A 110,815-nucleotide genomic window follows, 5' to 3' on the forward strand; every position below is an offset into this window, starting at 1 on the left:
GGGATATGTCGTCCTGATTGAAATAATAGCGCTTGCCCACGGTCAGGCGGATTCGTTCCAGACCGTTCTCCTGGCTGATCAGGCGGCTGGTCAGCGCCGTGGTCAGCTGATTGGCGCCGTTGATGCGGTCCGAGCCGGAGAAACGGTTTTCGGTGAACAATTGCGCAAAGTTGAAATCGTTTTCCGAGGTGTCGAAGTTGGGCAGATTGTTCTGGTTGCGGGTCGGGATATTGACGTAGAACAGGCGCGGCTCCAGCGTCAGCAAATGGTCCTGGCCCAGAAACTCGGTATCGCGGTCGAAATAGAGGCCGGCGTCGGTGCTGAAGATGGGCAGGCTGCGTGACACCGAACGGCTCTGCTGGCCGGGCAGCGCGTCCAGATTATATTCGGTCAGGTGCAGGCCAAGCTTGGGACGCAAAAAGCCCCAACTCTTGTCCAGGCTCCACGTCAGGCTGGGATAGGCGACCAGGCGGTCGCCGGTTTGCTTCGTTGGGTGGGAGAAGCGGGTCAGCTCGCTTTGTAGGTTGGCGCTGAAGCCCTGCGGCAATTGCTGGCTGGCCGTGAAAGTCAGTTGCGGTAGCCGCGCATAGGGGATGTCGTCTGCGGAGGGCTTTTCCAGCAGGGTCTGGTAGCGCTGCGCGCGCAAGGTGGCGTTGGCCGAGCCGCCCTGCCAGCCGAAGCCGTAGCTGAGCCAGGCCTCGCGCACCAGGTTCACGTTGGTGGCGATGCTGAGACGGTCGCCGAAGTCCTTGAAATAGTTGGGGTCCGAAACGTAGTTGGCGTTGTAGCCGAAAGTCAGGCCCGGCGCCAGCGTCTGGTTATGCGTCGCATACCAGGCGTAGCGGTTCTTGTCGGTGACCTTGTCTTTGGGCAATTGCTCGGTGTAGATCGAGCCGGCGTAATTGGGCTGCAGATAGCGGAATTCCGCGCCCAGCATGGTGCCGTGCTTGTCGTTGAAATGCGGGGTGATGGTCGCGTCGTAGTTGGGCGCGATATTCCAGTAATAGGGCAGCGCGACTTCAGTGCCGTTGGTGCCGGTCTTGAAGGTGGGCGGCAGGAAGCCGCTCTTGCGGTTGCCGTTGAGCGGGAAGTCCATCCACGGGGTGTACAGGATGGGCACGCCGTAGAAATTCAGCCGCGCGTTGCGGGCGACGCCGACGCCGTTGTTGTAGTCGAGGTCCAGCAACGAGGAGTTCAGATACCAGGAGTCGTCGCCGGGTTCGCAGCTATTGATGCGGCTGTTGTAGACCCGGTACTCGTTCTGGCCGCGGAAATCCACTTGCTGGCCGTCGCCGCGCATCGGCACCGTGCTCATCGGCCGGGGGCCGGCCGGCGCGCCCTTGGCGGCGGGCGCCGGCTTGCCCATGGCGAACACCGGGTTCATGCCGGTGCCGCTGTAGTTGGCGACGTTGTAATCCAGCGTGGTGCCGGTGACCACGTCGACGCCGCGCGTCATCTTGAAGCGGTCGCCGGCCTTGACCCGGTCCTTGTTCTGGTAATAGTCCAGCCAGTCGGACTCCAGTTTCTGGTCGTCGCGGGTGACCACCACATTGCCGCGGGCTTTCAGCTCCACATTCATCTCGCCGTCCATATCGTCGGCGGTGACGTGGGTCTGGCCTTCGGCCTTGGGCGGGGTGGGCAGGGCGATAGGGGCGTCTTCATCGGCCAGCGCCAGCGCCGGCTGCAGTGAGAACGCGGCCGCCAGCGCCAGGGCCAGCGGATTGGGTTTGATTCTGGGCATGCACAAAGCCATATCTAAGGGGCGGCGGGGCAGTATAAAATCAGCCAATTCTATCAGCACCAAGACGAAGCGACATGCATAGACAGGAACTCATCAAAAAATGGCTGGCGGATTTGTACCCGGGACAGGACATCGGGCTCGAATTCGCCGCCGCGGATGCCGACTTCCGGCGCTACTTCCGTGCGACCTGGCCGGACGGCGCGAGTTGCATCGTGATGGACGCGCCGCCGGAAAAAATGAGCACCGACGCCTATGTGCAAGTGCGCGACGTTTTCGCCATGGTCAATGTTCCCAAGCTGCTGGCGCGGGATAGAGAGCAGGGCCTGCTGCTGCTGGAGGACCTGGGCCGGGTCACCTATCTGGCCGCCTTGGAGCATGATGGGCGCGAGCAGGTGCGTCGCCATCTATTGCTGGAGGCGCTGGACACCCTGGTGGAGATCCAGTCCGCCAGTCAGCCGGGAGTGTTGCCGGAATACGACGAAGCACTGCTGACGCGCGAGTTGAACCTGTTTCCGGAGTGGTTCTGCGCCAAGGAATTGGGCCGGTCGCTGGATTTCGCGCAACGCCAGCTGTGGGACGCCGGGGTCAAGGCCTTGCTGCCGGTGTTGCTGGCCCAGTCCAAGGTGTTCGTGCACAGGGATTTCATCGTGCGCAACCTGATGCTGACGCCGGGCAAGCCCGGGGTGTTGGATTTTCAGGATGCGGTGTACGGTCCGGTCAGCTACGACATCGTCAGCCTGCTGCGCGACGCTTTCATCGAGTGGGACGAGCCCTTCGTGCTCGACATCGCGATCCGCTACTGGGAAAAGGCGCGCGCCGCCGGCCTGCCGGTGCCGGCCGAATTCGACGTCTTCTATCGTGATTTTGAATGGATGGGCGTGCAGCGCCACCTGAAAGTGACCGGCATCTTCGCGCGTCTGTTCCATCGCGACGGCAAGGACAAGTACCGCGCCGAGATTCCGCGTTTCATCAAGTATCTGAAACGGACCACCCGCCGTTACCAGGAGCTGGCGCCGCTCTATCAGCTGTTGCTGCAGTTGGTGGGCAAGGACCAGACCGATGACGAGCTGCAATCGACCTACCCGGCCTTGAGCTACAAGGGATGAGCATGCCGATAGCCATGATTCTGGCGGCCGGTCGCGGCGAGCGGATGCGGCCGCTGACCGACCATGCGCCCAAGCCCTTGCTGGAGGTGGGCGGCAAGCCCCTGATCGTCTGGCAGATCGAGCGCTTGGTGGCGGCCGGTTTCGCCGACATCGTGATCAATCACGCCTGGCTGGGCGCGCAGATAGAACAGGTGCTGGGAGACGGCAGCCGCTTTGGTGCGCGCATCGCCTATTCCGCCGAGGGCGAGCCCTTGGAAACCGCAGGCGGCATCGCCAAGGCCTTGCCCAGTTTGCGGGCGGGGCGGGAGCGCGCTTTTCTGTGTGTGGCGGCAGACATTTATACCGATTACGACTACGCAAGCCTGCTGCCGCGGCTGGACGCGCTGGAGGGCCTTGAGGAACCGGGCATGCACCTGGTGATGACGGACAATCCGGCTTTTCACGCGGGCGGGGATTTCGCCTTGGAGCCGGACGGCGGCCTACGCGCCGACGGCGAGCGCAAGCTGACCTTCTCCAGCATCGGCCTTTACGATACCCGGATGTTCGCCGGCCTTTCCGCAGGCCGCTTCGCGCCGATGCGTCCGTTTTACGACGCCGCGATCGCGGCCGGACGGGCCAGCGGCGAGTATTTCAACGGCGTCTGGCACAATGTGGGCACGCCGCAGCAATTGCGGCAGTTGGATGCGCAATTGCGCGCCGTCCCGGGCTGAGGCGATGTCGGCTCAGCTTCTTCCCGGCGCGCGCCGCATCCTCGGCATCGACCCCGGCAGCCGCATCACCGGCTTCGGGGTGATCGACCTGGTCGGCCAGCAACGCCATTACGTGGCCTCTGGCTGCATCCGCACGCCGCCGGGTGCACCTTTGAGCGATCGCATCCGCGTGATCGTCGACGGCCTGTTCGGCGTGATCGATACCTACCAACCACAGGCGGCGGCGATCGAGCAAGTGTTCGTCAACGTCAATCCGGCGGCCACGCTGATGCTGGGTCAGGCGCGCGGCGCCTGCATCAGCGCGCTGGTGTTGCGGGACCTGCCGGTGGCGGAATACACCGCGCTGCAGGTCAAGCAGTCCGTCGCCGGTCACGGCAAGGCCGCCAAGGAGCAGGTGCAGCACATGGTGGTGCGGATGCTTAATTTGTCCGGCACGCCCCAGGCCGACGCCGCCGACGCGCTGGCGGTGGCCTTGGCGCACGCCAATCTCAGCGCTGGCGCCTTGGGCCAGCTGGCGCAGAGCGGCCTGAAAATTCGCGGCGGCCGGCTGGTCTAGCCGACGCGCCTGTAATCGCTTGAAGAAAGAACCGGAACATGATTGGACGCCTGAGCGGCAATCTCATCGAAAAACTGCCCCCGCAAGTGGTGCTGGACGTCAACGGGGTCGGCTATGAAGTCGATGTGCCGATGACCACTTTTTATCAATTGCCGGCCTTGGGTCAGAAAACCACGCTGTTCACCCATCTGGTGGTGCGGGAAGACGCCCATCTGCTGTTCGGCTTCGCCAGCAAGGAGGATAGACAGACCTTCCGGCAACTGGTCAAGGTGACCGGCATCGGCGCCAAGATCGCCCTGGCCATCCTGTCCGGCATGACCACCGATGAACTGGCGGTGGCGGTGGCCAGCGAAGACATCAAGCGCTTGTCCGCGGTGCCGGGCATAGGCAAGAAGACCGCCGAGCGTCTGGTGCTGGAGCTGCGCGGCAAATTGGCCACCGGCAGCACGCTGACCGCGCCGGGGGGCCTGGCTTTCGCCGCCACGCCGGATGAGAAGGGCGACATCGTCAACGCGCTGCTGGCCTTGGGTTACAACGAGAAGGAGGCCGCCACCGCCACCAAGGGCCTACCGGCCGAGGTGACGGTGAGCGAGGGCGTGCGTCTCGCCCTGAAGAGCCTGATGAAGTTCTGAAAACGCGAGCCGGCTCTTAAAGCCGGCGGCGCTTTGCCTATAGTGGGGAGTGCCGTGCGCTGGGCATGGCGATGAATCCGGCATGGCCGGGAGGCGTACCCACCGTGAAAACAGGACTGGCGCGAGCATGTCTGTTGCTGGCGGCCTGCTGGGCCGGCGGCGCTCATGGCGGCGTGTCGTGTCCGCAGCGGCCGATCCGTTTCGCTTTTTACGAGATCGGCCAGTTCTACAGCGCCGGCCGCGGCTTGGATCGAGACGTGGCGGAGGAATTGCGGCGGCGCAGCGGTTGCGAGTTCGAGTTCGTGGTGATGCCGCGGGCTCGCATCTGGCAGGAACTGGAGGCCGGCTCGTTGGATATGACCGGTTCCGCGATCGAGACTCCGGAACGCAGCAAAATCTATTGGTTTTTCAACTACATCCAGCTGCGTCAGTACGCGATTTTATCGATAGACGTGCCCGACTCCATCCGCTCGATGGAATCCTTCATCCAGGATGCTCCATCCAGCCGCTGGGCCATCGTGCGCAGTTACAGCACCAGCCGTTATTTCGATCCCTTGGTCTTGCAATTGGGCGTGCAGCGCCGTTTGGTGGAAGTGGCGGAGGAGGATGTCCTGTTCCGCATGCTGGACCAGCGCCGCGTTGCGGGCATTTTCTCCACGCCCATGGTGTATCGGCAGAAAATCAGACAACACGGTTTGGAGGACAGGGTGAAAGTGGCGGACTGGGAGAAGGACGACGCGCCCAGCCCGCGCAGCCTGGTGTTGACCAAGCGGGCTTTCCCCGACAGCGAAGCCAGGGCCTGGCGCCAGTTGGTTGACGGCATGAACCGCGATGGCACCATGCTGCGTCTGATCAACCGCTATATGAGCAAGGACGAAGCCGCTGCAGCGGTGTGGGCCGGCGGAAAACGATAGCGCCCGCGAATAAAAAAAGGCCGCCCAGAAGGGCGGCGAATGGAGGCGGGCACACTTGCGTGCGTTCCTTGGGACGACTCCGGGTAAAGCGAGGGTCGGCGCTGCTGTACTCAGGGCAAGCGAGCCAGACGGGCAGCGCGCCGACGAACTAGAGGGGTTTAGCCTGCGGCTTTGAGGGTGACGTTGGTGCGAACCGCGGTCACGCCCGGCACGCGGGAGGCTTCTTCGGCTACGCGGCGCAGCGCTTCTTCGCTGGGCGCGGTGCCGCTCAGGGTGACTTCGCCGGCCTTCACGCTGGTCTGGATATTGGCGCCAACCTGGGCTGCGGCTTTGGTCACGGCTTCCTGAACCGCCTGATTCAGGCCGGCGGCGGCGCTCGGCGCGGCTTCGGCGATCAGGGCTTCAGCCGCGCTGGCGTCGCCTTTGGCGGCGGTGGCGCGTTGAGCTTGTTCGGCCGGAGCGCTGGCGTCGCCCTTGGCGGCGGTGGCGCGTTGAGCTTGTTCGGCCGGGGCGCTGGCGTCGCCTTTGGCGGCGGTGGCGCGTTGAGCTTGTTCAGCCGGGGCGCTGGCGTCAGCCTTGGCGGCGGTGGCGCGTTGAGCTTGTTCGGCCGGTGCGCTGGCGTCGCCTTTGGCTGCGGTGGCGCGTTGAGCTTGTTCGGCCGGGGCGCTGGCGTCGCCCTTGGCTGCGGTGGCGCGTTGAGCTTGTTCGGCCGGAGCGCTGGCATCGCCCTTGGCGGCGGTGGCGCGTTGAGCTTGTTCAGCCGGAGCGCTGGCGTCTTGAGCCGCCCAGCTGGCGCCGGCGAACAGGGAAGTCATCAGAGCAATGGCAAGAGTGGATTTCTTCATGGGATTAACCTTTTCGAGAGAGTGAGTCACATCGCTTGCGCTTGAGTCTGCCGCGCTTCGATCATTTGCGCTTTCCCTATGGCAAAAGGCGTGCCAGCTTTGGTTTTTTCTTATTTTTCAAAGTCTTGCGTTTTTTGTGGCTTGAGTTCGCTTGCAGGAAGCGGCCATTCTGTCGCCGTTAGGCGACAGAATGTCGGTGGAGATGGGCAGGGCTTTGATTTGCTTGGGGTTTTGCCTGTCGCCGATCGGCGACAGACGTAGAGGCGCTCCGTTTCCGTCAGGCCAGTCGCGTCGCCGCGCTTATTCCAGCTTGAAGGCGGCCGGCGTCAGTTCGTGTTTTTGCAGCAAGCGGTAAAACTCGGTGCGGTTGCGGTCCGCCAGGCGCGCGGCGTCGCTGACATTGCCGCCGGTCAGCCGCAACAGGCGTTCCAGATAGTCGCGTTCGAATTGCCGCTTGGCTTCCGCCAGCGTCGGAATCGCGCTTTCTTCACTGGCGACGGCTTTCTGTACTTGCGCCAGCGTTACCAGAGAGCCGGTGGTCAGCACGCAACATTGTTCAACCACATTGGCCAATTGTCGGATATTGCCCGGCCAGGGCGCCGCGCTCAGGTATTCCAGCGCGTCGGCGGCGAAACCGCTGACGGCCTTTTGATAGCGGGTGGCGATTTTTTCCAGGAAATGCGCGGCCAGCAGAGGAATGTCTTCGCGGCGTTCCGCCAGCGGCGGCAGGCGCAGCGACACCACGTTCAGGCGGTAGAACAAATCCTCTCGGAAGCTGCCTTCCTGAATCAGCGCTTCCAGCTCGCGATGCGTGGCCGACACCAGACGGATATCCACCGGGGTCGCCCGCGTCGCGCCGACCGGACGCACCTCGCGCTCTTGCAGCACGCGCAGCAGTTTGACCTGCAGCGGCGGCGGCATATCGCCGATCTCGTCCAGGAACAGGGTGCCGCCGTCCGCCTGTTGGATCAGGCCGGTCTGGCGCGCGTTGGCGCCGGTGAACGAGCCTTTTTCATGGCCGAACAACTCGCTTTCCAGCAGATTGTCCGGAATCGCCCCGCAGTTGACCGCGATGAAGGGCTGGCCGGCGCGCGGGCTGGCCAGGTGGATGGCCTTGGCCAGCACTTCCTTGCCGGTGCCGCTTTCGCCTCGCAGGAGCACGCTGGCACCGGTGGCGGCGACCATGCGGGCCTCGGCCAGCAGTTCCTCCATCGCCGGGCTGCGGCTGACCAGGCCGGAGCGCCAGCCGGCCGCGGCCTGATCGACCGCGCGTCCGGGGCCCGCCAGCGATAGCCCTTGGGCCACCTTGTCCAGCAGCGCCTTGCCGTCGAAGGGTTTGACCAGATAGCCGAACACGCCGCGGCTGACCGCTTCCACGGCGTCCGGCACCGTGCCGTGGGCGGTCAGCAGAATCACCGGCATCGCGGGGTAGCGCTGGCGGACTTGCTCAAACAGCTCCAGACCATCCATGCCGGGCAGGCGCCAGTCCGTCAGCAGCAAGTCGGCGCGGCGGGCCGCCAGCGCGTTCAAGGCCGCTTCGGCGCTGTCCAGCGCTTCGACCTCGTAGCCGGCGGCGCCGAGGCGAAGGCCGAGCAAGCGCAACAGATCGGGATCGTCGTCCACCAAGACGATGCGGGCGATGGCGCTCATGGCTGGCCTCCTTTGGTTTTGCTGGGTTTCAGCTGGAGTTCGCGCTCGACTTCGCGCAAGGCGTTGAGCTTGCCGTTCAAGTCGTCGTAGCGTTTTTGCAGATCGCGGTTCTGCGCCTGCTGTCGTTCCAGCGCTTCCGCCAGCTTGCGTCTTTCCTGCAGCTGTTGAAGCGGCAGCCGCGCAAGACCCTGGCTGGCCGGGTCCAGATTATCGGTTTTGGCGAGCAGACTTTCCAATTGGGCCTGCAGTTTTTGAACATCGGCGCGGCTCTCCGCCGTCTGCGCCTGTTGCAGCAGAGTCAGCAAGCGGGCGCTGCCGCAGCTTTCCCGTCCGGCCAGGCTCAGCGCCTGGATTTCCCGCGTCTGGCTCAGCAGCAGCAGGATCTGGTTGGCGTCCGGGCAACGGATGATGGGCGCGGCGGGCATGGCGACCGGCTGGCCTTGATGAGCGCAGGCGCTCAGGGCCAGCAGGCCGCACAGCCAAAGCAGCCGGCGCGCGTTGAGAGCCCAAAAGCGAGATGTCTTCATATCTTGTTCTCCGGTTCCGGCCACTGCAGGCGGAAGCAGGCGCCGGCCTGAGGTTTGGATTCCAGCGTCAGTTCGCCGCGCATCAATTGGGCGAAGCCGCGCGCCATCGCCAGGCCCAGCCCGGTGCCGGGCAGTTCGCCCGGCGGCGGCGAGCCGCTCCAGAACGGTTCGAAAATTTTTTCCCGATAGGCGTCCGGCACTCCGGGGCCTTGATCGCGGATTTCCAGCCAGACGCCGCCGGCGTCGCGGCCGTGGCGCAGGCTCAAGGCGCTGCCGGCGGGGCTGTGGCGGATGGCGTTGATCAATAGATTGTCCAGAATGGTTTCCACTTTGGAGCGGTCGCCGTTGACCCGGTCCGCGTCGCCCAGGACGTCGGCGGCCAGGCGTTTGGCCTGCAATAGCGGACGGCTGGCCTGCAGCCGCTCCGCAATCAGCGCCGGCAGGTCGAAGGTTTCCACGGTCAGCGTCTCGGACAGCCATTGGCCGGCATCATAGCGCAATAAGGCTTCCACGCGCTGACGCAGGGTTTGCGCATTGTTTTGCAGGATGGCGACGATCTCCTGCTGCTGCGCGGACAGCTGTCCTATCACTTCTTCGCGCAGCAGCGCGGCGGCTTCGTGGATGGCGGCCAGCGGCGTTTTCAGCTCATGGGACGCTTGGCGGAAGAAACGGCCTTTCTGTTCTTCCAGCGCCGCCAGTCGGCGGTCTAGCTGGGCCAGCTCGCGCGCCAGACGCTGCAGGTCGGCGGGGCCGGACTGGCGCCAGTCCTGCAGCCGCGCGCCGTCGCTCATCCGCGCGATCTTGGCTTGCAGCTTGCGCAGCGGCCAGCTGATCAACAAGGTCATCGCCAGCGCCAGCGCCAGCGCGGAGGCCAGCGACAGCCAGGCCAGGCGGTCGGCGGTGCGGCGCATTTCCGTGATCGAGTCCTGCCATTGGCGCTGGCTTTGTTCCAGTTGGCGGTTGATCAATTGGCCTTGCGCGGTCAGGTGCAGGTCCAGCTGGCGGAACAAGCGGTCGCGTTGCGCGCCGGCGCGCGCCGGCAGGGCCTGGAGTTGCGGCTGGATCGCCAGAATGGCCCGGGCGCTGAGCGTCAACTCGTCGTCGTCGCCGCGTTGCAATTTGCGTTGCGCCAGCTCGATCTCCTGCCAGGCGCCGGCGGCGGTTTTGGCCAGTGCGCGGTCTTTCAGGATTTGAGCCTGGCGGGTGGCGCGTTCGAATTGAATGGATTGCTCGCGCGACACGCGGTTGGCGTCCAGCCATTCCTTGGCTTGCTCCTGATGCGAGCGCAGTGTGGAGGCGGCGTGTCCCAGCTCGTTGCGCAGCTGGATCAGCACGGCCGAGGGCACGACGGCGACGATTAGAAAGCTGGCCAGCAACAGGCTGCGGAATGAAACGAAACGAAGCATGATGGGGTCGGCGTCGACGCCGCGGGCGCAGGCCCGCGGCTAAGGGCAAAGATCAAGCAGACAGCGGAGCGGCGGCTAAGTTCTGGCGGGAAATCCATTCAGCCAGTTCAGCCACGCTCAGAACGGGCAGCGCGTGCGTTTGAGCGTAGTCCGCGATTTGCGCGCCGCGCATCATGCTGCCGTCGGGGTTCATCAGCTCGCAGAGCACGCCGGCGGGCTGGAAGCCGGCCAGGCGCGCCAGTTCCACCGCGGCCTCGGTATGGCCTCGGCGGCTCAGCACGCCGCCGGCGGCGGCCACCAGCGGGAAGACATGGCCGGGGCTGACCACGTCGCCCGCCTGCGCCTGTGGGTGGACGGCGGCCTGGATGGTGCGCACCCGGTCGGCGGCGGACACGCCGGTGGACACGCCCTGGGCGGCTTCTATGCTGACGGTGAAGGCGGTGCCGTAGCGGCTGCCGTTGCGTTGCGTCATCGGCGGCAATTGCAGCCGGGCGGCGTGCTCGGCGGTCAGGCACAGGCAGACGATGCCGCTGCAATCGCGGATCAGACGCGCCATTTCGGCCTCGCTCAGCGCGTCGGCGGCCAGGATCAGGTCGGCCTCGTTCTCGCGGTCGTGATCATCGGGAACAATGACCGGCAGGCCGCGGCGCAAGGCGTTAAGCGCCGCTTCTACGCGTTGGGACAAGATGTCAGGGTGTGTGGCGATACTCATGGAAACGGTCCTCGGGTCGTTTGAGAAACAGGTTCCAGGGCGTGAAAAGGGCCGGCGCAAGCCAACCCGCGCGCACCAGCGCGCAGCGAACACGCCGCGGCCGCGCGTAGCGCGGCAGGCGGCCATGTCGTCTTCTCTCATCCGGACTATTACCGTCGGCTCTGGCCTGTCACCAGATCTGCTGACCTTCCGCCGGGAAGCGGAAGCGCTCGCGGGCTCGATCTTGCGATCATACCGCCGGTGGGGAATTGCACCCCGCCCTGAAGACGTTGCGTTGGCCCGCGATGATGGGCGGGCCAGCGGCGATTATAGCGCGGTGGTAAGATTGGGCATTCGTTTTTTTGGCCGGCGGCTGACACCATGATTGAAACCGACAACCTGTACGGCGGCGCGCCCGAGCCGCGCATCGTCACCCAGCAAAGCCTGTCCAGCCAGGAGGAGGCGCTGGAGCGCGCCTTGCGGCCCAAGCAGCTGGACGAGTACGTCGGCCAGAAGAAGGCGCGCGAACAGCTGGAGATCTTCATCGAAGCGGCCAAGCGCCGCAGCGAAGCGCTGGACCACGTGCTGCTGTTCGGCCCGCCCGGCCTGGGCAAGACCACGCTGGCGCACATCGTCGCCCGCGAAATGGGGGTGAATCTGCGCCAGACCTCGGGGCCGGTGCTGGAGCGGGCGGGCGATCTGGCCGCCTTGCTGACCAATCTGGAACCGCACGATGTGCTGTTCATCGACGAGATCCACCGGCTGAGCCCGGTGGTGGAGGAAATCCTCTATCCGGCGCTGGAGGATTATCAGATCGACATCATGATAGGCGAGGGGCCGGCGGCGCGTTCGGTCAAGATCGATCTGCCGCCGTTCACCCTGGTGGGGGCCACCACCCGCGCCGGCATGCTGACCAATCCGCTGCGCGACCGTTTCGGCATCGTCGCGCGGCTGGAGTTCTACAACGCGGAGGAACTGACCCGCATCGTCAGCCGTTCCGCCGGCTTGTTGAACGTCAAGCTGGCCGACGACGGCGCGTTCGAAGTGGCGCGCCGCAGCCGCGGCACGCCGCGCATCGCCAACCGGCTGCTGCGCCGGGTGCGGGATTACGCCGAGGTCCGGGCCGACGGGGTGGTCAGCGCCCAGGTGGCGGACGCCGCGCTGGCGATGCTGGACGTGGACCCGGCCGGCCTGGACGTCATGGACCGCAAACTGCTGCAGGCCATTCTGGAGAAGTTCTCCGGCGGGCCGGTGGGGCTGGACAACGTCGCGGCCGCCATCGGCGAATCCACCGACACCATAGAAGACGTGATCGAGCCCTTCCTGATTCAGCAAGGCTATCTGCAGCGCACTCCGCGCGGCCGGATGGCGACGGCGTTGGCCTATCAGCACTTTGGGCTGCCGTTGCGGGATTGACGCGCCGGCCGGCGCTGTCGCTTGCGCGCAGCAGCATGGCCATCCCTTGATCGCCGCCGCCGCCGCGCGGGCGTACAATGCCTGCTTTCACGCATTCCGCTGCGGCGGGGGATGATTATGTTCTACGCTTTGTTCGGCCTGACCTTGGCGGTGGCGATCGCCACTTCGATTTTCACCGCGCGCTTTTTCGATCCTGCGGTCAACAAGATTCTGGCGCGAGTCCTGGGACGGGATTTGACCGATGCCTGGCGCAAGTACATTTTCTTCGCCATCGTGGTCACCGGCGTGTCTGGCGGCGTGCGGCAGTGGGCGCTGGAGAAGTATCTGCCGCCGGCGGCGGGCAAGGGCAGCACGGTGATGGAGCTGACCGGCGAACGCTGGTTGCTGGAGCTGTTCAATACCTTCATCGACACCCTGCGCTCGATTGCCTGGGTGATGCTGTTGTTCTTCCTGTGCGCGATGCTGGCCTATGTGATCATGAAGGCGGTGGAGATGCGCAAAGGCGAGCAGGCCTCCGATGAATGAAAAAATCCCGGTCCATGACCGGGATTTTTCTTTGAAGCGCGGCGCGGCTCAGCTGCCGATCTTGATTTGCGACCACAAGCGGTTCAGATCGCGACGGGATTTCACGTCCAGATCTTTCAGCGCCACGTATTTGCCCTTGGCCGGCTCCAGCATGATCACCGGATTGGCCTTGATCTGCGGTTTGAAGAAGGCCTCGGCCGCCTTGACCGGATTGGTCGCGCCGATCTGGTTGGAAATCTCGGCGGCGTTCTTGCCGTCCAGCATGAAATTGATGAAGCGGTGCGCCAGGTCCGGACGCGGGGCGTCCTTCAACACCACCATATTGTCCACCGCCAGGATATTGCCTTCTTTCTGCGGCTGGTAAGCCAGCTTGAACGGGCGTTTGGCGTGCTGCGCGTCCTGCTGCGCCTGGAACAGATCGTTGGAATAGCCGTGTGCCACCCAGATATTGCCGACGGTCAGCTCTTTGATATAGCTCTGGTTGTTGAAGGCGGCCCAATAGGGCTTGGCTTTGCGGATCACGCCGGCCGCGGCCTTCCAGTCTGCTGGCTGGACGGAGTTGGCGTCCTTGCCCAGATAGAGCAGGGCGGCGGACATCAGTTCGCGCTGAGAATCCAGCACGGTGACCCTGCCCTTGATCTTGGCCAGCACCGCCGGATCGAAGATCAGCGCCCAGCTGTTGGCCTGCGGCAGCACGCCGGCTTTTTGCAACTGGGTTTCGTTGTAGCCTAGCAAGGTCAGCGACACCACGGTGGGCGCGGCCACCTTGTTGCCGGCGTCGAACGGCGCGTTCAGGCTCAGATAGCCGGCATTGAGGTTTTTCCAGTTGGGCAGCAGCGCCTTGTTCAGCGGCTGGGTCTTGCCCTGCTTGATCAGCGTGCTGACGGCGAAGGCGGTGGGAAACACCATGTCGTAGCCTTTGGCGCCGGCGGCCAGCTTGGCCAGCATTTCCTCGTTGTCCCCGTAATAGTCCTGCACCAGCCTGCATTTGCACGATTGTTCGAAACGCTTGGCGGTGTCTGCGGACAAGGCGTTGTTCCAGTTGTAGATATGGAGTACGTCCTCGGCCATTGCCGAGCCCCAAGTCAGAGCCAGAAGCGCCGAAAGGGCCAGCTTTTTCATACGCGTGAATCCTTAAGTTCAAAGAATGGGAGGGTAAAAAGGGAAGCGGAGCGAAGGCGCCGCGGCGCCTCCGCCTCCGTCACAGCGCGACCATATTGTCGCGATGGATCAGTTCCGGTTCGATCATATAGCCCAGCGCGGCTTCGATCTCGCGGGTGGGTTTTTGCATGATGGTGCGCGCTTCGCTGGAGCTGTAGTTGACCAGGCCGCGCGCCACTTCCTTGCCTTCCTGATCGACGCAGGCCACCGCCTCGCCGCGCAGGAAATCGCCTTCCACCGCGCAAACGCCGATAGGCAGCAGGCTGGTGCCGCGTTCCCGCACCGCCAGCGCCGCGCCGGCGTCCAGCACCAGACGGCCGGACAGCTTCAGATGGTCCGCCAGCCATTGCTTGCGTGCCGCCATGCGGCTGGTGGGCGGCAGCAACTGGGTGCCGATGCCTTCGCCGTCCGCCAGGCGCGACAGCACTTGATGCTCGCGGCCGCAGGCGATCACGGTGGCCGCGCCGCTGCGCGCCGCGCGCTTGGCGGCGAGAATCTTGGTGATCATGCCGCCGGTGCCCACGCTGGAACCGGCGCCGCCGGCCATCTCTTCCAGCCGGGCTTCGCCGGCGACGGCTTCGTGGATGAATTCCGCGTCCGGCTGTTTGCGCGGGTCCGCGCTGTACAGGCCTTGCTGATCGGTGAGAATGATCAGCGCGTCGGCCTCGATCAGATTGGTCACCAGCGCGCCCAGGGTGTCGTTGTCGCCGAAGCGGATTTCGTCGGTGACCACGGTGTCGTTCTCATTGATGATGGGCACCGCATTCAGGTTCAACAGGCTGGTCAGCGTGGAGCGGGCGTTCAGGTAACGGGTGCGGTCGGCCAGGTCCTCGTGGGTCAGCAGGATTTGCGCGGTTTGCAGGCCAAAGCCGCGGAAGGCGGTTTCGTAGGCCTGGCACAGGCCCATCTGGCCGACCGCCGCCGCGGCCTGCAATTCGTGCACGCCCTTGGGGCGCACGGTCCAGCCCAAGCGTTGGCAGCCCTCGGCGATCGCGCCGCTGGAAACCAGCACCACCTGCTTGCCGCGCCGCTTCAGCTCGGCGATCTCCGCGGCCCAGCGATCAAGCGCCGCCCTGTCCAGGCCCTTGCCGTCATTGGTGACGAGACTGGAACCCACCTTGACCACAATCCGGTCTGCGGCGTGAATAACCGAGCGCATCCAAAACTCCATAAGTCGAAAACGATAGATGCGGGGGAGTGTACCCGAAAAAGCGGGGGGCGGACCGTCTCCAGCGGTGAGGGCGTCCGCCGGCGGTCAAGCGATGGCGCCAGCCCGTTGATTACAAGGGCTTTGATCCGGACCGCGGCATCCGGCCGGCCAGGCGGCACGATAAAAGCTTGATCTGGATCAGAAATGTTCGCTGTCGCGGTATTCCATGATCTGGAACAGCGGAGTCTGCGCGTGCAGACGCGACACCCGGATCAGGCTTTCCCGTTCGCCGTCGTGCAGGCGGAATTCGCGCAACTGGCTATACGGGCGTCCCGCCATCAACAGCAGTTTGGGCGCGCCGGCAGGCGTGGCCAGCAGCAAGACGAACTGAAAGCTGTCGCCGGGATGGGTAATGCTGGGCACGGCCAGCGCGGGCCGGGGCGGCCCGCCGATGAACTCCACGCCGCATTCGATCTCCCGCCCGTCCGCGCGCAGCGCGACCCAGCGAGCGATGCCCAGCTTGGCGTTTTCCGGCTGATTGGGCGGCGTGACCAGCAGCAACTCGCCGGCGCGCAAAGATTGATCGCGCGGTTGGCCGTGCAGCAGCAGGCCGTTGTCGCTCTGGTTGGAAATAGCCAGCAAGCAGGGCGGCGGCGGCGGGCGTTGGCGCGGCGTGTCCTCTTCCGCGGCGATGCCGGGTAACTGCCAGCTCAGATCGTTGCGATGGAACCAGATGCCCGGCAGCGCGGCGACGATTTCAATAATGGTTTGGGTTTTGAGCCGCGGGTGGCGGCGGCGTTTGGGCTGATGCCACTCCTCCACCAAAAGGGACAAGAGCTGCAACTCGTCTATCATCAGGCCTTGCTGGCGATTGTTCTGCGCCTTTTGCAGCGCTTCGCGGCTTTTCTCCAGAATGTCGCGCAGCGGCTCCAGATCCAGCAGAAAGCAGCCGGGGCCCAATTTGCTTGCGGAAATCGGCAGAAAGCGCGGCGGGGAATCGATCTGTTGGTCCACCAGATAGCCGTGCACCGGCTGAGTCAAGGCTTCCACCGGGATCAGCCGGGCCTTGGCGGCCAGGTCGAAGATCAACTGCCGCGACAAGGCCTGCTCGGTGGGGGCGAGACGATTGCTGGGCGTCAGTCCCATCAGCAGAATTTGCAGATAAATGGTCTGGATGGAGTCGTCGTTGGCCAGACCCTTGTCCTGCCAGCCGCGGCTGCTGGCGAAGATATGCAGCTGGTGGCAGTCATACCAGAAGTCCGGCGTGATCGGGCTATAACATTGCTGGCTGATGCTTAGCAACTGGCGCGCCGCCATCATGGTGTAGGCCATCAGCTCGATTTTCGGATGTTCGCGATCCAGCAGGCTGCGCTTGGCAAGGCGATCGTGCAGCGTCTGTTTGAAAGTGATGAAAATCATTGCAAACAGCTCGACGCTGAGCAAGGCCAGCTGTCGCACTTTTGGCGTGCCCAGGCTGTCGTGCTGCCGAATCTCGTTTTCCAGCAGCGGGTAATAGCGGTCCACCGCTTTTAGATACAGCTTCAGCAGCTTGTGGCGCAAATGGCTGTCCAGCGGAACCCGGGACAGGTTTTGCAGGGACTGGCTCAATAAGCGTCCGCATTCGGGCAGGTCGGTGAAGGGCAGCCGCTCCAGCCATGCCGCCACACTATCCGGTTGAGTATCTATCAGCAGAGGATCCATAGTTTGTTCTGGCAGGATGAGCGGCGGCATGCAAGGCGATTCACAATGTAAATCTTGCCAAATCGCATGCTATGGGCACTCACCCCGCCATGGCAAGGAGGATCACGGCAAAGCGATGCTTTGGCCGTCGGCGGTGTTGGATGCGCGCGCCAGTTCCTCCAGCGTGGCTTCGGTGGCGGTGATCAGGAAGGCCATTTCCTCGTCGGTGATCGAGTAGGGCGGCATGAAGTAAACGGTGTTGCCGATCGGACGCAGCAGGCATCCGTGGCGCAGCATCGCGGCAAAGCAGGCCTGGGCGAAATCGGCTCGAGTGGTGTCGACCTCGAAGGCCCAGATCATGCCGCAGTGACGGAAATCCCTGACATCCGGCCGTGCCCGCAAGCCCGCCATCTGCGCGTTGAAGCGCTGGGCCTTGGCGGCGTTGACGGCCAGAACATCTTCCTCCGCAAAGATATCCAGCACCGCCAGGGCCGCGGCGCAGGCCAGCGCATTGCCGGTATAGCTGTGCGAATGCAAAAAACCCCGGGTGACGTCGTCGTGATAGAAGGCCTGGTAGATCGGACCGCTGGTCAACACGCAGGAGAGCGGCAGGAAGCCGCCGGTAATGCCTTTGGACAGGCAGAGAAAGTCCGGCGTGATGTCGGCTTGCTGATAGGCGAACAGACTGCCAGTCCGGCCAAAGCCGACGGCGATTTCATCGGCGATCAAGTGCACCTGATATTGGTCGCACAGCCGGCGCAGCTCGCTCAGATACAGCGGATCGTACATCGCCATCCCGGCCGCGCCTTGAACCAAGGGCTCCACGATGACGGCGGCCACTTCCCCCGCGTGTTTGGCCAGCAGGCTTTCCAGCGCTTGGATCGCTCTGAGCGCGGCATCGGCCGCGCTTTCTCCGTGCTGCGCGCGGCGGGCGTCCGGAGACGGCGCGCGCAGGCCCGGCTTCAGCAAGCCTGCATAGGTGTTGGAAAACAAGGGAACGTCGGTCACGGCCAGGGCGCCGACGGTTTCGCCGTGGTAACTGTTTTCCAGACTGATGAAACGTGTTTTGTCCGCTTGCCCCTGGTTGCGCCAATAGTGGAAGCTCATCTTGAGCGCAATTTCCGTGGCGCTGGCGCCGTCGGATCCATAGAACACGTGGGCCAGGCCGCTGAGCTTGGCCAGACGTTCCGACAGCTCCACCACGGGCTGATGCGTAAAGCCTGCCAACATCACGTGCTCGAGCTTGTCCAGCTGATCCTTGATCGCCTGCTTGATCCGAGGCTGGCCATGGCCAAACAGATTGACCCACCAGGAGCTGACCCCGTCCAGATAGCGCTTGCCGTCGAAGTCGCTCAGCCAGACGCCGTCGGCGCTGGCGATGGGCACGATGGGCAAAGCCTCATGACGTTTCATCTGGGTGCAGGGGTGCCAGACGGTGTTGAAGCTGCGCTGCAGCCAAGTTTGGTTATTCATTTCTAGATCAATATTTTGATGATGGACGCAATCCTAACATAGGGGTATCTGTAGCCTAGGAGATGTGACAAAAATAGTCACATGTTGGCGTAAATTGAAAATGGAGCTGTTAGTTAGCGCCAATTGTAGCAAGGAATTTGCTTATGGCATGCTTTCTGCTAGGTTTAGTTGGGTAGTTCTGTGCAGCAAGCTTGCTTGAAGGTACAGACTCTTACTGAAAGCTCATGGAGATTGCAATGAATAGACTGAATCAGCAAGGTTTTACCCTGATTGAACTGATGATCGTTGTCGCAATCATTGGTATTTTGGCTGCTATCGCGATACCTGCCTATCAAAACTATACGATTCGTGCTCGTGTTACTGAGGGCCTGACTCTCGCTTCGGCCGCAAAACTGGCTGTTGCTGAGAACGCTTCTAATGGTTCGGCTTTTGGCAGTGGCTATACTTCTGTATCTGGTGCAAAGAGTGTCAATACAATTAATATTGATGTGACGACAGGGCGTATTGATATTGCCTATAACACGAATGTGGCAGCTTCTGGCTCTAATACTCTTTCACTTGTTCCTACTTCTAGTGGTAGTGCTCTGGCAGGTACTGCCACAGGTAGTACGGTTCCAAGCTCTCCAATTATTTGGACTTGTTATGCTTCTGGTAAAACAAGTGCGCCGGCCGCGGCTACTCTATCCGCTAGCTATTCGCCTCCAGAATGTCGTTAATTTATAATTAAATTTCCGGACAGCTTTGCTGTCCGTTTTTATTTGATATGGCGCATGGGATGAGGCATAAATACGCAAGCTTGTTCTTAGTGTTTTCAGTGGTTTTGCCATTTTTTAATGCATGGCATTTTTCAGTATCTCCTGACTGGCTAACTAATGCATCCTGCTTGTTTTTGATTGGTCTGTTTTTTTTGCTTAGCGATGTTGATTTAAAAGAAAATAGGCTTTCTGTTGCTTTTGGGGTGTGTTGTGCTTTTTCTGTATTGCTTTTGTTTAGCGTTAATGAGGTTGTTCCGTTATTCTCCGCAATGTTTTTTGTTTTTGCTTGGCTTGCTCTGGTTGTGAGTGGCTATGGGACTGCGGCTAGAGGTGAATTGGTAAGTCTGCTTGCATTCGCAATATTTTTAGCGTCACTTTTACAGGCTATTATAGGGCTTTCTCAAGTGTTAGGAGTTGCCTGGTATTTTAAAGGTTTATTTCTGTTTAGCTCGCTAGGTCAGCCTGAAGCTATGGGGAATTTTGGGCAAAGAAATCAGTTTGCACAGTTTTTATGCTGGGGGATGGCTGCGGCAAGCTATCTGTTTGGGGTAAAGGCCTTGCGAATTTATTTCTTTGTCCCCGCAACTGTATGCTTGGCACTTCTTGTTACATGGAGTGGAGCTAGACTTCCACTGCTTTATGCCACTGGGTTTATAATTCTTGTGTATTTTTGGTTAAAGAGTAATAGGGGGAGTGTAAGTGTAAGGCGGATGTGTTGTGGACTGGTTTTTGTTGTTTTGTTGATATTTGTATTTCAGGTTCTTAATCATGGTATTTTAGAATTGTTACAGAGTATTGGGTTGCCTATTAATGTGAATAGTGGTTTAGATAGAATAAGTGAGGGGGGAGGTGGGGCTCGTCGTAGGGTTGAGTGGAGTAAAGCCTGGCAAGTTTTTTTGGATCATCCTGTTTGGGGTGTGGGACTTGGAGGCTATTCTTGGCATTCTGTATGGCTGGAAACGTACGGTGGGTGGCCAAAGGTGCCAGAGAGCTGGTTGTTTGTGCATAGTCATAATATAGTATTCCAACTTCTTGCTGAGACTGGCCTTGTTGGTACGTTGTTGCTTGGAGGAGGCGTAGTTTTTTGTTTGGTTCCTTACTTTTTTAAAGGGCAGCAAAGTGCTCAAAATCTTTTTTTAATTTCTGTTGGGGTTATGTTATTAATTCATTCAATGTTTGAATATCCCTTGTGGTATTTGCCATTCCTTTCCACGTTGCTATTGGTTTGTGTTTTGAGCCCCGCGGCAGGGGTTAGGGCGCAGTTAAATGCACGGTTTGGTAAGGCGATTTCTATATTGCTGGGTATTGCTTGTGTTTTGTATTTTGTGATGAATTTTCAAGTTTATTTGAATTTGGCAAAAATTTATCAGCCAGTACGGAGTCAGAGTGAAAATGTAAGGAGGGAGGTGGAGCTGGGAGGGATGGCTGGTAACTTACTTTGGGCTCAAGAGGTTGATCTAGCTTTGGTGAATTATTTGACTGTAGGATTTCCTTTGGAACTGCAGCGTGATTTTTTAAGTGAAGTTGCAAAGAAAAAGCCGTTTCCACTAGTTTTGGCGAAGCTATCTATTGCCCAAGCGCTAAGTAATAATTCTGCCGATGCGAAGAAAACCATGGCCTTAGCGGTTGCGAACTATCCAGACTATATCCCGCAGTTCATAAGTGTAGTGCATCCTTATCAACAGCCTCAGCTTCAGCCTCTGAAGGCAATGTTGCAAAAGGCCTTACAAGCTGGAATTGCCGGAGGTGTGGGGACAGATGCAGGCAGGGTGGCGGTTGTTATGACAGTCGCGAGCCCGGTGACGCAGAAAACTATATTCTGAGGTAGCTGTTAACTATTTCTGCTTGGCTGACTGTATGGTTGCTGTGGCATCAGGTATCCTGCGAGCAGACTTGTATTCAGATGCGTAGCTCCCAATGACATTTCAGAATTTTTTTTCACGCATAGCAATGGTTGCTTTCAGCTTGGTCGCCATCCTGCCTTTCGCCTCGCGCATCCACTATGTGCCGCTGCCGCAGTGGTTTGGCGAAATCAATGTGGTCTGGCTACTGCTGGCGGCGGCGGTCTTCTTGTTGCCGAGCGGATCGTTATTCCGCTATATGCCGCGCAGCGCCTGGTGGTGTCTGGCCATGGGCCTGCTTTGGGCCGGGCAGCCGTTCTGGGTGGAGGCCTTGTTCCCCGGAATGAATTACGCCACCGCCTTGGCCTGGCTGGCTGCGGGCTTGCTCGCGGCTGTCACAGTGTCCTTGCGCGAGGAAATGGGGGAGCGGCCGTTCGCGGTCTGGTTGGCCTGGGCCTTGATTGTGGGCGGCTTGGTGCAGGCGGCGATAGGCGTGGCTCAGTTGACCGGTTACGCCGCGGAGCTGGGCTTGTTTTACGATGGCTCGCATCCCACCAGCAATATTTTTGGCCATATCGGCCAGCGCAATCAATACGCGCATTATTTGATGTGGTCGGTAGTGGCCGGCGTGTATTTGTACGCTGCCGGTCGGCTGCCGCGTTGGGGCTTGGCGATACTGGTGCTCGGCCTGGCTTTGATGTTGGGCTGGGCGGGCTCTCGCACCATTCTATTGTACCTGGTGGCTTTGTCCGGTCTGGCCGCGCTTTGGCATTGGCGCATCGGCAGCGCGGAGTCGCGCCGGATGTTGTGGGCGATGTGGCTTTCCTGCCTGGTGGTATTGGCGATGCAGTTCGCCCTGCCTTGGTTCAATCAGCTGATTTCCTGGCTGACGCATGAAAACTTGCAGAACACTTCCGGCCTGGCTCGTCTGGCGGCGAATGGCGACGATATGGGTTCGCGGCGTTTCGCCGAAATGCATAAAGCATGGTTGAGCTTCCAGTCGCATCCGCTGACGGGGGTGGGTTGGTCGCAGTTTGCCGCGGAGAGCGTGCGTTTGCAGCCGCTGCCGCAATTCGCCGCATCCGGTTTCAATAGCGGTTTGTTCACCAACTCCCATAATCTGGTGCTGCAATTGCTGGCCGAGATGGGCGGCGTGGCCACCTTGTTGATCGTCGGTGGTTTTGCCTGGGCGCTGTGGCCGTTCTTTGGCCGACGCGCCACTCTGGAAGGGGTGTTGGCTTTGGGCTGCCTGGCGGTGACCCTGACGCACAGCATGTTGGAGTATCCGCTGTGGTATTACTACTTCCTGGCAATGCTGGTGATCTTCGCCGCGATGGCGCCGCGAGGGGATCGTCAGCTAGCTTGGCCGCTGCGCCTGCCGTTATTCGCGGCGCTGGTCTGGATGGGTTGGCTGTCGATCAGCAGTCTGTCGATGTTCTGGGAGCTGGTGGGCCTGTATACGCCGACCAATGACGCCAAGCGCGATGCAACGCGGATGGAGCGTCTGATCGAGATCGCGGACACCAAGCCGCTGTTCGCCTATCATGCGCTTTACACCGTGGACGACTACTTGAAAGTAGGGCCGGAGCAACTTGAGCGCAAGCTGGCGCTGGAGAACCGGCTGACCGCGTTCCGTCCTTATCCGGAAGTGATGCTGAAGCGCGCGCAGTTGGAGATCTTGGCGGGAAAGCAGGTTCAGGCGGAGCAGACCTTGCGGACGACGCTGGCATCGTTCCCCACGTACGCCGGCGTGTTTCTGGGTACGCTGGACGATGACGGGGCGGAATGGGAGCCTCTGCGCGCGGTGGCCCGCGAGGCCTACGCCAAGCTGCCGGCGAAGTACCAGACCATGTTGGAGTAAGCGCTTTCTCGTGCTCGGGACACAAAAAAACCACAGGCTGAGGCCTGTGGTTTTTTATTGAGCGGAAGATGCTTAGCCTTCTATCACCACGCCTTGGCTGAGGGCGGTCTTCATTTTGCCCAAAGCCTTGGCTTCGATCTGGCGGATGCGCTCGGCGGACACGCCGAATTCGGCGGCCAGCTCGTGCAGCGTGGAGCCGCTGTCGTCGGCCAGCCAGCGCGCTTCAACGATGCGGCGGCTGCGCGGGTCCAGCGTGGCCAAAGCCTGTTGCAGGCCTTCGGTCTGCAGCTGGTCGAACGCGCGGCGCTCCATCTCGCGGGTGGGCTCATTGTGATGATCGGCCAGCCAGTCGATCGGCGCGTAGCCGTCGTCGTCGTTGTCGTCCGCCAGCAAGGCGATGTCCTGACCGCTCATGCGGGTTTCCATCTCGCGGACTTCTTCCGGCTTGACGCCCAGATCGGCAGCGATTTGGCGGGCCTCGTTTTCCGACAGCGCGGAGAAACTGCTCTTCATGCTACGTAGGTTGAAGAACAGCTTGCGCTGAGGCTTGGTGGTGGCGATGCGCACCAGGCGCCAGTTACGCAGGATGAATTCGTGAATCTCGGCCTTGATCCAGTGCACGGCAAAGGAAAACAGGCGCACGCCGCGATCGGGCTCGAAGCGTTTGACGGCTTTCATCAGGCCGATATTGCCTTCCTGAATCAAGTCGGCTTGCGGCAGGCCGTATCCGGAGTAGCCGCGGGAAATCGACACCACCACGCGCAGGTGCGAGAGCACCAGCTGGCGCGCGGCCTCCAGGTCGTTTTGCTCCTGGAAGCGCGTTGCAAGCTCGTTTTCCTGCTCAGGCGTCAGCATGGGTACGCTGTTCACAGCTTGGATGTATTGCTCCAGGCTGCCGCTGGTGGACGGGACGGGCAAAGCAAATGTTGTGGTCATCTGTATAACTACCTCCTTGGGTAGTGATATGTTAGCACTCGTATATGGAGAGTGCTAGCAATGAAAGGTTCCAGCGTCAATGATTTTTTCTATCGTCTCGATAGTAGCGCAGCCGGTGTGCCGACGCCGTTTGCTCTGATTAACAGTTGTTGCGCCGCTTACATGCGCGTGCAAACGGCCGCGTTTCATTTGGGTTCTATCTTGCGCAGATGATGGTCGGAGGCGAGGCGGGCGCCCAGCATCGCCAGCAGGGCGGAGACGGCGACGGCGACTGCCAGTTCGATCGGGTTCAGATTGCGCAGTTCCACCCGTTCGCCGTACAACTGGGCGAATTCGCGAATCGCCGGATTGGCCACCGAGGTCAGCCAACCGGTCAGCGCCCAGGCGGCCAAGCCGGCCAGGATGCCTTGCCACATCGCGTGGTACATGAAGGGGCGGCGGATGAAACTGTCCGGCGCGCCTATCAATTTGGACACCTCGATTTCGTCCTGGCGCGCCAGGATTTGCATCCGGATCGCGTTATTGGTCACCAGCACCAGCGCCAGGCCCAGGGCGATGGCCATGAACCAGGTCAGATGCTTGCCCATTTCCACCATGCCGTACAAACGTTTGGCCCAGTCCGCGTCGAATTGCGCCTGTTCCACCATGGGCAGGCCGGAGAGCTCTTTTTGCAGCATCTCCAGCTCACGCGGCTCCAGCGCCTTCGGCGTGACCACGAAGGCGTCCGGCAGCGGATTGCTGTCCAGACCGTCGGCCAGGCCCGGCAGGCCGTTGCGCTTTTCCATATCGGCCAGCGCCTTGCTCTTGCTGACGAAGCTGTAGCTCTTGATTTTGGGGTGATGCGTCAGCGTGGAGGTCACCGCGGCCAGGTCCGCCTCTTCCGATGACTGTTCCATGAACAGGGTGACTTGCGGCGTGGCGCTCAGCCGGCCCACCCAGTCTTGCACGCTGCTGACGGCCAGATAAAGCGAGAGCGGCAAGGCCAGCGCCAGCGAGAGCATCAGCAAGGTCAGCAGGCTGCCGAAAGGTTGCCGCAGAATCTTGATCAGCGCGAGTTTGGCGCTTTGCCAGTTCAGATAGAGATAATGTTTCATGCGGCAAATTGTCCTTCCCGCAGGCGAATGATTCGGCGGCCGTAGTCTTCCATCAGGGTCTCGTCGTGAGCGGAGATCAATACGGTGACGCCCACTTGGTGGAAGGATTTGAACAATTCCATGATGTCCAGCGCATAGGCGCGGTCCAGGTTGGCGGAAGGTTCGTCGGCAAGTAGGATGCTGGGCCGGTGCACCACGGCGCGGGCGATGCACAGGCGCTGCTGCTCGCCGCCTGACAGGCGGATCGGCATGCTCTTTTCCTTGCCGAGCAGGCCTACTTTGTCCAGCGCGGCGCGCACGCGCTTGGCGGCGTCGCGGCGATCGAAGCCGATGATGTCCAGCGGCAGCATCACATTGTCGAACACGCTGCGGTCGAACAGGATCTTGTGGTCCTGAAACACCAGGCCGATATGCTGGCGCACATAGGGGATCTGGCTGGAGCGCAGCTTGGACAGGTTCTGGCCGTTGACGACGACGCCGCCCGCGGTGGCGCGTTCTATGCCGGCGATCAGCTTGAGCAAGGTGGACTTGCCGGCGCCGGAATGGCCGGCGAGGAAGACCATCTCGCCGGTGTCGATGTTGAAAGACAGGTTTTTCAGGGCTTCATTGCCACCTGGGTAGCGCTTGGTGACCTGGTCGAACTGGATCATTATTCTGTTCCCGCGTTAGCTGGTGACGGCAAGAGTGAGAGCTTGCAATGGCTGATGCGTTCAGTCGAACAGCGCGTCGATGTAGTCCTTGGCCTTGAACGGCCGCAGGTCGTCTATGCTTTCGCCCACGCCGACAAAACGCAGCGGAACCGGACGTTGCTTGGCGATGGCCGCGATCACGCCGCCCTTGGCCGTGCCGTCCAGCTTGCTCAGAATCAGCCCGGTCAGGCCGAGGGCGTCGTCGAAGGTCTTGACCTGGGTGATGGCGTTCTGGCCGATATTGGCATCCAGCACCAGGATGATTTCATGCGGCGCGTCGGGCAAGGCTTTCTGGATCACCCGCTTCACCTTCTTGATTTCCTCCATCAGGTGCAACTGGGTGGGCAGGCGGCCGGCGGTGTCTGCCAGCACGATGTCGATGCCGCGGGCGACCGCGGCCTGGATCGCGTCATAGCAGACGGCGGCGGAGTCGCCGCCTTGCTGGGTGATCACGGTGACGTTGTTGCGTTCGCCCCAGGCCATCAGCTGTTCGCGCGCGGCGGCGCGGAAGGTGTCGCCGGCGGCGAGCAGCACGCTCTTGCCCTGGCTCTGATAGTACTTGGCCAGCTTGCCTATCGACGTGGTCTTGCCGGCGCCGTTGACGCCGGCCATCATGATGACGAAAGGTTTCTTGCCGCTGACGTCCAGCGGCTTTTCCAGCGGCGAGATCAGGTCGCCGAGCGAATCCTTCAACGCGTCTTTCAGTTCCGAGGCGTCTTTCAGTCCTTTCAGCGAAACGCGCTCGCGCACGTCGCCAAGCAGGTGCAGGGTGGCGTCCACCCCCATGTCGGCGGTGAGCAGCACGGTTTCCAGCTCTTCGTACAGCTCCTCGTCTATCTTGCCGCCGCCAAACAGGCCGGCCAGGGATTTGCCCAGCTTGTCGCGGGTTTTGGACAAGCCGGCCTTCAGGCGTTCGGCCCAGCTCATTTTCTTCAGCGAGAGCGGCTCGGCTTCAAGCGGCTCGGCCGCCGGCGGCGAAGCCGGTGCGATGGGGGCGGGCGTCGGGGGCGTCGGCTCGGGCTGCGCTTGCTGCGGCTCGGGCGTTCGCGTTTCAGACTGAGTGGCTGGCGCGTCCGCATCGGGCAGCGCGGCGGGCTGGATATCGGCCGTCGGCTCCGCTGGGGCGGTTGCCGGAGGCGTGGGCTCGGATTGGGTTTTTCTTTTGAAGAAGCTAAACATGCGTAAAGGCCGGCGGAATTCGGTAAATGGCTAAATTGTATCCTCAAATGGAGGTGCTTACCCAATTGTTGCTGCGCGGCGGGAGACGGAGGCGCCGCATCGTTGAAATCTATATATAAGGAATAGACGGCTTTTTGTGGCGTGAGCGGCGACAGATGGCGACCGGTTTGCGCGACAATGAGGCGCGACGGCGCGGATCGGGTTACACTCAGCCCCTTGTTTTTTGAGCTTGGAATTATGAGTCAGTCGCGTAACACGGTCAGAATCATCGGTGGCGAGTATCGGCGCCGGCTATTGCCGTTTCCCGACGCTCAGGGTTTACGGCCAACGCCGGACCGTGTGCGGGAGACTTTGTTTAACTGGTTGGGCCAGCAGCTGTACGGCAAATCCTGCCTGGATCTTTTCGCCGGAAGCGGGGCTCTGGGCTTTGAGGCGGCTTCGCGCGAGGCGCGGCGCGTGGTGATGGTGGAGAAATCCCGCGTGGTCGCCGAGTCCTTGAAAGCCAACCGGCAGTTATTGTCCGCCGCGAGCATCGATGTGGCGCAGTTCGATGCCCTGGCCTATCTGAAGGGCTGCCGCGATCGTTTCGACGTCGTCTTCGTCGATCCGCCGTTCGACACCGATTTGCTGACGCAGGTTTTGCCTTTGCTGGCTCAGGTGATGAGCGAGGACGGCCTGGCGTATATCGAAAGCCGCCGTTGGCCCGAAGAGCTGCCGGGCTGGGAGGTGCTGAAGCGGGCCAAGGCCGGCCAGGTGCACTACGGTTTGCTGCGCCGGGCGGCGGAGCCGGCCTGAGCGGTTTGCCTGCAGTCAGTCTCATAAATATATAACGGGGCGAACTTGCGAGCCCGACTGTCGGGTGACAAAATTCATGTTGTGGAATACTTGAGGAATTTACTATGTCTTTGATGATTACCGACGAATGCATCAACTGCGACGTCTGTGAGCCGGAGTGCCCCAATAACGCGATTTCCCAAGGCGAGGAAATCTACCAAATCGACCCCAATCTGTGCACCCAGTGCGTCGGCCACTACGACGAGCCGCAATGCCAGCAGGTCTGTCCGGTCGATTGCATCCCTCTGGATCCGTCTCACGAGGAGACTCAAGAGGTCTTGCATCAGAAGTATCTGCGGATATCCGGCCAGGCGTGACGCGCTAAGTTTTTGAATTTATTGGAAGCGCCCCGGGCTTGCCGGGGCGCTTTGCTTTTGCGGGCAAAATAATTAGAAAAAAATGCAAAAACCGGTTGACGGCCATCGGGGCTATCTATAATATTCGGGTCTCTTTCAGGAGGGATTCCCGAGCGGTCAAAGGGATCAGACTGTAAATCTGACGGCTCTGCCTTCGAAGGTTCGAATCCTTCTCCCTCCACCAGAATTTAGCGTCTTGGCGTGTGCGATGAAAGTCGCTCGAGGTTGTTGTTGCAGGCGGGTGTAGCTCAATGGTAGAGCAGAAGCCTTCCAAGCTTACGACGAGGGTTCGATTCCCTTCACCCGCTCCAAGCGTGTAGCCTGTTTTAAAGGGCCCATGTAGCTCAGGGGTAGAGCACTCCCTTGGTAAGGGAGAGGTCGGCAGTTCAATTCTGCCCATGGGCACCACCATTTACTTTGTGTTGTTTCGTATCCAGGAAATTTTGCCATGGCTAAGGAAAAGTTCGAGCGGACTAAACCGCACGTAAACGTCGGCACCATCGGTCACGTGGACCATGGTAAAACCACTCTGACCGCTGCGATCACCACTATTCTGTCGAAGAAGTTCGGTGGCGAAGCCAAGGACTACTCCCAGATCGACAGCGCGCCGGAAGAGAAGGCTCGTGGTATTACCATTAATACCGCTCACGTAGAATACGAAACCGAGTCCCGCCACTACGCTCACGTAGACTGCCCGGGTCACGCTGACTACGTTAAGAACATGATTACCGGTGCTGCCCAGATGGACGGCGCTATCCTGGTGTGCTCGGCCGCTGACGGTCCGATGCCGCAAACCCGTGAACACATCCTGCTGTCCCGTCAGGTTGGCGTTCCGTACATCATCGTGTTCCTGAACAAGGCCGATCTGGTGGACGACGCTGAGCTGCTGGAACTGGTTGAAATGGAAGTTCGCGATCTGCTGTCTTCCTACGACTTCCCGGGCGACGACACCCCGGTGGTGATCGGCTCCGCTCGTCTGGCGCTGGAAGGCGACCAGTCCGAATACGGCGAACCGGCCATCTTCAAGCTGGCTGCTGCTCTGGATTCCTACATCCCGACTCCGGAACGCGCCATCGACAAGCCGTTCCTGCTGCCGATCGAAGACGTGTTCTCGATCTCCGGCCGCGGCACCGTGGTAACCGGTCGCGTAGAGCGCGGCATTGTTAAAGTCGGCGAAGAACTGGAAATCGTGGGCCTGAAGGCTACCGCGAAGACCACTTGCACCGGCGTGGAAATGTTCCGCAAGCTGCTGGACCAAGGTCAAGCTGGCGACAACGTGGGCGTGCTGCTGCGCGGCACCAAGCGTGAAGACGTTGAGCGTGGTCAGGTACTGGCTAAGCCGGGTTCCATTACCCCGCACACCAAGTTCCAGGCTTCGGTATACGTACTGAGCAAAGACGAAGGTGGCCGTCACACCCCGTTCTTCGCGAACTACCGTCCGCAGTTCTACTTCCGCACCACCGACGTAACGGGCGCCGTTACCCTGTCGGAAGGCGTGGAAATGGTAATGCCGGGCGACAACGTGGAGATCACTGTTGAGCTGATCGCTCCGATCGCCATGGAAGATGGTCTGCGTTTCGCCATCCGCGAAGGCGGTCGTACCGTCGGCGCCGGTGTGGTAGCTAAGATCATTGCTTAATCAGGTTTAAAGGCCAGTAGCTCAATTGGTAGAGTATCGGTCTCCAAAACCGAGGGTTGGGGGTTCGAGACCCTCCTGGCCTGCCAATTAAGACCAGCCGGCGCTTGTGCGCCGGTTGGTCTTTTGTCGCATACGCGCAAGAGAAGATATCGACATGGAAATGCAAGATAAAATCAAGCTGGCGCTGGCCGGTTTGCTGGTGGCGGCCGGTATCGTCGGCTTTTACATGATTCCGGCGGACCAGGGTATTTTGCGCGCGCTTTCGTTTGTGGTCGGCGTGATTCTGGCGGTTGGGGCGGTTTGGCTGTCGCAGCCGGGCAAGAGTTTCGTCACTTACGCCAACGAGTCTCTGGTCGAGGCTCGCAAGGTGGTGTGGCCCACTCGCAAAGAGGCGATGCAGATGACCGGCATGGTGTTTGTTTTCGTGCTGGTGCTGGCCTTGTTCATGTGGTTGGTGGACTCCAGTCTGTCCTGGTTGTTTTATGATGTGATTCTCGGTCGAGGTAAATAATGGCAATGCGCTGGTATGTGGTTCACGCTTATTCTGGCTTTGAAAAAAGCGTGCAAAAGGCGTTGCGCGAGCGCATCGAGCGTTCTCATGTCGCCGATCAATTTGGTCAAATCCTGGTGCCGGTGGAAGAGGTTGTCGACGTCAAGAATGGCCGTCGCTCCATTACCGAGCGCAAGTTTTTCCCGGGCTATGTGTTGGTCGAGATGGAAATGACCGACGATACCTGGCATCTGGTCAAGAGTACGCCGAAAGTAACCGGTTTTGTTGGCGGTACCGCCAACCGCCCGGCGCCGATTTCCAAGAAGGAAGTCGAGGCCATCATGCAGCAGATGCAAGAGGGCGTGGAAAAGCCGAAGCCGAAGGTGCTGTTCGAAGTGGGTGAGAAGGTGCGTGTTATCGACGGCCCGTTCAACGACTTCAACGGTTCGGTCGACGAAGTGAACTACGAGCGCAACAAGCTGCGCGTGTCGGTGCAGATTTTTGGCCGCGACACCCCGGTTGAGCTCGAATTCAGTCAGGTTGAGAAGTTGTAAGCCTGCCTCTTGGCAAGCTTTTTTTAAGCGTGTATACTGTTGCGCTTTCGTCGGGAAGCGAGTTGACGCTCGCGCTATACCCAAACTAGGAGTTTAATCGTGGCAAAGAAAATTGTCGGCTATATCAAGCTGCAAGTGCCCGCTGGCAAAGCCAACCCGTCGCCGCCGATCGGTCCGGCCCTGGGTCAGCGTGGTCTGAACATCATGGAATTCTGCAAGGCGTTCAACGCCGCGACCCAAGGCGTTGAGCCGGGTCTGCCGATTCCCGTAGTGATTACCGCATTCGCGGACAAGTCCTTCACCTTCGTGATGAAGACCCCGCCGGCCACCATCCTTCTGAAGAAGGCTGCTGGCATCAAGTCCGGTTCGGCCAAGGCCAATACCGACAAGGTGGGTAAAGTGACTCGCGCTCAGCTGGAAGAAATCGCCAAGACCAAGCAGCCGGATCTGACCGCTGCTGATCTGGACGCCGCTGTTCGCACCATCGCCGGCTCCGCCCGTTCGATGGGTCTGGAAGTGGAGGGCGTGTAATGGCTAAGGTTTCCAAGCGCTTGCAAGCTCTGAAGGCTGGCGTTGATCGCAACAAGCTGTACGCTATCGACGAAGCGATTTCCCTGGTGAAAGCTGCCGCCACCGCCAAATTCGACGAGTCCATCGACGTGGCCGTGAATCTGGGCGTGGATCCGCGTAAATCCGACCAAGTGGTTCGTGGTTCCGTGGTTCTGCCGCGCGGTACCGGCAAGTCCGTACGCGTTGCCGTGTTCGCTCAAGGCGCGAACGCTGAAGCCGCTAAAGCCGCTGGCGCCGAAGTCGTTGGTTTCGACGATCTGGCCGAGCAGGTTAAAGCCGGCAATCTGGACTTCGACATCGTGATCGCCTCCCCGGACGCCATGCGCGTTGTGGGTCAGCTGGGTCAGATCCTGGGTCCGCGCGGCCTGATGCCGAACCCGAAGGTGGGCACCGTGACCCCGAACGTAGCCGAGGCCGTGAAAAACGCCAAGGCCGGTCAGGTTCAGTACCGTACCGACAAGGCCGGTATCGTTCACGCCACCATCGGCCGCGCTTCTTTCGAAGCCGAAGCCCTGCGTGAAAACTTCTCCGCTCTGGTTGATGCCCTGGTGAAAGCCAAGCCGGCAGCTTCCAAGGGCGTGTATCTGAAAAAGATCGCCGTATCCAGCACCATGGGTGTCGGCGCTCGTGTAGATACCAACTCGATCAGCGCTTAATCGCTGTTTGAGTTTGGCGGGGCGGTTCGCCGCCTCGCCAAGGCTTTGGGCTGGCAAGTTCGCTTGCCAGGTTGTCAAAGACCGTAGGCGCCGCAAGGCTTAATCGCAGATTTGCCGGTATGGAAGTCCGCACCCTACGCAGATGGTGTACCCGAAACAGGCTTCTGAACAAAGTTCAAGCTCATGTAGCTCAGGGGTAGAGCACTCCCTTGGTAAGGGAGAGGTCGGCGGTTCAATTCCGCCCATGAGCACCAGTTCTTTATGATGTCTCCTGATGTAGGTCGCCGCTGCAAAGCGAAGCGAAAATCCTTTCGCTTCATTTCAGTCTAGGAGGTAGACCTTGAGTCTCAATATCGAAGATAAAAAGGCGGTCGTAGCTGAAGTATCTGCCACGCTGGCAGACGCTCAGACCCTCGTTATCGCTGAATATCGGGGCATCGAGGTAAGCAGCATGACCAAACTCCGCGCTCAGGCGCGCGAGAATGGCGTATACCTGCGCGTTCTGAAGAACACGCTGGTTCGCCGTGCTGTGGAAGGCACTCCGTTTGCCGGTCTGGCTGACCAAATGGTCGGCCCGCTGGTTTACGCTGTTTCCACCGACCCGGTAGCTGCTGCCAAGGTGCTGCATCAATATGCCAAGGCTGACGACAAAATCATCGTCAAAGCAGGTTCCTACGATGGCCAGGTGCTGAACGCCGCTCAGGTTGCTGAGCTCGCGTCCATCCCGAGCCGCGAAGAACTGCTGTCCAAGCTTCTCTACGTTATGCAGGCTCCGGTCGCTGGCTTCGCCCGCGCGCTGGCCGCCCTGTCCGACAAGAAGCAAGCCGAAGCCGCTTAACTTATTTGATTCTTATAGAATTCAGGAGATTTTCACATGGCAATCACCAAAGAAGACATCCTCGAGGCCGTTGCTGGTCTGACCGTGATGGAACTGAACGACCTGGTTAAGGCGTTCGAAGAGAAGTTCGGCGTTTCCGCCGCTGCTGTTGCTGTTGCTGGCCCGGCTGGCGCCGGCGCTGCTGCCGCTGAAGAAAAAACCGAGTTTGACGTTATCCTGACTGGCGCTGGCGACAACAAGGTTGGCGTGATCAAGGTTGTGCGCGCAATCACCGGTCTGGGCCTGAAAGAAGCCAAAGACCTGGTTGACGGCGCTCCGAAAGCCCTGAAAGAAGGCGTGGCGAAGGCTGAAGCCGACGACATCCTGAAACAGCTGACCGAAGCCGGTGCTAAGGCTGAAATCAAATAATCTTCTTTGAAAAAAGAGGGTGAGGCTGGCGGAGAAATCCGCCAGCCTTATTGCGCTTGTAGTTGGCCGAAACGAAGAAGGTAAAAGCCAGCAATTATTGAGCGTGGCTGCTGACTTTTGGTTTCTTGCTTGCGCCACCCCACCTCGATGGAGACTCTATGAGTTATTCGTTTACTGAGAAGAAGCGTATTCGTAAAAGTTTTGCGAAGCGTGCCAGTGTTCTCGATGTCCCATTCCTGTTGGCGACCCAGATTGATTCCTACACCGAATTTCTCCAGTTGGGTGTGCCGCTTGACCAGCGTAGGGATGTGGGCCTTCAGGCTGCGTTCAAATCGATCTATCCGATCATCAGCCATAATGGCTATGCGCGTCTGGACTTCGCTCATTATGTCTTGGGCGAGCCGCCGTTCGACGTGCAGGAGTGCCAGCTGCGCGGCATTACCTACGCCGCTCCGTTGCGCGCGCGCATCCGCCTGACCATCTTCGACAAAGAGTCTTCCAAGCCGGTGGTGAAGGAAGTGCGCGAGAACGAAGTGTACATGGGCGAAATCCCGCTGATGACGACCAATGGTTCGTTCATCATCAACGGCACCGAGCGCGTCATCGTTTCTCAGTTGCATCGTTCCCCGGGCGTGTTCTTCGAGCACGACCGCGGCAAGACTCATTCCTCCGGCAAACTGTTGTTCTCCGCCCGCGTGATTCCTTACCGCGGTTCCTGGCTGGACTTCGAGTTTGACCCGAAAGACCTGCTGTACTTCCGTATCGACCGTCGCCGCAAGATGCCGGTGACCATCCTGCTGAAGGCGCTGGGTTACACCAACGAAGAAATCCTGTCCGAGTTCTACAGCTTCGACACCTTCTACCTGACCAAGAGCGGCGTGTTCATGCGCGTGGTTCCGGATCGTCTGAAGGGCGAAGTGGCCAAGTTCGACATTGTTGCCGCCGACGGCAAGCTGATCGTGGCCAAGGACAAGCGTATTACCGCCAAGCACATCCGCGACATCCAGACCGCTGAGCTGGACCGCATCGAAGTGCCGGCCGACGCGCTGCTGGGCAAGGTGCTGGCGCACAACGTCGCCAACGCCGACACCGGCGAGCTGATTTCGCGCGCCAACGACGAAGTGACCGAGGAAGTGCTGGCCAAGTTGGCGCTGGCCGATATCCAGCAGGTGGAAGTGTTGTTCACCAACGATCTGGATCAGGGCTCCTACATCTCCCAGACGCTGCGCGCCGACGACATCCAGGACCAGCTGCAGGCCCGCGTGGCCATCTACCGCATGATGCGCCCGGGCGAACCGCCGACGGAAGACGCGGTGGAAGCGCTGTTCCAGCGTCTGTTCTTCAGCGAAGAAACCTACGATCTGTCGCGCGTGGGCCGCATGAAGTTCAGCTCGCGCACCTACCAGTACAAATTCGACGACAAGACCCCTGAGTGGTTCAAGGTGCTGATCGGCGAGAAGTTCGCCGAGCGTCGCGATGTGATGGAAGGCACGCTGTCGACTGAAGACATCGTGTCCGTGATCGCCATCCTGACCGAACTGCGCAATGGCCGCGGCGAAGTGGACGATATCGATCACCTGGGCAACCGTCGCGTGCGTTCGGTGGGCGAACTGGCCGAAAACCAGTTCCGCGCCGGCCTGGTGCGCGTGGAGCGCGCGGTCAAGGAACGCCTGAATCAGGCGGAATCCGACAACCTGATGCCGCACGACCTGATCAACGCCAAGCCGGTGTCCGCCGCGATCAAGGAGTTCTTCGGCTCCTCGCAGCTGTCCCAGTTCATGGACCAGACCAACCCGCTGTCGGAAATCACCCACAAGCGCCGCGTATCGGCTCTTGGCCCGGGCGGTTTGACCCGCGAACGCGCCGGCTTCGAAGTGCGCGACGTACACCCGACCCACTACGGCCGCGTGTGCCCGATCGAAACGCCGGAAGGCCCGAACATCGGTCTGATCAACTCCTTGTCCGTCTATGCGCGCACCAATGAGTTCGGCTTCCTGGAAACCCCGTACCGCAAGGTAGTGGACAGCAAGGTCACCAACGAGATCGACTACCTGTCCGCGATCGAAGAAGGCCGCTACGTGATTGCTCAGGCCAACGCCGAGCTGAGCGAAGAAGGCGCGTTGATCGACGAGCTGGTGACCTGCCGCGAGAAGGGCGAAACCATTCTGGCGACTCCGGACCGCGTGCAGTACATGGACGTGGCCACCGGTCAGGTGGTGTCCGTCGCCGCTTCGCTGATTCCGTTCCTGGAACACGATGACGCCAACCGCGCATTGATGGGCGCCAACATGCAGCGCCAGGCCGTGCCTTGCCTGCGTCCGGAAAAAGCCCTGGTGGGCACCGGTATCGAGCGCTCGGTGGCGGTTGACTCCGGCACCACCGTGGTGGCGCGTCGCGGCGGCGTGGTCGACTATGTCGACGCGACCCGCGTGGTGGTTCGCGTCAACGACGAAGAAGCCGTTGCCGGCGAAGTGGGCGTGGACATCTACAACCTGACCAAGTTCACCCGCTCCAACCAGAACACCAACATCAACCAGCGTCCGGTGGTGAAAGTGGGCGACCACATCGCCCGCGGCGACGTGGTGGCCGACGGCGCCTCCACCGATCTGGGCGAGCTGGCGCTGGGTCAGAACATGACCATCGCCTTCATGCCGTGGAACGGTTACAACTACGAGGACTCGATCCTGATCTCGGAGAAGCTGGTCGCCGAAGACCGCTACACCTCGATCCATATCGAAGAACTGTCCGTGGTTGCCCGCGACACCAAGCTGGGCCCCGAGGAAATCACCCGCGACATCCCGAACCTGTCCGAGCGCATGGCCGGCCGTCTGGATGAATCCGGCATCGTGTACATCGGCGCCGAAGTCGAAGCCGGCGACGTGCTGGTGGGCAAGGTGACGCCTAAGGGCGAAACCCAGCTGACCCCGGAAGAGAAGCTGCTGCGCGCGATCTTCGGCGAGAAGGCTTCCGACGTGAAGGACACCTCGCTGCGCGTGCCGACCGGCACCGTGGGCACCGTGATCGACGTTCAGGTGTTTACCCGCGAAGGTATTGAGCGCGACAAGCGCGCCCAGTCCATCATCGATTCGGAACTGAAGCGCTATCGCCTGGACCTGAACGACCAGCTGCGTATTTTCGATAACGACGCCTTCAGCCGTATCGAGCGTCTGATCGTCGGCAAAGTGGCCAACGGCGGTCCGAAGCGTTTGGTGAAAGGCACTGTGATCGATCAGGAATACCTGGCCGATTTGCCGTCCAAGCACGACTGGTTCGACATCCGCATGGCCGATGAAGACATCGCCAAGCAGCTGGAACTGATCAAGGAAAGCCTGGCGCAGAAGCGTGAAGAATTCGACCTCAAGTTCGAAGACAAGAAGCGCAAGCTGACCCAGGGCGACGAGCTGCCGCCGGGCGTGCAGAAGATGGTCAAGGTTTACCTGGCCGTTAAGCGCCGCCTGCAGGCCGGCGACAAGATGGCCGGCCGTCACGGCAACAAGGGCGTGGTATCGCGCATCCTGCCGATCGAAGACATGCCTTACATGGGCGACGGCCGTCCGGTCGACATCGTGCTGAACCCGCTGGGCGTACCGTCGCGTATGAACATCGGTCAGATCCTGGAAGTGCATCTGGGTTGGGCCGCCAAGGGTATCGGCGAGCGCATCGACCGCATGATCAAGGATCAGCAGAACGCTTCCTTGGTGCGCGGCTATCTGGAACGCATCTACAACGAAGCGGGCAAGGTCGAAGACATCGCCTCGCTGAGCGACGACGAAGTGCTGGCCCTCGCGGACAATCTGCGCAAGGGCATGCCGTTCGCGACGCCGGTGTTCGACGGCGCCAAGGAGACCGAGATCAAGCACATGCTGGATCTGGCCTACCCGGATGCGGACCCGCTGACCGAGAAAATGGGCTTTAATGAGTCCAAGACCCAGATGACCCTGTACGACGGCCGCTCCGGCGAAGCCTTCGACCGCAAGGTCACCGTGGGCGTGATGCACTATCTGAAGCTGCATCACCTGGTCGACGACAAGATGCACGCGCGTTCCACCGGCCCGTACTCGCTGGTGACTCAGCAGCCGCTGGGCGGTAAGGCCCAGTTCGGCGGCCAGCGTTTCGGTGAGATGGAGGTTTGGGCGCTGGAAGCTTACGGCGCCGCCTACACCCTGCAGGAAATGCTGACCGTGAAGTCGGACGATGTGACCGGTCGTACCAAGGTGTACGAGAACATCGTCAAGGGCGAGCACAAGATCGATGCCGGCATGCCGGAATCCTTCAACGTGCTGGTGAAGGAAATCCGTTCGCTCGGCCTCGACATGGACCTGGAACGTTATTGATTGGGTTGAATGGGCGCGGCAAGCCGCCGCGCCTGTCCCCTGACTGGAGACGCAATGAAAGCTCTGCTCGACCTCTTTAAGCAAGTTACGCAAGAAGAAGAGTTTGATGCGATTAAGATCGGCATCGCCTCGCCTGACAAGATCCGTTCCTGGTCTTATGGTGAAGTAAAAAAGCCTGAAACCATCAACTATCGTACCTTCAAACCGGAACGCGACGGCCTGTTCTGCGCGCGCATCTTCGGACCGGTGAAGGACTATGAGTGCTTGTGCGGCAAGTACAAGCGCCTGAAGCATCGCGGCGTGATCTGCGAGAAGTGTGGCGTGGAAGTCACCTTGTCCAAGGTGCGTCGCGAACGCATGGGCCACATCGAGCTGGCCAGCCCGACCGCGCACATCTGGTTCCTGAAGTCGCTGCCGTCGCGTCTGGGCATGGTGCTGGACATGACGCTGCGCGACATCGAACGCGTGCTGTACTTCGAAGCGTTCGTGGTGACCGATCCGGGCATGACCCCGCTGCAATACCGTCAGCTGCTGACCGAAGAGGACTTCCTGGACAAGGAAGACCAGTACGGTGAAGAGTTCGTCGCCATGATGGGCGCCGAAGCGGTCAAGGAACTCTTGAAGAAGCTGAACCTGGACAGCGAGATCGAGACCCTGCGCGCCGAACTCAAGGCCACCAGCTCCGACACCAAGATCAAGAAGATCTCCAAGCGCCTGAAAGTGCTGGAGGCCTTCCAGCGTTCCGGCATGAAGCCGGAATGGATGATCCTGGAAGTGCTGCCGGTGCTGCCGCCGGAACTGCGTCCGCTGGTGCCGCTGGACGGCGGTCGCTTCGCGACTTCCGATCTGAACGATCTGTATCGCCGCGTGATCAACCGTAACAACCGTCTGAAGCGCCTGCTGGAACTGCGCGCGCCGGACATCATCGTGCGCAACGAGAAGCGCATGCTGCAGGAATCGGTTGACTCGCTGCTGGACAACGGCCGTCGCGGCAAGGCGATGACCGGCGCCAACAAGCGTCCGCTGAAATCGCTGGCCGACATGATCAAGGGCAAGGGCGGTCGTTTCCGTCAGAACTTGCTGGGTAAGCGCGTGGACTACTCCGGTCGTTCCGTGATTACCGTGGGCCCGACCCTGCGTCTGCATCAGTGCGGCCTGCCTAAGAAAATGGCGCTGGAGCTGTTCAAGCCTTTCATCTTCCACAAGCTGGAAGTGATGGGCCTGGCCTCCACCATCAAGGCGGCCAAGAAGCTGGTCGAGCAGGAAGTGCCGGAAGTCTGGGACATCCTGGAAGACGTGATCCGCGAGCATCCGGTACTGCTGAACCGTGCGCCTACGCTGCACCGCCTGGGTATCCAGGCGTTCGAGCCGGTGCTGATCGAAGGCAAGGCCATCCAACTGCACCCGCTGGTCTGCGCGGCGTTCAACGCCGACTTCGACGGTGACCAGATGGCCGTTCACGTGCCGCTGTCGCTGGAAGCGCAGATGGAAGCCCGCACCCTGATGCTGGCCACCAACAACGTGCTGTCCCCGGCCAACGGCGACCCGATCATCGTGCCGTCGCAGGATATCGTGTTGGGTCTGTACTACATGACCCGCGATAAGGTGAACGGCAAGGGCGAAGGCATGGTGTTTGCGGACACCAAGGAAGTGCATCGCGCCTACGAAACCCGTCAGGTTGAGCTGGCGACGCGCATCACCGTGCGTCTGCGCGAGTGGGAAAAAGACGAGCAGGGCGAGTTCCAGCCGGTGATCAAGCGTTACGACACCACCGTGGGTCGCGCCATTCTGTCCGACATCCTGCCGAAAGGCCTGCCGTTCGAGCACATCAACAAGGCACTGAAGAAGAAGGAAATCTCCAAGCTGATCAACGTATCGTTCCGCCGTTGCGGCATCCGCGATACCGTGATCTTCGCCGACCAGTTGATGTACACCGGTTTCGCCTACTCCACTCGCGGCGGCATCTCCATTTGCGTGGACGATATGCAGATCCCGGCCAAGAAGGTCGACCTGCTCGCCGACGCGCAGAAGGAAGTCAAAGAGATCGAAGAGCAGTACCGTCAAGGTCTGGTCACCCAGGGCGAACGCTACAACAAGGTAGTGGACATCTGGGGCCGCACCGGCGACAAGATCGCCAAGGCGATGATGGACGAGCTGTCCAAGCAGAAGGTGCTGGACCGCGAAGGCAAGGAAGTCGATCAGGAATCCTTCAACTCCATTTACATGATGGCCGACTCGGGCGCGCGGGGTTCCGCCGCTCAGATCAAGCAGCTGGCCGGCATGCGGGGTCTGATGGCCAAGCCGGACGGCTCGATTATCGAGACGCCGATTACCGCGAACTTCCGCGAAGGCCTGACCGTACTGCAGTACTTTATTTCCACTCACGGTGCGCGTAAGGGTCTGGCGGATACCGCTTTGAAGACCGCGAACTCCGGTTACCTGACGCGTCGTCTGGTCGACGTGACCCAGGACTTGGTGGTGATCGAGGACGATTGCGGCACCAGCAACGGCTTCACCATGAAGGCCGTACTGCAAGGCGGCGACGTGATCGAACCGCTGCGCGACCGCATCCTGGGCCGCGTGGCCGCGATCGACCTGGTGGATCCGTCCACCGGCGAGACCGTGATCGAAGCCGGCACGCTGCTGGACGAGCATCTGGTGGATGTGGTGGACAGCTTGGGCATCGACGAAGTGAAGGTGCGTACCGCCATCACTTGCGACACCCGCTACGGCCTGTGCGCCAAGTGCTATGGTCGCGACCTGGCGCGCGGCAAGCGCGTCAACGCCGGCGAAGCCATCGGCGTGATCGCCGCCCAGTCCATTGGCGAACCGGGCACCCAGCTGACCATGCGTACCTTCCACATCGGTGGCGCGGCGTCGCGAAACGCGGCCGCCAGCCAGGTGGAGGGCAAGTCCAACGGCACCGTGCGCTTCTCCAGTCAGATGCGCTATGTGGCGAACACCAAGGGCGAGCTGATCGTCATCACCCGCTCCGGCGAAGTGGTGATCCACGACGATATGGGCCGTGAGCGCGAGCGTCACAAAGTGCCGTACGGCGCGACCCTGATGGTCACCGACGGTCTGGTGATCAAGGCGGGCGCCGTGTTGGCCACTTGGGACCCGCACACCCGTCCGATCATCACCGAGTACGCTGGCCGCGTGAAGTTCGAAAACGTGGAAGAGGGCAACACCGTAGCCAAGCAGACCGACGAAGTGACGGGTCTGTCGACGCTGGTGGTGATCGATCCGAAGCGCCGCGCCGGTTCGCAGTCTAAGATGCTGCGTCCTCTGGTGAAGCTGCTGGACGACAACGGCAACGAAGTGAAGCTGGCCGGTTCCGAAGCCTCGGTATCGATCACCTTCCAGGTGGGCGCCATTATCACGGTGCGCGACGGTCAGGAAGTGGGCAAGGGCGAAGTGCTGGCCCGCATCCCGCAAGAATCGTCCAAGACCCGCGATATTACCGGTGGTCTGCCGCGTGTGGCCGAGCTGTTCGAAGCGCGTTCGCCGAAAGACGCCGGCATGCTGGCGGAAGTGACCGGTACGATCTCCTTCGGCAAGGACACCAAGGGCAAGCAGCGCCTGATCATCACCGATCTGGAGGGCAACGGTTACGAAAACCTGATCCCGAAAGACAAGCACGTGCTGGTGCACGACGGTCAGGTGGTGAACCGCGGCGAATCCATCGTCGACGGTCCGGTGGATCCGCACGACATTCTGCGTCTGCAGGGTATCGAGGCCTTGGCCCGCTACATCGTTCAAGAGGTGCAGGAGGTGTATCGTCTGCAGGGCGTGAAGATCAACGACAAGCACATCGAGGTGATCATTCGCCAGATGCTGCGTCGCGTGATCATCTCCGACAGCGGCGACACCGAGTTCATCCAGGGCGAGCAGGTGGAACGCGCCGACGCGCTGGAAATGAACGACAAGATGCTGGCGGAAGGCCGTGAGCCTGCGCAGTACGAAAACGTGCTGCTGGGTATCACCAAGGCGTCCTTGTCCACCGACTCCTTCATCTCCGCGGCTTCCTTCCAGGAAACCACCCGCGTGCTGACCGAAGCGGCGATCATGGGCAAGAAGGACGACTTGCGCGGCCTGAAGGAAAACGTGATCGTCGGTCGTCTGATCCCGGCGGGTACCGGCCTGGCTTACCACCGCACCCGTCGCGGTTCGACGCAGCATACGCTGGAAGCGGCCGAAGCTCAGTTCTTCGACATCGCCCCGGCCGACGCGCTCGACAGCAACGAATAACGCTTAGTCGCCCTGGCCGGAAGGGGCGGAATTGCCCGCCTCGGAAGGCCCTGACGCAAAGTGTTGAAAAAACGCTGCCCTATCAACGGTTAAGGTGATGGGGCGGCGTTGTTTTCATTGACGGTAGGACGTTGACTAAAATATAATCCTCCGTCCTTTCTGGCGGCGTGTTGCCGCTGGAGAGCTTCAACTAGGAACTGATAGTAATGCCAACCATTAACCAACTCGTTCGCAAAGGCCGCGTCGCCATCAAGGCGAAGAGCAAGGTGCCTGCGCTGGAAGCCTGCCCGCAGAAGCGTGGCGTGTGCACCCGTGTCTACACCACCACTCCGAAGAAGCCGAACTCGGCTCTGCGTAAAGTGTGCAAGGTTCGTCTGACCAACGGTTTCGAAGTGATTTCCTACATTGGTGGTGAAGGCCACAACCTGCAGGAACACTCCGTAGTGCTGCTCCGCGGCGGTCGTGTAAAAGACTTGCCGGGTGTTCGCTACCACACCGTTCGCGGCTCCCTCGACACCGCAGGTGTTAAAGACCGTAAACAGGCTCGTTCCAAGTACGGCGCCAAGCGTCCCAAGTAATTGGGTTGCACTCAAGGCGGCCTGATCAACACTCAGGGTCGTCTAGTAAGTGACTGCTCCATTGGGTAGTCATGAGCCAAAGCTCAACTGAATAATCTAAGGAAGTAACATGCCACGTCGCAGAGAAGTCCCCAAGCGCGAAATCCTGCCGGATCCGAAGTTCGGTTCCCAGGACCTGTCCAAGTTCATGAACGTAGTCATGATCGATGGCAAGAAATCCGTTGCAGAACGCATCATCTACGGTGCTCTGGAACAGATCGAAAAGAAATCCGGCAAGAATGCCCTGGAAGTATTCAACACCGCTCTGGCCAACGCCAAGCCGGTTGTTGAAGTAAAAAGCCGCCGTGTAGGCGGTGCCAACTATCAAGTTCCTGTTGAAGTACGTCCGTCGCGTCGTATGGCTCTGGCCATGCGTTGGCTGCGCGACGCTGCGCGCAAGCGCGGCGAAAAGTCCATGGACCTGCGCCTGGCTGGTGAGTTGCTCGACGCGGCCGAAGGCCGTGGCGGCGCGATGAAGAAGCGTGACGAAGTGCACCGTATGGCAGAAGCCAACAAGGCCTTCTCGCACTTCCGCTTCTAAGCAGACCCACTATTTAAGGTGTAGATCGTGGCAAGGAAAACCCCCATTGAGCGTTACCGTAACATCGGTATCTCCGCTCACATTGACGCCGGTAAGACGACCACTACCGAGCGTATTCTGTTTTACACCGGTGTGAACCACAAGCTGGGCGAGGTTCATGACGGCGCTGCCACCACCGACTGGATGGAGCAGGAGCAGGAGCGTGGCATTACCATCACCTCCGCTGCTGTGACCACCTTCTGGAAAGGTATGGGGATGCAGTTCCCCGAGCACCGCTTCAACATCATCGACACCCCGGGACACGTGGACTTTACCATTGAGGTAGAGCGTTCCATGCGTGTACTGGACGGCGCGGTGATGGTGTACTGCGCGGTGGGCGGCGTTCAGCCCCAGTCTGAAACCGTATGGCGTCAGGCTAACAAGTACAAAGTTCCGCGTATCGCCTTCGTGAACAAGATGGACCGTCAAGGCGCCAACTTCTTCCGTGCGGTTGAACAGGTGAAGACTCGCCTGCGCGGCAACCCGGTGCCCATCGTTGTGCCTATCGGCGCTGAAGATGGTTTCACCGGCGTGGTTGATCTGTTGAAGATGAAGGCCATCATCTGGGATGAAGCGTCCCAGGGCATGAAATTCGAATACGGCGACATCCCGGCCGATCTGGTTTCCGTGGCCGAAGAATGGCGCGAGAAAATGGTCGAAGCCGCTGCTGAAGTCAGCGACGAGATGATGGACAAGTACTTGGGCGGCGAAACGCTGACCGAGGAAGAAATCATCGCCGGCCTGCGCGAGCGTACCCTGCGTTGCGAAATTCAGCCGATGCTGTGCGGCTCCGCGTTCAAGAACAAGGGTGTTCAGCGCATGCTGGACGCCGTGATTGAACTGCTGCCGGCGCCGATCGACATTCCGGCCATCGCGGGTGAAACCGACGGCAAGCCGGCCGAGCGTCACGCTTCCGACGACGAGCCGTTCTCGGCTCTGGCGTTCAAGCTGATGAACGACCCGTACGTTGGTCAGCTGACCTTCTTCCGCGTCTACTCCGGTGTGGTGAAGTCCGGTGATACCGTGCTGAACTCCATCAAGGGCAAGAAAGAGCGTATCGGCCGTATCGTGCAGATGATGGCGAACGACCGTATCGAGCTGGAAGAAGTGCGTGCCGGCGACATCGCCGCCGCCATCGGCCTGAAAGAAGTGACCACCGGCGAAACCCTGTGCGATCTGAACGCCGAAATCATCCTGGAGCGCATGGAGTTCCCGGAGCCGGTGATTCACGTTGCCGTTGAGCCGAAGACCAAGGCCGACCAGGAGAAGATGGGCGTTGCCCTGAACCGCCTGGCCAAGGAAGACCCGTCGTTCCGCGTGCGTACCGACGAAGAATCCGGCCAGACCATTATTTCCGGTATGGGCGAACTGCACCTGGAAATTCTGGTTGACCGCATGCGGCGTGAATTTGGCGTTGAAGCCAACGTTGGCGCTCCGCAAGTGGCTTACCGCGAAACCATTACCAAAGTCGTTACCGACGTTGACGGCAAGCACGTCAAGCAGTCCGGTGGTAAGGGTCAGTACGGCCATGCAGTCATTACCCTGGAGCCGTCCGGCGAAGGCAATGGCTACAAGTTTGTCGACGAGATCAAGGGTGGCGTGATTCCGCGTGAATTCATCCCGTCCGTGGACAAGGGTATTCAGAACACCCTGTCCAGCGGTATTCTCGCCGGCTTCCCGGTGGTGGACGTTACCGTGCGTCTGACCTTCGGTTCCTACCACGACGTCGACTCCTCGCAGATCGCGTTCGAACTGGCGGGCTCCCTGGCATTCAAAGAAGCCATGCGCCGCGCCGGTCCGTGCATCCTCGAGCCGATGATGGCGGTGGAAGTGGAAACTCCGGAAGAGTACATGGGCGATGTAATGGGCGACTTGAACCGTCGTCGCGGCATCGTTCAGGGTATGGACGACGATGGTTTGGGTGGCAAGAAGATCAAGGCCGAAGTACCGCTGGCCGAGATGTTCGGTTACTCCACCGACCTGCGCTCCGCTACCCAGGGTCGTGCGACCTACTCCATGGAGTTCAAGCACTACTCCGAAGCTCCGAAGCATGTTGCTGACGCCGTAATGGCCGCCCGCAAGTAATGCGCGCTGAGGCTGGCCGGATTTAACGATTCGGCCAGTCCCGATCTAATGTTCTTTAATCAAGGATTTTTGCAAAATGGCAAAAGAAAAGTTTGAGCGGACTAAACCGCACGTAAACGTAGGCACCATCGGTCACGTGGACCATGGTAAAACCACTCTGACCGCTGCTATCACCACCATTCTGTCCAAGAAGTTCGGCGGCGAAGCCAAAGACTACTCCCAGATCGACAGCGCGCCGGAAGAGAAGGCTCGTGGTATTACCATTAATACCGCTCACGTAGAATACGAAACCGAGTCCCGCCACTACGCTCACGTAGACTGCCCGGGTCACGCCGACTACGTTAAGAACATGATTACCGGTGCTGCCCAGATGGACGGCGCTATCCTGGTGTGCTCGGCCGCTGACGGTCCGATGCCGCAAACCCGCGAACACATCCTGCTGTCCCGTCAGGTTGGCGTTCCGTACATCATCGTGTTCCTGAACAAGGCCGACCTGGTGGACGACGCTGAGCTGCTGGAACTGGTTGAAATGGAAGTTCGCGATCTGCTGTCTTCCTACGACTTCCCGGGCGACGACACCCCGGTGGTGATCGGCTCCGCTCGTCTGGCGCTGGAAGGCGACCAGTCCGAATACGGCGAACCGGCCATCTTCAAGCTGGCTGCTGCTCTGGACTCCTACATCCCGACTCCGGAACGCGCCATCGACAAGCCGTTCCTGCTGCCGATCGAAGACGTGTTCTCGATCTCCGGCCGCGGCACCGTGGTGACCGGTCGCGTGGAGCGCGGCATTGTTAAAGTCGGCGAAGAGCTGGAAATCGTGGGCCTGAAGGCTACCGCGAAGACCACTTGCACCGGCGTGGAAATGTTCCGCAAGCTGCTGGACCAAGGTCAGGCAGGCGACAACGTTGGCGTGCTGCTGCGCGGCACCAAGCGTGAAGATGTTGAGCGTGGCCAGGTACTGGCTAAGCCGGGCAGCATCACCCCGCACACCAAGTTCGGCGCTTCGGTATACGTACTGAGCAAAGACGAAGGTGGTCGTCACACCCCGTTCTTCGCGAACTACCGTCCGCAGTTCTACTTCCGTACCACCGACGTAACGGGCGCCGTTACCCTGTCGGAAGGCGTGGAAATGGTAATGCCGGGCGACAACGTGGAAATCACTGTTGAGCTGATCGCCCCGATCGCCATGGAAGAAGGTCTGCGTTTCGCCATCCGTGAAGGCGGTCGTACCGTCGGCGCCGGCGTTGTTGCCAAGATCATCGCTTAAGGATCGGAGAATCTAATGTCTAGCCAGAAAATCCGCATCCGCCTGAAGGCTTTCGATTACAACCTGATCGATCGCTCCGCTCAGGAAATCGTTGAAACCGCCAAGCGCACCGGCGCCGTTGTTAAAGGCCCGGTTCCGCTGCCGACCAAGATCGAGCGTTTCAACGTGCTGCGTTCCCCGCACGTGAACAAGACTTCCCGCGATCAGCTGGAAATCCGCACTCACCTGCGTCTGATGGACATCGTGGATCCGACCGACAAGACCGTCGATGCTTTGATGAAGCTCGACCTGCCGGCCGGTGTGGATGTGGAAATCAAGCTGCAGTAATCGCTTAAGTTCAAGGGTTTGCGAGCTAAGTTCTTGCGATTCTTGAATTTTCTGTGATACATTAGCGGACTCGCCATTTTGGCGAGTCCGTTTTTGTTTTTTCTGTCGTGTTTTTTATGCCGGTCAATCGTAATCGGCGCCTGAAAAAGGAAATAAACATGAGTTTAGGTCTTGTCGGTCGCAAAGTCGGCATGACCCGCATTTTTGCCGAAGATGGCGCAACCATCCCGGTAACTGTGCTGGACATGTCCGCTAACCGCGTCACGCAAATCAAAACTGCTGAAACCGACGGCTACAATGCCGTGCAGGTTACCTATGGCTCCAAAAAGGCCAGCCGTGTTGTTAAGGCTGCCGCGGGCCACTTCGCCAAGGCTGGCGTTGAAGCAGGTCTGGGTCTGGTCGAGTTTCCGCTGACCGCCTCCGATCTGTCCAACTTCAAGCCGGGCGATGCCATCGCTGTTGAGATCTTCACCGTTGGTCAACTGGTTGATGTAACCGGTACCTCCAAAGGTAAAGGCTTCTCCGGCGTGATCAAGCGTCACAACTTCTCTTCCAACCGTGCTTCCCATGGTAACTCGCGTTCGCATAACACGCCGGGTTCCATCGGTCAGGCGCAAGATCCGGGCCGCGTTTTCCCGGGTAAGCGCATGGCGGGCCAATACGGTAACGTCAAGAGCACCGTGCAGTGCCTGGAAATCGTTCGTGTCGATGCCGAGCGTCAACTGATTCTGGTTAAAGGTGCTGTTCCTGGCGCCAAGAACGGTGACGTAGTCGTTCGTCCTAGCGTGAAGGCAGGTGCGTGATGGAATTGAATGTAATCAATACCCAAGGCAAGGCTGTTGGCAGCCTGCAAGTGTCCGACTCTTTGTTCGGCCGCGAGTACAACGAAGCCCTGGTGCACCAGGTTGTTACCGCATTCCTGGCGAATGCTCGTAGCGCCAACCGCGCCCAGCTGACCCGTGCTGAAGTGAAGCACTCGACCAAGAAGCCTTTCCGTCAGAAAGGTACTGGTAACGCTCGTGCCGGTATGACTTCCACCCCGAACCGTCGTGGTGGTGGCCGTGCCTTCCCGAACAAGCCGGACGAGAACTTCACCCAGAAAGTTAACCGCAAGATGTTCCGTGCAGGCATGGCCGCGATTCTGTCGCAGCTGGTTCGCGACGAACGCCTGATCGTGGTTGACGAACTGAACGTTGAAAGCCCGAAGACCAAAGAATTCGTTGGCGCCGTTCAGCCCATGGGCCTGGAGCAGGCTTTGTTCATCACTAGCGAGCTGAGCGAAAACCTCTATCTCTCTTCGCGTAACCTGACTAACGTGCTGGTTATCGAAGCGGTTCAAGCTGACCCGTACAGCCTGTTGCGCTTCAAGAAGACCGTGATCACTCGCGATGCTGTGAAGCAACTTGAGGAGCAGTGGGCATGAACCAAGAACGTCTGTTGCAAGTAATTCTTGCTCCCATCGTTTCCGAAAAGAGCACCATGATTGCTGAGAAGAACCAGCAAATGGCGTTCCGCGTTGCTAAAGATGCGACCAAGCCGGAAATCAAGGCTGCTGTTGAAATGCTGTTCAATGTAAAAGTTGAAGGTGTTTCCACTGTCAATGTCAAGGGCAAGGTTAAGCGCTTTGGCCGTTCCATCGGTCGTCGCAGTGACTGGAAAAAGGCCTACGTTAGCCTGGTGGAAGGTCAAGAAATTGATCTGACCGCTACCCCGGCCGCAGCGGAGTAAGGAGATAGAGCATGCCTATCGTTAAGGTAAAACCGACTTCCGCGGGCCGCCGTGCCGTTGTCAAGGTAGTAAACCCTGACCTGCACAAAGGTGCTCCGCACGCCGCCCTGTTGGAAAAGAAATCTTCCACCGGTGGCCGTAATCACAATGGTCACATCACCACGCGTCATCGTGGCGGTGGCCATAAGAAGCACTACCGCATCATCGACTTCCGTCGCAACAAGGATGGCATCCCGGCGAAAGTGGAACGCATCGAATACGATCCGAACCGCACCGCCCACATCGCCCTCCTGTGCTACGCCGATGGCGAGCGTCGCTACATCATCGCCCCGCGCGGTGTGAAGGCCGGCGCCGAGCTGTTGTCCGGCGCGGAAGCTCCGATCAAGGCCGGTAACGCTCTGCCGATCCGCAATATCCCGGTGGGTACCACTATCCACTGCGTGGAAATGCAGCCTGGCAAGGGCGCCCAGATGGTTCGTTCCGCTGGTGCATCCGCAATGCTGCTGGCTCGCGAAGGCGCTTACGCTCAACTGCGTCTGCGCTCGGGCGAAATCCGCCTGGTGCATGTTGATTGCCGTGCAACTATTGGTGAAGTGGGTAACGAAGAGCACTCCCTGCGCAAGCTGGGTAAAGCTGGTGCTACCCGCTGGCGTGGTATCCGTCCGACCGTACGTGGCGTTGCCATGAACCCGGTTGACCACCCGCATGGTGGTGGTGAAGGCCGCACTGGTGAAGGCCGTGTGCCGGTTAGCCCGTGGGGTACTCCGACTAAGGGCTTCCGTACCCGCCGCAACAAGCGTACCGACAATATGATCGTACGCCGTCGCTATTCCAAAAAAGGGTAATTGACAATGGCACGTTCGCAGAAAAAAGGCCCGTTCGTTGATCTGCATCTGCTGAAAAAAGTAGATGCGGTGCGGGCAACCAGCGACAAGCGTCCGATCAAGACTTGGTCGCGTCGTTCGACCATCCTGCCGGATTTCATTGGTCTGACCATCGCTGTGCACAACGGTCGCACCCATGTGCCTGTTTATGTTTCCGAAAACATGGTCGGCCATAAACTGGGCGAATTCTCGCTGACTCGTACCTTCAAAGGCCACGCGGCCGATAAGAAGGCGAAGAAGAGATAAGGTGAAGCGATGAGAGTATCTGCAAATCTGAAAAGCGTTCGCCTGTCGGCACAAAAATGCCGCCTGGTGGCCGATCTGATCCGCGGCAAGTCCGTTGATCAGGCTCTGAATATCTTGGCCTTCTCCCCGAAGAAGGGCGCGGTAATCATCAAGAAAGTGCTGGAATCTGCCATCGCTAACGCCGAGCACAACGAAGGCGCCGACATTGACACCCTGCGTGTTACCGGCATCTTTGTTGACAAAGGCGCTAGTCTGAAGCGTTTCACTGCCCGTGCTAAGGGTCGTGGCAATCGCATCGAAAAGCAGACCTGCCACATCTCGTTGACCGTTGGCAATTAAGGGGTAAGAAATGGGTCAGAAGATTCATCCGACGGGATTCCGTCTTGCCGTTAACAAAAACTGGTCTTCCAAGTGGTTCGCGAATTCGCAGAACTTCCCGGAAATGCTGAAGCAGGATATCGAAGTTCGCGAATTCCTGAAAAAGCGTCTGGGTCACGCTTCGGTTGGCCGTGTGACCATCGAGCGCCCGGCTAAGTCCGCCCGCATCACCATCCACAGTGCCCGCCCGGGTGTTGTGATCGGTAAAAAAGGCGAAGACATCGAGCTGCTCAAGCAAGAACTGCAAAAGCGCCTGGGCGTTCCTGTGCATGTGAACATCGAAGAAGTTCGCAAGCCGGAACTGGACGCTCAAATCATCGCCGACGGCATCGCTTCCCAGCTGGAGAAGCGCGTGATGTTCCGTCGCGCCATGAAACGCGCTATGCAAAACGCAATGCGCATGGGCGCTCAAGGCATCAAGATCATGAGCTCCGGCCGTCTGAACGGTATCGACATCGCTCGTAGCGAATGGTACCGCGAAGGCCGCGTGCCGCTGCATACCCTGCGCGCAGACGTAGACTACGCAACCTCCGAAGCCAAGACCACCTACGGGATCATCGGCATCAAGGTATGGGTATACAAGGGCGAGCTCAAGCCGGGTCAAGTTCAGCCGGCTCCGGTAGCGACCGAGAAGAAATCGAGAAAGGGTGCTCGAAATGCTGCAGCCAACTAGACTCAAGTACCGTAAACAGCATAAAGGCCGCAACACGGGTATCGCTACTCGTGGCAACAAAGTGAGCTTTGGTGATTTCGGTCTGAAGGCGGTTGGTCGTGGTCGTCTGACCGCGCGCCAGATCGAAGCTGCGCGTCGCGCGATGACTCGTCACATCAAACGTGGCGGCCGCATCTGGATCCGCATCTTCCCGGACAAGCCGATCACCTCCAAGCCTGCTGAAGTTCGTATGGGTGGGGGTAAAGGCTCTCCGGAGTACTACGTGGCCGAAATCCAGCCTGGCAAGATGCTGTATGAAATGGATGGTGTTTCCGAGGAACTCGCTCGCGAAGCTTTCCGTCTGGCCGCAGCCAAGTTGCCGATCGCCACTGTGTTTGTAACTAGACAGGTAGGTCAGTAATGAAAGCGTCCGAACTGAAAGCCAAAACTGTTGACGAGCTGAAGGCGGAACTGCTTAGCCTCTTGAAGGCCCAGTTTGCTCTGCGTATGCAGCACGCCACTCAGCAACTCGCCAAGACCTCTGAACTGAAGAAAGTACGTCGCGACATCGCTCGCGTGCGCACCGTTCTGAAAGAAAAGGCAGTTTAAGATGAGCGAAACCAAAGTGGTACGTACGCTGACCGGTACCGTAGTCAGCGACAAGATGGATAAGACCGTGACCGTACTGGTCGAGCGCAAAGTAAAGCACCCGATCTACGGCAAAATTATCCGTCGTTCTAAGAAGTTCCACGCGCACGACGAGAACAACGAGTTCAAGGCCGGCGATATCGTTGTTATCAGCGAGTCCCGTCCGCTCTCGAAGACCAAGACGTGGGTGGTAACTGCCCTGGTAGAGAAATCCCGCCAGGTGTAAAGACTTGCAGGGGGCGAAAGCTCCCTGTATAATGGCCATCTTCCTGCTCCTATCGAGTAGGAGTTCCGCCCTTACGGGGTCCAAAACTGGCCGTTGGATACGCCACAGTTTCTGTGGCGTTTCGTCTGTTTGGTCTTGCTCTTATGCGAGAAACCGGCAGGTGAGAGTGACGGATAAAGTTGGATTAGAAAGGTAATCATCACATGATCCAAATGCAGACCATGCTTGAGGTCGCTGACAATACAGGTGCGCGTCACGTTATGTGCATCAAGGTATTGGGCGGTTCCAAGCGTCGCTATGCAAGCGTAGGCGACATCATCAAGGTGACCATCAAGGATGCTGCTCCGCGCGGACGCGTCAAAAAAGGCGACGTTTACAACGCGGTTGTGGTTCGCACTGCCAAAGGCGTGCGTCGTCCGGATGGCTCGTTGATCAAGTTCGACGGCAATGCCGCCGTCCTGCTCAACAACAAGCTTGAGCCTATCGGCACTCGTATCTTCGGGCCTGTTACGCGTGAACTGCGTACCGAGCGCTTCATGAAGATCGTTTCGCTGGCTCCTGAAGTACTGTAAGGAGATCGCATGCGCAAAATTCGCAAGGGTGATGAAGTCGTAGTAATCACCGGCAAAGACAAAGGTAAGCGCGGCACCGTTCTGCGCGTTCTGGACGAGAAACTGGTTGTTGAAGGCGTGAATGTCGCCAAGAAACACCAGAAGCCGAATCCGGTGCGTGGCGTGGCCGGCGGCATCGTTGAAAAGACCATGCCTGTTGACGCATCGAACGTCGCCATTTTCAATCCGGCAAGCCAAAAGGCTGACCGCGTAGGCTTCAAGGTTCTTGAAGACGGCCGCAAGGTACGCGTGTTCAAGTCCAACGGCGAAGTCATTGGCGCGTAAGGAAGAAAACATGGCACGTCTCTACGATTTCTACAAAGACACCGTAGTGCCTGAACTGATGAAACAGTTCGGCTACAAGTCGATCATGCAAGTCCCGCGCATTGAGAAGATCACTGTGAACATGGGTGTGGGCGAAGCTGTTGCCGATAAAAAGGTAATGGATTTCGCCGTGGGCGACCTGGAAAAGATCGCCGGCCAGAAGCCGGTTGTCACCACCGCTCGCAAATCCATCGCAGGCTTCAAGATTCGCGATCACTACCCGGTAGGTTGCAAGGTAACTCTGCGTCGCGAACGCATGTACGAGTTCCTGGACCGCCTGGTGACGATCGCGCTGCCGCGCGTTCGCGACTTCCGTGGTGTTTCCGCCAAGTCTTTCGACGGCCGCGGCAACTACAACATGGGCGTTAAAGAACAGATCATCTTCCCGGAAATCGAGTACGACAAGATCGATGCTCTGCGTGGTATGAACATTACTGTTACCACCACCGCGAAGACTGACGAAGAGGCCCGCGCTTTGCTGGCCGCGTTCAAGTTCCCGTTCAAGGGTTAAGCACATGGCAAAACTTGCACTGATTCAGCGCGAAGAGAAGCGTGTCAAGCTGGCTGCAAAATTTGCTGCCAAGCGCGAAGCCCTTATCGCGACTATCAACAATCAAAGCCTCTCGGAAGAAGAGCGCTTTGCAGCTCGCCTGCAACTGCAGCAGCTGCCGCGCAATGCTTCCCCGGTTCGCCAGCGTCGTCGCTGCGCCATCACCGGTCGTCCGCGTGGCGTATTCCGCAAATTCGGTCTGGGTCGTAACAAACTCCGTGAAATCGCTCTGAAGGGCGAGATTCCGGGGGTTGTGAAGGCCAGCTGGTAATAGGAGACACATAAATGAGCATGCACGATCCTATTTCCGATATGTTGACCCGCATCCGCAACGGCCAAATGGCTTCCAAGGTGGCAGTTTCCATGCCGTCTTCCAAGCTGAAAATTGCGCTGGCGCAGGTGTTGAAAGAAGAAGGCTACATCGAAGACTTCGCCGTTGCCGGCGAAGAGAAGAAGCCTGTTCTCGATATCCAGCTCAAGTACTATGCTGGCCGTCCGGTGATTGAGCGCATTGACCGCGTCTCCCGCCCTGGCCTGCGTGTGTACAAGGGCTCCACCGAAATCCCGAAAGTCATGAATGGCTTGGGCGTGGCTATCCTGTCCACCTCCAAAGGCGTTATGACTGATCGCAAAGCGCGCGCGGCCGGCATCGGCGGCGAGTTGCTGTGCGTCGTGGCTTAAGGGGGTCAAATGTCTCGCGTAGCTAAGAATCCCGTAGTCATCCCGGCTGGCGTCGAAGTGAAGTTCGGCGCTGCAGAAGTGACTGTTAAGGGCGCCCTGGGCTCCCTGAGCACCGCTCTGTGCGAAGAGGTAGATGTCAAGCTGGACAACGGCCAACTGACATTCGCCGCCAAGAACGACAGCAAATTCGCTCGTGCCATGTCCGGCACCCTGCGCGCGCTGCTGAACAATATGGTGACCGGCGTGTCCAAAGGCTTCGAGAAGAAGCTGCAGCTGGTAGGCGTGGGCTATCGTGCCCAGGCTCAAGGCGACACCCTGAACCTGTCTCTGGGTTTCTCCCACCCGGTGGCTCATCAAATGCCTGAAGGCGTTAAAGCTGAGACCCCGAGTCAGACCGAGATCCTGATCAAAGGCGCTGACAAACAGCGCGTTGGCCAGGTGGCTGCCGAAATCCGCGCTTACCGCGCTCCTGAGCCGTACAAAGGCAAGGGCGTTCGTTACGCTGATGAGGTTGTGGTTCTGAAAGAAACCAAGAAGAAGTAACTGAGGCACTGATATGGACAAGAAACAAGCTCGACTCCGCCGCGCACGTAAAACCCGTGCCCGGATCGCGGAGCTCAAGATGGTGCGTCTCACTGTGTATCGCACCAATAGCCACATTTATGCCCAGATCGTTGATGAGACCGGCAGCAAAGTACTGGCCAGCGCTTCTTCGCTGGAAGCCGACGTGCGCGCTGATCTCAAAAATGGCGGCAACGTGGCAACTGCAGCCGTGATCGGCAAGCGCATTGCTGAAAAAGCAAAAGCTGCTGGCATCGAGAAAGTTGCTTTCGACCGCTCTGGTTTCAAATACCACGGTCGTATGAAAGCGCTGGCTGACGCCGCTCGCGAACACGGTCTCGTATTCTAATTCGGAGTGAAGAATGGCTAAACACGAAACGGAAGATCGTGGCGACGGTCTGGTCGAGAAAATGATCAGCGTCAACCGCGTCACCAAAGTGGTTAAAGGCGGCCGTATCATGGCTTTCTCCGCCTTGACCGTGGTTGGTGATGGCGATGGCGGAATCGGCATGGGTAAGGGCCGTTCCAAGGAAGTTCCGGTTGCCGTACAAAAGGCAATGGAACAAGCTCGCCATAACATGGTTAAGGTTCCGTTGAAAAACGGCACTTTCCACCACACTGTGGTTGGCAAGCACGGCGCTACTACTGTATTCATCCAGCCCGCTAAAGAAGGTACCGGTGTAAAAGCCGGCGGCCCGATGCGCGCTATCTTTGATGCTATGGGTGTTCATAACGTCTCGGCGAAAATTCATGGTTCCACCAACCCGTACAACGTGGTGCGTGCAACTCTGGATGGTCTGAGCAACATCAACACCCCGGCGCAAATCGCCTCCAAGCGTGGCCTGAGCGTCGAGGACATCCTGGGGGTGAGCCATGAGTAACGCCAAGACTGTAAAGGTCACTCTGGTAAAGAGCCTGATCGGTCGCCTGGAGTCTCACAAGGCTTGCGCCCGTGGTCTGGGTCTGAAGAAGATTCGCCAGACTGTTGAAGTGCTCGATACCCCTGAAAACCGTGGCATGATCAACAAGATCAGCTACTTGTTGAAATTCGAGGGCTAAGCGATGCTGCTGAACACTGTACAGCCGGGTGCCGGCGCCAAGCATGCCAAGCGCCGTGTAGGCCGTGGCATCGGCAGCGGCCTGGGCAAGACTTGTGGCCGCGGTCACAAAGGTCAGAAGAGCCGTGCAGGTGGTTTCCACAAGGTTGGTTTCGAAGGCGGTCAAATGCCGCTGCAACGTCGTCTGCCGAAGCGCGGCTTCAAGTCGCTGAACGCAGGCAAGGTTGCCGAGATTCGCCTGTCCGAACTGAACCTGCTGCCGGTTGATGAAATCGACCTGCTCTCTCTCAAGCAAGCTGGTCTGGCTTCCATCCAGGTGACTTCCGCCAAGGTGGTGCTGTCCGGCAAGATTGAGCGCGCAGTAAAACTGCGCGGCGTTGGCGTAACTGCCGGCGCTCGCGCCGCCATCGAAGCTGCCGGCGGCAGCGTAGAATAAGGCAATAATCTGTGGCGAATACTTCTCTAGTGGCAAATGCCAATAAGTTTGGTGATCTCAAGCGTCGAATCTGGTTCCTGATTGGTGCCCTGATCGTTTATCGCATCGGTGCCCACATTCCGGTTCCGGGTATCAACCCTGCCGAGCTAGCGAAGTTGTTCCACTCATCGCAGACGGGCCTGCTCGACATGTTCAACATGTTCTCGGGCGGCGCCCTCTCGAGGTTTACGGTGTTTGCCATCGGCATCATGCCGTACATCTCCGCCTCCATCATTCTTCAGCTTGCCTCCGAGGTTCTTCCGAGTCTCAAGCAGCTGAAGAAGGAGGGCGATGCGGGACGTCGTAAGATAACCCAGTACACACGTTACGCCACCGTTTTGCTCGCGACTTTCCAAAGTTTCGGCATTGCGGTGATGCTGTACAAGCAGCCTAACCTGGTGGTGACTCCGCAGTGGGAGTTCTACCTGACGACAGTCGTATCGCTGGTAACCGGCACCATGTTCCTCATGTGGCTGGGCGAGCAGATCACCGAGCGCGGAATTGGCAACGGTATTTCGTTGATCATCTGCGCGGGTATCGCCGCAGGCGTTCCGGCTGCGATCGGCAAGACCTTGACTCTGACCAGTCAGGGTTCTTTGCCCATCCTGTTTGCCGTCGTGTTGTTTGTCGGAGTGATCGTAGTGACTTATGTGGTGGTGTACGCCGAGCGCGGCCAACGCAAAGTCCTGGTGAACTACGCCAAGCGGCAGGTAGGCAATCGCGTCATGCAGGGCCAGAGCACGCATCTGCCGCTCAAGCTCAACATGGCGGGGGTGATTCCGCCGATTTTCGCGTCCAGCATCATCCTGTTCCCGGCCACCGTTCTCGGTTGGTTCGGCCAGGGCGAGCACATGGGCTGGTTGAAGGGCATTGCAGACAAACTGCATCCCGGTCAGCCGATCTACGTGCTGCTGTATGCGGCGGCCATCGTCTTCTTCTGCTATTTCTACACGGCGTTGGTATTCAACCCGAAGGAAACGGCTGACAACTTGAAGAAGAGCGGTGCTTTCATCCCGGGTATTCGTCCAGGTGAGCAGACTTCCCGATACATCGAGAAGATCATTCTGCGGCTGACGCTGATTGGTGCGATCTACATCACACTGGTCTGCTTGCTGCCGGAATTCCTGATCTTGAAGTGGAACGTACCGTTCTACTTCGGCGGCACCTCGCTGCTGATCATCGTGGTGGTTACCATGGATTTCATGGCGCAGGTACAGTCTTACGTGCTGTCGCATCAGTACGAGAGCTTGCTGAAGAAGGCCAACTTCAAAGGCAACGCGCTCACGCGCTGACAACTTGAGCTCACGCTGGGTTATTGGCTAAGGAAGACACCATCCAGATGCAGTGCGAAATTCCGAAGTTCGCTTCGGAGTTTTGCTTGTGAATGGACACGTGGTAACCGGGCACTTCAGACGGGGTGCGATTGCGAAGGCATTCGCATCCAATCTGACGGCGGTTTGGGGCGAGGGGAATCCCCCCCGGTCCTGCCTGTCCCGGATAGTGTTCCGTGCGAAATAACGCACTTGCTCTTTTAGAGGATTGAAAGGAACTGACATGCGAGTACAGCCTTCGGTAAAGAAGATTTGCCGCAACTGCAAAATCATTCGTCGCAATCGCGTAGTTCGCGTGATTTGCACGGATCCGCGTCACAAGCAAAAACAAGGCTAACATTTGTTAGACCTGGATTTGCGTGTTACAATCGCAAACTTTTCAAGGTCTTAAGGCTTAAGGAAAGAGTATGGCCCGTATTGCAGGGGTAAACATCCCCAATCATGCGCATGCCGTTATCGGCCTGCAGGCAATTTTTGGCATCGGTCAGACTCGCGCCCAGCAGATTTGTGCTGCTGCCAGCGTGAACCCTTCCACGAAAGTGAAGGATCTGACGGACGCCGAGATGGAAACTCTGCGTGACGAAGTCGCCAAGTTCACCGTTGAAGGTGATCTGCGCCGCGAAGTCACCATGAGCATCAAGCGTCTGATGGACATGGGCTGCTATCGCGGCTTCCGCCATCGTCGTGGCCTGCCGTGCCGCGGTCAGCGCACTCGCACTAACGCTCGTACCCGCAAGGGACCGCGTAAGGCGATCGCCGGCAAGAAGTAATCAATAGGAACAACAGATAATGGCTAAAGCAAACACAGCAGTTCGTGTACGCAAGAAAGTGCGCAAGTCTGTTAGCGAAGGTATCGTGCACGTGCACGCTTCGTTCAACAACACCATCATCACGATCACCGACCGTCAAGGCAATGCATTGTCTTGGGCTACCTCTGGCGGCGCTGGTTTCAAGGGCTCGCGCAAGAGTACACCCTTTGCTGCTCAAGTAGCAGCAGAGCACGCTGGTAAAGTTGCCCAAGAATACGGTGTGAAGAACCTCGAAGTTCGTATCAAGGGCCCGGGTCCGGGTCGTGAATCCGCTGTTCGCGCACTCAACGCGCTGGGTTTCAAGATCACCAGCATCTCCGACGTGACGCCGGTACCGCACAACGGTTGCCGTCCGCCCAAAAAACGTCGTATCTAATTCGGAGAGTGTGAGAACATGGCACGTTATATCGGCCCTAAGTGCAAACTCGCTCGTCGTGAAGGCACCGACCTTTTCCTGAAGAGCGCACGTCGTGCACTGGATTCCAAGTGCAAACTGGATAGCCCTCCGGGCCAGCATGGCGCTCGTAAGAGCCGCCTGTCTGACTACGGTGTGCAACTGCGTGAAAAGCAGAAAATCCGTCGTATTTACGGTGTACTCGAGCGTCAGTTCCGCAATTACTTTGCGGAAGCTGTGCGTCGCAAAGGCTCCACGGGTGAAAACCTGCTGAAGCTGCTCGAGGCCCGCCTGGACAACGTTGTATATCGCATGGGCTTTGGCTCCACTCGCGCCGAAGCGCGCCAGCTGGTTAGCCACAAGGCTATCGTTGTGAACGGCCAGGTTGTGAACATTCCGTCCTACCAGGTTAAAGCCGGTGACGTAGTGTCCGTCCGTGAAAAAGCCAAGAAACAGGCCCGTATCGTAGAAGGTCTGGCTCTGGCCGAGCAGGGTGGTTTCCCGTCTTGGGTCCTGGTTGACTCCAAGAAAATGGAAGGCACTTTCAAATCCGCTCCGGAACGTTCCGAACTGTCTAGCGATATCAACGAACAACTCGTTGTGGAATTCTACTCCAAGTAATCGCTAGCTCTTAGGGAATGACTATGCAAAACAGCGCTTCGGAATTTCTGAAACCTCGTCTTATCGACGTTCAGCCGGTTTCCGCCACTCACGCTCGTGTGTCGATGGAGCCGTTCGAGCGCGGCTACGCTCATACTCTGGGTAACTCGCTGCGCCGGATTCTGCTGTCGTCGATGCCGGGCTATGCTCCGACCGAAGTGACTATCGCTGGCGTTTTGCATGAGTATTCCGCACTTGATGGCGTGCGCGAGGATGTCGTTGACATCCTCCTCAACCTCAAGGGCGTAGTGCTTAAGCTGCATGGTCGTGACAGTGTCGTTCTGTCCTTGAAAAAGGACGGCGAAGGCGCTGTCTTGGCTGGCGATATCGAACTGCCGCACGATGTGGAAGTGATCAATCCGGACCACGTGATTTGTCACATCTCCTCTGGCGGTAAGATCGACATGGAGATCAAGATCGAAAAAGGCCGCGGCTATCAGCCGGTGTCGGTTCGATCCAATCATGAAGACAACCGTTCCATCGGTACCATTCAACTGGACGCTTCCTTCTCGCCGGTTCGCCGCGTGAGCTTTGCTGTGGAAAGCGCCCGTGTTGAGCAGCGTACCGACCTCGACCGCCTGGTGCTCGATATCGAGACCAACGGCGTAATCGAGCCGGAACAGGCAGTGCGCAACGCTGCCCGTATTCTGATGGATCAACTGTCGATCTTTGCCGATCTCCAAGGCACAGCGGTTGAAGAAGTCGTTGAAAAGGCGCCGCCGATCGATCCGATCCTGCTGCGTCCGGTAGACGATCTTGAACTGACGGTTCGTTCGGCCAACTGCCTGAAAGCTGAGAACATTTATTACATCGGCGATCTGATCCAGCGTACTGAAACCGAGCTTCTGAAGACTCCGAACCTCGGCCGCAAGTCGCTGAACGAGATCAAGGAAGTTCTCGCTTCCAAAGGCCTGACTCTCGGGATGAAACTCGAGAACTGGCCGCCTGCTGGCCTCGAAAAGCCGTAAGGTTTGAGATAAAAGGACATTAACAATGCGTCATCGTTACAGTAATCGTAAACTGAACCGCACGACCAGCCATCGTCTGGCGATGCTGCGTAACATGGCCAACTCGCTGCTGAAGCACGAAGTGATCGTGACCACGCTGCCGAAAGCCAAGGAACTGCGTCGTGTGGCCGAGCCGTTGATCACGCTCGGCAAAAAGCCGTCTCTCGCCAACCGTCGTCTGGCGTTTGACCGCACTCGTGACCGCGATATCGTGGTTAAACTCTTCGACGTGCTCGGCCCGCGCTTCTCCGCCCGCAACGGCGGCTATGTGCGTATCCTGAAGTACGGTTTCCGCAAGGGCGACAACGCCCCGATGGCTCTGGTAGAGCTGGTGGACCGTCCGGAAGATGCCGTAGCGGTTGAAGACAACTCCGCCGAGTAATCGACGAAGTTGAGGAAAAAGCCAGGCGCAAGCCTGGCTTTTTTCATTGCCGTAAAAGAAAAAACCCGCTTCGAGCGGGTTTTTCTTTGTGGGCTTTTATAAAGGGGCGCGCTTAAAAAATCGATAAGCCGGTACGCGTGGTGAAGCGATCCAGCGCTTCCAGGCCCAGCACCGAGTTGCCCTTGCCGTCCAGTTCCGGGCTCCATACGGCGATGCTCATCTTGCCGGGAATGATGGCGAGCATGCCGCCGCCGACCCCGCTTTTCACCGGCAGGCCCACGCGGTAGGCGAATTCGCCGGCGGCGTCGTAAGTGCCGCAGGTCAGCATCACCGCGTTGATCTGCTTGGCCTGGCTGCGGCTCAGCGATTGCCGGCCGTCGCGGGTAATGCCGTGGTTGGCGAGAAAGAGCCCGGCATTGGCCAGTTCCACGCAGTTCATCGCGATGCTGCAGCTGTTGAAGTATTGCTGCAGCACGGTCTCCACCTCGTTGTCGAGGTTGTCGTAGCTTTTCATGAAGTGGGCCAGCGCCGCGTTGCGGTGGCCGTGGGCGCGTTCGGATTCGGCGACGCGGGCGTTGCCGCACAAGGTGGCGTTGCCGGACTCCTGCCGCAGGCGGGCCAGCAGCGCGCCGTGGGCGTCTTCAAAATGGCTGACGGCGCGGTCGGTCACCACGAGGGCGCCTGCGTTGATGAAGGGATTGCGCGGCACGCCGTCCTCGTACTCCAGCTGCACCAGCGAGTTGAACGGGTTGCCAGACGGCTCCTTGCCGACATGGCTCCACAGGGCGTCGCCGTCCGCCTCCAGCGTCAGCGCCAGCATGAAGGCCTTGGAAATGCTCTGGATGGAGAAGGGGACGGCGGCGTCTCCGCAGCGGTAGTGCCGGCCGTCCAGAGTGGTGACGGCCATGCCGAACTGGCGGGGCGGCACTTCGGCCAGCGCCGGGATGTAATCGGCGACGCGGCCCTGGCCGTAATAGGCGAGGACTTCGGCGTGGATTTGATCGAGTAGGTCTTGCAGATTCATTAATCTATTCAGCATAAGGCGGTAAAAACGCCGGCGGACCGGCGTCGGACAATCAGAACTCGTAGCGGGTTTCCAGCACGCTGAACTCGGCGCCCAATTCCAGCAAGCCTTCATTGCGCGGCACCAGGTTGACGCCGAAGCAGACGCCTTCCGGCAAGGTGCGAATGCTGACCAGGGTGCGCAGCGGCTGCTGTTCCGGCGATTTGATCCCGGTATCCGGATCCACCGTGGTCAGCACGCAGCGCGAGCAGGGCTTGGCGACGTCGAACACCACCTCGCCGATCTGGACCACCTTCCAATCGTCCTCTTCCCAGGCGTAATCGCCGCTGACCACCAGATTGGGGCGGAAGTGGCGCAGCGATACCGGCTGGTCCAGCTCGTCGTTGAGCGCGTCCAGCGAGGCCTGGTTCACCAGCAGATAGGGGTAGCCGTCGGCGAAGGACATCGCGTGCTCGCTGTCCTTCAGCCGGCGATTGGAGCGCATGCCCAGCCACAGCAACTGGCAGGGCTCGCCCAGCACCTCGCTGAACCAGAGATCGACGGCGGCGTCGCCGTGATAGGCGGCGAAGTTGTCCTTCCATACCGTAGCCGGCGCTTCTTGCTGGTATTGGGTGCTCATCGCCAGCACCGGCGCCTTGCCCGGAAATTTGAACAGGGCGCCGCCGGGAATCAAGTCCACCTCCACGCGCACCAGCTGCGGGTGGGAGCGGGCGGTGAAGAAGCGGCCGTTGTCGCCGGCCAGCAGCCATTCGCGGTCGTGCAGCAAGCCCTGCTTGCCGGCGAAGGCGCGGCTGTAGGACAGGCCGCGACAGGATTTCAACGGATGGACGAACATTTCGACAAGTTGCATGGAGGGCTCCGCTAAGCTGTGGTCAGGGCATGGTATCACTGCGGCGGGCAACTCAGAAAATCCCACAGCCTACGATCCTGGCTGAAAGCGACGTTGAAGCGCAGCCAATCCGAGGGCATGCCGTAGGCGCGGAACAGATGGCCGGGCGCGAGCAGGATTTTGTGTTGCTGGGCCTGCTCGGCCAAGCGTCTGGCGTCCAGCCCCCCGGGCGGGCGGGCCAGCAGGAACAGGCCGTTGGACGGACGCGCGAACAACTGCCAGCCGTGTTCCAGAAACAGCTGCTGGCATTGGGCCTGAGCTTCGGACAAGCGCGCGCGCAGCCGTTCCAGCTGGCGGCGGTAGCGGCCCTCGGACACCAGTTCCAGCGCCAGCCTCTCGTTCAATTCCGGCGAGGTCAACCCGGACATCATCTTGTAATGGACGATGCGTTCGAGCAGATCGGACGGGCCGCATAGATAGCCGACGCGCAGTCCCGGCGACAGCGATTTGGAGAAGCTGTCGATGTAGAGCACGCGTTTGAGGCCGTCCAGCGCCGCCAGCGCGGGTTGGCGGCCGCCGGCGAAGTCCGCGGACACATTGTCCTCCACGATCAGGAAATCGTGCTCCTCGGCCAGGCGCAGCACCTGGTGGGCGACCGACGGCGAGTAGCTGGCGCCGGTGGGGTTTTGCAGCCAGGGATTGGTGAAGAAGGCGCGCGGCCGATGCTGGAGCAGCAGCGCGCGCAGTTGTTCCAAGTCGGGCCCGTGCTCGGTCCAGGGCACCGGCACCAGCTTGAACTCGCGAAACGCCAGGCAGGACAGCAGATTGCAATAGCCGGGATCGTCCACCAGCACGGTGTCCCCGGCCTGCAGCAGCGCGCAGGCGGCCATGTCCAGCGCGCGGCTGGCGCCCTGGGTCAGCGCGATGTCGTCGGCTCGGGCGGGGATGCCGCGTTCGGCCAGCCGGTCCGCCAAATGCTCGCGCAAGGGCAGAAAGCCCTTGGGGTCGCCGTAGCCGGGCGCGGCGACGGCGTCGCGGGCAAGCTGCCGCAGCGCTTTTTGCTGGGCCTCGGCGTCGTACCAGTGCGAGGGCAGCCAGCCGCAGCCCGCGAACAGGGTGTTGGCGTCCTGCTGGTAAATCTTGCGCAGCAGCCAGTATTCGTCCACCGGCCAGACGCGCGGCGCGGCGGGCAGATCGGGCGGCCGGCTTTCCCGCCTTCCCTCCACGTAAAAGCCGGAGCCGGGCCGCGCCGCCAGATAGCCCAAGGTCACCAGCCTATCGTAGGCCTCGACCACGGTGAAGGGACTGACGCCCAGCTCCCCGGCCATTCTGCGAATAGATGGGATTTTTGCGCCTTTGCGCCACTGACCGCATTGAATGGCGGAAATAGCTGAATTGACTATATTTTCCACCAGGGTAATGCCTTCCGCGGGCATAAGATTCAGGCTGGCCATTGCGCGTTAATTGAGCATCATTGATATTGGGCCTGTCCGTTGAGAACAGCTTGTGATAAATATCTCGTCATAAGCCGGATGGCATGTTGCAGCCGCCAATCTGTATGTTTTTTGTTGAGCTTTGCAGGCGAAACGGCTAAGACAAGAACAGAGCCTACCGGCATCGAGAATGATCATAACAGCGCTTTGTCGTGAATTGACAAGCAATCGCGGCAAGCCAAGTCGAATTGGGGATGGAGGACGGAAATGCGCTCTTTGCGTGTAAAGTTGATTGTATTCATTGCGGTGCTGCTGGTTCTGCTGGGCGCCATCATTACGACCCTGGTCTACACCCAGATGCGCAACGAGATTGTCCAGGGCGTGGATAACGAGTTGTCCAGCACCTCGCGCGGCTACGCCAACCTGGTCAAGGACTGGTACGGCAGCAAGGTCAAGGTGGTGATCGCCGGCAACCCGGTGGTGGGCACGCCCGAGCCCATGCCGATGCTGGCGCGCCTGAGCCAGGCCGGCGGCTACGACATGACCTATATCGGCACCGCCGATCACAAGATGATCCGTTCCGACTTCAAGCCGCAGCCGGCGGGCTACGACCCGGTGGCGCGGCCCTGGTATCAGCAGGCGCAGGCCAGCGGCAAGCCGGGCGTGTCCGATCCCTATGTCGATTTCGACACCAAGAAACTGGTGGTGACCTTCGTGTCGCCGGTGTTCGACGGCTCCACGCTGAAAGCGGTGGTGGGCGGCGACATCTTCATCGACGACTTGGTCAAAACCGTGCTGTCCGCCAAGCTGCGCGGCAACGGCTACGCCTTCCTGGTGGACAAGGCCGGCAAGGTGATCGCCCATCCGGACACCACGCTGACGCTGAAGCCTCTGGCGGAGAAAGTGCCGGCGCTGACCGGCGAGAAGCTGGTGCAGTTGTCCACCAGCAGCGCGATGGAGGAGATCGAAGTCAACGGCGAAACCAAGCTGGTGCAGGTGGACCCGGTGGAGGGCACCAACTGGCTGCTGGGCGTGATGATAGACAAGTCCGTGGTCAGCGAGCCGCTGGAAAAACTGTTGCTGACCGTGGTGGGCCTGGGCGCGCTGTGCGTGGTGGTGCTGATCCCGGTGGCCAGCGTGATGCTGAGCAAGATGTTGGCCGGCCTGGGCCGCTTGCGCAACGCGATGTTGGAGATCTCCAAGGGCGAGGGCGATTTGACCCGACGCATCGAGGTGCAGGGCCAGGATGAGATCGCCGAAACCGCGACCGCGTTCAACAGCTTCATCCATCGCTTGCAAAGCATGTTCGTGGCGGTGCGCACCGAGGCGGAAAACGTCACCAACGGCGTGCAGAGCGTGGCCACCACGGTGGATCAGGTGGCGCGCGATTCCCGGCAGATTTCCGACGTGTCCAGCTCCAACGCCGCGACGCTGGAGGAAATCACCGTCAGCATCTCCCATATCGCCGACGCCGCGCGCGAGGCGGATTCGCTGGTCAACCACACCGGCACCGTGTCCAGCGAAAGCGCCGACGAAATGCAGCGCATCTCCCGCGAGATGAACAGCACGGTGGAGGCGGTGAAGGGCTTGTCCGGCATGTTGGTGTCGCTGGATCAACGCTCGCAGCAAATCAGCGGCATCACCAATGTGATCAAGGATATCGCCGATCAGACCAACCTCTTGGCCTTGAACGCGGCGATCGAAGCGGCGCGCGCCGGCGAAATGGGCCGCGGCTTCGCGGTGGTGGCGGACGAAGTGCGCAAACTGGCCGAGCGCACCGGCCAGGCCACGGTGGAGATTTCCAGCATGGTCAGCACCATCCGCGAGGAAACCAGCCAGGCGGTGACCAATATGCAGCGCACCGTCAGCTCGGTGGACGACGGCGTGGAACTGACCGACAGCGCGGTGCAGCGCATCGAGCAGATCCAGCAGGCGATGCAGGAAGTGATGGCCAAGATGAACGAGATCACCTTGTCCACCAGCGAGCAGCACAAGGCCACCACCTTGATCGCGCAGAGCACCGAGCAGATCAACGGCCGCATCGTCGACAGCGACGGCGCCCTGCAGACCGTGCACGACACCTTGAACGATTTGTCGCAGGCGGCCAAGGATATGCGCCAGTTGTTCTCCAGCTTCCGCGTTTAAGCGAGCTGACGCGACACAGAAAACCCGGCTGCGGCCGGGTTTTTTCATGGTCTTGGACTGTATTGGCGATTTGGCCGGTACGGGATTGAGCAAATCCGCGCAAACTGTACCTGTAATTGTATTGGTGCAGCCGCTAGATTAGTTGTCATCATTCGGCCGAGAGCCAGGGGAGACAACGATGAATCAGCCGCAGATGGACGCGTTCTGGATGCCCTTCACCGCCAACCGCCAGTTCAAGAGCGCCCCGCGCATGCTGGTGAGCGCCGACGGCATGTATTACACCGACGACCAAGGCCGCCAGATCCTGGACGGCAGCGCCGGCCTGTGGTGCGTGACCGCCGGCCACAACCGCAAGCCCATCGTCGAGGCGGTGCAGCGCCAGGTGGCGACGCTGGATTACGCGCCGCCGTTCCAGATGGCGCACCCCAAGGCCTTCGAGGCCGCCGACAAGCTGGTGGCGATGGCGCCCAAGGGCTTGGGCAAGGCCTTCTTCGTCGGCTCCGGCTCGGAGGCGGTGGACACCGCGCTGAAGATGGCGGTGGCCTATCACCGCGTGCGCGGCGACGCCGCCCGCGTCAAGCTGATCGGCCGCGAGCGCGGCTATCACGGCGTCAACTTCGGCGGCGTCTCGGTGGGCGGCATGGCCGGCAACCGCAAACACTTTCCGGTGTCCCTGCCGGCGGTGGACCATTTGCGCAGCACCCATGATCTGGCGCGCAACGCCTTCAGCCGCGGCGAGCCGGAGCACGGCGCCGAATTCGCCGACGAACTGGAAGCGCGCATCCTGACCCTGCACGATCCGTCCACCATCGCCGCCGTCATCGTCGAGCCGATGGCCGGATCCACCGGCGTGCTGATCCCGCCCAAGGGCTATTTGCGACGCCTGCGCGAAATCTGCGACCGCTACGGCATCCTGCTGATCTTCGACGAGGTGATCACCGGCTTCGGACGCCTGGGCGCGGATTGGGCGGCCAACAAGTTCGGCGTGCTGCCGGACATCATCACCTGCGCCAAGGGCCTGACCAACGGCGTGGTGCCTATGGGCGCGCTGTTGGTGAAGCCGGAGATCCACGATGCCTTCATGGCCGCCGCCGGCGAGCGCATGATCGAGTTCCCCCACGGCTACACCTATTCCGCCCATCCGCTGGCCTGCGCCGCGGCGATCGCCTCGCTGGACCTGTACCGCGAGGAGCAGTTGTTCGAGCGCGCCGCCGGCTTGTCCGCTTATTTCGAGGAGCGCGCGCACGCCTTGCGCGGCCAGCCCTACGTCAAGGACATCCGCAACCTGGGCCTGGTGGCCGGCATCGAAATGGACAGCCGCCCCGGCGCGGCCGGGCAGCGCGGTTTCGACGTCTTCCTCAAGTGCTGGGAACAAGGCGTGCTGGTGCGTTTTACCGGCGACATCCTGGCGGTGTCGCCGCCCTTGATCATCGAAAAGCACGAGATCGACCGGCTGTTCGACACCATCGCCTCCGCCTTGCGCGCCTGCGAGTAAGCGCGGCGCCGAATACTCAACTCATTCGAATCGGAACATAAGATGCAAACCATTCCTCATTACATCGGCGGCGAACGCTGCGAAGGCCGGAGCGGCCGCTTTGGCGATGTCTACAACCCGGCGCTGGGCAGCGTCGCCGCCCGCGTGCCGCTGGCGAGCCCGGACGAGGTGCAGGCCGCGGTGGCGGCGGCGCGCAAGGCCTTTCCGGCCTGGGCGGAAACCTCGCCGCTGAAGCGGGCGCGGGTGATGTTCAAGTTCAAGGAGCTGCTGGAGCAGAACCAGCAGCGCTTGGCGGCGCTGATTTCCAGCGAGCACGGCAAGGTGGTGTCCGACGCCATCGGCGAAGTCGCCCGCGGCCTGGAAGTGGTGGAGTTCGCCTGCGGCATTCCGCAATTGCTGAAGGGCGAGTTCACCGAACAGGTGGGCGGCGGCATCGACAGCCATTCCATGCGTCAGCCGCTGGGCGTGGTGGCCGGCATCACCCCGTTCAACTTCCCGGCCATGGTGCCGCTGTGGATGTTCCCGGTGGCCTTGGCCTGCGGCAACTGCTTCATTCTCAAGCCGTCCGAGCGCGACCCGTCCGCCGCGCTGCTGCTGGCCGATCTGTTGCAGCAGGCCGGCCTGCCTGCCGGCGTGTTCAGCGTGGTGCACGGCGACAAGCAGGCGGTGGACGCCTTGCTCGCCCATCCCGACATCGCCGCGCTCAGCTTCGTCGGCTCCACGCCGATTGCCCAGTACATCTACGAAACCGGCGCGCGCCACGGCAAGCGGGTGCAGGCGCTGGGCGGCGCCAAGAACCACCTGGTGGTGATGCCGGACGCGGATCTGGACGGCGCGGTGGAGGCCTTGATCGGGGCCGCTTACGGCTCGGCCGGCGAGCGCTGCATGGCGATCTCGGTGGTGCTGGCGGTGGGCGACATCGGCGACGCGCTGGTGGAGCGGCTGGCCGAGCGCGCGCGCAATCTGAAGATAGGCGTGGGCGACGACGCGGCGGCGGAAATGGGCCCGCTGGTGACGCGCCAGCACTTGGACAAGGTGACGGGCTATGTCGAGCAGGGCGTGGCCGAAGGCGGGCAGCTGGTGGTGGACGGCCGCGGCTACCGCCATCCCGGTCACGAGGACGGATTTTTCCTGGGCGGCTGCCTGTTCGACCATGTGACGCCGGAGATGAGCATCTACAAGGAGGAAATCTTCGGACCGGTGCTGGCGGTGGTGCGGGTGCCGGACTTCGACAGCGCGGTCAGCCTGATCAACGCCCATCCCTTCGCCAACGGCACCAGCATCTTCACCCGTTCCGGCGGCGCCGCGCGCGAATTCAGCCACCGCATCCAGGTGGGCATGGTGGGCATCAATGTGCCGATCCCGGTGCCGATGGCATTCCACAGCTTTGGCGGCTGGAAGGCTTCGCTGTTCGGCGACCATCATATGCACGGCCCGGAAGGCGTGCGCTTCTATACCCGGATGAAGACGGTGACCAGCCGCTGGCCGGCCAAGATGACCGCCGAATTCGTGATGCCGACGATGAAGTAAGGATGGAATGACGACTCTGGACGCGTGCTCGCGTTCAGTTGAAACCCGGAGCGATCCGGGTTTTTTTTATGCTGTTGATATTTTTCATCGAAATGTATCAAACTGGGATTAATCGCATAAAAAGAGCGATCAGCGCTGTCTAGAATAAGCTAACAAGGTGTGGGGAGATGGAAATGAACAAAACAACAATGAGCCTGCGCGGCCGTTTGCTGCTGCTTTTGGTGGCGATGGCCCTGCTGGTGACGGCGATAGGCGTGTTGTCGGTGATGCGCGAGCGGGACACCATGTTGCTGGACCGCAAGGACAAGACGCGCAATCTGGTGGAATCGGCGGCGGCCTTGGTGACGTCCTACGAGAAGATGGCGGCGGACGGCAAGATGAGCGAGCCGCAGGCCAAGCAACTGGCGGCGGCGGCGCTGAGCAGCATGCGTTACGACGAGCGCGAGTATTTCTTCGCCTTCGACAAGGGCCTGACCTATGTCGCTCACGGCGTGAAGCCGGCCTTGATCGGCAAGAATCTGCACGGGGTCAAGGAGGGCAGCGGCCAGGACATGGGCCAGTTGTTCGACCAGGCGCTGAGCGCCGGCGGCGGCAAGGGTTATGCCGCTTATGTCTGGGACAAGCCGGGCTTCGACGCGCCGCAGCCCAAGATCTCCTATTTGATGACCTCGCCCGGCTGGGGCTGGGTGCTGGGCACCGGCATCTATCTGGACGATGTGGCGGCCGCCTATCACAAATCGCTGTTCAACCTGGCGCTGGAAGTCGGCGTGATCCTGCTGCTGCTGGCCGGTCTCGGCGGCTACATCATGCGCAGCGTGCTGGGCCAGCTGGGCGGCGAGCCGGCGGTCACCGTGGACATCGTCAAACGCATCGCCGCCGGACAGCTGGATATGGACGTGCCGGTGAAAGCCGGCGACCGCGACAGCCTGCTGGCCAATGTGGCCGGCATGCAGGGGCAGTTGCGGCAGCTGGTGGGCGACATCGCCGCCGCCGCCAGCCGGGTGTCGGAGATGAGCGCCGACGTCAGCAGCCACGCCAGCGAAGTGGCCAACGGTTCGGAGAAGCAAAGCGAGGCGGCCACCTCGATGGCGGCGTCGATCGAAGAACTGACCGTCAGCATCAACCATATTTCCGACCGCGCCCAGGACGCCCGCAATCTGTCCGAGCAATCCGGCGAATCGTCGCAGCAGGGCAGCGAGGTGATTTCGCGCGCGGTGGCGGAAATGCGCCGCATCAATGAATCGGTGGAACTGGCCGCCAGCACCATCAACGAGCTGGTGGACAAGGCGCAAGTGATCTCCGGCATCATGCAGGTGATCAAGGACATCGCCGATCAGACCAATCTTCTGGCGCTGAACGCGGCGATCGAGGCGGCGCGCGCCGGCGAGCAGGGCCGCGGCTTCGCCGTGGTGGCGGACGAGGTGCGCAAGCTGTCCGAACGCACCGCCCAGGCCACCGAGGAGATCGCCGGCATGATCGCCGAGATCCAGCAAAGCTCCACCCAGTCTCACGGTTCGATGGAAGAGGCGGTGCGGCGCGCCAAGAACGGCCTGGAACTGGCCGAGCAGGGCGGCGAGGCGGTGGGCGAGATCCGTCAGAGCGCTGGCGGGGTGCTGGGCGTGGTCAACGATATTTCCCACGCGCTGAAGGAGCAGGGCACCGCCAGCCAGGACATCGCCCAGTACGTCGAACAGATCGCAATGAGCTCCAGCAAGAACGCGCAGGCGGCGTCCACCGCTTCGGCGGCGCTGGCGGACATGAACCAGCTGGCCGGCAATCTGCGCGGGCTGGTGTCGCGCTTCCGCTGTTGAGCCGGCGGCGCGCTAGGCGGCCTTAGAGCCGATTCGAAATCTCGCGGGCGAGAGCGAGACAAGGTGAAAACCGCTGAGAACGCCGAATGCAGGTTTACTGCATGAGCGTTTCGAAGCGGTACTCACCGTGCAACGCGTCACGACGCGCAGCCGATCGTAAGCAGGTTCTTAGCGGCCGATCTCGGTGCGCACGTCCAGCAACTCCGGGAAGAAAGTCAGCTCCAGCGCCTGCTTGAGGAAGCGCACGCCGCTGGAGCCGCCGGTGCCCTGCTTGAAGCCGATCACCCGCTCCACCGTCTTCATGTGCCGGAAGCGCCACAGGTGGAAGTATTCCTCCACGTCCACCAGTTTTTCCGCCATCTCATAGGCTTCCCAGTGCTGCTGGGGCTGATCGTAGATCAACTTGAACAGCGGGATCAGTTCCGGGTTGCGCTGATAGGGCTGCGACCAGTCGCGTTCCAGGCTGGAGGCCGGCACCGGCAGGCCGCGCCGCGCCAGATGGCGCAGGAATTCGTCGTACAGGCTGGGCGCGTCCAGGATGGCCTTCAGCGAAGCGTGTTTGTCCGCTTCATGGGCGAACACGTTCAGCATCGCCTGGTTCTTGTTGCCCAGCAGGAATTCGATGGAGCGGTATTGATGCGACTGGAAGCCGGAGGAATTGCCCAGCACGTCGCGGAATTCCATGTACTCCGACGGCGTCAGCGTTTCCAGCACCGCCCATTGCTCGAACAGCAGACGCTGGATCTGCTTGACCCGCGCCAGGCATTTGAAGCTGGGGCCCAGCGTGTCCTGCTGGACGAAGCGCACCGCGGCCTGCAGCTCGTGCAGCATCAGCTTCATCCACAATTCCGATGTCTGATGCTGGATCACGAACAGCAACTCGTCGTGATGCGGCGGGTTGGACAGCGGTTTCTGACAGGCCAGCAGCTCGTCCAGGCATAGATAGCCGCCGTAGCTCATGCGCTCGGAAAAGTTGGTGACGATCCCGGCTTCCAGTTTTCTCTCGTTCATGGTGTTTCCCTTGTAGAGGCGGCGCGTCGTTTCTTGGTGTGTGTCCGGTACGGGACCGGTTTCGCGTCGCCGGCGAATGATGATCGGGAATCCGGGGCCGAATGTCAAAACGCGCGATGTTCCTGTGTGGAAACATCGCGCGTTTGCGGTGTGAGGGCTACAAGGCTCAGGGCCGGTGTTTGCGGCCCAGCAGCATGGCCAGCAGCAGCAGCGCCGCGCAGCCTATCAAGACCGGCATATTGCCGTGGCGCATATAGGGCGTCAGCCCCTGGCGGCCCTGGGCGAAGCCCTGCAGCACCTGGCGGGTGTAGGGCGCGGCCACCGCGGCGATTTCGCCGTCCGGGCGGATGATGGCGGTCATGCCGTTATTGGTGGCGCGCAGCATGTAGCGGCCGTTTTCCATCGCGCGGGCCTGGGACAGCTGCAGGTGCTGGCTCATCGCCACGCTCTTGCCGAACCAGGCCAGATTGCTGACGTTGGCCATGATGCTGGCCTGGGAGGCCGGGCCTGTCAGCTCTTCGCCGAAGCTGTCCTCGTAGCAGACGTTGAAGGCGATCTTCTCGCCGGCCAGCGCCAGCGGCGGCTGATTGGCGCCGCCGCTGCTGAAGCCGGACATCGGCATATTCATGAACTGGTAGATCCAGCCGATCAGGCCGGGCACCGGGATGAACTCGCCAAAGGGCACCAGATGGTCTTTGGCGAAGAAGGGCCGGCCCGGCGTGGTCAGCGCCACCACCGCGTTCAAATAACCGCGGCCGTCGTTGGTGCGGCGTGGCACGCCGGTGGCCAGCGCCATGCCGGCGCGTTGGGCCTGGCCTTCCATCATGCTCAGATAGCCGGACGGCAGGTCGTCGAGGAAGAGCGGCAGCGCGGTTTCCGGCAGCAGCATCAGGTCGGCGCGGGTGGTGGCCACTTGCTGGTAATACACGCGCAGCGATTCTTCCAGGTTTTCCGGCGACCATTTCAGTTCCTGAGCGATATTGCCCTGGGCCAGCGCCACGCTGATCGGCTTGCCCTGCGGCTGGGTCCATTCCACGCTCTTGAGCCAGAAACCGTTGCCCCACACCGCCAGCGCGGCGACCAGCAGGCCGGCGCGCATCTTCCAGCCGCTGTGGATCATCAAGGCCAGCGCGCCGGCGGACAGCGCCACCAGGTAGGTGACCAGGTGGGAGCCGCCCAGCGGCGTATAGCCGGCCAGCGGGCTTTCCGTGATCTGCGAGTAGCCGGCGGCGGCCCAGGGGAAGCCGGTCAGCACCCAGCCGCGCAGCCATTCCCCCAGTTCCCACAGCGCCGGGAAGGCCAGCAGCCAGCGCTGCCACGGCTTGGCGGTGACGCGGGCGCTCAGCCACATCGCGAGGCCCGGGTAGAGCGCCAGATAGGCCGGCAGCAAGAGCACCAGCGGCAGGGCGATCCAGGCCGGCAGGCCGGCCACGTCGTGCAGGCTGTTGTAGATCCAGTTGAAGTTGCTGGTGTAGGCGGCCAGACCCCAGACATAGCCGATCCAGAACGCGCGCTGCGGGTGGCGTTGAGTCAGGTCGGCCAGCGCCGCCAAAGACAGCGGCATGATCCAGAATAGCCGATAGGGGGCGAAGGCGAACAGTGTGAGGCTGCCAGCCAAGGCGGCTGCCAGCAGGACCAGTAAAGTGCGCATGGTAGGCATCAGGCGAAGCCGGCCGGCAAAAGCCGGCCGACGGATTGTCAAATAGCTGATCTTCATCTTAGGAGCGGGCGGCGCGGGCTCCAAGCCCAATCCGGCCGCCGGCTTCCGGCAGCGGCGTTCAGCGTCTGTTCACGCTCTTGCGAGCGTGGGCGAGACAAGGCCGAAACGGCTGGGAAAGCGCAATGCGCAGGCGGCGCATGGGCGTTTCTCAGCCGTGCTCAAGCCAGGCCTCCGCCGCGAAGCGGAAGGCGCGCCGCTTCTCAGACCTCGCTGGTTTCCCCGGCCTGAATCCGCTCCACCAGCAGGGTGTCGACGCGGCGGTTGTCGGCGCGCAGCACGGTGAAGCGCAGGCCGGCGGCTTCCACCGCCTCGCCGCGCTTGGGCAGGTGGCCGGTCAGCGAGATCACCAGGCCGCCGACGGTGTCGACGTCGTCGTCTTCGAAATCGGTTTCAAAGTAATGATTGAAGTCCTCGATCTCGGTCAGCGCCTTGACCCGGTAGCGCTGATGGCCGCGCACCGGCAGGATGTCTTCCTCTTCGTCCTCGGTGTCGTATTCGTCCTCGATGTCGCCGACGATCTGCTCGATCACGTCCTCGATGGTCACCAGGCCGGACACGCCGCCGTATTCGTCCACCACCACCGCCATGTGATTGTGGGTGGCGCGGAAATCGCGCAGCAGCACGTTCAGCGGCTTGGACTCCGGCACGAACACCGCCGGGCGCAGCACTGCCTTCAAGTCGAAGCTGGCCGGCGCGTGGAAATAGCGCAACAGTTCCTTGGCCAACAGAATGCCCAGCACGTCGTCCTTGCTGTCGCCTATCACCGGAAAACGCGAGTGTCCGGAGTCGATCACCATCGGCAGGAAGCGGGTGATCGGGTCGTCGCAGCTGATCACGTTCATCTGGCTGCGCGGAATCATCACGTCGCGCACGGTCAGCTCGCTGACTTCCAGCACGCCCTCGATCATGCCGAGCGCTTCCGCATCCAGCAGATTGCGCTCGAAGGCGTTGTGCAAGAGCTCGATCAACTCTTCGCGATCTTCCGGCTCGCGCAGCAACATGGTGGACAGGCGTTCCAGCCAAGTCGGCCGCGGTTTACTGGGGTCTTCCATTTCTTAGAACTGCTCCTCTCGATAAGGGTCGGGATATCCTAGCCTCTGCATGATGACGGTTTCAAGCGCCTCCATGGTTTCGGCTTCGTCGTCTTGTTCGTGGTCAAAGCCTTGCAGGTGCAGCATGCCGTGCACCAACAGGTGGGCGTAATGCGCTTGCAGCGGTTTGTTTTGCTCGGCCGCCTCTTTTTCCACCACCGGCGCGCACAGCACCAGATCGCCGATCAAGGGCAGGCCGGGCACCGGCTCGCCCTCGTTGAGGGCGAAGCTCAGCACATTGGTGGCGTAGTCCTTGCCGCGGTAGTCATGGTTCATTTGGCGGCCTTCGTCGGCATCCACGATCAGGATGCTGACCTGGGCCTGTTTGACGCCGGCTTGCAGCGCCGCCTGGCTCCAGCGGCGCAGATCGGCGGGCCGCGGCAGCGCGGCGGTTTGACTGCGCACGTCCAGGCTCAGTTCCAGGCGCGCGGCCAGCCGCGCCAGCAGCGGGTTACGCTTGGCTCTTTTCATCTTGCTTGCTTTGGTATTGGTCGTAGGCGTCGACGATTTTCTGCACCAGCGGGTGGCGCACCACGTCGTCGCTCTGGAAATGGTGGAAATGGATGCCGCGGACCTTGTCCAGGATGCGTTCCACTTCGACCAGGCCGCTTTTCTGATGGCGGGCCAGATCGATCTGGGTCACGTCGCCGGTGATTACCGCCTTGGAGCCGAAGCCGATGCGGGTCAGGAACATTTTCATCTGCTCCGGCGTGGTGTTCTGCGCCTCGTCCAGAATGATGAAGGCGTTGTTCAGCGTGCGGCCGCGCATATAGGCCAGCGGCGCGATCTCGATCAGGTTCTTTTCGAACAGCCGGGTCACGCGGTCGAAACCCATCAGATCGTACAGCGCGTCGTACAGCGGCCGCAGATACGGGTCCACTTTCTGCGCCAGGTCGCCGGGCAGGAAGCCCAGCTTCTCGCCGGCCTCCACCGCCGGGCGCACCAGCACGATGCGCTTGACCGCGTCGCGCTCCATCGCGTCGACCGCGCAGCCCACCGCCAGATAGGTCTTGCCGGTGCCGGCCGGGCCGATGCCGAAGGTGATGTCGTGTTGCTGGATGGCCTTGATGTAGCGGCTCTGGCGCGGCGTGCGGCCGCGCAGATCGCCGCGGCGGGTCACCAGCACCGGCGCGTCTTCGTCGTCGGTCGCGGCCGCGGCGCCGTGGGGCGCGTGGCGGCGCAGTTCCACCAGGCACAGTTGCACGTCGTCTATCGACAGCTCCTGTTTTTCCGCCAGCAGATAGAGCCGGGTCAGCGCCTCCACCGCGGTCTTGGCCTGTTCGCCCTGGACGCGGAAACTTTCGCCGCGGCGCTGCACCGTCACGTCCAGGCCGGTTTCTATCTGTTTCAGGTTTTCGTCCAGCGGGCCGCACAGGCGGGCCAGCCGTTCATTGTCGACAGGGTTGAAGCTCAGGGGTTCGGCGTGCGATGTAGTCATGCGGCTCGTAGTCTGGGTCGTTGTCGGCGGCCCGCCGCGGGGCGGGACGGCCGATGGACAAGGGTTAGGGCTGCGGCGCTCATCAAATGTTCCGCAGACAATCCAGTTCCGGCGCGCTCATGCTGGCGTGGAACTCGGTGATTTCGTAGCGGGCGAGGCCGGCGACGGCGAAGGGGTCGCGCGCCAGCAGCGCTTCCAGCTCGGCGCGTTCGCCGCGCGCCAGGATCACGCCGCCGGTGCGCGGCGTCTTGCGGCCGGAGGCCAGCAGCAGGCCGGCGGCGTAGCCCTGCCGCAGCCAGGCGACGTGCGCTTCCAGCTGCGCGTCGATGTCGGACAGCGGGGCGATGTAGCTTAGCGAAACAATGAACATGGCGGCGTCAGCGTGAAGGGAAAGCGCCAAGCATACGCCGGCCCGCGGCGGCCGGCGCGAAAAAATGGCGGACGGGCGTCATGCTCAGGCGGTTTCCGCGATCAGCGCCTCGCCCACCAGCGAGTGGGGGCGGGCTTCGGTGATGCGCAGATCAATCATCTGATTGAGCAGGCGCGGGTGGCCGGCGAAGTTGACCACGCGGTTGTTGGCGGTGCGCGCCGCCAGCATGGCGGCGTCCTTCTTGGACACGCTTTCCACCAGCACGCGCTGCACCGTGCCCACCATCGCCTGGTTGATGGCGAAGCCCTTGGCCTCGATCACCTCGTTCAGGGCTTCCAGCCGGCGCACTTTTTCCGCGTGCGGGGTGTCGTCCGGCAGATTGGACGCCGGCGTGCCCGGACGCGGGCTGTAGATGAATACGTAGCTGAAGTCGACCTCCATGTCCTTGACCAGCTTCAGCGTCTGTTCGAAGTCGGCCTCGGTCTCGCCGGGGAAGCCGACGATGAAATCGGACGACAGACACAGATCCGGCCGCAGCGCGCGCAGCTTGCGGATGATGGATTTGTACTCCAGGCCGGTGTAGCCGCGCTTCATCGCGGCCAGCACGCGGTCGGCGCCGCTTTGCACCGGCAGGTGCAGATGGGACACCAGCTTGGGCAGCTTGCCGTAGCAATCGATGATGCGCTGGCTGAATTCGCGCGGGTGGCTGGTGGTGAAGCGGATGCGCTCCACGCCCGGCACTTCGTGCACGTATTCCAGCAGCAGCGCGAAGTCGGCGATTTCGCCGTCGGCCATCATGCCGCGATAGGCGTTGACGTTCTGGCCCAGCAGGGTGATTTCCTTGACGCCCTGGACGGCCAGACCGGCGATTTCGGTCAGCACGTCGTCGAAGGGGCGGCTGACTTCCTCGCCGCGGGTGTAGGGCACCACGCAGAAGGAGCAATACTTGGAACAGCCTTCCATGATGGACACGTAAGCCGCGCCGCCTTCCACCTTGGCCGGCGGGATGTGGTCGAACTTCTCGATTTCCGGGAAGGAGATGTCCACCTGGGAGTTGCCGCTGGATTGGCGCGATTTGATCAGGTCCGGCAGGCGGTGCAGGGTTTGCGGGCCGAACACCACGTCGACGTAAGGCGCGCGCTTGACGATGGTTTCGCCTTCCTGCGACGCCACGCAGCCGCCGACGCCGATGATCAGATCGGGCTTGGCCTCTTTCAGCGGACGGATGCGGCCCAGGTCCGAAAACACTTTTTCCTGCGCCTTTTCGCGCACGCTACAGGTGTTGAACAGGATGATGTCGGCTTCTTCCGGCTTGTCCGTCTTGATCATGCCTTCGGAGTCGGACAGCACGTCGGCCATTTTGTCCGAGTCGTACTCGTTCATTTGGCAGCCGAACGTCTTGATGTATACCTTTTTCATTGCAGCTAGATTCCAGCGTGTTTCAGTTCGCCGCCGGGCCGGACCCGACAAGCGCGCCGCGAGCGGCTGAGTTTATTGGGACGGCTGGGCGGCCGCTTCGGCTTCCCTTTGCTTCAGCAAGTCCACTTCCTCGGGGCGCAGCACCCAGATCCGGTTGATCTGGCCTTGCATATTGAAGGTGACCCCCACCGGCCGGCCTTCCAGATTGTCCAGTTGGCCGCGCAGCAGGAAGCGGTTGTTCTCGTCGAAGATGCGCAGACCGGGCGCCAACGGGAATTGGCGCTCGGAGCGGATGAAGATGCCGAGCAGACTTTCCAGCAAGGAGCGGTCTTTCTTGACGAACTCGATGGTGGCGTCGTTAGCGGCGCGGACCGTGCCGGCCTTCAGTTCCATCGGCAGCAAACGGCCGGCCAGGGCCGGGGCGGCGAGCCATGCCGCGCAAAGGGCGACTATGAGTATTTTCATAAGGAATTGAATACGTTGCGCGCGATTCTATCATAGCTTGGCCATGGGGCTGGCCAAATCTTCCTTGCAGCATAGGCGTTTTGGCGCGCCGACGCGGCCCGCGTTCACTCTGCGTTCACAAGGAGCGCCGCATGCCGACCGCGCCTTCGCCGTAAGCCCGGCGGGTGTAATCGTCGCGCGCGCAGGGCTGATAGCCAAAGCGTTTCCAATAGCGCGCGGCGCCCTGAACCGCCACCAGCCGCGCCTGGCGCAGCCCGCGCCGCCGGCCCTGGCCCAGCACGGTTTGCACCAGCCGCGGCCCCAGGCCGTGGCCGCGCGCGTCCGGGTGCAGCGCCAGATCGTGGATGAACAGGGTGTCCACCGCGTCCGGCAGCCTCTCCAGCGGGCGGTTGAGGCTGGGCGGCCGGCCGGCGGTCCAGGGATGGGCGAACACATAGCCCAGCAGCTGGCCGGGACGCTCCGCCACCCAACAGGTGTCCGGCGACAGGCGGTGGCGCGAGGCCAGCGCGTCCCGGCTCTCGATCAGCGACGGCGGATAGCAGTGTTGCTGAACTTGCAGCACGGCGGGAAAATCTTGAACTTGCATCGGGCGCAGGACAATGGCGTCCTGCCGGCGACAGACTGCGGACATCGGGTGCGGGCCAATCCATGGAAGACAAAAAGCAAAGCGCGCGGCCGGAGCCGCGCGGTGTCGAAGGCGGCGATTATAGCCTCCGGGAGAGCGGGGGGCCAGCCGGCCCCGGAGAGGATTGCATGGGGGCGGTCCAGGCGCCTATACCACAGCAAGACGCGATGTCAGACGCGTGTGGGCGGGAGCATGATGCGATGACGATACCTGCGCCGGTGCGGCCGCTGGAACAAGATTTCGACGCTTATCTGATCGACGCCTTCCAATGGCGCAGCCTGGGCTTTCAGGGGGTGGGGGTGTTGGCCGCGCTGGGCTTTCTGCTGGTGCGCCGCCTGTACGGCGGCATGGTGCCGGGATGGCTGTTTCTGGTGGTGGGCCTGGGTCTGGGCGGCCTGATCCTGCTGCAGATCTGGGCGCGGCGCGGCCGTTCCCTGCTGTTGTGGCAGGTCTTGTTCGCCATTGGCTATTGCCTGGCGATGAAGCGCGCGCTGGATGCCGGCGGCTACGGCGAATTCCTGTTGTTGCCGACGCTGGGCGTGTCCGCGCTGGTGATGTCGATCAGCATGTCCAGCGTATGGCACACCTTGAGCTTCTGGGGGCTGCTGCTGCTGGTGTTCGACCCGGCGCGGGTGTTTCTGCGTTTGGGCGGCGAACAGACGATTTACGGCTTCGGCTTTCTGGCCCTCATCATCGGCGGCATGGTCTTGGTGCATGTGCAGGTGGTGCAAACCCTGCGCAGCAACCACCTGCTGCTGAACAAGCTGCGGCGGCAGGCCTTTTACGATTCGCTGAGCAGCCTGCCCAACCGGCGCTCCTTTCTGCAACAGGCGGAATACGCGCTGGGGCACGAGGACATCGCCTTCTATCTGGCCATCATCGATATCGATCTGTTCAAGTGCATCAACGACACCCACGGCCACGCGGTGGGGGATCAGACGATACGCGATGTCAGCGCCTTGCTGGCCGAAACCTTCCACGATCAGATTTACGGCCGCATCGGCGGCGAGGAGTTCGGCGTGCTGCTGGCGGCGCGCAGCGACGCGGCGGGGCAGGCGCGGCTGGAGTGTTTCCGCCAGCAGGTGCGCGCCGCGCCTTTTTCCCATGGCCAGGTGACGGTCAGCGCCGGCGTTTGCCAAGTGGGGAACGGCGGGCTGCAGCAGGCTTTTCACCGGGCGGATCAGGCCTTGTACCAGGCCAAGGCCGGCGGCCGGGACCGGGTGATCGCCTGGCAAGCGGCTTGAGGGCCGGCTCCCGATACGCGGCGCGGCATTGAATTTCTGGCGGAAAAATGGTCTATTCCTCATCCGCCTTTTCACCGAGTCGCCCGCTATGTCGCATTGGCTGTCCCAGATCGATCCCGATTCCGTTCGCCGCACCCCGCTGGGCGCGCGCGGCCATAATCTGCTGCTGACGCCGCAGGCCGCGCCGCAGCCGCTGTTGCTGAGCCAGGAGGAGCAGGAACTGGTGGACGGCTGGCTCAAATCGCGCCGCAATCGCATGCGCTGGAGCAGCCTGCTCGCGCTGGCGGACAGTCACGCTCTGGCGGCGAACCTGCTGCGCCGGCTCTTGGAGGCCGGCTGGTGCGAGGTGGAGCTGCACGCCGAAACCGGCCTGCGCCTCAGTCAGCTGGAACCGTTCTGGGTGCAATGGCTGGACATGTACGGCCTGCGCCATTTGCTGGGCATGGCCGACGCGCGGCCCCAGACCGAGGTGGTGGAGCTGTGGCGCGGCTGGCAGCCGCGCCATCCGCTGCTGTTGGGCTTGGCGGAAAGCCTGAGCCCGCATCTGCAATCCTCCACGCTGGAGCGCCGGCTGAAGCTGGCCCAGGCGCTGGACCAATGGCTGCTGGACGGCTGCTGGGGCACCGAGCGCCAGTTTTCGCAGCGCGCGCTGGGGCGCAGCAAAGCCTTCGGCGCGGCGGACCGGCAATGGCTGGCGGAATTCGGCATCGATCTGGAAGCCTGCGGCATCGCTCGTCACACCCCGCACGTCTTCTTGTCCGGGCCGCTGGGCCTGTGGGCCGGGCAGCAGTGCCTGCTGTCCGCCGCCTTGCTGCAACAAGGCGTGGCCCTGGGGCCGGAGGCCTTGATGAGCGTGAGCGCGGTGGAGGGCGCGATCCGCAGCGTGCGCATCGTGGAGAATCTCAGCGTGTTTCAGACGCTGAGCCAGCAGGCGCTGCCGGTGCTGACCATCTGGGTGCCGGGCCAGCCGCATCAGCGCTGGCGCGAGGCGGTGCGCCATTTATTGACCCTGCTGCGGGTGCCGGTGCAGATCGCCTGCGACCTGGCCCCGTCCGGCATCGCCGTCGCCATGGCCGCCGGCCAGGTGGCGGAGCAGGCCGGACGGCCGTGGTCGCCGTGGCGGATGCAGCCGGAGCAACTGACCCTGGCCAACGGCGCCCAGCCCTTGAGCGAGGCGGAGCAGGCGCAGCTGGCGCGCCTGATGGGCGGCGGCCTGCCGCCCTTGCTGCACGGCCTGGCGATGGAGATGCAGGAGAAGCAGTGCAAGGTGGAGCAAGAGGCGCTGTTCATCGAGGACTGGGGGGACTGAGCGCCGGCCGTCCGGCCCGCTGAAAACGGGCGCGGAAATCCGGCTTGGCCGACGGGCGGGCGGCGGAAAATACCGGCGGGCGGCGGCGCGCCGGCAATGACATTCGGGCAAATTGGGGCGGGTGTGAAAAAACTGCCCGGCGATGGGTACACAGCGGGAAAAAGCTGCGTTATCATCGCCCCCCAAACCCTTGATGGCAAAGGCAAGATATCAGGGTTTTCAGGAATTGAGAGAGGCTGGCGGGGTGTCAGGCACCCCCGCCGGCCTCTTGCTTTTGGGCCGCCGTTTTGGCGCGTGCGCGCGCCGCCAGAAGAAGAGGAATATCCTTCCCATGTTGATTGGCTTCGTCGTCGTCTATCTGCTGCTGTCCGTGGGCATCGGCCTCTACGCCGCCACCCGGGTGCGCAACGCCCGCGATTTCGCCGTGGCCGGCCGCAGCCTGCCGTTTCCCATCGTCACCGCCATGGTGTTCGCCACCTGGTTCGGCTCGGAGGCGGTGCTGGGCATTCCGGCCACCTTCATCGACAAGGGCTTCGCCGGCATCGTCGAAGACCCGTTCGGCTCCTCGATGTGCCTGGTGCTGGTGGGCCTGTTGTTCGCGCGGCCGCTGTACCGGCTCAATCTGCTGACCATAGGCGACTTCTACAAGCAGCGCTTCGGCCGCAATGTGGAGCTGTTCGTGTCGCTGTGCATCATCGCCTCCTACTTGGGCTGGGTGGCGGCGCAGCTGACCGCGCTGGGCGTGGTGTTCAACGTGCTGTCCCAGGGCGCGATCAGCGCCAACGCCGGCATGTTGCTGGGCGCGGGCATCGTGCTGGTGTACACGCTGTTCGGCGGCATGTGGTCGGTGGCGCTGACCGATTTCTTCCAGATGACGGTGATCGTCGCCGGCCTGCTTTATCTGACCTGGCTGATCGGCGACATGGCCGGCGGCCCGGTCAAGGTGTTGCAGCACGCGGCGGCGCAGGACAAGTTCACCATGATTCCCAGCATGGCGCCCAAGGACGTGGTCGGCTTCGTCGGCGCCTTGCTGACCATGATGTTGGGCTCCATTCCGCAGCAGGATATTTTCCAGCGGGTGATGTCGGCCAAGAACGAGAACGTCGCCGCGCGCGCGTCCATCGTCGGCGGCGGCCTGTACCTGACCTTCTGCATGCTGCCCATCTTCATCGGCTTCGCCGCCACGCTGATCGATCCGACCATGGTGAGCCGCTGGATGCAGCAGGACGCGCAGATGATTCTGCCCAGCCTGATCCTGGAGCGCACGCCGCTGTTCGCGCAGGTGATGTTCTTCGGCGCGCTGCTGTCCGCCATCATGTCCACCGCGTCCGGCACCTTGCTGGCGCCGTCGGTGACCTTTACCGAGAACGTGCTCAGCCGTTTCATCCCGGTGATGTCGGACCGCCAGTTCCTGCTGGCGATGCGGCTGACCGTGGTGGGCCTGGCCATCGTCACCACGGTGTTCGCGCTCTTGTCCGACGCCACCATCTACGAGATGGTGGGCAACGCCTACAAGGTGACGCTGGTGTCGGCGGTGGCGCCGCTGTTCGCCGGTCTGTTCTGGAAGCGTTCCACGCCGCAGGGCGCCTTGCTGGCCATCGCGCTGGGCCTGGGCAGCTGGCTGGCGCTGGACTGGTTCGGCCCGGCGGATCCGTTCTGGCCGCCGCAGCTGGTGGGCCTGGGTTTCAGCATTGTCGGCATGGTGGCCGGCAGCCTGCTGCCGCAGCGGCTGGGACGGCAGGCTTTGGCGGGGATGGGCCGGGCCTGACCCGGCCTTAGAGCCTGTTTACGATCTCGCGAGCCAAGGCGATACAAGGCGAAAGCGGCCGAGACAGCGGAATGGTCATACGGTAGATGAGCATTTCGAAGCGGTACTCACCGTGTAAGGCGTCCTCGACGCGCAGCGGATCGTAAACGGATTATCAGAAGTTGGCCGGGGTGTTGGCGCTGATGATCTCCGCCTCGTCCGGCCCGATATTGCGGAATTTGTGCGGCAGGGTGCTGGGGAAGTAATAGCCGTCCCCGGCGGAGAGGATGCTGATGTGGCCGTCCACGGTCAGCTCCACGCTGCCGCGCACCACTACGCCGCACTCCTCGCCCTCGGGATGGGTGATCATTTCCTTGCCGGTGTCCGCGCCCGGCGAATACAGCTCGCGCAGCATGCGCATCTGGCGATTGGGATTGGACGCGCCGATGATCAGCAGCTTCAGGCCGTCGCGGCCCAGATCCGGCTGTTGTTCGCGGCGGAAGGTGTAAGGGTCGCTGGGCGGCGGTTCGCCAAAGGTCAGGAATTCGGTCAGCGTCATGGGGAAACCCTGAATCAGCTTCAATAGCGAACTGATGGACGGGCTGACCCGGTTCTGTTCTATCAGCGAGATGGTGGCGTTGGCCATGCCGGCCCGTTTCGCCAGCTCGCGTTGAGACAGCGCGAAGTGCTCGCGCACTTGTTTGACGCGTAATCCAATATCCATGCCTGTAACCTCGGTGGCGTGCCCTTGTCGGCCTCTGCTTAGTATTTTCGACAATTTTTCGAATAGCGTCACAGTATACTGATGTCGCCGCCGGCGATGCAGAGCAATTCGCGTTTTCCGGCCGGCGGCGGCGCATTTTCGAAGCCTGGAACCATTCTCCGGACCGTCGCCGCGTCTGCCCGCGTTCTCAATCCTCCCGTCGCCGTCCCGCCAGGCCCGTCGCCTGCGCCGCTTGCCACAGACTTTCCCGCTTTGTGTTTGATTTTTTAGACAGCGTCGCCGCGCTGCCACAGTATGGTGGCATGCGCGCCGTCCGGCGCGCCGGAGAGACGCATTGAGAGCCTTATTGTGGATGGCGGGATGGGCGGCGCTATGGCTGGCGCCGGCGAGCTGGGCGCTGAGCCTGTCGACGGCGGAGCGGGACTGGCTGAGCCGGCACCCGGTGCTGCGGGTGGGCGTGGTGCCGCAAGCGCCGTACGCGGTGCTGGACGCGCGCCGGCAGGCGCTGAGCGGCGCGCATGTGGAACTGATGAACCGGCTGGCCGCCGAATTGGGCCTCAAACTGGCCTGGACCTTCTATCCGAACAAGACGCAGTTGAGCGCGGCGGCGCGGGCGGGGCGGGTGGATGTCGCGCCCGGCCTGGAACAAACCCCGGCCGGCTTGCGTTACTGGCTGTTTTCCGGCCCCTTCCTGCGCATCCCCTACAAACTGGTCGGGCGCGGCGAGCCGGCGGCGGCGCTGGAACTGGAACAGCTGCCGGACAGCGCGCGGGTGGCGGTGCTCGAACCGGGCGCGGCGGCGGCCTTTCTGATCGCCAATTATCCGGCCTTGCGGCGCTTGCCGGCCGGCTCGGACCGCAACGCGCTGCAGCAGGTGCAGCAGCAGCGGGCGGATTACGCGGTGGTGGACGAGGCGCAGCTGAACCAGCTGCTGCGCGAGCCGGAATTCTCGCACTTGCGCGCGGTGGGCGACAGCGGCGCCACCCGGCTGTTGCGGGTGGCGTCGCGGCAGGACTGGCCACAGCTGGCGATGCTGCTGGACCGGGCCTTGAGCGCGCTGCCGGCCTCGCAGCGCGGCCATCTCTACACGCGCTGGGTGCAGGCGGAGCCGACGCCGCTGGCCGACAGCCTGCCGTTTTGGCGCAGGCTGAGCCAGGTTTCGCTGCTGCTCATCCTGCTCTTGGCCGGCGCGCTGCTGTGGCAGGGCCGGCAGCAGCGGCAGTCGCGGCAAGCGCTGGCGGCGGCGCGGCAGGCGCTGGCCCAGCGGGAAGCCGGCGCCGAGGCCTTGCGGCTGACCCAGTTCTCGGTGGATCACAGCACGGTGGGCATTCTGTGGCTGAACTGGGAAGGCCGGCTGCGTTACGCCAATCAGGCCGCGCTGGCGATGCTGGGGTGCGCGGAGGCGGAGGCGGTGGGGCAGCCGCTGTCTCGCTTCCAGCCGGGCTTGGACATGGACGGCTGGCTGGATTTGTGGGGCCGGGCGCGGAGCCGGGGCCTGCTGCAGTTTGAAACCGATAGCCTGCGCGCCGACGGCGGCAGCCTGCCGCTGGACGTCTCGCTCAGTTTTCTGCGCTTCGGCGGCGCCGACTACCTGGTGGCCTTTATGCACGACGTCACCGAAAAGCGGCAGGCGCGCGCCGCCCTGCGGGAGAGCGAGGCGCGTTTCAAGGGCATTGCCGGCAATGTGCCGGGCCTGGTGTTCCGGCTGGAGCGCGCCGACGCGGCGGAAGACCCGCGGCTGGCCTTCGTCAGCGAGGCCAGCCTGGCGCTGACCGGCTACCCGGCCGCGGACTTGCTGGCGCGGCCGGAGGGCTTGCAAGCGCTGGCGCACCCTGAGGACGCCGCGGCGCTGCGCGACAGTTGGCAAGCCGCCTGGCGCGAGCAGCGCGATTGGAGCTGGCAGGGCCGGATTCTGACCCGGGACGGCGCGGAACGCTGGGCCGATCTGCGCGCCAGCGCCCGCCGCCACGGCGCGACGGGCATGGTGTGGGATGGCATCCTGTGGGATATCAGCGCCGGCAAGCGCAATGAACTGGAGCTGAGCGCGTCGCGCGCCATGCTGCGCGATCTGGCCGCCCACCTCGAAACGGTGCGCGAGGAGGAAAAAGCCCATATCGCGCGCGAGGTGCACGACGAACTGGGCCAGGTGCTGACCGTGCTCAAGCTGGAAACCTCGATGCTGGAACTGAGCCTGGGGCGGCCGGAGGGCGCGGCGGCGGAGCGGCTGGCCAGCATCAAGAAGCTGATCGCCCAGACCTTCGCCCTGGTCCGCGACGTGGCCACCGCGCTGCGGCCGCCCATCCTGGACGCGGGCCTGGCCTCGGCGGTGGAATGGCAGGCGCGCCGCTTCGAAGCCCGCAGCGGCATACCCTGTCTGGTGTTGGTGCCGGACACGCCGCTGCGCCTGGACGACGCCAAGGCGGTGGGCCTGTTCCGGGTGTTGCAGGAGGCGCTGACCAATGTGATGCGCCACGCCGAGGCCCACACGGTGACGCTGCACTTGCAGGCCTTGCCGGGAGAACTGGTGCTGAGCATTATCGACGACGGCAAGGGCTTCGAGCGGCGGCCGGGGGAAGCGGGCAGCTCCTACGGCCTGGTGGGCATGCGCGAGCGCCTGCTGATGTTCGGTGGCGGCCTGGAAGTGGCCAGCGCGCCGGGACAGGGCTGCAGTTTGACGGCCCGGCTGCCCTTGCGGCCGGATGAAGGGGAGGAGAAGACATGATTCGAGTGATTGTGGCGGAAGACCACACCATCGTGCGCGAAGGCATCAAGCAGTTGATCGGCCTGGCCGACGATTTGCAAGTGGTCGGCGAAGCCGCCCACGGCGCCGCGGTGTTCGACGCCTTGCGCGCCGCCGCCTGCGATGTGCTGCTGCTGGATATTTCCATGCCGGGCCTGAGCGGCCTGGACGTGATCCCGCGCTTGCGGGCGCTGGCGCAGCCGCCGGCCATCCTGGTGCTGTCCATGCACGACGAGGTGCAGATGGCGGCGCGTGCGCTCAAGGCCGGCGCCGCCGGCTACGCCACCAAGGACAGCGATCCGGCGCTGCTGCTGACCGCGATCCGCAAGGTGGCCGGCGGCGGCCGCTACATCGACCCGCAACTGGCGGACCGGCTGGTGTTCGAAGTCAATCTCAGCGACGAGCGGCCGCCGCACGCCCAGTTGTCCGAGCGCGAGTTCCAGGTGTTCCAGCGCCTGGCGCAGGGGGCCAACGTCAACGAGGTGGCGCAGCTGCTGGCGATCAGCGCCAAAACCGTCAGCACCCACAAGGTCAGGCTGATGCAGAAGCTGCGCGCGCAGTCGCTGGCGGATTTGGTGCGCTACGCGATCGAGCATCAGCTGTTTTAACGCGCTTGGCTGCTGCGGCGCACTAAGAATTTCCCTACAGCGCGCGCCGTTTATCCCGACGGCAAAATCCGCCGCCCGCCGATGGCGGGCGCGCGCCGCGCTCCCTAGCATGGTTGGCGTACGCATTCACTTTCAGGTGTCGCCGCCATGTCCGCAGCCAGCGATGTGCTTGTCCGCTTCCTCAACGTCCAGAAAAGCTATGACGGCGAAAACCTCATCGTCAAAAACCTGAACCTGGACATCCGCCGCGGCGAATTCCTCACCCTGCTGGGGCCGTCCGGCTCCGGCAAGACCACCAGCCTGATGATGCTGGCCGGTTTCGAAACCCCCACCGGCGGCGAGATCCAACTGGCCGGCCGCTCCCTCAACCGGGTGCCGCCGCACAAGCGCAACATCGGCATGGTGTTCCAGAACTACGCCTTGTTCCCGCACATGACGGTGGCGGAAAACCTGGCCTTCCCGCTGTCGGTGCGCGGGGTGTCCAAGGCGGACATCCAGGATAAGGTGAAGCGGGCGCTGGCCATGGTGCAGCTGGACGCCTTCGCCGGCCGCTATCCGGGCCAGATGTCGGGCGGCCAGCAGCAGCGGGTGGCGCTGGCGCGCGCGCTGGTGTTCGAGCCGCAGCTGGTGCTGATGGACGAACCGCTGGGCGCGCTGGACAAGCAATTGCGCGAACACATGCAGATGGAGATCAAGCATCTGCATCAGCGGCTGGGCGTCACCGTGGTCTACGTCACCCACGATCAGGGCGAGGCGTTGACCATGTCGGACCGGGTGGCGGTGTTCCATCAGGGCGAAATCCAGCAGATCGACGCGCCGGCCCAGCTCTACGAGCGGCCGGACAACGCCTTCGTCGCCAACTTCATCGGCGAGAACAATCGCTTGCCAGGCACCCTGCTGAGCCAGGACGGCGAGCGCTGCCTGGTGGAACTGGAGCGCGGCGAAAGGGTGACGGCGCTGGCGGTGAAGGTGGGCGAGGCCGGCAGCCCGGTGTCGCTGTCCATCCGCCCCGAACGCATCCTGCTCAACGGCCATAGCGAGCGCTGCGACAACCGCTTCTCCGGCCGGGTGGCCGAATTCATCTATCTGGGCGACCACGTGCGCGTGCGCATGGAGGTGTGCGGCAAGCCCAACTTCTTCGTCAAACAAGCCATCGCCGAACTGGACGCCACGCTCGCCGTCGGCGACGTGGTGCCGCTGGGCTGGCAGGTGGAGCATGTGCGCGCGCTCGATCCGCTGGTTCACGAATAGCAAGGCGCGACGCCGCTCCCTTTGCACAGGAGGACCTGGAATGTCTGCAAGCATCAAGCTGGCCGTCACGGCCCTGGGTTTGGCTTTCGCGGGCCAAACCATGGCGGCCGCTCTGACCGTGATCTCGTTCGGCGGCGCGGGAAAGTCCGCCCAGGACAAGGCGTATTACCGCCCCTTCCAGCGGGAGGCCGGCATCAAGGTGATCGGGGCGGAATACAACGGCGAGATGGCCAAGATCAAGGCCATGGTCGATAGCCGCAGCGTGTCGTGGGACGTGGTCGAAGTCGAGCCGGCGGCGCTGGCGCGCGGCTGCGACGAAGGCCTGTTCGAAAAGCTGGATTACAGCAAGATCGGCAAGCCCGCGGATTTTCTCGCCGGCGCGGTGCAAAGCTGCGGGATAGGCATGAACGTCTGGTCCATTGTCCTGGCCTACAACGCCGACAAGCTGAAAACGGCGCCGGCCGGCTGGAAGGATTTCTGGGACGTGAAGACCTTCCCGGGCAAGCGCGGTCTGCGCAAGGGCGCGCAGGACAATCTGGAGTTCGCGCTGATGGCGGATGGCGTCGCCCCGAAGGACGTTTACAAGGTGCTGGCCACGCCGGCGGGCGTCGATCGGGCCTTCCGCAAGCTGGACCAGCTCAGGCCGAACATCCAGTGGTGGGAAGCCGGCTCCCAGCCGCCGCAGTTTCTGGTTTCGGGCGATGTGGTGATGAGTTCGGCCTATAACGGCCGCATTTCCGAAGCGAGGAAGGAAGGCAAGAACCTGAAGGCGGTCTGGAATGGCTCGGTTTACAACTACGACTACTGGGCGATTCCCAAGGGCAGCCCGCGCAAGGACGACGCGCTGAAGTTCATCCGCTTCGCCACGCAGCCGGCCAATCAGAAAGTCTATGCCGACACCATCGATTATGGCGTCACCCACCGCAAGGCGATCCAGATGCTGGACGCGACAAGGAGCCGGGATCTGCCGACCTCGCCGCGGAATCTCGCGGTGGCGCTGAGCGAGGATACGGCGTTTTGGGTGGACAGGAGCGAGGAGCTCGAGCAGCGCTTCAACGCCTGGGTGGCCAAATCCAAGTAAGCGCGGTTGCCGCGGCGCCCGCCGGCGTCGCCAGTTGGCCCCCCGGATGGGGGCGGATGCACAACACACCGAGGTCATGATGGAACGCTCAGCAAAGCTCAGCCCTGCCCCGCAGCAAGCCGCCCAGCCCGTGGAGTTGGAAGGGGAGCGGCAACTACGTCGAGAACTGGCGGCCTGTTATCGGCTGATCGCGCACTTTCGCATGAGCGATCTGATCTCGACGCACATCTCGGTGCGCTTGCCAGGACCGGAACACCATTTCCTGATCAATCCCTACGGGCTGATGTTCGACGAAATCACCGCGTCCAGCCTGGTCAAGATCGGTCTCGACGGCCGGGCGCTGGACGAGAACGACGCCCTGGTCAATCCGGCCGGCTTCGTCATCCACAGCGCCATCCACTCGGCAAGACCGGATGCCCAGTGCGTGCTGCATACCCATACCCGGGCCGGCTGCGCGGTGGCGGCGCTGGCGGAGGGCTTGTTGCCGGTGAACCAGATGTCGATGGAGTTCTACGGGAAGGCGGCGTACCACGATTACGAAGGCATCGCCCTGGACCTCAACGAGCAGGCGCGCCTGGTGCGGGATCTGGGCGACAAACCGGTGCTGATCCTGCGCAACCACGGCTTGCTGACCGTGGGGGAGACGGTCAAGCAGGCTTTCCTGCGCATGTACTACCTGGAGAAGGCCTGCGACATCCAGCTGAGCGCGCAGGCGGCCGGAGCCTTGCGCCTGCCGTCCGTGGCGGTTTGCCGGCGGACCGAGCGCCAGTTCAACGCGCCGGAGCGTGAGGTGGGCGAGCGGGAGCTGAAGGACGATATGTTCGTCGACCTGGCCTGGGCGGCGCTGCTGCGCCTGCTGGACCGGCTCGATCCCGGCTACAAACTTTGACCGGGACGGGCGGCTGCCGCGGCCCGGCCAGCGGGCAAGCGGCGTTGACATAAAGGAGGTAGGGATCATGGCGATACACGGTAAATCCTTGCTTCTGGCTTGCGCCGCGCTGGCGGCCAGTCAGGCGCAGGCGCTGACCATCGTGTCATTCGGCGGCGCCAACCAGGCCGCCCAGGCTCAGGCCTATTACCAGCCCTTCCAGCGCGCCACCGGCATCAAGGTGCTGGCCGGCGAATACAACGGCGAAATGGCCAAGGTCAAGGCGATGGTGGCGGCGCGGAGCGTGTCCTGGGACGTGCTGGAGGTGGAAGCGCCGGAACTGGCGCGGGGCTGCGACGAAGGCTTGTTCGAAAAGCTGGACCCGGCGCTGGCCGGCGCGCGCGCAGAGGTGATTGATGGCGCGCTGCAACCCTGCGGCATCGGCCTCTTCGTCTGGTCCAATGTGCTGGCTTACAGCGCGGACAAGCTGAAGACCGCGCCGCGCGGCTGGGCCGATTTTTGGGATGTGAAGCGTTATCCCGGTAAGCGCGGCATGCGCAAGAGCGCCAAATACACCTTGGAGATCGCTCTGCTGGCCGACGGCGTTGCCGCCAAGGACGTGTATCGCCTGCTGGCCACGCCGGCCGGCGTGGAGCGCGCCTTCAAGAAGCTGGCCCAGCTCAAACCTTATATCCAGTGGTGGGAAGCCGGCGCGCAGCCGCCGCAATGCCTGGCCTCCGGCGATGTGGTGATGAGTTCGGCCTACAACGGCCGCATCGCCTCGGCCCAGCAAGAGGGCCGGAATCTGAAGATAGTTTGGGACGGCAGCCTGTATGACTTTGTCTACTGGGCCATCCCCAAGGGCGCGCAACAGGGCGCGGCGGCAAGGCGTTTCATCGCTTTCGCCAGCCGGCCGGAAGCCCAGGCGGCGTATTCGCGGCAGATGGCCTATGGCCCGATCAATCGCCAGGCGATGGCGTTGTTGGCGCCGGCACGGCAACGCGAACTGCCCACCGCGCCGGCAAATCTGCAAAGCGCGGTACGGGTGGATCCCAACTTTTGGGCCGACCACGGCGAAAGCCTGGAGCAGCGCTTCAATGCCTGGGCCCTGCGTTGATGGTCGGTTTTGAAAGCCACGCCGGCTTGGCCGGCGTCACGATGCAGTCAACAAGGAGAATGAGGATGGCGTTTAAACAAAAATGCATGCTGCTGGGCGCCGCGCTGGCTTTGGCCGGCGTGGCTTCGGCCAAGGATTTGACGGTGATTTCCTACGGCGGCGCCAACAAGGACGCCCAGGCCAAGGCTTATTACGCGCCCTTCCAGAAGAGCAGCGGGCTCAAGCTGGTCAGCGGCGAATACAACGGCGAAATGGCCAAGCTCAAGGCCATGGTGGACACCAAGAGCGTGTCCTGGGACGTGTTGGAAGTGGAGTCGCCGGAACTGGTGCGCGGCTGTGACGAAGGCCTGCTGGAGCGGCTGGATTACGCGCGCATCGGCAATAAGGCCGACTTCGTGCCCGGCGCGGCCCAGCCCTGCGGCATCGGCATCTTCGTCTGGTCCACCGCGCTGGCCTACAACGCCGACAAGCTGAAGACCGCGCCGGCCGGCTGGAAGGATTTCTGGGACCTGAAGAAATTCCCCGGCAAGCTCGGCCTGCGCAAGGGCGCCAAGGGCACGCTGGAGATTGCGCTGCTGGCCGACGGCGTGGCCGCCAAGGACGTCTATCCGGCGCTGGGCACGCCGGCCGGCGTGGACCGCGCCTTCAAGAAGCTGGACCAGATCAAGCCCTATCTGCAGTGGTGGGAGGCCGGCGCGCAGCCGCCGCAATACCTGGCCTCCGGCGATGTGGTGATGAGCTCCGCTTTCAACGGCCGCATCGCGGTGGCGCGCAAGGAGGGCAAGAACCTGAAAGTGGTGTGGAACGGCAATCTCTACGACTTCGATTACTGGTCGATTCCCAAGGGCACGCCCAAGCGCGACCAGGCTTACCAGTTCATCGCCTTCGCCAGCAAGCCGGAAAACCAGAAGGTTTATTCGCAGAACATCGCCTACGGTCCCAGCAACAAGCGGGCGATTCCGCTGCTGGACAAGAACGAGCTGCCGGATTTGCCGACCGCGCCGCAGAACATCAAGGACGCGCTGAAGATCAATCTGGAGTTCTGGGCCGACCACGCGGAGAACCTGGAGCAGCGTTTCAACGCCTGGGCGGCGAAGTAGGGCGCTCATCCTTCATTTAGCGGAGGCCGCCTTTCGGCGGCCATAACGGAGTAAGGCCATGACGGCTTCCACGGTATCCCATTCCCGCGCGTCCGCGCCGGACGAGCGGCCTCTGAAGGCGCGGCTGGCCCGGGCGGAGCGGCTGGGCAAGCTCAAGTCGCTGGCGCTGGTGTCGCCGCTGCTGCTGTTCTTGCTGCTGACTTTCATCGTGCCCATCGGCGCGCTGCTGTTGCGCAGCGTGGACAACCCGGAAGTGGCGGGTTCGCTGCCGCGCACGGTGCGGGCGCTGGCGGCCTGGGACGGCAAATCGCTGCCGCCGGAGGCGGCTTACCGCGCGCTGGCCGACGATGTGCGGCTGGCCGGCGAGCGCCAGACGCTGGGCGATCTGGGCAAGCGGCTGAACATGGAAGTGCCCGGCTACCGCAGCCTGCTGGGCAAGACCTCGCGCGCCTTGCCGCTGGAGCCGGCGCCGGCCTCGTTCAAGCAGGCGCTGACCGAGCTGGACGAACGCTGGGGCGACCCGGCCTACTGGCTGGCGATACGCCGCAACCAGTCCGCCTACACGCCGTATTATCTGCTGGCGGCGCTGGATCACCGCATCGACGACCTGGGCGAACTCAGCCGCGCAATGCCGGATCAGGGCATTTACCTGAGCGTGTTCGCCCGCACGTTCTGGATGAGCCTGGTGGTGACCGCGCTGTGCCTGCTGCTGGCCTATCCGCTGGCCTATCTCTTGGCCAGCCTGCCCACGCGCCGCAGCAATCTGCTGATGATCATGGTGCTGCTGCCGTTCTGGACCTCGGTGCTGGTGCGGGTGGCCGCCTGGATCGTGCTGCTGCAGTCCGGCGGCCTGATCAACGCCGCTTTGCTGAGCCTGGGCCTGATCGAGCAGCCGTTGCAGCTGGTGTTCAACCGCGTCGGCGTCTACATCGCCATGGTGCACATCCTGCTGCCCTTCATGATTCTGCCCATCTACAGCGTGATGAAGGGCATCTCCCCCAGCTATCTGCGCGCGGCGATCTCGCTGGGCTGCCACCCCTTCGCCGGCTTCTGGCGGGTGTACGCGCCGCAGACCGTGGCCGGAGTGGGCGCCGGCTGCCTGCTGGTGTTCATCCTGTCCATAGGCTATTACATCACCCCGGCCTTGCTGGGCAGCCCCAACGACCAGATGGTCAGCTATTTCGTCGCCTTCTACACCAACACCACCATCAACTGGGGCATGGCCACCGCGCTGGGCGGCCTGCTGTTGGCGGCCACCTTGCTGCTGTACGCGGTCTACCACCGGCTGGTGGGCAGCGAACGGCTGCGGCTGGGCTGAACCGCCGCCTGGACCCAACCGATACTGGAGAGTCAAACCGATGCCAAGCCATCACACCTTGCCGGAAGAACGGCTGTGGTTTTACCTGCACCGCCTGCTGGGCGGCCTGACGCTGCTGTTCCTGGTGCTGCCGGTGCTGGTGATCATCCCGCTGTCTTTCAACGCCAGCGCCTTCCTGGTTTATCCGCTCAGCGGCTTTTCCCTGCGCTGGTATCAGGAGTTCTTCTCCTCGGCGGAGTGGATGCGCGCCTTGCAGAACAGCCTGATCGTCGCGCCGCTGGCCACCGTGCTGGCGATGACGCTGGGCACGCTGGCCGCCGTCGGCCTGACCCGCGCCGAGTTTCCCGGCAAGGGCCTGCTGATGGCGGTGTTGATCTCGCCCATGGTGGTGCCGGTGGTGATCGTCGGCGTGGCCGGCTATCTGTTCTTCGCGCCCCTGGGCATGGACAACAGCTATCTGACGCTGGTGCTGCTGCACGCGGCGCTGGGCGTGCCCTTTGTGGTGATCACCGTCAGCGCCACGTTGCAGGGCTTCAACCGCAATCTGGTGCGGGCCGCCGCCAGCCTGGGCGCGTCGCCGCTGCGGGTGTTCTTCAAGGTGACGTTGCCGCTGATCGCGCCGGGGGTGATTTCCGGCGCGCTGTTCGCCTTCGGCACCTCCTTCGACGAGGTGGTGGTGACGCTGTTCGTCGCCGGGCCGGGCCAGGCGACGCTGCCGCGGGCGATGTTCGGCGGCATACGCGAAAACCTCAGCCCCGCCATCGCCGCGGCGGCCACGCTGTTGATCGGGTTTTCGGTGCTGATGCTGCTGACGCTGGAGTGGCTGCGCGGCCGTGCCGAGCGGCTGCGCAGCCGGCCCGGGGTCTGAATACCGGCTTGGCCCTACTTTGGGAGGGGTTGAATTTCAGCCAAGCTGCCGCACACTAGGAGGCATTCACCCCCTGAAACCAAATGAGGAATTCCCACATGGCTACCGTTACTCTGCGCGGCAATCCGGTTGAAGTGGCTGGCGCGCTGCCGGCCAAGGGCCAGCAAGCCCCGGCCCTGACCCTGACCTCCGCCGACCTGGCCGAAGTCAAACTGGACAACTACGCCGGCAAGAACAAGGTGCTGAACATTTTCCCGAGCGTGGACACGCCGACCTGCGCGATGTCGGTGCGCAAGTTCAACGAACGCGCGGCCAAGCTGGCCGACACCGTGGTGCTCTGCGTTTCCGCCGATCTGCCGTTTGCGCAGAAGCGCTTCTGCGGCGCCGAGGGCATCGACAATGTGGTGACCCTGTCCACCTTCCGCAACCCGCAGTTCGCCGCCGACTACGGCGTCAAGCTGGCCTCCGGCCCGCTGGCCGGCCTGACCGCCCGCGCGGTGGTGGTGCTGGACAAGGACAACAAGGTGCTGCATAGCGAGCTGGTGGCCGAGATCGGCGAAGAGCCGAACTACGACGCCGCGCTGGCCGCGCTGTAAGCGACGTTGCCGCAGACCAAACCCGCCGGTGTGAATCGGCGGGTTTTTTGCGTCCCGGCTCCGGCGCCAATCCGCCATCAGGTCAAAATAATCCTATAGTGGATCCATCGCAGCGGTTTTAAATCTTTATCTTCACAAGATTCGACCTTAAGCCCTGTGACAAAGGCGCTGCCCATCCCGCTTAACGGCCCACGTTCTTATGCCCCCCATGCTCAAACGACACAAGGCGTCATGCTCGCTTGCATTACGGAATGCCTCTGGAGGACTCATGGCTAAGCGGCTGCTCTTTACCCTCTTATTGCTGGGAGGCGCGCCAAGCTGCTTGGCGGAGCAGCTTCTATCCCTGCAGTATCGGGACAAACCGCCCTACAGCTATAGCCAAAATGGAAAACCGGCCGGTTTTTTATTGGAGCGGACCATTGAAATTTTACACCGCGCGGCCGTGCCGGCGGAGTTTGAGGAAGTGCCTGCCAAACGCATTCTCAGTAATATTCAAGCCAATAAGAAATTGATTTGCTCCCCAGGCTGGTATAAAACCCCTGAGCGCGAGGCCTTTGCCTTGTTTTCCTCGGCCATTCATCAAGACAAGCCGCATCTGATATTGGCGAACGTCAAATCCGCGAAAAACATCCAGAAATTGGGCACGTTAAAAGCGCTGTTCGCCAGCCATGAATTCAAGCTTGGCAAAGTTTCTGGCGTGTCTTACGGCACAGAATTGGATGCGATGATTGATCATGCCGCCGCCGCCGTGATGGATTCGACGGTGACACCGGGCGAACTGGCTCAAATGATCGTCTCTCAACGTGCCGACTATATGCTGATCGATGTCGAGGATTACAAATTTCTGCTGCAGAAAAAAGAAATCGATTCAACAAAATTGACGATTTTGACATTCAAGGACATTCCCGAGGGGCTTAAGCGCTACATCATGTGCAGCAAGCAGGCCAGTCCCGAGCTGATGCAGCGGATTGATCAATCCATACACCTCCCTCCCTGATCCGGCCTGCGGCTATCCCGCGCGCGCTGTTTCCTGCCGGCGTCCTCCCTTGACGGTCTTCGCCAGCCTGTTTAGGCTTGGTCCCGCGTCGTGTCCAATCACACGGCGCAGGGCTGGCAAGCCTATTAATCATTCCACCGCAGACACAACGCTCCGCTTTGGCGTCGTTACGTCTGCTGCCACGCCGTACCCATTCGGGACGGGCCGTGGCAGGGAGTCCTCTGGACTGCCGGTCTTTGTGGAATGAACCGGTCTTGCCACCTTGTCACGTGCCTGTCCTCGCCTCGCCTGGGCAGGTTTCCAAAGCTGACATGGAGACCGTGATGACCTTTTCCACCTTTCCCCCCGCAATGCCCCCTCCCGCCTGTTCCCATGGCGCAGGAGAACGTCCCGAACCCGCCGCCGCGCCGGTGATGGAGCAACTGCGTTCCTGCGCTCAACGCTTGCCCGCCGCCGCCGGCAATGTGCTGCTGCTGGGCGAACTGGGCCGCCAATTGAACGATTGCTATATCCAGCTGGACTCCGCCCTGTTGAGCGGGGTGATGGACATGCGCGCCGCCCACACCGGGCTGTTGGCGTTGCTGACCTTGCTGGAACGTCGCGACGAGCCTTTGTTGTTCAGCAGCGAGGAGGCGCTGGCCTTGCTGGAGCCGATACAGCAGCGTTTGCAACGCGGTCTGGAACACGTCAACAGCGTGCTGTGACGCTTGGACAGGGAGGGCATGACCATGATGAAACTGCTGATCCAACACAATGAGGCGCTCAAAGGCGCGGCGCGTTTAATCGTCGATTACGAGACGCGCCTGGGAGTGATTGCGCTGAAGGACACCAACCCGCTCCATCCGGACAACACCGCGGCCGTTCAGCGGCAGATCAAGCGGGCGTTGGCGGACTTTTATTATTGGAGCCGATGGCAGGGCGAGCACGAGCCGGCCCGCGCCGCCTTATTGGCGATGTGGGCGTCCGGGAAGTGGAGCAGCCGAGATCTCTGCGCGCGGCAATGTTATCTCTTGGCGGGCTTCCGCAACGTAACTACCGCCCGTCTGGCGCTGGTGGGCGCGCCGATACCGGACCCTGACGCCGTCCAACGCCAACGCGCCGCGTGGGAAACGCCGTAGCCGGCTATCTGGCAGCCTGTGGCGTTGAATCCGTTTCCGCGTGGGTATCGCTGCACTCCTCCCACCCTACGGTTGGGGCCGTGTTTGGGGCCGCGTTTGGGTAGGGTGGGTGGAGCCGTCAGGCGATACCCACCAAACAGGCGGCTGTCCGGCGGGCTGTGGCGTTGAGTCCGTTTCCGCGTGGGTATCGCTGCGCGCCTCCCACCCTACGGTTGGAGCCGTGTTTGGGGCCGCGCTTGGGTAGGATGGGTGGAGCCGTCAGGCGATACCCACCAAACAGGTGGCTGTCCGGCGGCCTGTGGCGTTGCACCCGTTTCCGCGTGGGTATCGCTGCGCGCCTCCCACCCTACGGTTGAGGCCGCGTTGGGTAGGGGGAAGCCGTCAGAACGTGTTCACGCCCTTGCGGGCGTGAATGGGTGCTTAATAGGGCTTATTGGGCAGGAACTTGCCGTCCAGGGTGATCACCGCGCGCTCGCCGCCGTCCGGGTCTTCCACTTTGCGGATGTCCAGCTTGAAGTTGATGGCGCTGATGATGCCGTCGCCAAACTTCTCGTGCACCAAGGCCTTCAGCGTGGTGCCGTAGATCTGGATCATTTCATAGAAGCGGTAAATGGTGGGGTCGGTGGGGATGCCGCCGGGAATGCTGCCGCGCAGCGGAATGGTTTGCAGCTGCAGAGCGTCCGCGGCGTTCAGGCCCAGCCGTTCGCAGACCAGCTCCGCCGCGAGCTTGGACAGCGCGTGCTGGCCCAGCACGGCGGCGGTCACATAGGCCAGGCTGAGGCCGGTGCCGGCGGCCAATTGCTCCCAGCTCAGGTCTTTCAAGGCCTTGGCGGCCAGGGCGCGGGCGGTCAATTCCAGGCGGGGGTCTTGGTGGATATTGGCGTGTTGCATGGTGTGGTCCTTTCTTCAGGTTTGCGGGAGGCGCCGCTTTCAGGCGGCGCGGGTCAGCGGAAAATCCGCCAGGGAAACGAAGCGCTGGCTGGCGTGGTCCAGGGCCAGGACGGCGCCGGTTTCAATGTCGTAGACCCAGCCGTGCAGGGTCAGCCGGCCCTGGCGCATCGCCAGCGCCACCGAGGGATGGGTCTTGAGGTTGGCCAGCTGGGCGACGACGTTTTCCTTGACCATGTCGTCCAGCCGCTGGCGGGCGTTGTCGTGATGGCGCGCCGCGTTCACCACTTTGGCGGAGTCGGCGTGGCGCAGCCAGCCGGCCACCGCTGGCAGATGGTCCAGGCAGCGGCCGTTGGCGATCGCCGTCATCGCGCCGCAGTCGGAATGGCCGCAGACCACGATGTCGGCGACGCCCAGCGCCGCCACCGCGTACTCCACGGAGGCGGTGACGCCGCCCGGTTCCGGCCCGTAGCTGGGGACGATGTTGCCGGCGTTGCGGATCACGAACAGCTCGCCGGGCTCTTGCTGAGTCAGCAGCTCCGGCACCACGCGGCTGTCCGAGCAGGTGATGAACAGCGCGCCGGGGGCCTGGCTGTCGGCCAGTTGGCGAAACAGCGCCGAACGCTGGGGGTAGGCTTCCTGTTGGAATTTCAGAAAACCGTCGATGAGGGCTTGCATGGCTTGCTCCTTGGCGGGGAAGGGATGCGCCAAGGATGAAGCTTTTTCATCATAGGGTCCAAGACCGATATAGAATGATTTCCATAATTATTTCCTATAGTTTGGACGCATGATTCTTCGACATATCCGTTATCTGCAAGCGGTGGCCGAACACGGCAATTTCACCCGGGCGGCGGAGGCGCTGCATGTGTCGCAGCCCACGCTGTCGCAGCAGATCAAGCAATTGGAAGAGACGGTGGGCGCGCAGTTGCTGGACCGCAGCGGGCGGACGGTGCGGCCCACCGACGCCGGGGCCGCCTATCTGGAATACGCGCGCCGCGCGCTGCGCGAGCTGGAGGCGGCGCAGCGGGCCACCCGGGACGTGGGCGATCTGTCGCGCGGCAGCTTGCGGCTGGCGATGACGCCGACCTTCGCCAGTTATCTGCTGGGGCCGCTGGCGGCGCGGCTGCGCCGGCTCTATCCGGGCATAGAGCTATGCGTGCGCGAGGCGACGCTGGACGCGATTGAACGGGCCTTGCTGGAGGACGAGATCGATGTCGGGATCGCTTTCGATCAGGCGCGCTCGGCGGAGATAGACGCGCGGCCCTTGTTCCGGGAAACCCTGGCCGTGGTGGTGGGCGACGGCCATCCATGGCGTCGGGCGGGGGCGATAGGCGCGGAAGCGCTGGCGCAGGCGCCCTTGGCGCTGTTGAGCGCGGATTTCGCCACCCGCGGCCATATCGATCGTTACTTCCTGGCGCTGGGTCTGAAGCCGCGGATCGCGGTCCAGGCCAACAGCATCAGCGCGGTGATGGAAATCGTCCGCCACGGCGATTGCGCCACCATTTTGCCGCGCGCGATCACACGGCAGCATCCGGCGCTGAGCGCGGTGGGCTTGAGCACGCCCTTGCCTGCACGCACGGCGGCGGCGCTGACGCGCAAAGACGCGTATCGCAGCGCCGCGGCGCGCGCGCTGATGCCTTTGCTGGATGCCTTGGGGAAGGAGTTGGGAGCGGAAGACGATAGGGAATAAGACGACGCGGGCGGCGCGGAGCCGCCCGCTGCGGGGCCGACGGAGCGGCCCCCGGTAGGATTTAGGCTTGCTGGCCGGCCAGCTTGCCGCGCGGCGCGCTCTCGGCGGCCGCCATATCGGCCACCGCGCCGGCGTCGTGCTCGGCGTCCAGATAGCGGGTGCGCCAGCCGCTGTTGACGCCCCAGTAGTAGAAGCCCAGCGAGATCACCGCCACCACCGCCATGTCGGGGCCGTAGGGCAAGAGGCCGATGCCGCCGAAGTCCCGGCTGCCGATATAGGACATGAGGGCCATCGTCGGCAGGTAGAGCACCATCCACAGCGCGCCTTTCAGCTCGCGGCTGAATTCCGGCCAGCCGGCGCGGGCCTGATACCAGAAGTACACCGGCAAGGCGGCCACGATCAGGAAGATGATCTCGCCGGTCAGCGGCCAGCGCGCCCAGTACAGCACCAGGGACGCGCAGACGAAGGCGAAGGGCGCGATCACGCCGAGGCCGGCCAGGCGCAGCGGGCGCGGCAGGTCGGACGCGCAGCGGCGCAGCGAGGCCACGCTGATGGGGCCGGTCAGGTAGGAAATCACCGTGGCCACCGAGATCACCGCCGCCAGCGTGCCCCAGCCGCGGAAGAAGAACAGGAACACGAAGGAGATCGCCAGGTTGAACCACATCGCCGGGCGCGGGATCTGGTACAGCGGGTGGATGCGGCCGAAGATCTCCGGCATGGTGCCGTTGCGCTGCATGCCGTAGATCATGCGCGAGGTGGTGGCCATATAGGTGGCGCCGGTGCCGCTGGGGCTGACGAAGGCGTCGAAGTACAGCAGCAGCATCAGCCAGTTCAGGCCCAGCGCCATCGCCAGTTGGGCGAAGGGGGAGCTGAAGTTCAGACCCTGCCAGCCGTGGGCCAGGTCCGCCGGCGACAGCGCGCCGATGAAGGCCACTTGCAGCGCCACATAGATCACCGCCGCCAGCAGGATGGAGCCCACCACGCCGAAGGGCACGCTCTTGCCCGGGTTGCGGGCCTCGCCGGCCAGGTTGATCGGGCTTTGGAAGCCGTTGAAGCTGAACACGATGCCGCTGGTGGCCACCGCCGTCATCACGCTGGCCCAACCAAAGGGCGCGAAGCCGCCCGGGGTGTCTCCGCCCAGATTGCCGGGGTGGAAGCCGCTGTAGATCAGCGCGCCCACGGTCAGCGCCGGCACGATCACCTTGAAGATGGTGATGGCGCTATTGGCCTTGGCGAACAGGCGCACGCCCCAGTAGTTGAGCATGAAGTAGACGATGACCAGCAGCGCGGACAGCATCAGGCCGGGCGGGGTCAGTTCGCCGTTGGAGAACAGCTGCTGGGCCCAGGGATACGGCCAGGAGCTCATGTATTGCACCGAGGCCTCGGCCTCGATCGGGATCACCGAGACAATGGCGATCCAGTTGGCCCAGCCGGCGATGAAGCCGAGCAGGGAGCCGTGGGAGTAACGGGCGTAACGCACCATGCCGCCGCTTTCCGGGAACATGGCGCCCAGTTCCGCGTAGCTCAGCGCGATGGAGAGAATGATCACCATGCCGACTATCCAGGCGACGATGGCGGCCGGGCCGGCGATCTGGGCGGCGTGGGCGGCGCCGAACAGCCAGCCGGAACCGATGATGGAGCCCAGACCGGTCAGCATCAGGGCGATGGGGCCGATATGGCGGGAGTGTTGCTGTGTCAAAGGTATCTCCTGTCAAAAGAACCTGCTGACGATCCGCTGCGCGTCGTGAGGCGTCACACGGCGAGTACCGCTTCAGAATGCTGAAGCCGCTTTCGCCCTGTCCCGCCCTGGCTCGCGAGATCGTAAACAGCTTCTGAAAACCCGACGGTCCGGCGGAGTCAGCTCCGGACGCGGCGGGCAAGCGATGGGGACAAGTTCCGGCCACGGCGCGGCGGCTCCGCCGTCCTTGTGCGGACGGGGGCGGAGCGGGGCGGTGTCGGTGCGCTGGAGACGCCGGCGCGGAGGGCGTCGGCGAGCTTGTCCCGGGTGCCGGGTGGGCCCGGTCTGATGTGCTCTTTTATAAGAGGGGGCTAATCTACCTTTGCTTTTCATTACAGTATGTAACGAAATGTACTCGCTAGCTTATTTCAAACATGACAAAAGATTGAAAATGGCGAATCAAAGGGCGATCTATTGCGCATTTAGGGCAATGGCAAGCGTTTGCGTTGAATAAATGCTCTATGTTTGATCCGGCGGCAATTTACTGCCTAATTGCCGCCGGCGCGGCGGCTAGGCCGGCTGCTGCCGCAGCGGCCAATCCGGCGCCGCGGCGGGGGTGGGGGCGGGGTCCGGCGCGTCGATGCGGAACCAGCTCAGGGTCTGGTTAAAGTCCTGGGCCGCGGCGGCCAGGTGCTGCATTACCGGCGCGGCTTGCTGCATCTGTTGATCGATGGAGGCGGCCAGATGCGCGACCTCGTGGCCGTGCTGGCGGATGTCGCCGCCGGCGCGGGCCTGGGCGGCGCTGTGTTCGCGGATGTCGGCCATCAAGCGGTTCAAGCGCTCCAGCCCGGCGTCCACTTGCAGCAGCGCCTGATCCAGCGCCTGCTGCGAATCCAGCTTGTCGGCGCAGGCGCCGCCGGCCTGCTCCAGCGCGGCGTGCAGCGAGCCGGTGGCGCCTTCCACCCGGCCCAGCGCGTCGAAGATGCTGCCGGTGGCGGCGCGGGTGCGCTCCGACAATTTGCGCACCTCGTCGGCCACCACGGCGAAGCCGCGGCCGCTTTCGCCGGCGCGCGCGGCTTCGATCGCGGCGTTGAGCGCCAGCAGATTGGTCTGTTCGGCCACGTCGCGGATCAGGCCGCTGACGCCGGCGATGTCGTCCAGGCTGTGCTGGAGCTGGCGCATTTCCGTCTGCGCGCAACCCATATTGTCGGCCAGCGTCCGCATCGTCTCGGCGTTGAGCCGGCCCAGTTCGCGCGCGCGTCCGGTATCGTCCGCCGCCTGCCGGGTATGGGCGTCCGCCTGTTGCAGATGGCCGGCCACGATCTGGGCGCTGTCGGCCACCGCGTGGGCGGCCTCGTTGCTCAGCTTGGCCTTGGCGCTTTGTTGGCGGCTGGCGTCGGCCGCTTGCAAGGTCAGCAATTGCAGCCGTTGGCAATCGGCGCCGCTGCGGCGGGCGTCGGCCTCCACCCGGCGCAGCAAATCGCTCAGCTTGTTCAGGAACTGATTCAGGCGGCCGGCGGTGGCGGCCAGCTCGTCGCGGCCCTGGGCCGGCAGCCGCATCGCCAGATTGCCTTCCCCCAGCGCGTCGGCGGAGGCGGCCATCGCTTGCAACTGCCGTTTCAGCCGCCGCGCCAGCGTCAGCTGCATCGCCGTCACCACCAGGCTGGCCAGCGCCAGCGGCCCCAGGGTCAGCCAGGCCAGGCCTTGCAGCGTGTCCTGCAGTTGCGCGGTTTCCTGGGCCAGCCGGTTTTGCTCCTGCGCCTGCTGGCGGTCCAGCAGGGCCGCCAGCGGCTGCAGGCTTTGCTGCCAAGCCTGTTCCGGTATGGACAGCGCGTCCTGCGGCGCGGTCTCGGCGATGGCCAGCGCGCTGCTCAGATTGCGCTCGTAATCCTGCCACAGCCGGCCCACGGCCTGACGGAAGGCGGCGGCTTCACTGGCGGGCAGGCCGGCGGCGATCTCGCCGGTCAGCCGCGCGACGGTCAGGCTGGTTTCCCGCAGCCGTGCCGGGCTGTCCGGCAGCAGCGGGTCCAGCCGCGACAGCTGCAGCACGCCGGCCTTGAGTTGGTACAGGCCGGCGCTTAATTGTTGACGCGCGCTGTGGCGGTCCACCGCGCGGGTCAGGCCGCTCAACTGTTGCCCGGTGAGGATGAGGGCCAGCGCCAGGCTGGCGAGAGTGACGAGGATGGTCAGCCACAGACGTTTGGCCAATGTCATGATGGTGTCGTACGTTGCGATGCGGGAAGTGCCGCAGTCTAGGCGCGCGGGATGACGGGCGGATGACATGGAGATGAATTGTCTTGTCATGAAGCGTCTCGGCGCGACCATTCTTTGCCGACGCTGGCCGGCGATGCGGCTAAAATGGCCGGGTTTGTCATTTAATTTGGTTGTCGGCTTATGACTTTGCTATCCCCGGACCAGTTGGAACAGGCGCTGTGGGCGTCCACGGAACTGCTGCGCGAGCAAGTGGACCTGTACGACTACAAGAACCACGTGTTCGGTCTGTTTGTGCTCAAGCGCCTGCACGATGTGTTTGTGGAGCGGGTACAGGCCTTGGTGGCGGCCGAGGGCATGAGCCGCAAGCGCGCCGACGGCGTGGTGCAGGAGCAATACGGGATCTATCCGCAGACGGCGCGCTGGCCCGGCCTGCAGGAGCGCAAGAAGGGCATAGGCGAGGCGCTGGACAAGGCGGTGGCCGCCGTCGAGGAGCATCAACCGGCGCTGGCCGGGGTGCTCAGCGTGGCGCAATACCAGGGCCACAAGCGCCTGAGCGACGAGGTGCTGCATCCCTTGATGAACCATATCGGCGCGCTGAAGCTGGGCGACGCTGATCTGGAGGCGCCGTCCCGGCTGGGCGAGGTCTGCGAAGGGCTGGTGCGCCGCTACGCGGCGGAGTCCGGCAAGCGCGGCGGGGCCTTTTCCACGCCGGGACCGGTCAGCCAGTTGCTGTTGCGGCTGGCGGAGCCGCTGCCGGGCCACAGCCTGTACGATCCCAGCTGCGGCGCGGCCGGCACCTTGCTGGACGCCTGGCGCATGCTGGGCGGGCAGCCGGACGGCGGCGCGGCGCTGTTCGGCCAGGAAAAGCTGCCGGCCACCTGGGCGATGGCCAAGCTGTGCGCTTACTTCCACGGCGTGGACATGAGTCTGGAACTGGGGGACACCTTGGTGGAGCCCAGGCATCTGAGCCCGGAGGGCCTGCTGCCGCGCTTCGACCGCATCGTGGCGCAACTGCCGTTCACGGTGAAAAACTGGTGGACGCCGCTGGAGGCCGAGGCGGCGGAGCCGCCGCCGGCCGACGGCAAGAAGCGCCGCCGCAAGCGCCCGGCCGAGCCCAATTACAAGAAGCTGGTGGATGAGCACCAGCGCTTCGGCTATGGCATTCCGCCGCGCAGCTTCGGCGATTACGCCTTCGTCCAGCATGTGCTGGCCACGTTGAAGGAGGACGGCCGCGCCGCGCTGGTGATGCCGCACGACGTGTTGTTCCGCGACGGCGACGAGGGCCGCATCCGCAACGGCCTGCTGTTTGGCAGCCAGGGCCAGTCCGGCGACCGCATCGAGGCGGTGATCGCCTTGCCGCCGGCGCTGTTCTACGGCTCGGGCATGCCCACCTGCGTGGTGGTGTTGAACAAGAACAAGCCGGCGGGCCTGCGCAACAAGGTGATTATCGTCGACGCCAGCAAGGAGTACGGCCGCGGGCGAGTGCAAAACACGCTGCGGCAGGAGGACATCGAACATATCCTGCGCGCTTACCGCGCCGCGGTGGACGAGGAAACGGAAGAGCCGGACTATCTGCGCCTGGTGGGGCTGCGCGAGATCAAGCAAGGCCACCGGGGCAATCTGAACGTGCAGCGCTACTTCGCCCAGGACGAGGCGGCCGAGGTGGTGGACGCGGAGGCGCTGGCCACCGAGCTGGCCGCCTTGACGGAGCAGGAGCAGGCGCTGGACACGCGGCTGGCGGCCTTCTTCAGCGAAGAAGAGGGCTGGCGGGCGGAGGAGGGCGAGCTGGAAGGCTGCCTGGCCTTGACGGACGAAAAGCTGGAATTGCTGTCCAGCCAATACGCGGCAGAGCGCAAGCTGCGCCCCAGCCGCATCCAGGCCTTGCTCAATCGCGGCTACGGCACCCGGCGCATGGGCAAGTGGAGCCCGCATCAATCGTTCAAACCCAGCGCGCTGGGGGTGATTCCCGGCAACTGGGAGGTGTGCAAGCTGGGCGAACTGGCCGCGCCGCTGGCGGCCGCCGCCGAGGGCGAATTATTGGAGGCCACCGTGGGCGGCAGCTGGCGCCGGGCCGGCGCGGGCCTGGGCACGGCCTTGCCGCCCAACGCTTTCGCCTATGATCCGGCGCGCTTGTATCAGGGCGCGCTGGCGCGGCACGTCGGAGAGGCCCCGGCGCTGGCCGCGGCGGATCAGCAGGCCTTCGCGCTGGACGAGGCGAGGATCTCGCCGGCTTTCCTGGAGTGTTACCGGCAGTCGGAAGGCTGGCGCTTTTGCTTGGAGCGGCTGGGCGCGGCGGTGGAAGGCGTCGAGTTCGGCTTCGAGGCGCTGGCGGAAATGCCGCTGCCCGTGCCGCCGATGAGCGAGCAACGCAAGCTGGTGGAGGAATGGGCGCGCCAGGACGAAGCCTTGCTCGCCCTGCAACAGCGCCTGCTGCAATGGCAGGCGCGTCGCGACGCCTTGGTGGCGCGCTTTCCGGCGGAAGACTGAGGGCCGGTCGGCCGCCGGCGGGCTTATTTCTGCCAGTAGGTCTTGACGTTGACGAACTCGTACAGGCCGAACTCGGACAGCTCGCGGCCATAGCCCGAGGATTTGACGCCGCCGAAAGGCAGGCGCAGGTCCGAGCTGGTATGGCGGTTGATGAAGACGCTGCCGGCTTCGATCTGCCGCGCCAGCGTCCAGGCGCGTTCCTTGTCCGCGCTGTAAATGCTGGCGCCCAGGCCGAAGGGGGTGTCGTTGGCCAGCCGCAGCGCGTCGGCCTCGTCGCGCGCGCGCAAAATGCTGGCCACCGGGCCGAACACTTCCTCGTGGTAGACGCGACAGTCCGGATTGACCCGGTCCAGCACCGTGGCCGGATAGAAGAAGCCGGGGCTGGCCGGCATCTGCCCGCCCAGCCGCAGTTCCGCGCCGTGGGCGACGGCGTCCAGCACCTGGGCGTGCAGCGCTTCGCGCAGGTCGGCGCGGGTCAGCGGCGACAAAGTGGTGGCCGGGTGGCGCGGATCGCCGGCGCGCAGCTTGGCGGCTTCGGCGCAGAAGGCCTCGATGAAGGCGTCGGCGATTTCCGGCGCCACGATCATGCGCTTGGCGGCGTTGCAGCTCTGGCCGGCGTCGCGGAAACGGGAATTGGCGGCGTCCTGGGCCGCGGCGGCGACATCGGCGTCGGCCAGCACGATGAAGGGATTGCTGCCGCCCAACTCCAGCACGGTCTTTTTCAGATGGCGGCCGGCCAGCGCCGCGATGGCGCGCCCGGTCTGGGTGGAGCCGGTGAAGGCCACCGCGTCGCACTGGCGGACGGCTTCTTCCACTTGATCATGGTCGATCCAGGCCACGTCCAGCACCGCCAGGCCGGCGGCGCGCGCCAGCTCCAGCAGGCTTTGGGTGGATTGCGGCACCGAAGGCGCCGGCTTGACCAGGCAGGCGTTGCCGGCCATCAGCGCCGGCACCGCGAAGCGCAGCACCTGCCAGATCGGATAATTCCACGGCATCACCGCCAGCACCGTGCCCAGCGGTTCGAAGGCCACGCCGCTGCGGCTGGCCTGGGTGGGAATCTCCAGCGAGGCCAGCAGCTCCGGCGCCAGTTGGGCGTAGTAGCGGATCAACTGGGCGGATTTGTCGATTTCCGCCAGACATTCCGCGGTGCGCTTGCCCACTTCCAGCGTGACCAGGCCGGCCAGTTCTTCGCGATGGGCCTGCAGTTGGTCGGCCAGACGCAGCAGTTGCGCGGCGCGCTCGGCCACGCTCAGCTCGCGCCAATGGCGCTGGGCCTGGCGCAGCTGCGCCAGGGCGGCGGGCAGTTGGGATTCCGGCCAGGCGGCGCGGGTGTAGACGACTTCTCCTGTGGCGGGGTTGCAGCTGGTAAAGGCGGTCATGACGTGCTGTATTCGGTTGGCAAGCAAAGACACAATGTAGCAAAAATCCCCGGGGACGGGGGTGAGCGGGGTCAATTCCGCGGCGATTTCTCCTTATATTTCTAATTTGAATAAATGATTAAATTTATAGTTCTTTAGGTTTTATGTGACTTGCTTATAGACTGATTCGCAATCGCCAGGCAGTGGCGTTGACGGACGGCGGGATTCAGAGGCAAGGCATGATTGAAATAGAGAACTTATACAAGCATTACCGGGTGGACGGCCGCGACGTGCCGGCGCTGGACAATGTCAGCCTGCGCGTGGCCAAGGGCGAGGTGTTCGGCATCATCGGCCGCTCCGGCGCGGGCAAGAGCACCCTGGTGCGCTGCCTGAACCTGCTGGAACGTCCGGACCGCGGCGCGGTGCGCCTGGGCGACACCGATCTGACCGCGCTGGACGGCCGGCAATTGCAATTGCGCCGTCAGCGCATCGGCATGGTGTTTCAGCATTTCAATTTGCTGAAGTCGCGCACCGTGGCCGCCAATGTGCGTTTTCCGCTGGAGCTGGCCGGCGGCGCGTCCGCGGCCGAGATGGACGCCCGCGTTGAAGAACTGCTGGCCTTGGTGGGCCTGGCCGGCCACCGCGACAAATACCCGGCGCAGCTGTCCGGCGGCCAGAAGCAGCGCGTCGGCATCGCCCGCGCGCTGGCCAATCACCCGGAATTATTGCTGTGCGACGAGGCGACCTCGGCGCTGGATCCGGAAACCACGGATTCCATTCTGACCTTGCTGGCCGACATCAACCGTCAGCTGGGGCTGACCATTGTGCTGATCACCCATGAAATGCGCGTGATCCGCCAGCTGTGCGATCAGGTGGCGGTGCTGGAGCACGGCCGCGTGGTGGAGCAGGGGCCGGTGCTGGACGTGTTCCTGCATCCGCAGCACGAGGTGACCCGCGGCCTGCTGGCGGAAACCGGGCTGTATCAAGAAGAGGCGCGCCAGACTTGGCAGCAGCGCGTGGGCGCGCCGCTGATCAAGCTGACCTTCGTTGGCGATCCCACCTTGCAGCCGGTGCTGGACGTGGTGGGCAAGCAGGCGGGCGCTCGCTTCAATCTGGTCAGCGGCACGCTGTCCGAGATCAAGGGCACGCCGTTCGGCCAATTGGTGGCCGGCGTGATCGAATCGGAGGCCCCGCTGGAGAGCCTGCCCGAGTTATTCGCCCGTCTGGGCGTGCGTTGCGAGGTGCTGTGATGGAAGGTTTCGACTGGGCCCAATTATTGAGCATGGACTGGCTGGAGATAGGCCAGGCCACGCTGGACACCTTGACCATGCTGGGCGCCTCACTGCTGTTCACCGTGCTGTTCGGCCTGCCGCTGGGCGTGGTGCTGTACGTCAGCTCGCCGGGGCAATTGCTGTCGCGGCCGCGCCTGTACGCGACGCTGTCCTTCCTGGTGAATGTGTTCCGCTCCTTGCCCTTTGTGATTCTGCTGATCGTGATGATCCCGCTGACCTTGAAGCTGGTGGGCACCTCGATCGGCGTGGCCGGCGCGATTCCGCCGCTGGTGGCCGGCGCTTCGCCCTTCTTCGCGCGGCTGGTGGAAAACGTGCTGCGCGAAGTGGACCGCGGAGTGATAGAAGCCAGCCAATCCATGGGCGCCAGCCTGTGGCAGATCGTGCGCCATGTCTTGCTGCCCGAGGCCTTGCCCGGCCTGGTGGGCGCGGCGACGGTGACCACGGTGGCGCTGGTGTCCTACACCGCGATGTCCGGCGTCATCGGCGGCGGCGGCCTGGGAGACTTGGCGGTGCGCTACGGCTACCAGCGCTTCCAGACCGAGGTGATGGTGGTGACCGTGGTGTTGCTGCTGTTGCTGGTGCAGTTGATCCAGAGTTTCGGCGACCGGCTGGTGCTGCGCTGTCAACGCGGCTGAGAACCTGTTCACGATCTGCTGCGCGTCGGCGATACGGCGTTGAAAAAGGCTTCGAAATGCTCATGTACCACGCGTACATTCCGCTTTCTCAGCCGCAACGCCTTGTCTCGCCTGAGTTCGCGAGATCGTGAGTTGGCTCTGAGCGCCCGGCGCTGCGGCTGCATCGGAAACCCAAGAGATTTGAACCCAACATTGTGTTGAATAGAGGAAATCGCATCATGAAAAAGAATATCGCTCGCTTCGCCTTTACCGCCGTCGCCGCGCTGTGGGGCGCGCAGGCGCTGGCCGCCGACCTGGTGACCGTCACCGTGGCCGCGTCTCCGGTGCCGCACGCGGAAATCCTGGAAGCCTTGAAGCCCACCCTGGCCAAGCAAGGGGTCAAGCTGGAGGTGAAGGTGTTCAACGACTACGTGCAGCCCAATCTGCAAGTGTCCGAGAAGCGTCTGGACGCCAACTTCTTCCAGCACATCCCCTATCTGGACAAGTTCAACAAGGACCGCGGCACCAAGCTGGTCGTGGCCAGCAAGCCGGTGCACATCGAGCCGTTCGGCGCTTATTCCAGCAAGTTCAAGAAAGTGGCTGACTTGCCCAAGGGCGCGACCGTGGCCATTCCCAACGATCCGACCAACGCCGGCCGCGCCCTGCTGCTGCTGGACCAGGGCGGCGTGATCAAGCTGAAGGACCGCAACAATCTGTATCCGACGGTGAAGGACATCGCGGCCAACGCCAAGCAGGTGAAGATCAAGGAACTGGAAGCCGCCACGCTGCCGCGCGTGCTGCCGCAGGTGGATCTGGCGCTGATCAACGCCAACTACGCCTTGGAAGCCAAGCTCAATCCCAAGCGCGACGCGCTGTTCATCGAGACCACTTCGCCGTACGCCAACCTGCTGGTGGCGCGCGCCGACAACAAGGACAGCGTCGGCGTGAAGAAGCTGGCCGCCGCGCTGGCCAGCCCGGAAGCGCGCAAGTTCATCGAGAGCAAGTATCAGGGCGCGGTGATCCCCGCTTTCTGAGCCTCTTGTTTAGGAGGCGCCCGGCATGCCTGGGTTTGAACGACAAAGCCCCGCAGAGCGGGGCTTTGTCTTGTCGGCGTCTTCAGCGCCGGCTCATGACGCGGCGAGATCGGCCGGCTTCTCCCCGGTCAGGAAGTAGCGGATGGTTTCGCTGACGCTGCGCATCGAACTGCCGAAGGGCAGCGGATCGGCGCCGCGGAAGAACAGGCCCTTACCCACTTCGCCGCGGAAAGCGGCCGCCAGTTTGAGGTCGATGCAGAACTGACCCATCTTGGCCACGCCGTCGCGCAGGCCGCAGGCGCTCAGGCAGTTGAGGCTTTGGGTGCAGCGCGCCGGATCGGCCTTGGCGTTGGCCTGCAGCTTGGCCTCGCGTTTCAGATAGCTTTTCAGGAAGGGCGTCAGTACGCCGCGTGCCGGCAGGCCGGCCACGCTCATGAATTCCGCGATGTCTTCCGGCTTGGCCTCGGCCAGCGTGCGCTTGAAGTTGTCGTGCGCGTCGCCCTCGCGGGTGACGGCGAA

Annotated in this window: 111 protein-coding genes, 5 tRNA genes, 1 pseudogene and 1 riboswitch (2 of these 118 running past the window's edge); of the genes and pseudogenes, 84 read left to right on the forward strand and 33 right to left on the reverse strand. The window is 62.2% G+C overall.

Annotation, left to right across the window (positions count from 1 at the left end):
* Nucleotides 1-1,741 carry the 5' portion of an LPS-assembly protein LptD gene (locus AB1Z25_RS01095; protein ID WP_486636420.1) on the reverse strand. 533 nt of this gene lie to the left of the window's left edge, so 1,741 of the gene's 2,274 nt are visible here — the first part of the coding sequence; the start codon lies at nt 1,739-1,741; the stop codon falls past the left edge of the window.
* A 74-nt stretch (nt 1,742-1,815) separates the two neighbouring features.
* Here AB1Z25_RS01095 and amgK point away from each other — a divergent pair, with 74 nt between their 5' ends.
* From amgK to AB1Z25_RS01120, 5 genes are all read left to right on the forward strand, one after another.
* On the forward strand, nt 1,816-2,847 hold the full coding sequence (amgK, locus tag AB1Z25_RS01100; protein ID WP_486636421.1) for an N-acetylmuramate/N-acetylglucosamine kinase AmgK: 1,032 nt from the start codon (nt 1,816-1,818) through the stop codon (nt 2,845-2,847).
* A gap of 2 nt (nt 2,848-2,849) precedes the next feature.
* Nucleotides 2,850-3,557: an N-acetylmuramate alpha-1-phosphate uridylyltransferase MurU gene (murU, locus tag AB1Z25_RS01105; RefSeq protein ID WP_486636422.1), complete on the forward strand. Its 708-nt coding sequence runs from the start codon at nt 2,850-2,852 to the stop codon at nt 3,555-3,557.
* 4 nt (nt 3,558-3,561) lie between these two features.
* Nucleotides 3,562-4,113 carry a crossover junction endodeoxyribonuclease RuvC gene (ruvC, locus tag AB1Z25_RS01110; protein ID WP_227106553.1) on the forward strand — a complete coding sequence of 184 codons (552 nt, stop codon included), beginning with the start codon at nt 3,562-3,564 and terminating at the stop codon, nt 4,111-4,113.
* Nucleotides 4,114-4,151: 38 nt separating this feature from the next.
* Nucleotides 4,152-4,745, forward strand: coding sequence for a Holliday junction branch migration protein RuvA (gene ruvA, locus AB1Z25_RS01115; protein ID WP_486636423.1), 594 nt, complete (start codon nt 4,152-4,154; stop codon nt 4,743-4,745).
* A gap of 104 nt (nt 4,746-4,849) precedes the next feature.
* Entirely contained in the window at nt 4,850-5,659 is an 810-nt protein-coding gene (locus AB1Z25_RS01120; protein ID WP_486636424.1) for a substrate-binding periplasmic protein, read from the forward strand.
* Nucleotides 5,660-5,817: 158 nt separating this feature from the next.
* Here the strand turns inward: AB1Z25_RS01120 and AB1Z25_RS01125 are convergent, their stop codons facing one another.
* From AB1Z25_RS01125 to ribB, 5 genes are all read right to left on the reverse strand, one after another.
* Complete coding sequence (locus tag AB1Z25_RS01125) at nt 5,818-6,504, reverse strand: BON domain-containing protein (protein WP_227106557.1); 687 nt, start codon at nt 6,502-6,504, stop codon at nt 5,818-5,820.
* Nucleotides 6,505-6,804: 300 nt separating this feature from the next.
* Nucleotides 6,805-8,154, reverse strand: coding sequence for a sigma 54-interacting transcriptional regulator (locus AB1Z25_RS01130; RefSeq protein ID WP_107797910.1), 1,350 nt, complete (start codon nt 8,152-8,154; stop codon nt 6,805-6,807).
* Nucleotides 8,151-8,681, reverse strand: coding sequence for a hypothetical protein (locus tag AB1Z25_RS01135; RefSeq protein ID WP_486636425.1), 531 nt, complete (start codon nt 8,679-8,681; stop codon nt 8,151-8,153). Before AB1Z25_RS01135 ends, AB1Z25_RS01130 begins: the two co-directional genes overlap by 4 nt.
* Nucleotides 8,678-10,087: a sensor histidine kinase gene (locus tag AB1Z25_RS01140; protein ID WP_486636426.1), complete on the reverse strand. Its 1,410-nt coding sequence runs from the start codon at nt 10,085-10,087 to the stop codon at nt 8,678-8,680. Before AB1Z25_RS01140 ends, AB1Z25_RS01135 begins: the two co-directional genes overlap by 4 nt.
* A 52-nt stretch (nt 10,088-10,139) precedes the next feature.
* Nucleotides 10,140-10,799, reverse strand: a complete 660-nt coding sequence (gene ribB, locus AB1Z25_RS01145; RefSeq protein WP_486636427.1) for a 3,4-dihydroxy-2-butanone-4-phosphate synthase — start codon at nt 10,797-10,799, stop codon at nt 10,140-10,142.
* Nucleotides 10,800-10,924: 125 nt separating this feature from the next.
* Nucleotides 10,925-11,071: riboswitch (FMN riboswitch) on the reverse strand.
* A gap of 88 nt (nt 11,072-11,159) precedes the next feature.
* Between ribB and ruvB the strand changes: the two genes are divergently transcribed.
* Together ruvB and AB1Z25_RS01155 are read left to right on the forward strand one after the other, a co-directional pair.
* On the forward strand, nt 11,160-12,194 hold the full coding sequence (gene ruvB / locus AB1Z25_RS01150) for a Holliday junction branch migration DNA helicase RuvB (RefSeq protein WP_107797913.1): 1,035 nt from the start codon (nt 11,160-11,162) through the stop codon (nt 12,192-12,194).
* 117 nt (nt 12,195-12,311) lie between these two features.
* Nucleotides 12,312-12,719 carry a hypothetical protein gene (locus AB1Z25_RS01155; protein ID WP_107797914.1) on the forward strand — a complete coding sequence of 136 codons (408 nt, stop codon included), beginning with the start codon at nt 12,312-12,314 and terminating at the stop codon, nt 12,717-12,719.
* 48 nt (nt 12,720-12,767) lie between these two features.
* On the opposite strand, the gene AB1Z25_RS01160 is transcribed toward AB1Z25_RS01155, so the two are convergent.
* The 4 genes from AB1Z25_RS01160 to AB1Z25_RS01175 all read right to left on the reverse strand — a co-directional run bounded on the left by AB1Z25_RS01160 (nt 12,768) and on the right by AB1Z25_RS01175 (nt 18,183).
* A complete protein-coding gene (locus AB1Z25_RS01160; RefSeq protein WP_486636428.1) occupies nt 12,768-13,841 on the reverse strand; it encodes an ABC transporter substrate-binding protein in 1,074 nt (357 codons plus the stop codon).
* Between the two features lie 79 nt (nt 13,842-13,920).
* Complete coding sequence (gene proB, locus AB1Z25_RS01165) at nt 13,921-15,039, reverse strand: glutamate 5-kinase (RefSeq protein WP_486636429.1); 1,119 nt, start codon at nt 15,037-15,039, stop codon at nt 13,921-13,923.
* 189 nt (nt 15,040-15,228) lie between these two features.
* On the reverse strand, nt 15,229-16,731 hold the full coding sequence (locus AB1Z25_RS01170; RefSeq protein ID WP_227106564.1) for a hypothetical protein: 1,503 nt from the start codon (nt 16,729-16,731) through the stop codon (nt 15,229-15,231).
* Nucleotides 16,732-16,833: 102 nt separating this feature from the next.
* Entirely contained in the window at nt 16,834-18,183 is a 1,350-nt protein-coding gene (locus AB1Z25_RS01175) for an adenosylmethionine--8-amino-7-oxononanoate transaminase (protein ID WP_486636430.1), read from the reverse strand.
* Nucleotides 18,184-18,428: 245 nt separating this feature from the next.
* Between AB1Z25_RS01175 and AB1Z25_RS01180 the strand changes: the two genes are divergently transcribed.
* From AB1Z25_RS01180 to AB1Z25_RS01190, 3 genes are all read left to right on the forward strand, one after another.
* The gene (locus AB1Z25_RS01180; RefSeq protein WP_486637337.1) at nt 18,429-18,899 is read left to right on the forward strand and encodes a pilin; all 471 of its coding nucleotides are present in this window, start codon (nt 18,429-18,431) and stop codon (nt 18,897-18,899) included.
* 59 nt (nt 18,900-18,958) lie between these two features.
* A complete protein-coding gene (locus tag AB1Z25_RS01185; protein WP_486636431.1) occupies nt 18,959-20,761 on the forward strand; it encodes a PglL family O-oligosaccharyltransferase in 1,803 nt (600 codons plus the stop codon).
* A gap of 127 nt (nt 20,762-20,888) precedes the next feature.
* Complete coding sequence (locus AB1Z25_RS01190) at nt 20,889-22,640, forward strand: PglL family O-oligosaccharyltransferase (RefSeq protein WP_486636432.1); 1,752 nt, start codon at nt 20,889-20,891, stop codon at nt 22,638-22,640.
* Between the two features lie 72 nt (nt 22,641-22,712).
* On the opposite strand, the gene rpoH is transcribed toward AB1Z25_RS01190, so the two are convergent.
* From rpoH to ftsY, 4 genes are all read right to left on the reverse strand, one after another.
* Nucleotides 22,713-23,576 carry an RNA polymerase sigma factor RpoH gene (gene rpoH, locus AB1Z25_RS01195; RefSeq protein WP_235084829.1) on the reverse strand — a complete coding sequence of 288 codons (864 nt, stop codon included), beginning with the start codon at nt 23,574-23,576 and terminating at the stop codon, nt 22,713-22,715.
* 185 nt (nt 23,577-23,761) lie between these two features.
* Entirely contained in the window at nt 23,762-24,670 is a 909-nt protein-coding gene (gene ftsX, locus AB1Z25_RS01200) for a permease-like cell division protein FtsX (RefSeq protein ID WP_107797924.1), read from the reverse strand.
* Nucleotides 24,667-25,320 (reverse strand): cell division ATP-binding protein FtsE, encoded by a 654-nt coding sequence (ftsE, locus tag AB1Z25_RS01205; RefSeq protein ID WP_043592279.1) that lies wholly within the window; start codon nt 25,318-25,320, stop codon nt 24,667-24,669. Before ftsE ends, ftsX begins: the two co-directional genes overlap by 4 nt.
* Nucleotides 25,321-25,380: 60 nt before the next feature.
* Complete coding sequence (ftsY, locus tag AB1Z25_RS01210) at nt 25,381-26,538, reverse strand: signal recognition particle-docking protein FtsY (RefSeq protein WP_486636433.1); 1,158 nt, start codon at nt 26,536-26,538, stop codon at nt 25,381-25,383.
* Between the two features lie 237 nt (nt 26,539-26,775).
* Here ftsY and rsmD point away from each other — a divergent pair, with 237 nt between their 5' ends.
* From rsmD to rplQ, 48 genes are all read left to right on the forward strand, one after another.
* Nucleotides 26,776-27,333, forward strand: a complete 558-nt coding sequence (rsmD, locus tag AB1Z25_RS01215) for a 16S rRNA (guanine(966)-N(2))-methyltransferase RsmD (protein ID WP_107797926.1) — start codon at nt 26,776-26,778, stop codon at nt 27,331-27,333.
* A 104-nt stretch (nt 27,334-27,437) separates the two neighbouring features.
* The gene (locus AB1Z25_RS01220; protein ID WP_107797927.1) at nt 27,438-27,689 is read left to right on the forward strand and encodes a YfhL family 4Fe-4S dicluster ferredoxin; all 252 of its coding nucleotides are present in this window, start codon (nt 27,438-27,440) and stop codon (nt 27,687-27,689) included.
* Between the two features lie 138 nt (nt 27,690-27,827).
* A tRNA-Tyr gene (locus AB1Z25_RS01225) sits at nt 27,828-27,912 on the forward strand.
* 53 nt (nt 27,913-27,965) lie between these two features.
* Nucleotides 27,966-28,039, forward strand: a tRNA-Gly gene (locus AB1Z25_RS01230).
* 22 nt (nt 28,040-28,061) lie between these two features.
* Nucleotides 28,062-28,136, forward strand: a tRNA-Thr gene (locus tag AB1Z25_RS01235).
* A gap of 40 nt (nt 28,137-28,176) precedes the next feature.
* Nucleotides 28,177-29,367: an elongation factor Tu gene (tuf, locus tag AB1Z25_RS01240; RefSeq protein ID WP_227106574.1), complete on the forward strand. Its 1,191-nt coding sequence runs from the start codon at nt 28,177-28,179 to the stop codon at nt 29,365-29,367.
* A gap of 10 nt (nt 29,368-29,377) precedes the next feature.
* Nucleotides 29,378-29,453, forward strand: a tRNA-Trp gene (locus AB1Z25_RS01245).
* Nucleotides 29,454-29,521: 68 nt separating this feature from the next.
* Nucleotides 29,522-29,878, forward strand: a complete 357-nt coding sequence (gene secE, locus AB1Z25_RS01250; RefSeq protein ID WP_474455490.1) for a preprotein translocase subunit SecE — start codon at nt 29,522-29,524, stop codon at nt 29,876-29,878.
* The gene (gene nusG, locus AB1Z25_RS01255) at nt 29,878-30,411 is read left to right on the forward strand and encodes a transcription termination/antitermination protein NusG (RefSeq protein ID WP_048411720.1); all 534 of its coding nucleotides are present in this window, start codon (nt 29,878-29,880) and stop codon (nt 30,409-30,411) included. The genes secE and nusG overlap by 1 nt, the downstream gene beginning before the upstream one ends.
* Before the next feature lie 99 nt (nt 30,412-30,510).
* The gene (gene rplK / locus AB1Z25_RS01260) at nt 30,511-30,942 is read left to right on the forward strand and encodes a 50S ribosomal protein L11 (protein WP_048416070.1); all 432 of its coding nucleotides are present in this window, start codon (nt 30,511-30,513) and stop codon (nt 30,940-30,942) included.
* Complete coding sequence (gene rplA, locus AB1Z25_RS01265) at nt 30,942-31,637, forward strand: 50S ribosomal protein L1 (RefSeq protein WP_048416069.1); 696 nt, start codon at nt 30,942-30,944, stop codon at nt 31,635-31,637. Before rplK ends, rplA begins: the two co-directional genes overlap by 1 nt.
* Before the next feature lie 179 nt (nt 31,638-31,816).
* A tRNA-Thr gene (locus tag AB1Z25_RS01270) sits at nt 31,817-31,891 on the forward strand.
* Between the two features lie 86 nt (nt 31,892-31,977).
* Nucleotides 31,978-32,475: a 50S ribosomal protein L10 gene (gene rplJ, locus AB1Z25_RS01275; protein WP_107797906.1), complete on the forward strand. Its 498-nt coding sequence runs from the start codon at nt 31,978-31,980 to the stop codon at nt 32,473-32,475.
* A gap of 36 nt (nt 32,476-32,511) precedes the next feature.
* The gene (gene rplL, locus AB1Z25_RS01280; RefSeq protein ID WP_019102910.1) at nt 32,512-32,883 is read left to right on the forward strand and encodes a 50S ribosomal protein L7/L12; all 372 of its coding nucleotides are present in this window, start codon (nt 32,512-32,514) and stop codon (nt 32,881-32,883) included.
* A 158-nt stretch (nt 32,884-33,041) separates the two neighbouring features.
* Nucleotides 33,042-37,217: a DNA-directed RNA polymerase subunit beta gene (gene rpoB, locus AB1Z25_RS01285; RefSeq protein WP_107797907.1), complete on the forward strand. Its 4,176-nt coding sequence runs from the start codon at nt 33,042-33,044 to the stop codon at nt 37,215-37,217.
* Nucleotides 37,218-37,271: 54 nt separating this feature from the next.
* Nucleotides 37,272-41,468, forward strand: a complete 4,197-nt coding sequence (gene rpoC, locus AB1Z25_RS01290; RefSeq protein ID WP_107797908.1) for a DNA-directed RNA polymerase subunit beta' — start codon at nt 37,272-37,274, stop codon at nt 41,466-41,468.
* A gap of 206 nt (nt 41,469-41,674) precedes the next feature.
* A complete protein-coding gene (rpsL, locus tag AB1Z25_RS01295; RefSeq protein WP_019103491.1) occupies nt 41,675-42,046 on the forward strand; it encodes a 30S ribosomal protein S12 in 372 nt (123 codons plus the stop codon).
* Between the two features lie 109 nt (nt 42,047-42,155).
* Nucleotides 42,156-42,626 carry a 30S ribosomal protein S7 gene (gene rpsG / locus AB1Z25_RS01300; protein ID WP_019103492.1) on the forward strand — a complete coding sequence of 157 codons (471 nt, stop codon included), beginning with the start codon at nt 42,156-42,158 and terminating at the stop codon, nt 42,624-42,626.
* Nucleotides 42,627-42,653: 27 nt separating this feature from the next.
* Nucleotides 42,654-44,750: an elongation factor G gene (gene fusA, locus AB1Z25_RS01305; RefSeq protein WP_107797909.1), complete on the forward strand. Its 2,097-nt coding sequence runs from the start codon at nt 42,654-42,656 to the stop codon at nt 44,748-44,750.
* A 76-nt stretch (nt 44,751-44,826) separates the two neighbouring features.
* Entirely contained in the window at nt 44,827-46,017 is a 1,191-nt protein-coding gene (gene tuf / locus AB1Z25_RS01310) for an elongation factor Tu (RefSeq protein WP_081574305.1), read from the forward strand.
* A gap of 15 nt (nt 46,018-46,032) precedes the next feature.
* On the forward strand, nt 46,033-46,344 hold the full coding sequence (rpsJ, locus tag AB1Z25_RS01315) for a 30S ribosomal protein S10 (RefSeq protein WP_011137734.1): 312 nt from the start codon (nt 46,033-46,035) through the stop codon (nt 46,342-46,344).
* Between the two features lie 158 nt (nt 46,345-46,502).
* Nucleotides 46,503-47,147: a 50S ribosomal protein L3 gene (rplC, locus tag AB1Z25_RS01320; protein ID WP_107797928.1), complete on the forward strand. Its 645-nt coding sequence runs from the start codon at nt 46,503-46,505 to the stop codon at nt 47,145-47,147.
* Complete coding sequence (gene rplD / locus AB1Z25_RS01325; protein ID WP_048413700.1) at nt 47,147-47,767, forward strand: 50S ribosomal protein L4; 621 nt, start codon at nt 47,147-47,149, stop codon at nt 47,765-47,767. The genes rplC and rplD overlap by 1 nt, the downstream gene beginning before the upstream one ends.
* Nucleotides 47,764-48,072: a 50S ribosomal protein L23 gene (gene rplW, locus AB1Z25_RS01330; protein ID WP_019100830.1), complete on the forward strand. Its 309-nt coding sequence runs from the start codon at nt 47,764-47,766 to the stop codon at nt 48,070-48,072. Before rplD ends, rplW begins: the two co-directional genes overlap by 4 nt.
* Before the next feature lie 11 nt (nt 48,073-48,083).
* On the forward strand, nt 48,084-48,917 hold the full coding sequence (gene rplB, locus AB1Z25_RS01335; RefSeq protein ID WP_231464410.1) for a 50S ribosomal protein L2: 834 nt from the start codon (nt 48,084-48,086) through the stop codon (nt 48,915-48,917).
* Between the two features lie 6 nt (nt 48,918-48,923).
* Nucleotides 48,924-49,202, forward strand: a complete 279-nt coding sequence (gene rpsS / locus AB1Z25_RS01340) for a 30S ribosomal protein S19 (RefSeq protein ID WP_019099947.1) — start codon at nt 48,924-48,926, stop codon at nt 49,200-49,202.
* A 9-nt stretch (nt 49,203-49,211) separates the two neighbouring features.
* Nucleotides 49,212-49,541 carry a 50S ribosomal protein L22 gene (gene rplV / locus AB1Z25_RS01345; protein WP_019099946.1) on the forward strand — a complete coding sequence of 110 codons (330 nt, stop codon included), beginning with the start codon at nt 49,212-49,214 and terminating at the stop codon, nt 49,539-49,541.
* A 10-nt stretch (nt 49,542-49,551) separates the two neighbouring features.
* A complete protein-coding gene (rpsC, locus tag AB1Z25_RS01350; RefSeq protein ID WP_043594108.1) occupies nt 49,552-50,253 on the forward strand; it encodes a 30S ribosomal protein S3 in 702 nt (233 codons plus the stop codon).
* Nucleotides 50,237-50,653, forward strand: a complete 417-nt coding sequence (rplP, locus tag AB1Z25_RS01355) for a 50S ribosomal protein L16 (protein ID WP_019101458.1) — start codon at nt 50,237-50,239, stop codon at nt 50,651-50,653. The genes rpsC and rplP overlap by 17 nt, the downstream gene beginning before the upstream one ends.
* Nucleotides 50,653-50,841 carry a 50S ribosomal protein L29 gene (gene rpmC / locus AB1Z25_RS01360; protein WP_011137725.1) on the forward strand — a complete coding sequence of 63 codons (189 nt, stop codon included), beginning with the start codon at nt 50,653-50,655 and terminating at the stop codon, nt 50,839-50,841. Before rplP ends, rpmC begins: the two co-directional genes overlap by 1 nt.
* A gap of 1 nt (nt 50,842) precedes the next feature.
* The gene (rpsQ, locus tag AB1Z25_RS01365; RefSeq protein ID WP_043594104.1) at nt 50,843-51,106 is read left to right on the forward strand and encodes a 30S ribosomal protein S17; all 264 of its coding nucleotides are present in this window, start codon (nt 50,843-50,845) and stop codon (nt 51,104-51,106) included.
* A gap of 203 nt (nt 51,107-51,309) precedes the next feature.
* The gene (gene rplN, locus AB1Z25_RS01370; protein ID WP_019104491.1) at nt 51,310-51,678 is read left to right on the forward strand and encodes a 50S ribosomal protein L14; all 369 of its coding nucleotides are present in this window, start codon (nt 51,310-51,312) and stop codon (nt 51,676-51,678) included.
* A gap of 9 nt (nt 51,679-51,687) precedes the next feature.
* Nucleotides 51,688-52,002, forward strand: a complete 315-nt coding sequence (gene rplX / locus AB1Z25_RS01375; protein ID WP_048413703.1) for a 50S ribosomal protein L24 — start codon at nt 51,688-51,690, stop codon at nt 52,000-52,002.
* 10 nt (nt 52,003-52,012) lie between these two features.
* A complete protein-coding gene (gene rplE, locus AB1Z25_RS01380) occupies nt 52,013-52,552 on the forward strand; it encodes a 50S ribosomal protein L5 (RefSeq protein ID WP_019104493.1) in 540 nt (179 codons plus the stop codon).
* A 4-nt stretch (nt 52,553-52,556) separates the two neighbouring features.
* On the forward strand, nt 52,557-52,862 hold the full coding sequence (gene rpsN / locus AB1Z25_RS01385) for a 30S ribosomal protein S14 (protein WP_081546296.1): 306 nt from the start codon (nt 52,557-52,559) through the stop codon (nt 52,860-52,862).
* 14 nt (nt 52,863-52,876) lie between these two features.
* Nucleotides 52,877-53,272 (forward strand): 30S ribosomal protein S8, encoded by a 396-nt coding sequence (gene rpsH / locus AB1Z25_RS01390; protein ID WP_019104495.1) that lies wholly within the window; start codon nt 52,877-52,879, stop codon nt 53,270-53,272.
* A 9-nt stretch (nt 53,273-53,281) separates the two neighbouring features.
* The gene (gene rplF / locus AB1Z25_RS01395; RefSeq protein WP_019104496.1) at nt 53,282-53,815 is read left to right on the forward strand and encodes a 50S ribosomal protein L6; all 534 of its coding nucleotides are present in this window, start codon (nt 53,282-53,284) and stop codon (nt 53,813-53,815) included.
* A gap of 13 nt (nt 53,816-53,828) precedes the next feature.
* On the forward strand, nt 53,829-54,182 hold the full coding sequence (rplR, locus tag AB1Z25_RS01400; RefSeq protein WP_048411919.1) for a 50S ribosomal protein L18: 354 nt from the start codon (nt 53,829-53,831) through the stop codon (nt 54,180-54,182).
* Between the two features lie 13 nt (nt 54,183-54,195).
* A complete protein-coding gene (gene rpsE / locus AB1Z25_RS01405) occupies nt 54,196-54,714 on the forward strand; it encodes a 30S ribosomal protein S5 (protein ID WP_043594101.1) in 519 nt (172 codons plus the stop codon).
* Nucleotides 54,707-54,892 (forward strand): 50S ribosomal protein L30, encoded by a 186-nt coding sequence (rpmD, locus tag AB1Z25_RS01410; protein ID WP_011137715.1) that lies wholly within the window; start codon nt 54,707-54,709, stop codon nt 54,890-54,892. The genes rpsE and rpmD overlap by 8 nt, the downstream gene beginning before the upstream one ends.
* Before the next feature lie 3 nt (nt 54,893-54,895).
* On the forward strand, nt 54,896-55,327 hold the full coding sequence (gene rplO / locus AB1Z25_RS01415) for a 50S ribosomal protein L15 (protein ID WP_048413704.1): 432 nt from the start codon (nt 54,896-54,898) through the stop codon (nt 55,325-55,327).
* Between the two features lie 11 nt (nt 55,328-55,338).
* Complete coding sequence (gene secY / locus AB1Z25_RS01420; protein WP_039755684.1) at nt 55,339-56,658, forward strand: preprotein translocase subunit SecY; 1,320 nt, start codon at nt 55,339-55,341, stop codon at nt 56,656-56,658.
* A 262-nt stretch (nt 56,659-56,920) separates the two neighbouring features.
* Nucleotides 56,921-57,034, forward strand: a complete 114-nt coding sequence (gene rpmJ / locus AB1Z25_RS01425) for a 50S ribosomal protein L36 (protein ID WP_011137711.1) — start codon at nt 56,921-56,923, stop codon at nt 57,032-57,034.
* A 70-nt stretch (nt 57,035-57,104) separates the two neighbouring features.
* Nucleotides 57,105-57,467, forward strand: a complete 363-nt coding sequence (rpsM, locus tag AB1Z25_RS01430; RefSeq protein ID WP_048411917.1) for a 30S ribosomal protein S13 — start codon at nt 57,105-57,107, stop codon at nt 57,465-57,467.
* A 19-nt stretch (nt 57,468-57,486) separates the two neighbouring features.
* Nucleotides 57,487-57,882 (forward strand): 30S ribosomal protein S11, encoded by a 396-nt coding sequence (gene rpsK, locus AB1Z25_RS01435; RefSeq protein WP_008955659.1) that lies wholly within the window; start codon nt 57,487-57,489, stop codon nt 57,880-57,882.
* 18 nt (nt 57,883-57,900) lie between these two features.
* Nucleotides 57,901-58,521, forward strand: coding sequence for a 30S ribosomal protein S4 (rpsD, locus tag AB1Z25_RS01440; protein WP_043594097.1), 621 nt, complete (start codon nt 57,901-57,903; stop codon nt 58,519-58,521).
* A gap of 23 nt (nt 58,522-58,544) precedes the next feature.
* Entirely contained in the window at nt 58,545-59,528 is a 984-nt protein-coding gene (locus AB1Z25_RS01445; RefSeq protein WP_039755788.1) for a DNA-directed RNA polymerase subunit alpha, read from the forward strand.
* A 25-nt stretch (nt 59,529-59,553) separates the two neighbouring features.
* The gene (gene rplQ, locus AB1Z25_RS01450; protein WP_048411916.1) at nt 59,554-59,949 is read left to right on the forward strand and encodes a 50S ribosomal protein L17; all 396 of its coding nucleotides are present in this window, start codon (nt 59,554-59,556) and stop codon (nt 59,947-59,949) included.
* Nucleotides 59,950-60,061: 112 nt separating this feature from the next.
* On the opposite strand, the gene AB1Z25_RS01455 is transcribed toward rplQ, so the two are convergent.
* The 3 genes from AB1Z25_RS01455 to AB1Z25_RS01465 are packed head-to-tail and all read right to left on the reverse strand — an operon-like array spanning nt 60,062 to nt 63,256.
* Nucleotides 60,062-60,973 carry a glutaminase gene (locus AB1Z25_RS01455; protein ID WP_107797930.1) on the reverse strand — a complete coding sequence of 304 codons (912 nt, stop codon included), beginning with the start codon at nt 60,971-60,973 and terminating at the stop codon, nt 60,062-60,064.
* 52 nt (nt 60,974-61,025) lie between these two features.
* Complete coding sequence (locus tag AB1Z25_RS01460; protein ID WP_107797931.1) at nt 61,026-61,823, reverse strand: MOSC domain-containing protein; 798 nt, start codon at nt 61,821-61,823, stop codon at nt 61,026-61,028.
* Nucleotides 61,824-61,858: 35 nt separating this feature from the next.
* Nucleotides 61,859-63,256 carry an aminotransferase-like domain-containing protein gene (locus tag AB1Z25_RS01465; protein ID WP_486636434.1) on the reverse strand — a complete coding sequence of 466 codons (1,398 nt, stop codon included), beginning with the start codon at nt 63,254-63,256 and terminating at the stop codon, nt 61,859-61,861.
* A 267-nt stretch (nt 63,257-63,523) separates the two neighbouring features.
* Between AB1Z25_RS01465 and AB1Z25_RS01470 the strand changes: the two genes are divergently transcribed.
* The 4 genes from AB1Z25_RS01470 (at nt 63,524) to AB1Z25_RS01485 (ending at nt 70,216) form a co-directional block, all read left to right on the forward strand.
* On the forward strand, nt 63,524-65,380 hold the full coding sequence (locus AB1Z25_RS01470; RefSeq protein WP_227106585.1) for a methyl-accepting chemotaxis protein: 1,857 nt from the start codon (nt 63,524-63,526) through the stop codon (nt 65,378-65,380).
* A 178-nt stretch (nt 65,381-65,558) separates the two neighbouring features.
* Complete coding sequence (aptA, locus tag AB1Z25_RS01475; protein WP_486636435.1) at nt 65,559-66,875, forward strand: omega-aminotransferase AptA; 1,317 nt, start codon at nt 65,559-65,561, stop codon at nt 66,873-66,875.
* 42 nt (nt 66,876-66,917) lie between these two features.
* Nucleotides 66,918-68,405: a CoA-acylating methylmalonate-semialdehyde dehydrogenase gene (locus AB1Z25_RS01480; RefSeq protein ID WP_486636436.1), complete on the forward strand. Its 1,488-nt coding sequence runs from the start codon at nt 66,918-66,920 to the stop codon at nt 68,403-68,405.
* Nucleotides 68,406-68,578: 173 nt separating this feature from the next.
* Complete coding sequence (locus AB1Z25_RS01485) at nt 68,579-70,216, forward strand: methyl-accepting chemotaxis protein (protein ID WP_486636437.1); 1,638 nt, start codon at nt 68,579-68,581, stop codon at nt 70,214-70,216.
* 168 nt (nt 70,217-70,384) lie between these two features.
* On the opposite strand, the gene kynA is transcribed toward AB1Z25_RS01485, so the two are convergent.
* The 9 genes from kynA to AB1Z25_RS01530 all read right to left on the reverse strand — a co-directional run bounded on the left by kynA (nt 70,385) and on the right by AB1Z25_RS01530 (nt 78,316).
* Nucleotides 70,385-71,227: a tryptophan 2,3-dioxygenase gene (kynA, locus tag AB1Z25_RS01490; protein WP_227106592.1), complete on the reverse strand. Its 843-nt coding sequence runs from the start codon at nt 71,225-71,227 to the stop codon at nt 70,385-70,387.
* A gap of 166 nt (nt 71,228-71,393) precedes the next feature.
* On the reverse strand, nt 71,394-72,878 hold the full coding sequence (gene lnt, locus AB1Z25_RS01495; RefSeq protein ID WP_486636438.1) for an apolipoprotein N-acyltransferase: 1,485 nt from the start codon (nt 72,876-72,878) through the stop codon (nt 71,394-71,396).
* 269 nt (nt 72,879-73,147) lie between these two features.
* Nucleotides 73,148-73,999: a CorC family transporter gene (locus AB1Z25_RS01500; RefSeq protein WP_486636439.1), complete on the reverse strand. Its 852-nt coding sequence runs from the start codon at nt 73,997-73,999 to the stop codon at nt 73,148-73,150.
* A gap of 3 nt (nt 74,000-74,002) precedes the next feature.
* The gene (gene ybeY / locus AB1Z25_RS01505; protein ID WP_107797937.1) at nt 74,003-74,509 is read right to left on the reverse strand and encodes an rRNA maturation RNase YbeY; all 507 of its coding nucleotides are present in this window, start codon (nt 74,507-74,509) and stop codon (nt 74,003-74,005) included.
* Nucleotides 74,490-75,476 (reverse strand): PhoH family protein, encoded by a 987-nt coding sequence (locus tag AB1Z25_RS01510; RefSeq protein ID WP_107797938.1) that lies wholly within the window; start codon nt 75,474-75,476, stop codon nt 74,490-74,492. The genes ybeY and AB1Z25_RS01510 overlap by 20 nt, the downstream gene beginning before the upstream one ends.
* Nucleotides 75,477-75,558: 82 nt before the next feature.
* On the reverse strand, nt 75,559-75,846 hold the full coding sequence (locus tag AB1Z25_RS01515) for a YciI family protein (protein WP_107797939.1): 288 nt from the start codon (nt 75,844-75,846) through the stop codon (nt 75,559-75,561).
* Nucleotides 75,847-75,930: 84 nt separating this feature from the next.
* Nucleotides 75,931-77,265 (reverse strand): tRNA (N6-isopentenyl adenosine(37)-C2)-methylthiotransferase MiaB, encoded by a 1,335-nt coding sequence (miaB, locus tag AB1Z25_RS01520; protein WP_107797940.1) that lies wholly within the window; start codon nt 77,263-77,265, stop codon nt 75,931-75,933.
* 72 nt (nt 77,266-77,337) lie between these two features.
* A complete protein-coding gene (locus AB1Z25_RS01525) occupies nt 77,338-77,730 on the reverse strand; it encodes a hypothetical protein (RefSeq protein ID WP_107797941.1) in 393 nt (130 codons plus the stop codon).
* Nucleotides 77,731-77,845: 115 nt separating this feature from the next.
* On the reverse strand, nt 77,846-78,316 hold the full coding sequence (locus AB1Z25_RS01530) for a GNAT family N-acetyltransferase (protein ID WP_486636440.1): 471 nt from the start codon (nt 78,314-78,316) through the stop codon (nt 77,846-77,848).
* A 239-nt stretch (nt 78,317-78,555) separates the two neighbouring features.
* Between AB1Z25_RS01530 and AB1Z25_RS01535 the strand changes: the two genes are divergently transcribed.
* The 3 genes from AB1Z25_RS01535 (at nt 78,556) to AB1Z25_RS01545 (ending at nt 82,676) form a co-directional block, all read left to right on the forward strand.
* Nucleotides 78,556-79,599 carry a GGDEF domain-containing protein gene (locus AB1Z25_RS01535; protein WP_486636441.1) on the forward strand — a complete coding sequence of 348 codons (1,044 nt, stop codon included), beginning with the start codon at nt 78,556-78,558 and terminating at the stop codon, nt 79,597-79,599.
* 88 nt (nt 79,600-79,687) lie between these two features.
* Entirely contained in the window at nt 79,688-80,908 is a 1,221-nt protein-coding gene (locus AB1Z25_RS01540) for a DUF2399 domain-containing protein (protein WP_107801597.1), read from the forward strand.
* A 331-nt stretch (nt 80,909-81,239) separates the two neighbouring features.
* Entirely contained in the window at nt 81,240-82,676 is a 1,437-nt protein-coding gene (locus tag AB1Z25_RS01545) for a high affinity choline transporter 1 (RefSeq protein ID WP_227106598.1), read from the forward strand.
* A 154-nt stretch (nt 82,677-82,830) separates the two neighbouring features.
* Here the strand turns inward: AB1Z25_RS01545 and AB1Z25_RS01550 are convergent, their stop codons facing one another.
* Nucleotides 82,831-83,379, reverse strand: coding sequence for a cupin domain-containing protein (locus AB1Z25_RS01550; RefSeq protein WP_107797945.1), 549 nt, complete (start codon nt 83,377-83,379; stop codon nt 82,831-82,833).
* A gap of 334 nt (nt 83,380-83,713) precedes the next feature.
* Between AB1Z25_RS01550 and AB1Z25_RS01555 the strand changes: the two genes are divergently transcribed.
* From AB1Z25_RS01555 to AB1Z25_RS01615, 13 genes are all read left to right on the forward strand, one after another.
* Nucleotides 83,714-86,101 carry a PAS domain-containing sensor histidine kinase gene (locus AB1Z25_RS01555; RefSeq protein WP_486636442.1) on the forward strand — a complete coding sequence of 796 codons (2,388 nt, stop codon included), beginning with the start codon at nt 83,714-83,716 and terminating at the stop codon, nt 86,099-86,101.
* A complete protein-coding gene (locus AB1Z25_RS01560; protein WP_107797947.1) occupies nt 86,098-86,727 on the forward strand; it encodes a response regulator in 630 nt (209 codons plus the stop codon). Before AB1Z25_RS01555 ends, AB1Z25_RS01560 begins: the two co-directional genes overlap by 4 nt.
* A gap of 147 nt (nt 86,728-86,874) precedes the next feature.
* A complete protein-coding gene (locus AB1Z25_RS01565) occupies nt 86,875-87,978 on the forward strand; it encodes an ABC transporter ATP-binding protein (protein ID WP_107797948.1) in 1,104 nt (367 codons plus the stop codon).
* Between the two features lie 40 nt (nt 87,979-88,018).
* Nucleotides 88,019-89,059, forward strand: coding sequence for an ABC transporter substrate-binding protein (locus AB1Z25_RS01570; protein ID WP_486636443.1), 1,041 nt, complete (start codon nt 88,019-88,021; stop codon nt 89,057-89,059).
* Between the two features lie 79 nt (nt 89,060-89,138).
* On the forward strand, nt 89,139-89,948 hold the full coding sequence (locus AB1Z25_RS01575; RefSeq protein WP_486636444.1) for a class II aldolase/adducin family protein: 810 nt from the start codon (nt 89,139-89,141) through the stop codon (nt 89,946-89,948).
* Nucleotides 89,949-90,015: 67 nt separating this feature from the next.
* Nucleotides 90,016-91,044 (forward strand): ABC transporter substrate-binding protein, encoded by a 1,029-nt coding sequence (locus AB1Z25_RS01580; protein ID WP_486636445.1) that lies wholly within the window; start codon nt 90,016-90,018, stop codon nt 91,042-91,044.
* Between the two features lie 65 nt (nt 91,045-91,109).
* Nucleotides 91,110-92,144, forward strand: coding sequence for an ABC transporter substrate-binding protein (locus tag AB1Z25_RS01585; protein ID WP_486636446.1), 1,035 nt, complete (start codon nt 91,110-91,112; stop codon nt 92,142-92,144).
* Nucleotides 92,145-92,202: 58 nt separating this feature from the next.
* Nucleotides 92,203-93,462 (forward strand): ABC transporter permease, encoded by a 1,260-nt coding sequence (locus AB1Z25_RS01590; protein ID WP_107797953.1) that lies wholly within the window; start codon nt 92,203-92,205, stop codon nt 93,460-93,462.
* A gap of 40 nt (nt 93,463-93,502) precedes the next feature.
* Entirely contained in the window at nt 93,503-94,330 is an 828-nt protein-coding gene (locus AB1Z25_RS01595) for an ABC transporter permease (protein WP_227106607.1), read from the forward strand.
* A 98-nt stretch (nt 94,331-94,428) separates the two neighbouring features.
* Entirely contained in the window at nt 94,429-94,926 is a 498-nt protein-coding gene (tpx, locus tag AB1Z25_RS01600) for a thiol peroxidase (RefSeq protein WP_043594076.1), read from the forward strand.
* 268 nt (nt 94,927-95,194) lie between these two features.
* Nucleotides 95,195-95,923 (forward strand): substrate-binding periplasmic protein, encoded by a 729-nt coding sequence (locus AB1Z25_RS01605; RefSeq protein ID WP_227106609.1) that lies wholly within the window; start codon nt 95,195-95,197, stop codon nt 95,921-95,923.
* 323 nt (nt 95,924-96,246) lie between these two features.
* A complete protein-coding gene (locus AB1Z25_RS01610) occupies nt 96,247-96,627 on the forward strand; it encodes a hypothetical protein (RefSeq protein ID WP_486636447.1) in 381 nt (126 codons plus the stop codon).
* A gap of 18 nt (nt 96,628-96,645) precedes the next feature.
* Nucleotides 96,646-97,041 (forward strand): hypothetical protein, encoded by a 396-nt coding sequence (locus AB1Z25_RS01615; protein WP_486636448.1) that lies wholly within the window; start codon nt 96,646-96,648, stop codon nt 97,039-97,041.
* Between the two features lie 420 nt (nt 97,042-97,461).
* Here AB1Z25_RS01615 and cynS read toward each other — a convergent pair whose 3' ends face one another.
* A complete protein-coding gene (cynS, locus tag AB1Z25_RS01620) occupies nt 97,462-97,932 on the reverse strand; it encodes a cyanase (protein ID WP_107797958.1) in 471 nt (156 codons plus the stop codon).
* Between the two features lie 39 nt (nt 97,933-97,971).
* Nucleotides 97,972-98,607, reverse strand: coding sequence for a carbonic anhydrase (locus tag AB1Z25_RS01625; RefSeq protein ID WP_253315116.1), 636 nt, complete (start codon nt 98,605-98,607; stop codon nt 97,972-97,974).
* A 109-nt stretch (nt 98,608-98,716) separates the two neighbouring features.
* On the opposite strand from AB1Z25_RS01625, the gene cynR reads away from it, so the two are divergent.
* Complete coding sequence (gene cynR / locus AB1Z25_RS01630; protein WP_235084776.1) at nt 98,717-99,619, forward strand: transcriptional regulator CynR; 903 nt, start codon at nt 98,717-98,719, stop codon at nt 99,617-99,619.
* A 61-nt stretch (nt 99,620-99,680) separates the two neighbouring features.
* Here cynR and AB1Z25_RS01635 read toward each other — a convergent pair whose 3' ends face one another.
* Nucleotides 99,681-101,318: an APC family permease gene (locus tag AB1Z25_RS01635; protein ID WP_253315117.1), complete on the reverse strand. Its 1,638-nt coding sequence runs from the start codon at nt 101,316-101,318 to the stop codon at nt 99,681-99,683.
* 549 nt (nt 101,319-101,867) lie between these two features.
* Nucleotides 101,868-103,511 (reverse strand): methyl-accepting chemotaxis protein, encoded by a 1,644-nt coding sequence (locus AB1Z25_RS01640; RefSeq protein WP_486636449.1) that lies wholly within the window; start codon nt 103,509-103,511, stop codon nt 101,868-101,870.
* A gap of 180 nt (nt 103,512-103,691) precedes the next feature.
* On the opposite strand from AB1Z25_RS01640, the gene AB1Z25_RS01645 reads away from it, so the two are divergent.
* Nucleotides 103,692-105,998, forward strand: a complete 2,307-nt coding sequence (locus AB1Z25_RS01645) for a type I restriction-modification system subunit M (RefSeq protein WP_486636450.1) — start codon at nt 103,692-103,694, stop codon at nt 105,996-105,998.
* A 23-nt stretch (nt 105,999-106,021) separates the two neighbouring features.
* Here the strand turns inward: AB1Z25_RS01645 and AB1Z25_RS01650 are convergent, their stop codons facing one another.
* Complete coding sequence (locus tag AB1Z25_RS01650) at nt 106,022-107,377, reverse strand: aldehyde dehydrogenase family protein (RefSeq protein WP_486636451.1); 1,356 nt, start codon at nt 107,375-107,377, stop codon at nt 106,022-106,024.
* A 218-nt stretch (nt 107,378-107,595) separates the two neighbouring features.
* Here AB1Z25_RS01650 and AB1Z25_RS01655 point away from each other — a divergent pair.
* The 4 genes and pseudogenes from AB1Z25_RS01655 to AB1Z25_RS01670 all read left to right on the forward strand — a co-directional run.
* Nucleotides 107,596-108,327, forward strand: a pseudogene (locus AB1Z25_RS01655) (methionine ABC transporter ATP-binding protein); the annotation flags it as partial.
* 45 nt (nt 108,328-108,372) lie between these two features.
* Nucleotides 108,373-108,606 (forward strand): NIL domain-containing protein, encoded by a 234-nt coding sequence (locus AB1Z25_RS01660; protein ID WP_449727710.1) that lies wholly within the window; start codon nt 108,373-108,375, stop codon nt 108,604-108,606.
* Nucleotides 108,606-109,283 (forward strand): methionine ABC transporter permease, encoded by a 678-nt coding sequence (locus tag AB1Z25_RS01665; RefSeq protein WP_235084762.1) that lies wholly within the window; start codon nt 108,606-108,608, stop codon nt 109,281-109,283. The genes AB1Z25_RS01660 and AB1Z25_RS01665 overlap by 1 nt, the downstream gene beginning before the upstream one ends.
* Before the next feature lie 218 nt (nt 109,284-109,501).
* Entirely contained in the window at nt 109,502-110,296 is a 795-nt protein-coding gene (locus AB1Z25_RS01670) for a MetQ/NlpA family ABC transporter substrate-binding protein (RefSeq protein ID WP_486636452.1), read from the forward strand.
* A 93-nt stretch (nt 110,297-110,389) separates the two neighbouring features.
* Here AB1Z25_RS01670 and AB1Z25_RS01675 read toward each other — a convergent pair whose 3' ends face one another.
* A protein-coding gene (locus AB1Z25_RS01675; protein ID WP_486636453.1) for an NAD(P)H-dependent flavin oxidoreductase crosses the window boundary here: on the reverse strand, nt 110,390-110,815 show its 3' end. It continues 756 nt past the right edge of the window; only the last 426 of its 1,182 coding nucleotides appear in the window; its start codon lies beyond the right edge, outside the window; its stop codon occupies nt 110,390-110,392.

The sequence above is a fragment of the Chromobacterium sp. HL1 genome (genome assembly GCF_057418835.1).

Bases quoted from the DNA above. Each gene is read 5' to 3' on its own strand.
- rpsC (WP_043594108.1), top strand. From the start codon at position 49,552: ATGGGTCAGAAGATTCATCCGACGGGATTCCGTCTTGCCGTTAACAAA.
- AB1Z25_RS01135 (WP_486636425.1), bottom strand. From the start codon at position 8,681: ATGAAGACATCTCGCTTTTGGGCTCTCAACGCGCGCCGGCTGCTTTGG.
- AB1Z25_RS01615 (WP_486636448.1), top strand. From the start codon at position 96,646: ATGACCATGATGAAACTGCTGATCCAACACAATGAGGCGCTCAAAGGC.
- rpoC (WP_107797908.1), top strand. From the start codon at position 37,272: ATGAAAGCTCTGCTCGACCTCTTTAAGCAAGTTACGCAAGAAGAAGAG.
- rplE (WP_019104493.1), top strand. From the start codon at position 52,013: ATGGCACGTCTCTACGATTTCTACAAAGACACCGTAGTGCCTGAACTG.
- rplN (WP_019104491.1), top strand. From the start codon at position 51,310: ATGATCCAAATGCAGACCATGCTTGAGGTCGCTGACAATACAGGTGCG.
- AB1Z25_RS01175 (WP_486636430.1), bottom strand. From the start codon at position 18,183: ATGAATAACCAAACTTGGCTGCAGCGCAGCTTCAACACCGTCTGGCAC.
- AB1Z25_RS01565 (WP_107797948.1), top strand. From the start codon at position 86,875: ATGTCCGCAGCCAGCGATGTGCTTGTCCGCTTCCTCAACGTCCAGAAA.
- AB1Z25_RS01190 (WP_486636432.1), top strand. From the start codon at position 20,889: ATGGTTGCTTTCAGCTTGGTCGCCATCCTGCCTTTCGCCTCGCGCATC.
- aptA (WP_486636435.1), top strand. From the start codon at position 65,559: ATGAATCAGCCGCAGATGGACGCGTTCTGGATGCCCTTCACCGCCAAC.
- tpx (WP_043594076.1), top strand. From the start codon at position 94,429: ATGGCTACCGTTACTCTGCGCGGCAATCCGGTTGAAGTGGCTGGCGCG.
- ribB (WP_486636427.1), bottom strand. From the start codon at position 10,799: ATGAGTATCGCCACACACCCTGACATCTTGTCCCAACGCGTAGAAGCG.
- rpmC (WP_011137725.1), top strand. From the start codon at position 50,653: ATGAAAGCGTCCGAACTGAAAGCCAAAACTGTTGACGAGCTGAAGGCG.
- AB1Z25_RS01140 (WP_486636426.1), bottom strand. From the start codon at position 10,087: ATGCTTCGTTTCGTTTCATTCCGCAGCCTGTTGCTGGCCAGCTTTCTA.
- AB1Z25_RS01560 (WP_107797947.1), top strand. From the start codon at position 86,098: ATGATTCGAGTGATTGTGGCGGAAGACCACACCATCGTGCGCGAAGGC.
- rplW (WP_019100830.1), top strand. From the start codon at position 47,764: ATGAACCAAGAACGTCTGTTGCAAGTAATTCTTGCTCCCATCGTTTCC.
- rpsL (WP_019103491.1), top strand. From the start codon at position 41,675: ATGCCAACCATTAACCAACTCGTTCGCAAAGGCCGCGTCGCCATCAAG.
- rpsK (WP_008955659.1), top strand. From the start codon at position 57,487: ATGGCTAAAGCAAACACAGCAGTTCGTGTACGCAAGAAAGTGCGCAAG.
- AB1Z25_RS01460 (WP_107797931.1), bottom strand. From the start codon at position 61,823: ATGCAACTTGTCGAAATGTTCGTCCATCCGTTGAAATCCTGTCGCGGC.
- AB1Z25_RS01545 (WP_227106598.1), top strand. From the start codon at position 81,240: ATGTTGATTGGCTTCGTCGTCGTCTATCTGCTGCTGTCCGTGGGCATC.
- AB1Z25_RS01650 (WP_486636451.1), bottom strand. From the start codon at position 107,377: ATGACCGCCTTTACCAGCTGCAACCCCGCCACAGGAGAAGTCGTCTAC.
- rpsM (WP_048411917.1), top strand. From the start codon at position 57,105: ATGGCCCGTATTGCAGGGGTAAACATCCCCAATCATGCGCATGCCGTT.
- AB1Z25_RS01605 (WP_227106609.1), top strand. From the start codon at position 95,195: ATGGCTAAGCGGCTGCTCTTTACCCTCTTATTGCTGGGAGGCGCGCCA.
- tuf (WP_081574305.1), top strand. From the start codon at position 44,827: ATGGCAAAAGAAAAGTTTGAGCGGACTAAACCGCACGTAAACGTAGGC.
- rpsN (WP_081546296.1), top strand. From the start codon at position 52,557: ATGGCAAAACTTGCACTGATTCAGCGCGAAGAGAAGCGTGTCAAGCTG.
- AB1Z25_RS01645 (WP_486636450.1), top strand. From the start codon at position 103,692: ATGACTTTGCTATCCCCGGACCAGTTGGAACAGGCGCTGTGGGCGTCC.
- rplO (WP_048413704.1), top strand. From the start codon at position 54,896: ATGCTGCTGAACACTGTACAGCCGGGTGCCGGCGCCAAGCATGCCAAG.
- AB1Z25_RS01515 (WP_107797939.1), bottom strand. From the start codon at position 75,846: ATGTTCATTGTTTCGCTAAGCTACATCGCCCCGCTGTCCGACATCGAC.
- rpmJ (WP_011137711.1), top strand. From the start codon at position 56,921: ATGCGAGTACAGCCTTCGGTAAAGAAGATTTGCCGCAACTGCAAAATC.
- lnt (WP_486636438.1), bottom strand. From the start codon at position 72,878: ATGCGCACTTTACTGGTCCTGCTGGCAGCCGCCTTGGCTGGCAGCCTC.
- AB1Z25_RS01670 (WP_486636452.1), top strand. From the start codon at position 109,502: ATGAAAAAGAATATCGCTCGCTTCGCCTTTACCGCCGTCGCCGCGCTG.
- AB1Z25_RS01125 (WP_227106557.1), bottom strand. From the start codon at position 6,504: ATGAAGAAATCCACTCTTGCCATTGCTCTGATGACTTCCCTGTTCGCC.
- AB1Z25_RS01665 (WP_235084762.1), top strand. From the start codon at position 108,606: ATGGAAGGTTTCGACTGGGCCCAATTATTGAGCATGGACTGGCTGGAG.
- cynR (WP_235084776.1), top strand. From the start codon at position 98,717: ATGATTCTTCGACATATCCGTTATCTGCAAGCGGTGGCCGAACACGGC.
- rplX (WP_048413703.1), top strand. From the start codon at position 51,688: ATGCGCAAAATTCGCAAGGGTGATGAAGTCGTAGTAATCACCGGCAAA.
- AB1Z25_RS01640 (WP_486636449.1), bottom strand. From the start codon at position 103,511: ATGACATTGGCCAAACGTCTGTGGCTGACCATCCTCGTCACTCTCGCC.
- ruvB (WP_107797913.1), top strand. From the start codon at position 11,160: ATGATTGAAACCGACAACCTGTACGGCGGCGCGCCCGAGCCGCGCATC.
- rpoH (WP_235084829.1), bottom strand. From the start codon at position 23,576: ATGACCACAACATTTGCTTTGCCCGTCCCGTCCACCAGCGGCAGCCTG.
- AB1Z25_RS01585 (WP_486636446.1), top strand. From the start codon at position 91,110: ATGGCGTTTAAACAAAAATGCATGCTGCTGGGCGCCGCGCTGGCTTTG.
- rplQ (WP_048411916.1), top strand. From the start codon at position 59,554: ATGCGTCATCGTTACAGTAATCGTAAACTGAACCGCACGACCAGCCAT.
- rplB (WP_231464410.1), top strand. From the start codon at position 48,084: ATGCCTATCGTTAAGGTAAAACCGACTTCCGCGGGCCGCCGTGCCGTT.
- miaB (WP_107797940.1), bottom strand. From the start codon at position 77,265: ATGAAAAAGGTATACATCAAGACGTTCGGCTGCCAAATGAACGAGTAC.
- AB1Z25_RS01170 (WP_227106564.1), bottom strand. From the start codon at position 16,731: ATGGATCCTCTGCTGATAGATACTCAACCGGATAGTGTGGCGGCATGG.
- rplR (WP_048411919.1), top strand. From the start codon at position 53,829: ATGGACAAGAAACAAGCTCGACTCCGCCGCGCACGTAAAACCCGTGCC.
- AB1Z25_RS01610 (WP_486636447.1), top strand. From the start codon at position 96,247: ATGACCTTTTCCACCTTTCCCCCCGCAATGCCCCCTCCCGCCTGTTCC.
- AB1Z25_RS01530 (WP_486636440.1), bottom strand. From the start codon at position 78,316: ATGCAAGTTCAAGATTTTCCCGCCGTGCTGCAAGTTCAGCAACACTGC.
- rpsH (WP_019104495.1), top strand. From the start codon at position 52,877: ATGAGCATGCACGATCCTATTTCCGATATGTTGACCCGCATCCGCAAC.
- rpsJ (WP_011137734.1), top strand. From the start codon at position 46,033: ATGTCTAGCCAGAAAATCCGCATCCGCCTGAAGGCTTTCGATTACAAC.
- rpoB (WP_107797907.1), top strand. From the start codon at position 33,042: ATGAGTTATTCGTTTACTGAGAAGAAGCGTATTCGTAAAAGTTTTGCG.
- AB1Z25_RS01160 (WP_486636428.1), bottom strand. From the start codon at position 13,841: ATGAAAAAGCTGGCCCTTTCGGCGCTTCTGGCTCTGACTTGGGGCTCG.
- ybeY (WP_107797937.1), bottom strand. From the start codon at position 74,509: ATGAAAAGAGCCAAGCGTAACCCGCTGCTGGCGCGGCTGGCCGCGCGC.
- rplA (WP_048416069.1), top strand. From the start codon at position 30,942: ATGGCTAAGGTTTCCAAGCGCTTGCAAGCTCTGAAGGCTGGCGTTGAT.
- rpsD (WP_043594097.1), top strand. From the start codon at position 57,901: ATGGCACGTTATATCGGCCCTAAGTGCAAACTCGCTCGTCGTGAAGGC.
- AB1Z25_RS01625 (WP_253315116.1), bottom strand. From the start codon at position 98,607: ATGCAAGCCCTCATCGACGGTTTTCTGAAATTCCAACAGGAAGCCTAC.
- rpsQ (WP_043594104.1), top strand. From the start codon at position 50,843: ATGAGCGAAACCAAAGTGGTACGTACGCTGACCGGTACCGTAGTCAGC.
- AB1Z25_RS01480 (WP_486636436.1), top strand. From the start codon at position 66,918: ATGCAAACCATTCCTCATTACATCGGCGGCGAACGCTGCGAAGGCCGG.
- AB1Z25_RS01130 (WP_107797910.1), bottom strand. From the start codon at position 8,154: ATGAGCGCCATCGCCCGCATCGTCTTGGTGGACGACGATCCCGATCTG.
- nusG (WP_048411720.1), top strand. From the start codon at position 29,878: ATGGCAATGCGCTGGTATGTGGTTCACGCTTATTCTGGCTTTGAAAAA.
- rsmD (WP_107797926.1), top strand. From the start codon at position 26,776: ATGAGTCAGTCGCGTAACACGGTCAGAATCATCGGTGGCGAGTATCGG.
- murU (WP_486636422.1), top strand. From the start codon at position 2,850: ATGCCGATAGCCATGATTCTGGCGGCCGGTCGCGGCGAGCGGATGCGG.
- AB1Z25_RS01575 (WP_486636444.1), top strand. From the start codon at position 89,139: ATGGAACGCTCAGCAAAGCTCAGCCCTGCCCCGCAGCAAGCCGCCCAG.
- AB1Z25_RS01525 (WP_107797941.1), bottom strand. From the start codon at position 77,730: ATGAAAATACTCATAGTCGCCCTTTGCGCGGCATGGCTCGCCGCCCCG.
- AB1Z25_RS01155 (WP_107797914.1), top strand. From the start codon at position 12,312: ATGTTCTACGCTTTGTTCGGCCTGACCTTGGCGGTGGCGATCGCCACT.
- AB1Z25_RS01465 (WP_486636434.1), bottom strand. From the start codon at position 63,256: ATGGCCAGCCTGAATCTTATGCCCGCGGAAGGCATTACCCTGGTGGAA.
- rplP (WP_019101458.1), top strand. From the start codon at position 50,237: ATGCTGCAGCCAACTAGACTCAAGTACCGTAAACAGCATAAAGGCCGC.
- kynA (WP_227106592.1), bottom strand. From the start codon at position 71,227: ATGAACGAGAGAAAACTGGAAGCCGGGATCGTCACCAACTTTTCCGAG.
- rplF (WP_019104496.1), top strand. From the start codon at position 53,282: ATGTCTCGCGTAGCTAAGAATCCCGTAGTCATCCCGGCTGGCGTCGAA.
- cynS (WP_107797958.1), bottom strand. From the start codon at position 97,932: ATGCAACACGCCAATATCCACCAAGACCCCCGCCTGGAATTGACCGCC.
- secE (WP_474455490.1), top strand. From the start codon at position 29,522: ATGGAAATGCAAGATAAAATCAAGCTGGCGCTGGCCGGTTTGCTGGTG.
- AB1Z25_RS01455 (WP_107797930.1), bottom strand. From the start codon at position 60,973: ATGAATCTGCAAGACCTACTCGATCAAATCCACGCCGAAGTCCTCGCC.
- ftsX (WP_107797924.1), bottom strand. From the start codon at position 24,670: ATGAAACATTATCTCTATCTGAACTGGCAAAGCGCCAAACTCGCGCTG.
- AB1Z25_RS01570 (WP_486636443.1), top strand. From the start codon at position 88,019: ATGTCTGCAAGCATCAAGCTGGCCGTCACGGCCCTGGGTTTGGCTTTC.
- AB1Z25_RS01535 (WP_486636441.1), top strand. From the start codon at position 78,556: ATGACGATACCTGCGCCGGTGCGGCCGCTGGAACAAGATTTCGACGCT.
- rpsS (WP_019099947.1), top strand. From the start codon at position 48,924: ATGGCACGTTCGCAGAAAAAAGGCCCGTTCGTTGATCTGCATCTGCTG.
- ruvA (WP_486636423.1), top strand. From the start codon at position 4,152: ATGATTGGACGCCTGAGCGGCAATCTCATCGAAAAACTGCCCCCGCAA.
- rplD (WP_048413700.1), top strand. From the start codon at position 47,147: ATGGAATTGAATGTAATCAATACCCAAGGCAAGGCTGTTGGCAGCCTG.
- AB1Z25_RS01220 (WP_107797927.1), top strand. From the start codon at position 27,438: ATGTCTTTGATGATTACCGACGAATGCATCAACTGCGACGTCTGTGAG.
- rpsG (WP_019103492.1), top strand. From the start codon at position 42,156: ATGCCACGTCGCAGAGAAGTCCCCAAGCGCGAAATCCTGCCGGATCCG.
- proB (WP_486636429.1), bottom strand. From the start codon at position 15,039: ATGCGCTCGGTTATTCACGCCGCAGACCGGATTGTGGTCAAGGTGGGT.
- rplV (WP_019099946.1), top strand. From the start codon at position 49,212: ATGAGAGTATCTGCAAATCTGAAAAGCGTTCGCCTGTCGGCACAAAAA.
- AB1Z25_RS01580 (WP_486636445.1), top strand. From the start codon at position 90,016: ATGGCGATACACGGTAAATCCTTGCTTCTGGCTTGCGCCGCGCTGGCG.
- rpsE (WP_043594101.1), top strand. From the start codon at position 54,196: ATGGCTAAACACGAAACGGAAGATCGTGGCGACGGTCTGGTCGAGAAA.
- tuf (WP_227106574.1), top strand. From the start codon at position 28,177: ATGGCTAAGGAAAAGTTCGAGCGGACTAAACCGCACGTAAACGTCGGC.
- ftsY (WP_486636433.1), bottom strand. From the start codon at position 26,538: ATGTTTAGCTTCTTCAAAAGAAAAACCCAATCCGAGCCCACGCCTCCG.
- AB1Z25_RS01550 (WP_107797945.1), bottom strand. From the start codon at position 83,379: ATGGATATTGGATTACGCGTCAAACAAGTGCGCGAGCACTTCGCGCTG.
- AB1Z25_RS01185 (WP_486636431.1), top strand. From the start codon at position 18,959: ATGAGGCATAAATACGCAAGCTTGTTCTTAGTGTTTTCAGTGGTTTTG.
- AB1Z25_RS01595 (WP_227106607.1), top strand. From the start codon at position 93,503: ATGCCAAGCCATCACACCTTGCCGGAAGAACGGCTGTGGTTTTACCTG.
- amgK (WP_486636421.1), top strand. From the start codon at position 1,816: ATGCATAGACAGGAACTCATCAAAAAATGGCTGGCGGATTTGTACCCG.
- rpmD (WP_011137715.1), top strand. From the start codon at position 54,707: ATGAGTAACGCCAAGACTGTAAAGGTCACTCTGGTAAAGAGCCTGATC.
- AB1Z25_RS01485 (WP_486636437.1), top strand. From the start codon at position 68,579: ATGAACAAAACAACAATGAGCCTGCGCGGCCGTTTGCTGCTGCTTTTG.
- ftsE (WP_043592279.1), bottom strand. From the start codon at position 25,320: ATGATCCAGTTCGACCAGGTCACCAAGCGCTACCCAGGTGGCAATGAA.
- rplC (WP_107797928.1), top strand. From the start codon at position 46,503: ATGAGTTTAGGTCTTGTCGGTCGCAAAGTCGGCATGACCCGCATTTTT.
- AB1Z25_RS01590 (WP_107797953.1), top strand. From the start codon at position 92,203: ATGACGGCTTCCACGGTATCCCATTCCCGCGCGTCCGCGCCGGACGAG.
- AB1Z25_RS01445 (WP_039755788.1), top strand. From the start codon at position 58,545: ATGCAAAACAGCGCTTCGGAATTTCTGAAACCTCGTCTTATCGACGTT.
- AB1Z25_RS01510 (WP_107797938.1), bottom strand. From the start codon at position 75,476: ATGACTACATCGCACGCCGAACCCCTGAGCTTCAACCCTGTCGACAAT.
- ruvC (WP_227106553.1), top strand. From the start codon at position 3,562: ATGTCGGCTCAGCTTCTTCCCGGCGCGCGCCGCATCCTCGGCATCGAC.
- rplL (WP_019102910.1), top strand. From the start codon at position 32,512: ATGGCAATCACCAAAGAAGACATCCTCGAGGCCGTTGCTGGTCTGACC.
- AB1Z25_RS01540 (WP_107801597.1), top strand. From the start codon at position 79,688: ATGTCGCATTGGCTGTCCCAGATCGATCCCGATTCCGTTCGCCGCACC.
- AB1Z25_RS01500 (WP_486636439.1), bottom strand. From the start codon at position 73,999: ATGGAAGACCCCAGTAAACCGCGGCCGACTTGGCTGGAACGCCTGTCC.